We start from the raw sequence: 113527 nt of genomic DNA, 5'->3' as shown, positions 1-113527 counted from the left end.
GCGGGGCACCCGGGCGCCGGTAGCGGGGAGGCGGCTGCTGCCGCTGCTGCCGGCTCTTCTCGCCTGTTTCTTCGTGTTCCTTCTCCTGCGCAGGCCGGCTCTGTCGGCCTGGTCTCGGCCGGTGGGCCGACGGGAGTTGTCCTGAAAGGTGTGTTCCATGGCTGAGCTGTTCTACGACGCGGACGCCGATCTGGCCCTCATCCAGAACCGCAGAGTCGCGGTCATCAGTACGAGGAGGGCCGCGGTGTGCCGTGTCTGGTGGCCGTGGAACAGGATGCCACGGGTGCCGCTCTGGCGCTGGCGCTGTCCTACGCCAAGGGCATCGGCGGCACCCGCGCCGGCGTCATCAAGACGACCTTCACCGAGGAGACCGAGACCGACCTGTTCGGTGAGCAGGTCGTGCTCGCCGGTGGTGTATCCGCCCTGGTGAAGGCCGGTTTCGAGACGCTGACCGAGGCCGGCTACCAGCCGGAGATCGCGTACTTCGAGTGTCTGCACGAGCTGAAGCTGATCGTGGACCTCATGTATGAGGGCGGTCTGGGGAAGATGCGCTGGTCCATCTCGGAGACGGCCGAGTGGGGCGACTACGTCACCGGCCCGCGGATCATCACGGACGCCACCAGGGCGGAGATGAAGAAGGTCCTCGCCGAGATCCAGGACGGCACCTTCGCCCGCGCTTGGATGGCCGAGTACCACGGTGGCCTGAAGAAGTACCACGCGTATCGCGTCCAGGACTCCGAACTACTGCTGGAGAACACCGGCCGGGAGCTGCGCAAGCTGATGAGCTGGGTCGACGAGGAGGCGTAGGCCGTCGGCCGCAGGCGGAGTGCGGCGCACGTTCCCGTCCCCGGCCGCCCGGTGCGGGGTGGCCTCCCCTCCCCCGGGTTTCGGGGCGGTCAGCCCATGTCCTCAAGTCTCCTGCCCTTGGTCTCCTGGACGAACTTGAGGACGAAGGGGATGGAGAGCACCGCAAAGAGCGCGTAGACGATGTACGTGCCCGAGAGATTCCGATCGGACAACGACGGGAAACTCGCGGTGATCGTCCAGTTGGCGATCCACTGCGCGGATGCGGCCACACCGAGGGCGGCGGCGCGGATCCGGTTGGGGAACATCTCGCCGAGCATGACCCAGACGACGACACCCCAGGAAAGGGCGAAGAAGAGGACGAAGGCGTGGGCGGCGATCAGCGCGATCCAGCCCTGTGCGGCCGGGAGTTCACCGGTGGCCGAGCGGGCGGAGAACGCCCATGCCTCCAACGCCAGGGCTGCGGCCATGCCGGCCGAGCCCACCACGGCCAGCGGCCGGCGCCCGATGCGGTCGACGAGGAGCATGGCGATCACCGTGCCGACGATGTTGATGATCGACGTCGTGAACGAGTAGAAGAACGAGTCCGCCGGGTCGACACCGACCGACTGCCACAGCGTCGAGGAGTAGTAGAACGCGACGTTGATGCCGACGAACTGCTGGAAGACCGACAGGCCGATGCCGATCCAGACGATCGGCTTGAAGAAGAAGCCGCCGCCCAGCAGGTCCTCGAAGGTCGGCCTCTCCTCCCCCCGCGCGGCTGTCTCGATCTCGGTGACGCGCGCCTGGAGATCGGTTCCCCTACCCTCGATCTCGCCGAGGACCCGGTGGGCCTCCTCGTGCCGACCGATGGAGATCAGGTAGCGCGGCGACTCCGGTATCGCGAAGGACAGCAGCCCGTACAGGACGGCCGGAACAACCATCACGCCGAGCATGACCTGCCAGGCCTCCAGGCCCATCAGCCGACCGCGCTGGTCACCGCCCGCGGCGTTCAGCAGGCCCCAGTTGACCAGCTGGGAGATGGCGATGCCGACGACGATCGCCGCCTGCTGGAAGGAGCCGAGCCGGCCACGGTAGGCGGGCGGCGAGACTTCCGCGATGTAGGCCGGGCCGATCACGGAGGCCATGCCGATGGCGATCCCGCCGATGACCCGCCACAGTGCCAGGTCCCACAGCGCGAAGGGCAGGGCGGAGCCAACGGCGCTGACGGTGAACAGGACCGCCGCGATCTGCATGCAGCGGATCCGACCGATGCGGTCGGCGATGCGGCCTGCGGTGGCGGCACCAACGGCACAGCCGATCAGGGCGATGGCGATGACCTGAGCCAGTACGGCGGAGCCGACGTCGTAGCGGTGTCGAATGGCTTCGACGGCGCCGTTGATGACGGAACTGTCGTAGCCGAACAGGAAACCGCCCATCGCGGCGGCGGCCGCGATGGAGGCGACGTGGGCGAGGGGAGCGGGATCGGCCGCCCCGGCCGGTGACGGGGGTATCTCGGCGGTGCTGGTCATGCGAACTCCTTGTGGCACGGGCCGTGCGACCGGGCCGGGGCGACCGTCGGCCGTTGGTCAACGGCCGTTGGTCAACGGTCGACGGTCGACGGTCGACGGACATTGGTGGACAGGCGCAGGCGAAGGCAGGTGCACGGGTGCGGGGTATGCCTGGGGTGCAGGCAGGGGTGGTGGGCGGCCTTACCGGCGCCGTGGGCCGTGGTGCGGGCTGCGCTAGGGTCGCTCGTCGTGACGGCCGATGGCGTTCGGCCGGTGTGACACGGTGACGTCGGCCGGTGGGCGCCCGGTGGCCGGCGGCGGGGGCGGGGACGGGTCTTCCAGGAAGTCCGTGGTCGGGGTGAAGAACAGGGCGCCCGTGACTGCGGTGGAGAAGTCCAGAATCCGGTCGTGCGTCGCCGTGTCCGTGCCCAGGAACATGCGTTCCAGCATCGTCTCGGTGACCTCGGGGCTGCGCGCGTAACCGATGAAGTACGTACCGAACTCCTGGGTACCCACCGTCCCGAACGGCATGTTGTCGCGGAGGATCTTCCGCTCGGTGCCGTCCGCGTCCGTCACGGTGGCAAGGGCGGTGTGGGAGTTCGGCGGCTTGACGTCGTCCGCCAGTTCCACGTCGGAGAGTTTCCGCCGGCCGATCACCCGCTCCTGGGCCTCGACCGGCAGGTTCTGCCAGGCGTCGAGGTCGTGGAGGTATTTTTGCACCACCACGTAACTGCCGCCGGCAAAGCCGGGATCCTCCTCCCCCACGAGCACGGCGGCCTGCGCTCGGGCGCCGGTGGGGTTCTCCGTGCCGTCGACGAAGCCGAGCAGGTCGCGTTCGTCGAAGTACTGGAAGCCGTGCACCTCGTCCTGCACCGTGACCGCTCCGCGCAGCCGGCTCGTGATCTCGGTGGCGAGAGCGAAGCACAGGTCCTGTCGTGCGGCACGGATGTGGAACAGCAGGTCGCCCGGGGTGGCGACCGCCCGGTGCCGGGCGCCGCGCAGTTCTTTGAAGGGGTGCAGACGGGCCGGGCGTGCGCCGGCGAACAGGCGGTCCCAGGCGTGCGACCCGATGCCGGTCACGCAACTCAGCAGGCCGTCGGGGTGGGCGCGGAATCCCACGGCCCTCTCCAGTGAGCCGAGATCTCCCAGGAAGTCGCGGACGGTTGGCTCGCCTGCGTCGTCGATGGTGACGACCAGGAAGATCGCCGCGCTGGTCAGTGGAGACAGAATCATCTGCGGCACGGATTGCTCGGCTCCTGCGGGCATGGATCATCGCTTTCTGCTGTGGCGGGGCACGGCGGGCGCGTTCAGCGCCAGTGGTCACTGAGTCGGTCGGCACGGTTCAGTTCGTGCGTCTCCTCACGCGTCGGTGGACGGGGGCGCGGCCGCCTCGATGGCGCGCAGGCCGGGCCCGTCCAGCACTCCGCGTGCGTGCAAGCTGCGTGGTGCGGAGAATGGAGTAATGCGGTACCCGAGCGCTCGATCATGGTTTCCCGGTTCCGCAGCGCCCGGAAGGTTCCGTCACCGTGCACCCGGTCCACGCCGACCGCGGGGAGGCACACGTGGTGTCGCACCCCGGCGGCGATCGCGGAGTTCAGGAGTCTGCCGGTGGAAGCGGGCCACGAGCCGAGGTGATCCGCCTCGGCTCGTGAGGGTCATTGCGGGCGGGGAACGTGGCGGTGACCGGGGACGGTTGATGAAGGAGATCGACCGCCACCGCGCCACCGCGCAGGGCGTCGGTGACCTCCTGCGGTGTCAGCGCGCCGAGGCCTCCGAGCGCCGGGACCGCCACCTCGTGCCCGTGGTCCCGGACCCACAGAGTTGTCTCGACACCCATGAGTGAGCCGTCGTCGAGCACCACGACCTTCATTGCAGCACCCCTCCTCTCGCGGTCGGCCTCGCGGCGTTCACGGGCCGCGCCGGTGCGTGAACGCCGAAGTCGGCTGAGGGGTTTGACCGGGCCGGCGCCCGATGTGTGACACCGCGCTCGCGGCTCAGGGCCGCCGAAGCGCGGGAGTGCTGACACCGGTGGGGTGCTGTGCGGTCGCAAGGCCGATGATGTCCTGGCATGTGGACACCTTGTTCCGGGCCACCTACAGGCCGGGAGACAGTGTGATACAACATGTCATTCCTGCACCCACCGGCCGCCACGACGGCAGCCTTCCTGATACGCGTCCGGTGTCCGGTTCCTTCTGACGTGATCGGGTGCGGGCGCTCGGGCAGCAGCGCTGCTGGCGGTCGGCGACGGGCCGGGAACGCCAAACGCAACGACAACGGACACAGTGTGTGGAGAAGTGCAAGGTGAGTGAGATGTTGTCAATGGCTCAGCCCGCTCGGATGACTTCGGTGTTCGCCAACTTCCGTCAGTACCTGCTCGGCTGGGAGACCGGAGGTCGGCCGGGACACGGCGTCGACCTGTTCCGCAGCGGCCTTGCCACCCCGCAGTTCAACGGCGTGGTGCGGCTCGCGTCGCCGGCCGCGGCGAAGGCGACGGCGGTGGCGGCGGCCCGCCGGGAACTGACGGGAGTCCCCTGGTGGTGGTGGGTCGGTCCGGACAGCCCGGCGGACACGGCCGGCCTCCTGCGGCGCCACGGCGGCCGGGAGGTCGCGAGCCTTCCGGTGATGATCCGTTCGCTCGCCCGACCGGCCGGGCCGTTGCCGACGCAATCCGGGCTACGGGTGGAAGAAGTCCGGGGCGCAAGACGCCTGGCGGAACTGGTCTCCACATACCGGACGTCGATGGGCATCGGGCCCGCACTGCAGGACGCGATGGCGCGCATCGAGTCACGGCGCGCGGACAACGGGGACATCGTCCGGCTGGCCGCCGTGCGGGAGGACAGGGTCGTCGGGACCACCACGGTGATCGCCGCCCACGGCGTGGCCGGGATCTTCCTCGTCCACGTCGCTCGGGCGCACCGGGGGCAGGGGGTCGGTGCCGCGTTGACGGCCGCCGCGCTCCGGGTGGGGCGGGAGCGCGGCATGGACGTGGCGGCGCTCGTGGCCAGTCCCGCGGGTGAGGCGCTGTACCGGCGGTTCGACTTCACGTCGGTGTGGGGCTATCACCTGTTCGACTTCCCTGCCTGAGGCACACCATCAGCACTCGTCAATGTCATACGAGTTCGAGTCCGCCGTCGACGGCGATCACCTGTCCGGTCGCGTGCCGTCCGGCGGGATCGGCCATCCGCAGCACCCAGTAGGCGACCTCCTCGGCGCCGGCGATGTGGTGGGTGGGGATGCGCTCGCGTTCGTAGGCGTACATGTCGTTGGTGGCCTCGGGCGTGAGACCGGCGTGCAGCAAGACGTCGGTGCGGGTGGGTCCGGGGGCGACGGCGTTGACACGGACCCCTTCCCCCGCCAGTTCCAGCGCCCAGCTGCGCGTCAGCTGTTCGACGGCGGCCTTGGTGGCCGCGTAGTGGGCACCTCCCGGCATGGGCCGGTGCCCGTAGGTGCTGGAGAGGTTGATGATCGTGCCGGAGGACTCACGCAGATGCGGCAGGGCCGCATGCGCGAGCAAGCTGGGTGCGACGACGTTCAGGGCGAACAGGTCGGTGATCGTGCGCTCGTCGGTGTCGGCCAGCGTCATCACCGCTGTGGCGCCTGCGTTGTTGACCAGGTAGTCGAGTCGCCCCCAGCACTGCACAGCCGCCCTGATCACTTCGGCGGGTGCGCCCGCGCCGCAGATGTCGATCGCCAGGACGTCGATGCCGGGGTGCAGCGCCGCGGTCTCCTTCAGCGGTTCTTCGCGCCGCCCCACCCCGAGCACGTGGGCGCCGGCCGCGGCGAAGGCGACGGCGGTGGCCCGGCCGATGCCGGTGCCGGCTCCCGTCACGACGGCCACGTGGCCCGCGAAGGTCTGGTCGGGAGAGTCTGCGGACATCACATGTTCCTTACTGTCTTCACTGGTACACACAGCATGGTGCGTTTTCACACTATCGTCAAACGTTGAACAGTGTGACATGGGTCCGGCCCGGCCGGCGCGTCACGCCGCCTGCTCGACGGGCCGGGAGGCGGGTCCGGACGCCGATGGCAGGCAGCGCACCTGCCCCTGGGTGGTGAGCAGCTCCAGCAGGGCGTCCAGGTTGCCGGTGTGGGCGGCCGTGCGGAACGCGGCGGCAAGACGCCTGTGCGACTCGACTGGGACCGGGTGCTCCTTGCCGGACTCCAGGCGGGCCTGCGCCCGGTGGACCACCACCCGCGCGTTCGGGGCGCTGATGCGCAGCAGCGCTGCCAGCTCCGCGTAGGCGTAGCCGAAGCCCTTGCGCAGGACGTAGGCCGCCAGGCGGTCGGGGGTCAGGCGCGCCATGAGCAGGGCCAGGGCCCCCTCGACCGCCACGCTCTGCTCCACGCTGTGCTCGACGCTCGGCGCGGGGTCCGAGGCGACCCGGTCACCAAGGCTGGCCAGCTGGGGCTCGACCGAGACCTCACGGCTGTGGCGTGCGGAGCGGACCACGTTGATGGCCAGCCGGGTCGTGACGGTCACCAGGAACGCGGCCGGATTGTCGACGGCCACGCGCTCGGTGAGCTGCCAGCGCAGCCACACCTCCTGGACCACGTCCTCGGCCCCCGTGACGTCGCCGAGAATGCGGTAGGCGATGCGGAAAAGCCGTGTCCGCTCGGCCAGGAAGGTGCCGAGGGCGGTGTCCATGTCGTCGTGGCCTGCGGGCCGGGCGGGCGCGGGTTCGGTCGTCGTCTGCGGGCTGGTCGCGGGCATGGGGAACTCCTCGTGGTGGAAGGGGACGCCCGTCCAGGGCGTGTTTCCACCCTCGCCCCGGGACACCACCCCCCGCGCCCCTGCTTCCCCGTGGTGGAGTCCGTGGGACCCCGTGGTGGAGTCCGTGGACCCCCGGGGGTTGGGGGCCCATGGACCCCGGTGGGACTCCCCCGCAGGCCCCGCGACCCACCCATGGCCGAGCCCGTGGGGGCCCGTGCCGGGCGTCAGGCGCTGCGCGCCGTGTCCTGGTCGTGGAGGTTGTCGGCCGGGGCGTCGCCCAGGGCACCGGGCAGCGCGCGGCGTGAGTTGATGCCGAGCTTCATGTACACCTTGCGCAGGTGCCACTCCACGGTGTGCGGGCTGATGAACAGCTCCGCGCCGATCTTCGCGTTCGTCATGCCGTCGGCGGCGAGCGCGGCGACCTGGGACTCCTGCGGCGTCAGGGAGCTGGCCGGACGGTCCTCCCGCACGCTGACGTGCTCACCGGTGGCGAGCAGCTCGCGGCGGGCCCGCTCGGCGAAGGCGTGCGCGCGCATGCCGTCGAACATCTCGTGCGCCGTGCGCAGTTGCTCCCGGGACGAGGAGCGGCGCTGGGCGCGGCGCAACCATTCGCCGTACAGCAGATGGGTGCGCGCCACCTCGACGGCCACACCGCCGCGCCCGAACTCCTCGATCGCGGTCCGGTACAGCCCGTCGGCCTCCTCGCCGTCGGCCAGCAGCGCCCGGCAGCGGGCGGCGGCGCCGTGCGCCCATCCGGACTCGGCGGCCCCGGTGAGCTGGATGAGCCGGCCCAGTGAGGCGCGGGCCTGGTCGAGTTCACCGCACCGCGTGGCGGCCTCGACGTGTTCCACCAGCGACAGGCCGGTGAAGTTGAATCCGTCGTGCTCGATGCCCTCGCGTGCGGCCTCCAGCGCCTCCTCGTAGCGGCCCAGTCCGTTGAAGAGCACCCCCTGGATGTAGCCGGTGGCGCCCAGCAGGGAGACCTCCCCGCTCTGTTCGGCCTGCTGCCGGGCCTCGTCGATGATGCCGGTGGCGACGTCCGCCTCGCCGCGCCATGCGGCCAGGACCAGGGTCGCGTACTTGTGCGGGGCATGGCCCGTGGCGGCGGTGAGCGCGTCGGCCTCGTCGATCATCCGGTCGGCCTCGGGGAAGTCGCCGTAGTGGATGTGCACGCCGCCGGCGTAGATGAGCGCCGGGGGCAGCGCGCCGAGCGCTCCGACGTCGCGGGCCAGCCGCACGGCCCGGCTGGACAGGGCGTCCCAGGCGTGCAGGTCCCAGGCGTAGTGGATGAACGCCTCCAGGGCGACCGGGAGCAGCAGCAGCCAGCGCATGACCGCCTCCCGGGTGTCGAGCTCCTCGTGCACCAGCAGGTCAAGGGCGCCGCGCAGCGCCGGGACCCCGGTGTCGGGGTCGTCCGCGAGCAGTGCGGCGACCCCGTCCAGAAGGCGGTCGGCGGCCTCCGAACCGGAAGGGGGAGCCCCCGAGTCGCGGGCGGCGATCGCCGCCGCGCGGGCACCGGTCGGGCCGTGGACCCGGCCCGCGAAGATGGTCGCGCTGATCGCTTCCACGTACGTCTCGCGCGCCAGCGGCGACGCGGCGGCGGTGAACTGCGCGGCGGCCTCGAGCAGCAGCGGTGCCGCCTCGTCGCTGCGGCTGCGCGCGAACAGGATCCGGGCCCGCAGCCGCGCGAGGCGGGCCCGGTCCAGGGTGCTCAGGGGACACAGTTCGGCCACCGTCGCCAGTTCGGTGGCGCGGTCGGGCGCCGCAGCGGAGAAGTGCGCCTCGGCGGCCGCGAGGGCCCGTCGGCCGCGCGCCCACGCGTCAGGTGTCGCCTCGGCCGCACGCTCCAGCAGCACCGCCTCGGCGGCAATGCCGCCGCGCTGACGCGCGCGGTCGGCGGCCTGTTCGAGCCCGGCGGCGACGTCCTCGTCCGGCCCGTCGGTGGCCTGGGCGGCGTGCCAGGCGCGCCGGTCGGGGTCGAGGACCGGGTCCGTGACGTCGGCCAGCGCCCGGTGCACCGTCCGGCGTTCCTCTGGAGTGGCTCCCTGGTAGACGGCGGAACGGACCAGCGGGTGCCGGAACCTGACGGACTCGCCGAACTCGATCAGTCCGGCCGCCTTGGCGGGTGCCGCGTAGGGCACGATCTCGAGTCGGGCGGCCGCGCGCACCAGCAGGCGCGCGTCGCCGACCGGTTCGGCAGCGGCGATCAGCAGCAGGGTGCGGGTCGCCTCGGGCAGGGAGGCTATGCGGCCCGCGAAGTCGCGTTCGACGCGTCCGGCGACCGGCCCGTAGGCGCCCGGCCGGATGGACGAGTCGAGACCGTAGGCCAGCTCGGCGGCGCTGCGGCCGCGGGAGAACTCCAGTAGCGCCAGCGGGTTTCCGTCCATCTCCGCCACGAACCGGTCCCGGACCCGCTTCTCCAGCCGGCCGCCGACGACGGATTCCAGGAGTCGGCCGGCCGCGGCGGTGTCCAGGCCCTCGATGCGCAGGGTCGGCAGTCCGTTGAGGGCGGCCCCGCCCTCGGGATCCCGTACCGCGAAGGCCATGGCGACAGGCTCGGCAAGCAGGCGGCGCGCGACGAACTCCAGCGTCTGCAGGGACACTTGGTCCAGCCACTGGGCGTCGTCGACCAGGACGAGCACCGGCCGGGTCTCGGAGGCCCGGGTGAGCAGGGTCAGCACGGCCAGGCCGACCAAGAAGCGGTCGGGGGGATCTCCGGCTGCCATGCCGAACGCCACCTGGAGAGCGTCGCGTTGCGGTTCGGGCAGTTCGTCGAGTTCGCCGAGGAAGGGGGTGCACACCTGGTGCAGGCTGGCGTAGGGCAGTTCCATGTCCGCCTCGATGCCGTGCGCCCAGGTCACCTTAACCCGCGACGCCTGCGCGGCCGCGTACTCCAGGAGCACCGACTTGCCCATGCCGGCCTCGCCTCGGACTACCAGGATGCCCGACCCGCCGTCACTCAGTCCGGACAGCAGGTCGTCGAGTGCCGCGCACTCGCGTTGCCGGCCGACCAGGTCGGGAAGCGGACTGGCAATCATGCGACGCAGCTCCTCGGGACATCTAGGGGCAAAACGGGTCCCACATCGTGGTCGGAACAAGTCTTGAAACGATACCTGGAACGGCGTATCCCTCGCGGGCCCGTCGCCTGTGACGGTCTCCACCTCGAAAAGTCCCCGGCGGTTGTCACAAACGAGCCCGCTGTCCGGTCGACCAGTGCCGATGTTTATACCCGTTGCAGGAGGTCCCCCCATGTCGTCGCTCGGACACCAGCTCGCCGCATCCGTTCTCGTGGTGGGGGCCGGTGGGTCAGGCCTCCGCGCGGCCATCGAGGTCGCGGAGGCCGGAGTCTCGGTCATCGCCGTGGCCAAGAGCACGGTCGAGAACGCGCCCGCGGCCCTCGGGCCCGCGGGCCCCATGTGGCCCGCGGCCGGCTCCGGGCCCGACGACGTGTGGCAGCGGCACGCGGCCGAAACGTTGCGCGAGGGGCGTCTTCTGGCCGATCCCCGCACCGCCCGAGCCGTCGCCCGCTATGCGGAGCAGGGCAGCCAGGACATGGGACGCCACGGCCCGCACCCCGAGCGCCGCGGACAGGTCCCCCGCCGGTCCGGCCACGCGCACGACAGCACGACATGCGCCGGCCAGCAGGCCGGGCCGGGGGTGCACCGGGCGCTGACGATCCGCGCGGCCGAGCTCGGCATCCCCGTCGTCACCGGCGTGTACGTCACCCGGCTGCTGGTCGACGACGGAACGGTCTTCGGCGCCTACGGATTCGACCTCGTCGACGGTTCGCGCTACCTGATGCACGCCGACGCCGTGATCCTCGCGACCGGAGGGCACACCCGCATCTGGCGGCGCACGTCGTCGCGCCGCGACGAGAGCGGCGGCGACGCCTTCCGCCTCGCCACCGAGGCCGGCGCCCGGCTGCGCGACCCCGAGCTGGTGCAGTTCCATCCCCTCGGACTGGTCGGACCGGAGCACGCGGCCGGCCTGCTCCTCGACGAGGCGGCCCGCGGTGAGGGCGGCGTACTGCTCAACAACCTCGGCGAACGGTTCATGACGCGCTACGAACCCGAGCACCTGGAGCGCTCCAGTCAGGACCGGGTCGCGGCGGCCGCCTGCACCGAGATCAGGGCGGGGCGTGGCACCCAGTCCGGCGGGGTATGGCTAGATTTGTCCCACCTCCCACGCGAGACCGTTCTGACGCGGCTGCCCCAGGTGCACCAGACCCTGCTGGACGTGCAGACGCTCGACATCACCCGTGACCCGGTCGAGGTCACACCGACGGCCGAGTACTCCCTGGGCGGTGTCCGGGTGCGGCCCGAGGACCACAGCACCGAGGTCACCGGGCTGTACGTGATCGGGGAGGCGGCCGGCGCACCGCACGACGCGAGGCGGCAGCAGGAGAACGCGCTGCTCGAATTCCTCGTCCACGGCCGAATCGCGGGCCGGGCCGCGGCGGAGTACTCGGCCCGGCTCACCGTGCAGCAGCGCTCCCCCTCGGCGGTGCGCGCCGCGGAGACGGACATGACCCGCCTGCTGGCGGCCGACGGTGACCAGAACGTCCGCGCCCTGCTGCGCTCGGTGCGTCATCTGATGACCGAGCACGCGGGCGTCGTACGCGACGAAGCCGGGCTCGCCGCCGGGCTCGACGAACTCGACGGGATCGAGGCCCGCACGGCGCACGCCGGGATCCACATCGACATCGGTGGCCTCCAGGACCTCGCGTACGCCTACGACCTCCGGTCGGCCCTGCTCGCCGCGCGTGCGACGCTGGAGTGCGCGCGGGAACGCCTGGCGGCCCGGAGCGGTCATCACCGGTCCGGCCACTCCGGTGCCGGCCCCGAGCTGACGGTCGCTCTGGTGTGGTCCCCGGCCACCGGGGTGCGGCGCGAGCCCGGGGCAGATGCCGGGTCACCGCGGCAGCCCCGGTGACCCGGGGCCGGCCCGGCCGGCTCAGCTCTTGCCGCGCCGCAGCGTGGCCGGCGTCTCCGGCAGGCGGTGGGAGGCCCGTCCGGCCAGCTCGCCAAGGATGGGCATCGGGGCCGTCCCGTCGGGAGTGAGGCGGTGGCGGACCATGACCGGCGGCCCGGACTCCACCTCACGCACGGTGAGGCCCGCACTCGACAGTTCGGACAGGCGCTGCGGGAGGACCGAGTCGCTGATGCCGTCCACCGCACGCCGCGACTTGGCGTAACCCTGGGGTCCGTGCCGCAGCCTGGCCAGGGTGTCGCCGTTCGGACATCGGCCCAGGAATCTGATAAATGAGTGCGGGTGAAGAAGCGGGCCCGGTGCGTGCGCTCGCAAGGCGCCGGGGCGTCCGCGGATGGGGTCTCCCCTGCTCGAACGAAGCCGAGAGCTCGGGGATGTGCCGGACCCCGCGACACCGCAGGCACGTGTCAGACACCCCCTAGCGACCGTGTACGGCCCCGCCCTGTGACAGGCGGTCCGGCAGCAGGGACAACAGGCGCACCTCGGTGTCGCTCGCGGTTCCCGGGGTGGTGGTGTAGACGACGAGACGTTGGGCCTGGACAGGGTCGACCAGTGTCTGACAGTGCAACTCCAGCATGCCGAGCTGAGGGTGGAGAAAACGCTGGGAAGCGCAGGAAGGCCCGAGGACGGGCCTCTGCTGCCAGATACCGGCGAACTCGGGACTCTCCTCGATGAGCGCGTCCACGAGCTCGGCAACCCGCGAGTCGCGGCCCTCGCGGGTGTACGCGTTATGGAGATCGGCCACCATCAGACGGCTCTGCTCCGCGTGCTCGCTCTCCGGACGGATCAACCGGGAAGCGGGATCGGTGAACCAGCGGTAGTGGGCGCTGCGGGTCTGCCCGGTGTAAACCGTCGCGTCGCCCAGCAGCGCCACGGCCGGACGCGTCTGCCGCAGCGTCCGGCCGAGATGGTCCATCACCAGCGCGGGGGTGTCCTCCAGCCGGTCCAGGATGCGCATCATCCCCGGATCGACGTGGTCCTCCCCGCGCACCCGGCGCGGCACCGCGTGGCCGCCGAGCCGGTAGAGGTGATCCCGCTCCTCGAGGGACAGACCCAGACCACGGGCGAGCGCGGCGAGCATCTGCTCGGAGGGGCGGGGGCCCCTCGGCTGTTCAAGGCGGCCGTAGTAGTCCACCGACATGTCGCACAGTGCCGCGACCTCCTCGCGGCGCAGCCCTGCCGTTCGCCTGCGGCGTCCGCGGGGAAGGCCGACGTCCTCCGGCTGGAGCACCTCGCGCCGGGTCCGGAGAAAAGCCGCCAGAGCTGCTCGGTCCGTCATCGCTGTCCTCTCGTGCTCCCACCCTCCTTCACGGTCAACGATGCGGCCCGAACAGTGCATTCCCGAAACACAGTGTGTCCCACCGTAGCGCACTACCGGGTGATCACCTTGGTCTCCAGGAACTCCTCAAGGCCGGCACGGCCCATCTCACGGCCGTTGCCGGACTGCTTGTACCCGCCGAAGGGGGCCTGGAAGTTGTGCGGGCCGCCGTTGACATCGACCTGGCCGACGCGCAGGCGCCGGGCGATCGCCAGGGCGTGCTCCTGATCGCCCGACACCGCGCCGTTGAGCCCGTAGATGGTGCCGTTGGCCAGCTCGACGGCGTGGTCGTCATCGACGTACGGGATGACGACGAGCACAGGGCCGAAGATCTCCTCCTGGGCGATGACCGACTCGGGGTCGACGTCGGAGAAGATGGTCGGCCGGACGTAGGCACCGGTCTCCAGGCCCTCCGGCCGGCCGGGGCCGCCGACCACGAGCGTGGCGCCGTCGGAGACACCGCGGCGGATATAGCCGTCGACGCGTCGGCGCTGGGTCTCCGAGGCGAGCGGGCCGATGCGCGTGGCCTCGTCGGCCGGGTCGCCGACGGTGTACTCCTCGGCCGCCGCCCGCAGCTTCTCGACCACCGTCTCCTGGAGTGCTTCGGGGACGAGCATGCGCACGTAGGCGCCGCATGCCTGGCCGGCATTGGCCCAGGCGAAGGCCAGACCCCGGGGGACGGCGGCGTCCAGGTCGGCCTCGGGAAGGATGACGTGGGCCGCCTTGCCGCCCAGTTCGAGTGCGACCCGCTTGACGGTGCCGGAAGCGGCGACGGACACGGCCCGGCCGGCCCGGGTGGAGCCGGTGAAGGAGATCATGTCGATTCTCGGGTGCCGTGCGAGTGCCTCGCCGACGACGGATCCGGTGCCCTGCACCACGTTGAACACACCGTCGGGCAAGCCGGCCTCGGTGGCCGCCTCGGCGAACATCCGCGCGCTGAGCGGAGAGAGCTCCGACGGCTTGAGCACGACGGTGTTGCCCGCGAGCATCGCGGGGACGACCTTGGTCACGAGCTGCTGGAGCGGGAAGTTCCATGGAGTGATCGCCCCTACGACGCCGATGGGCTCGCGGACGACGAGCGAGTTCTCCACCTCGGACGTCCACTCGAACCGCTCGGCCGCCGCGACCGCGGCCAGCACCGAGGCGACCGGGAAGCCCACCTGCGCCTGCCGGGAGAAGCTGATCGGCGCGCCCATCTCCAGGGTGATGACGGCTGCCAGCTCCTCACCGTGCTTCTCCAGGCCCTCGGCCAGGCGCCGCATGACGGCGGCCCGGTGCTCCACCGATGTCGCCGCCCACCCGTCGAACGCGGCGAGCGCGGCACTCACCGCCAGATCCAGCTCCGCGTCCGTACTCTCGTGCAGGGTGGCGACGACCGACGCGTCGGCGGGATTCACCACGTCGAGCATCGGCCCGGAGCCGCGGACGGCACGGCCGTCGATCCAGTGGGACGGCGCCGGAAAAGAAACCGTGTGTGTTGTGTTCATGTGCCCAGGAGACCTCGCCCGGCGCACGGCATCCATGCCCTCCCAGGCCCATGATCCACGTCACTGCCCCGGCGCGCGTCCGCCGCGCCCCGGCGACCTGGCGAACGGACTCTCGCCGGGGCGGCCCCCAGCGCTTCTCCTCAGCGGCCCCGGCCACTGGAGCGCTTGTTATGCTCCCCTTCGGGATGGGGGCAGGATGAGCGGCGACGAGGGTTCGAAGCAGTTGCGCGGCCGACGCCGTGAGCGGGAGGCGCTCGACGTCCTGGCCGCCGAGGTGGAAGCCGGACGCAGCGCTGCACTGGTCCTGCGGGGTGACGCCGGAATCGGCAAGTCCGCCCTGCTGCACCACCTGGAGGCCCGCGTCGCACGGCACCGCGTCGCCCGTGGGGCGGGTGTCGAGTCCGAGATGGAGCTGCCGTTCGCGGGACTGCACCAGCTGTGCGCCCCGTTCCTCGACCGCCTCGACCGCCTTCCCGCTCCGCAACGGGACGCCCTTGCCACCGCGTTCGGTCTGAGTGACGGCCCGCCGCCCGACCGGTTCCTCGTCGGCCTCGCCGTCCTCGGGCTGCTGACCGACGTCGCCTCGGAGCAGCCCCTGTTCTGCCTCGTGGACGACACGCAGTGGCTCGACCGGGTCTCCGCGCAGACCCTGGCGCTCGTGGCACGCCGGATGCTCGCCGAATCCATGGCGCTGGTGTTCGCCTCCCGGGAGAAGCGGGGGAACGACGAGCTGGCGGGTCTGCCCGAGCTGCTGGTCGACGGCCTCGACGACACGGACGCCCGAAATCTGCTGAACGCGTCCGCGGTGGGCCCCATGGACGCACCGATCCGCGATCGCATCCTCGCCGAAGCCTGCGGCAACCCGCTGGCCCTGCTGGAACTGCCGCACGACCGGCCCGACATGGGATCGGAGCACGCGCTCCACAGCCCCGGCCTGGGTTCGGTGTCGTGCCGCATCGAGCGCAGCTACGTCGCCCGGGTCCACACCCTTCCCCCCGCGACCCGGCGCCTGCTGCTCGTCGCCGCCGCCGAACCGGTCGGTGACGTCACCCTACTGAGGCGGGCCGCCGGGCAGCTGGACATCAGCCCGAGCGCGATCGACCCGGCGGTGACGGAAGGCCTGCTGGCCGTCGGCGCGCTCGTCCGCTTTCGGCACCCGCTGCTGCGCTCCGCCGTCCTGCGCGCGGCCGACCTCGCCGACCTCCGCGAGACCCACCGGGTGCTGGCGGAGGTGACCGACCCCGACCTCGACCCGGACCGCCGCGCCTGGCACCTGGCACGGGCGACAGTGCGGCCGGACGAGGCGATCGCCGCCGAACTGGAGGCATCGGCCGGAAGGGCGGCGGCGCGCGGCGCCACCCCGGCGGCGGCCGCCTTCCTGGCTCGGGCAGCCGCCCTGACATCCCACCCGCAACGCAAGGCGACCCGTGCCCTTGCCGCGGCCCAGGCTCAACTGCGCACCGGCGCGACCTCCGCGGCCCGCGAGCTCCTGGCGCTGGCCCGCGCCGAGGCCCTCGACGACCTGCAACGGGCCCGCGCGGAGCTGGTCCACGCCCAGATCACCTTCGCCTCGGGACGCCCGGGCGAGGCGATCCCGCTGCTGCTCGCCACTGCGCGCCGCCTGCTTCCGCTCGACACCGACCTGGCCCATGAGACGTTCCTGGACGCCCTGTCGGCCGCGCTGTTCGCCGGACGCCTCGCCACCGGCGCGGACGCACGCGAGGTGGCGGTGGCCGGGCTCGCCTCGCCGGCGCCCGCCGGGGGGCCGACACGGGCCGCCGATGCGCTCCTGGTCGCCCTGGCCACCGGATTCACCGACGCGTACGACGACGCGGTGCCGTCCGCACGCAGGGCACTGGACCTGTTCCGCCGGGAGACCGACCCCGACCAGATCCTGCGCTGGTCGTGGCTGGCCTCGACGCTGGCGGCCGAGGTGTGGGACGACGAGAGCTGGGCAATGCTGGCGGCACGCCACGTACGGACCGCCCGCGCGGTCGGCGCACTGGCGGAACTGCCTCTCGCCCTCAACTCCCGCGTGGTGGTGCACACCTGCGCCGGGGAACTGGACGAGGCGGCCCTGCTCATCGCGGAGATCACCCGTCTCCAGGAGGCGGTCGGCCACGGCTTCACCCCGTTCGGCGCCATGACGCTGGCCGCCTGGCAGGGCCGGGCGGACGAAGCGCTCCCGCTGATCAAGGAGGGCGTGGAGAACGCCGTACGGGGCGGTGAGGGCATCGGCGTGGCCATCGCACGGCGGGCCGAGGCCGTACTCCTCAACGGCCTCGGCCGGTTCGAGGAGGCGTTCGACGCGGCCCGTTCGGCGAGCACCCACCCGCATGACCTGGTCGCGGCCAACGCGGGACTGATCGAGCTGGTGGAGGCCGGCGCGCGCAGCGGCCGCACGGACGCGGCCCGTACCGCTCTGGAACGGCTCGTGCGGACCACCGGGGCCGCCGGTACGGACTGGGCGCTGGGCGTCCAGGCGCGCTCCCGGGCACTGCTCGGCCAGGGCGCCACGGCCGAGGAGGACTACCGCGAGGCGATCGAACGGCTCGGGCGCACCCGCGTCGCGACGGACCTGGCCCGCGCCCACCTGCTGTACGGGGAGTGGCTGCGGCGGGAGGGCCGCCGCAGCGATGCCCGGGAGCAACTGCACTCGGCGCACGCTCTGTTCACGCGGTTCGGCGCGCTGGCCTTCGCCGACCGCGCCATCCGTGAGCTGCGGGCCGCGGGTGAATCGGTGGCCCGGCGCGACGGCGGCGCCACGGCGACTCTCACCGCCCAGGAGGCGCAGATCGCGCGGCTGGCCCGGGACGGCCTGACCAACTCCGAGATCGGTGCCCAGCTGTTCCTGAGCCCGCACACGGTGGAGTGGCATCTGCGGAAGGTGTACGCCAAGCTCGGCATCACCTCCCGGCGTTCCCTGCGCACGGAGCTGTGACAGGCAGCTGTCACAGCTGCGTCGCAGGTTCGGTCTGTAGGGCGGGGCCGCGTTTCGCCACGGCCCCGGATCCCTGCCGAGAGGAATACCCATGATCACGCGCCTCGTCTCCGTCGCCGAGGGCGAGCGGCTCACACGCTCCGTGGCGATCGGCACCCACACGCTGACCGCCGACGAACCCGAGCCCGCCGGCGCCGATGCCGGGCCTACCCCGGGAGAGCTGGTGCTGGCCGCGCTGGGCTCGTGCACCTCCATGGCCGTGCGAGCCCTGGCGGACCGGCACGGCTGGCCACTCGACCGGGTGGACGTGGCTGTCCGGTTCGGCGGTCAGGGGCGCATCGTCAAGAACCTGGGGCTGACCGGCGATCTGGAGCCGGCCCAGCGGGAGCAGTTGCTGGCGGCGGCCGGGCGTTGTCCCGTGCACCGTCTGCTGACGCGCGAGATGGAGATCGTCACCGTGCCCGCGTTGCTGGCGGAGCCCGGGACGGTCTCCCCCGACGGGCCCCTGATGCCCTGAGTGCGGGTCCGCCGGGTCAGGACGCGGTCGCCACGGCGTCCAGCTCCACCGAGGCGATCTCCTTGCGGGAGGAGATCCCCAGCTTCGCGAACACCTTGCGCAGATGCCACTCCACCGTGTGCGGGCTCAGCAGCAGCCGGGCGGCGATCTCAGGATTCGTGAACCCGTCCCGGGCCAGCCGCGCGATCTCGGCCTCCTTCACCGTGAAAGTGACCGACGTCGCAGCGGCCCGTCGGCGCGTCTTCACCCCGGCGGCTTGCAGTTCCCGCCGCGCACGCTCCGCGAACGCTTCGGCGCCCGCTTCGCCGAGCATCTCGTACGCCTCGCCCAGCCGGGCCCGCGCCTGCGCCTCCCGCCCTTCACGGCGCAGCCACTCGCCGTGGCGGAGCCGCGCCCTGGCACTGTCCATGCGGGTCTGGGCCAGGTCCAGTTGTTCGACGGCCTCGTGGTGCAGGGACTCGGCGTCCGCTCCCTGCGCCACGAGGGCGCGGACGGCGGCCGATGTGCCGAGCGCCCAGGGCGTCGCACTGACCCGGGCCATCTCCTCGATCGCGCGCACCGACTCGGCCGCGCGCTCGGGTCGGCCCAGCCCGGCGGCCGCCTCCACGAGTTCGCCCCTGGACTGGAGGGACAGGCCGAGTTCCTGCGGGTTCGCGCAGCCGAGCTCGGCTGCGGCGCATGCCTCCTCGTAACGGCCGAGGCCGTTGTACAGGACCGCCTCGGCCCACTGGGTGGCGGTGACGACCTTGCCCTCGTTCTGTAGCAACCGGTCCTGCGCGACGGCTGCGATCGCCTGCCTGGTGGGGGCTTCCCGGCCCTTGAAGGGCTCCACGACGAGGGCTCCGTAGTGGGCGAAGAAGGTGCTGCCCGTGGCCTCGCCGATCGCGTCGGCCTCCGCCCTGAGGGAGTCGGCGGCCCGTAGATCGCCCGCGAAGACTCGGTTCGACAAGCGCAGCAGGAGGCCGGAGGGCAGCACGGCGAGCGCACCGTTCTCCCGGGCGAACTCGACCAGGCGGGCGGAGAGTTCGGACCAGGCGGCGAAGTCCCACACACTGTGCGCCATGCGGCACACGAGCGGGAGCCAGCCCAGTGCGTCCTGCGGTGTGCCGCGCTGTGTCCGGAAGGCGTGCACGGCGTCGAGGACGAGGGAGGCACCCGTGGAGTACCCCTCGGTGACCATCCGTGAGATGCCGGTCAGCAGGAGGTCCTCGCGTTCGGCGGGGCGGCCGGGGTCCGGCAGGCTCAGCACGGCCTCGGCGACGTCGCGGACCCCGCCCGTGGTGAGCCGGCCCGCGGTGAGCGCCGCGTGGATGGCGTCCCGGTAGGTCTGGCGAACCAGTTCGAGGTCGTACGGTTGCAGTTGCCGGGCAGCTTCGAGCAGCAGGGGAAGTCCGGCACTGGCGCTCTGGGCCGCCGAGGTGATCTGTCCCCGCAGCAGGCCGGCCCGGCCGGCCCCCACGTCGCCGAGCACGTCCGGATCCGCGACGTCGACCAGTTCCCGCGCGGTGTCGTAGGCGCCCGCCTGAAACTTGGCCTGCGCGGCGGCCAGGGTCCTGGCCGCGCGCCGTTCGGGGTCGGGCGTCAGCTCGCCGGCCCGGTGCAGGAAGGCGGCCGCGGCCGCGAGTCCGCCGCGGCGGTGGGCGTGGTCGGCGGACCTTTCGAGTTCGGCGGCCACGGCCTCGTCGGGCTCGGTGGCCGCGCTGGCCAGATGCCACACCCGGCGTTCCGGGTCGAGGCTCACGTCGATCGAGTCGGCCAGCACGCGGTGCACGCGGCGCCGTTCCTCGGCGTCGGCGGCGCGGTGTGCCGCCGAGCGGACCAGGGGGTGGCGGAAGCGGACCCAGGTACGGAGCGTCAGCAGGCCCGATGCCTCGACCTGGGTGACGGCGGTGTCCACCGGGACGTCCAGGCGTTCGGCGGCCCGCCGCAGCAGGGAGACGTCGCCGACCGGTTCGAGGGCGGCGACGAGCAGCAGGCGCTGCGCCCCGGCGGGGAGGGCACGGATACGGCGGAGATAGTCCGCCTCGATCTGGCCGGTCACGGGCCGGGCCGCGGAACCCTCGAAGCCGCCGGCCATCTCCACGGCGGTCAGGCTGCGCGGCAGTTCGAGCAGGGCGAGCGGGTTCCCCCGGGTCTCGGCGACGATCCGGTCCCGTACCTGCGGGTCGAGGGGGCCTGTGATCACCGAGTCGAGAAGGTGGTGCGCGTCCTGTTCCTTCAGCCCGTGCAGTTCGAGGTCGGGCAGGTCCGGGAGGACATAGCGGGGGCCGGACTCGCGGACGGCCAGGACGAGCAGCACCGATTCGGCGAGCAGTCGGCGCACGACGAACTCGAGCGTCTGGGACGACACCTGGTCCAGCCACTGTGCGTCGTCGACCAGGCACAGCAACGGCTGGTCGGTGCCCGCCCCGGCCAGCAGGCCCAAGGTGGCCAGCCCAACCAGGAACCGGTCGGGCGTGGGCCCCGCCTGCATGCCGAACGCCGTGCGCAGGGCGGTGCGCTGCGGCCCGGGGAGCTGATCGAGCTGGGACAGCAGCGGGGCACAGAGCTGGTGCAGTGCGGCGTAGGACAGTTCCATCTCGGACTGCACGCCGGCCGCGCGCACGACGCGGAATCCGTCGGCCCGGTCGATCAGGTGGTGGAGCAGTGCGCTCTTCCCGATCCCGGCCTCGCCGCGGACCAGGATGACACCGCTGCGGCCGCCTCTGGCCCGCGCGAGCAGGTCGTCGAGGATCCGGCACTCGTCCTGTCGGCCGATGAGTCCGGCCCGTGCCCCGCCCCTCACCATGGAAGCCTCCCGCAGCCACGATACCTCCGGTGATCACCGTGTCCGCGGCCGGCGGCAGCGCTGTCCGCGGTCTCCTCACGCGAGCAGGCACACCAGGAGTACCGTGCCGGCGAAGGTCAGCAGGGTCAGGACGGCCACAGCGGTCAGCAGCCGGTGCAGCCTGCGCAGGAAGCGCCGGTGGTGGTCCGAGTCGGCCTCGGCGATGCTGTCGGCGATGTGCTGCGTCACCATCCCCGCGACGTACTTCTGCTCGTCGAGGTACCACTCCTCGATGTCTCTCTTCTGCCGGTGGGTCAGCCCCGCCGACTGCGCGATGAAGGCGGCCACGCGCAGCCGGGCGGCGCTGAGGTGAGCCTCCCGGTACAGGTATGCCTCTATGTCGACCAGGCCGCGGGCGGCCTGCTCCTCCGTGCTCATGAATGTGCTCCAGACGTCGGCGGCCCGGCGTCCGGAGCGGAGCCGGGCCACGAGGACGGCGCGGTGCATCAGACACCGCGCCCCGATACCGGTGCGGCTCAAACGGCGGCCCGCACCGCCTCGTCGATCAGGCGGGCGACGTCACCGGGCCGGGAGACGGCGACCGCGTGGGAGGCGTCGACGGTCACGACTGTGGCCTTCGCGCGCTCGGCCATGAAGATCTGCGCCCGGGCCGGAATGTTGCGGTCCTCGGTCGCGACGAGGACCCAGGACGGGATGTCCCGCCAGGCCGGGGCCGAAGCTCTCTCGGCGAGCGCGGCGTCGGCGACGGGCCGCTGGGTGGCCGCCATGACCGCCGTCGTCTTCTCGGGGACGTCGGCGGCGAACTGCTGGTGGAACGCGCTCCTGTCGATGTAGAGATCCGCCGCCCGGCTGCCGTCGGGGAGGGTGACCGGCACGGGGCGGAGCGTCTCGCCCAGGGTGCTGCCCGGGAACTTCTCGGACAGGGTGACCGCGCTCTCGCCCTCCTCGGGCAGGAACGCCGCGACGAAGACGAGCGCCTTGACGTGGTCGAGCCCGCGTGCGGCATTGCTGATCACGGAGCCGCCGTAGGAGTGCCCGACGAGGACCACGGGGCCCGCTATGGACTCGACGAGTTGTCGGACGTAGTCGCTGTCCTTGCTCAGCCCGCGCAGCGGGTTGCTCGCGGACACCACGGAATGACCGTGGGACTGGAGCTTTTCGACGACGCCGTTCCAGCTGGAGGAATCCGCGAACGCTCCGTGGACGAGGACGACGGTGGGGTTCTGTTCACTCATGGGAGGGGCCTTTCACTGATGTGCGCGGTGCGGGATCAAAGGGTGCCGAGGGCCTTGCGCAGTACGTGGACGGCCTGCTCGATCGCCGCGGTGGAGGCCTGGGTTCCGCGGACCGGGTTCAGCATCATGAAGTCGTGCAGCGTGGCGTTGTAGCGGACGCTCGTGGTGGGCACACCGGCCTGGGTCAGCTTGCGCGCGTAGGCTTCGCCCTCGTCGCGCAGTACGTCGTTCTCGTCGACGACGACGAACGCCGGCGGCAGGCCCCGGAGCTCCTCCAGGGTCGCGCGCAGCGGGGACGCGGTGACCTGGTTCCGCTCGGCGGGGTCGGTGGTGTAGGCGTCCCAGAACCACTCCATGGCCTTGGCGGTCAGGTGCGGCCCGTGGGCGAAGGTGCGGTAGCTCTCGGTGTCCTGGCCCGCGTCGGTGACGGGGTAGTACAGCGACTGGTGCCGGAAGGTCACGTCCCCCCGCTGCTTGGCCAGGTGGGTGAGGGCGGCGCTCATGTTGCCGCCGACGGAGTCCCCGGCGACGACCATGCGGGAGCCGTCCAGCCCTTCGTCACCGCCCTTGGTGGTGATCCAGCGGGCGGTGGCGTAGGCCTGCTCGATGGCGACCGGGTACTTCGCCTCCGGGGAACGGTCGTACTCGACGAAGGCCAGGGCGGCCCGCGCGCCCACGGCGAGTTCGCGCACCAGGCGGTCGTGGGTGCCGGCGTTGCCGAGGATCCAGCCGCCGCCGTGCACGTACAGGATCACGGGCAGGACACCCGTGCTGCCGACCGGCCTGATGATGCGTACCCGCACCTCGCCGACCTCCGCGGGAACGATGATCCACTTCTCGTCCACGTCGGACTTCTCGATCGGCCCTGCCTGGACGTCGTCGAGCAGTTCACGGGCGCCCTCGACACCCCGTTCGTAGAGCAGTGGCGGCTTGGCGGTGGCGTCGGCGAAGTCCTGCGCGGCGGGTTCGAGAACGATGTCATTCATGGCGCGGTCCTTTACGGGCAGTGGGCTCGGGAGGTCTTTCCCTCCTCTGAGACCGGGCCGGGAGCCATTGTGTGACGCGCAGGTCCGACAGTCGCCGAACGTTCCTGTCTAGTCGGCCGACGTCACGCCGGAGTCATCGGGCCTGGGCAGCGGGAAGCCGTCCACGTACAGGTCGACGTGCTCGTTGTAGAACGCGGTCAGCCCCGCGATGCGGTGCACGTGGGTGGTCGGGAAGTCGTAGGTCCAGGCGATGTCCTCGTGGGAGGCGGTGTCGCTGTCGAAGGACCAGTAGCTGCTCGTCGTCCCCTTGTACGGGCAGCGTGTGACGGTGTCCGAGTGACGCAGCCGGGTCCAGTCGATGGTCGCGGGGTCGAGGTAGTAGCGGGTCGGCAGGCCGGTCTCGAAGAGCTTGACGCAGTTGCCGGCCTCCGCGAGCACGACGCCGTCCCGCTCGACCCGGACCCGACTGTTCGAGCGCAGGGCGTCGACCCGGGAGTAGGGGCTGCGGGGGTGCACGAAGACCGGCTCGTCCTCCTCCAGCCAGGAATCCAGCGCCTCCCACTCGAAACGCACGGTGTCACGCAGCGGGCCCGGCGCACCCTCTCCCCAGACCCACGCCGCGCCTTCACGGACCTCCGGACCGACCTGAAGAGTGTGACGGTGGGCCGGTCCGGCGCCGAGTTGCTCCATGTGCCCGTCGCCGCGCAGCACGCCGTCGGCCAAGTCCTCGACAGGAATGCTGAATTGGGGGTAGGCCTGCCATTCCCACACGTAGAGGGCCCTGCGGGTGTCGAAGACGACCCGGCCGGCGATCATTCCCCGGATGCGGCGCGGGACGGGCTCGACGTGCCCGACCGGAACGATGAGGCTCGGGTGGAGAACACTTTCGGTTGCCATGGTGATCACCTTGCAGTCGCTGATGGCGTGTCTCGATGCTAGCGGTCTCACACAGTGTCACACTGACGCCCCGATGCGCCCGCGGCTGCGCTGTCACAGAACCGGCGGGTGCCCGGTCAGGTGGACCGTAACCGTTCAGCACCTGAGGAGATCCCCCCGTGGAAGCTCGCATCAACTACTTCGGCAACGCACTCGCCGGCAAGGTCATGAAGCACCTGAACTCGGCCGGGGCGGCGGTGCACTCGGCCCTGCCGGTCGCCACCCAGGAACTGGTGAAGATCCGCGCCAGCCAGATCAACGGCTGCGGCTTCTGCACCGACATGCACACCAAGGACGCCACCGCCGCCGGCGAGGAGCAGCAGCGACTGAACCTGGTGGCCGTGTGGCGCGAGGCGACGGTCTTCACCGACGCCGAGCGCGCGGCCCTGGAACTGACCGAGCAGGGTACGCGCGTCGCGGACGGCTCGGCCGGAGTCTCGGACGAGGCCTGGGCGAACGCCACGAAGCACTACGACGAGGACCAGCTCGCTGCGCTCATCTCGCTGATCGCAGTCATCAACGCGTACAACCGCATCAACATCATCAACCGGCAGCCGGCCGGCGGCTACAAGCCCGGCATGTTCGGCTGAGCCGACCGCTCCGGCTCGTCCGGACGCGCGGGCCCGTCGCCCTGCCTCCCCGGCCCCCGGCCGGGCGACGGGCCCAGGCCACCCTTCATCCGTTCGCCCCACCGCACCGGACGACGCCAGGACTCGACATGAAGCACTCTCCCGCCGGGGACGACAACGACCCCGTTCCCTTCCTCCGGATCGCCAGTGCCCGCGGCCGGTGGACCCTGCTGGCGACGGTGCTCGGGTCGAGCGTCGTCCTGCTCGGCTCGACCGTCACCAACGTCGCGCTGCCGCGCATCGGCCGGGACTTCGGCGCCGACATCGCCGTGCTCCAGTGGACGGTGAACGCCTACATGCTGACCCTGGCGGGCCTGATCCTGCTGGGGGGATCGCTGGGCGACCGACTCGGGCGACGGCGGGTGTTCGTCGTCGGCGTCGTGTGGTTCGCGGCGGCCTCCCTGCTGTGCGGCCTCGCCCCGGGCCCCGGCACGCTGATCGCCGCCCGGGCCCTGCAGGGCGTCGGCGGCGCCCTGCTCACCCCGGGCTCGCTCGCGATCATCGAGGCGTCCTTCCACCCGGACGACCGGCCGCGCGCGATCGGGTTGTGGTCGGGGTTCGGCGGGATCGCGGCGGCCCTCGGGCCGTTCCTCGGCGGGTGGCTGGTCGACGGCCCCGGCTGGCGGTGGACGTTTCTGCTGAGCATCGTCCCGGCCCTGCTGTGCGTGCCCGTCGCGCTGAGGCATGTCCCGGAATCGGTGGGCAGGCCCCACCGGGCCGCACGGCCGGGACGGCCGGCCTTCGACGTACCCGGCGCCGTCCTGGGCGCCCTGGCGCTCGCCCTGACCACCTACGCGCTCACCGCGGGGCGGGCCAACGGTCCGGTGGCCGTCGTCGCGGCCGTCGGGGGCGTCGTCTGCGGCGCCGCCTTCCTCCACGTGGAGCGGCGCACTCCCGACCCGATGATGCCGCCGGCCCTCTTCTCCTCCCGGTCGTTCACCGCCATCAACCTGATCACCCTGTGCGTCTACGCGGGAACGGGCGGGTTCTTCTTCCTGACCGCGCTGGACCTGCAGATCGTGATCGGGTACTCGGCCCTGGCGGCCGGCGCCGCGATGCTGCCCACGACCTTGCTGATGCTGCTGTTCTCCTCCAGGTCGGGAGTGCTCGCCCAGCGGCTTGGGCCCCGGATCCCACTGGCTGTCGGACCGCTGGTGTGCGGCGCGGGCATGCTGATGATGCTGCGGGTCGGGCCGGACTCGTCCTACGTGATCGACGTACTGCCCGCACTGCTGGTGATGGGCGCGGGCATGGCCGTCCTGGTCGCTCCGCTGACCGTGACCCTGTTGTCCTCGGTGGACGCCGCGAACGCCGGGGTGGCCAGTGGCATCAACAACGCCGCGGCGCGGGCGGCTGGTCTGGTGGCGGTGGCGGCGCTGCCGCTGCTGGTCGGGATGGGACCGGAGGCCTACCGGTCGCCTGCCGCCTTCGACACGTCGTTCCGCAGGGCCATGCCGCTGTGCGCGGGGCTGCTGTTCGCCGGTGCGGTGCTGGCCTTCGCCCTGCTGAGGCGGACCGCCCCGGTCACGCACCGGCCGCACGGGCGGGCACACGGGTGGGCCCACGGCTGGTCCCTGGAACCGCCGCTGGTGTCCCGCTTCTCCCCTCACCGAACCATCGACCGAACGGTCGACTGAAGCGTCGACCGAACCCAGAGAAACGAGAGACGAGGAACCCGCCATGTCGTATCCGTATCCGGAACAGAAGTACTGGGGCGAGGACGGGGAGGTCAGTGCCGTCTTCCGGCCGGCCACCACACCGCCGGACCTCGGGCAGCGCGGTCCTGGCAAGGACGCCACCCACTACCTGGCGACGACCGCCACCACCCGCGGCGAGTTCGGCCTGTACCGCGTGGAGATGCGGCCCCGGGCCGGCGGCCCCAAGACGCACTTCCACAAGCGGATCTCGGAGTCGTTCTACATCCTGGACGGCACCGTCCGCCTCTTCGACGGAGCGCGGTGGGTCGACGCGCGCAAGGGCGACTTCCTGCACGTGCCGCAGGGCGGGCTGCACGCCTTCCGCAACGACTCCGACGCCCCGGCCGACATGCTGCTGCTGTTCACACCGGGTGCTCCGCGTGAGGAGTACTTCGAGCAGGTGTCGAAGCTGGCGCACGCCTCGGAGGAGGAGCGGGCCGCGTTCTTCGACCGGCACGACTCGTACTTCGTGGAGTGACGGCAGATAGGGCAGGGCCCCGTGCCCGTGACACCGGTGGTCGCCGGGGTGTCACGGGCACGGGGCCCTCACCGTGTGTCAGGCGGTCGGCCGCGGTGCGCGCAGGTGGGCGCGCTCCTTCAGTTCCGCCTCGTCGACCAGTTCGAGCATGGGCTTGCCGGGGGCGCACATCATCGTGACGACGAACTCGGTCCGCTCGTCGTCCAGTGCGTTGCCGTCCTGGTAGTGGATGGCGTCGCCGCCGGGCTCCCAGAAGGTGCCGCCGGCCTCGACGACGCGCTCCGGCTCCCCTTCCAGTTCGAAGCGGACGGCGCCCTTGATGACGTACCCGAACGCCGGGCCGGAGTGGCGGTGCGGCGGGGTGCCGGGGTCGCCGGGCTCCCACTGGACGTGGATGGTCATCGCCGAGGCGCCTTCGGGAACGACGACCGGCGAGGCGTCCTGGAGCATCTTCGCCGCCCGGGTCCAGCTGGGGCCGTCCTCGCCGCCCGTGCCGTGCCCGTGGTGGCCGTGGTGGTTGTGCTGTGGGTTCTCCGACACTGGGTCGCACCTTCCGTGGTTGCACCGTGTCCGCGCGGCACATCGTCCGCGCCATCACGTGATCGTCGCGGCCGTGGCGGCCGCTCGGTTCTCCTGACCGGGCGACCCGGGAATCTGTGACACACGACGGTGCGGCCGCGGCCGACTCGGTGTCACAAGAACCGGCTGCGGCCTGTCTAGGTGAGGTGAGCACGGTGGCGGGCGGACGCCCGCGCCGCCGTCGCCTCGGACACCCGGCAGGGCCATCGGCCCCCGACGAAAGAGATCCGGATGAGAGTCGTCGTCATAGGTGCCACCGGTCTGATCGGTTCCCGGACGGTCGCCAGGCTCCGCGACCACGGGGTGGAGGTCGTGCCGGTCTCCCGCGCGGACGCGGTCGACGTGAGCACCGGGCAGGGCCTTGCGCAGGCCGTGCGCGGCGCCGAAGTGGTCGTGGACGTCACCGACGCCCCCTCGCGGGAACAGACGGTCAGCACGAAGTTCTTCACCGCCTCGACGGGCCACCTCCTCAAGGCCGCCGTCGCGGCCGGCGCGGAGCACTACGTGGTGCTGTCCGTGGTGGGCGCCGACCGCGTCAGGTCCGGTTACTTCCGGGCCAAGGCGGCGCAGGAGGACCTCGCGCGGCGCGCCACCGTGCCCTACACCCTGGTGCGCGCCACCCCGTTCCACGAGTCCGTCGAGGCGATCGCGACGGAGGGAGCCCGAGCCGACGGTGTGCACGTGCCACCGCTGCTGGTGCGCCCGGTCGCGACGGACGACGTCGCCGCGGCACTCGCCCATGCCGCGGTGGGACTGCCCCGCTTCGGGGTGCTCGAGGTCGCGGGGCCGGAAGAGCTCCGGCTCGACGAGGCCGCCGCCGAACTCCTGGCCGTCCTGGGCCGTACCGGTCCTGTGGTTCCCGACGTCCGCGCCCCCTTCTTCGGTGCGGTGCTCGGGGAGCGGACCCTGCTGCCCGCCCCCGGCGCCCACCTGGGCCACCGCACCCTCACCGAGTGGCTCAAGAACCGCTGAGTCCTGCGGGCGGCGCCGCACCGCCGCCCGCGCTCCACGCCGTCCGTCGGCCCCCCTGGGCCCGCGACCGGCCCCACTCGCCCCCACGCCGTGACAGGAAGGCTGACATGAACGATCCGTCCCGGCCCACCGAGACGCCCGCGTCCAGTGAGCTCGACCAGCTACCCGACCGCGACCGGGAGGAAACCGCCGAATGGCGGGCCTCGCTCGACGCCGTCGTACGCAACGCCGGGCCGGAACGCGCGGCGTACCTGATGCGGCGCGTGCACGAGTTCGCCGAGGCGTCCGGGACGCCGCTGCCCCCGCTGCTGTCCTCGGACTACATCAACACCGTCCCGGCCGCCGCGCAGCCCGCGTTCGACGGTGACCTGGAGATGGAGTCCAGGATCACCGCGCTCAACCGGTGGAACGCCGCCGCGATGGTCACCCGGGCGTCCCGTCTGGGGCTCGGTGGCCACATCTCCACCTACGCGTCGGCGGCCTGGCTCTACGAGATCGGGTTCAACCACTTCTTCCGGGGCAAGAACGCGGACGGCTCCGGCGATCAGCTCTTCCTCCAGGGGCACGCGTCGCCGGGCATCTACGCACGTGTGTTCCTCGAAGGGCGGCTGAGTGCCACGCAGTTGGACGGCTTCCGGCGGGAGGCGGGCGGGCGCGGCCTGCCGTCCTACCCGCACCCCCGGCGGCTTCCGTGGCTGTGGGAGTTCCCGACGGTCTCCATGGGCCTCGGCCCGCTCAGCGCCGTCTACCAGGCCCGCTTCAACCGCTATCTGCACGCGCGCGGCATCAAGGACACCTCCGCCTCCCGGGTGTGGGCGTTCCTGGGCGACGGAGAGACCGACGAACCGGAGTCGCTGGCTGCGCTGACGCTCGCCTCCCGGGAGGGCCTGGACAACCTCACGTTCGTCGTCAACTGCAATCTCCAGCGCCTCGACGGACCGGTCCGCTCCAACTCGAAGATCGTGCAGGAGCTGGAGGCACGGTTCCGCGGTGCGGGCTGGAACGTGGTCAAGACGTTGTGGGGCGAGGCGTGGGACCCGCTGCTGGCCCGGGACACCACGGGCGACCTGGTACGGCGCCTGGGCCACGTGCCCGACGCCCAGCTGCAGACCCTGGCCGTACGCGATGCCCCGTACATACGCGAGAACTTCTTCACCGGCGATGCCCTGTCCGCCCTGTCCGCGTCCCTGAGCGACGCGCAGGTGGTAGATCTGTTCGAGAACTCCCGCGGCGGACACGAGCCGTTGAAGGTGTACGCCGCCTACCGGGCCGCGGTGGAGCACCGGGGCGCGCCGACCGTGGTCCTGGCCCAGACGGTCAAGGGCCACACGCTGGGTCCGGCGTTCGAGTCGCGCAACGCCAACCACCAGATGAAGAAGCTGACGATGGCCCAGTTCCGTGCGTTGCGCGACGTGCTGGACCTGCCGATCCCCGACAGCGCGCTCGCCGGGGACCAGGTCCCGTTCTGGCACCCCGGGGAGGATGCGCCGGAAGTTCGCTATCTGCGCGAGCGGCGGGCCGGGTTGGGCGGTCCCCTGCCGCTGCGCCGGGTGACGTCCACGCCGCTGCCCGAACCGCCCGCCAAACCCTTCGAGGCCCTGGAGAAGGGGTCCGGGCACCAGGAGATCGCCACCACGATGGCGCTGGTCCGGCTGGTCAAGGACCTGATGCGGGACGAGCGGACGGGGGCACGCTGGGTGCCGATCGTCCCCGACGAGGCCCGCACGTTCGGCATGGAGTCGTTGTTCCCCACGGCCGGTATCTACGCGCCGCAGGGTCAGACCTACGACCCCGTCGACGCGGACCAGCTCCTGCACTACAAGGAGAGCGCCGGCGGGCAGCTCCTCATCGAGGGCATCACCGAGGCCGGCTCGGTGGCCGAGTTCACCGCCGCGGCAACCTCGTACGCCACGCACGGCGAGCCGATGATCCCGTTCTACATCTTCTACGCGATGTTCGGTTTCCAGCGCACCGGCGATCAGTTCTGGGCGCTCGGCGACCAGATGGGCCGGGGCTTCGTGGTCGGTGGCACCGCCGGGCGGACGACCATGACCGGTGAGGGGCTGCAGCACGGGGACGGCCATTCGCATCTGCTGGCCGCGACCAACCCGGCGGCGGTCAGTTACGACCCGGCCTTCGCGTACGAGATCGCGGTGATCGTCCGGGACGGGCTGCGCCGGATGTACGGCGAGCGGCCCGAGAACGTCTTCTACTACCTGACCGTCTACAACGAGCCGAAGCTTCAGCCGGCCATGCCCGCGGTACCGGGTATCGAGGAGGGCATCGTCCGGGGCATCTACCGGTTCCGGCCTGCCGAACCCGGCGCCGCCGGGCCGCGGTTGCAGGTGCTGTCCTCCGGTACGGCAGTCCACTGGGCGCTGCGGGCGCAGGACCTCCTCGCCGCCGACTGGGGTGTGCACGCCGACGTGTGGTCGGTGACGTCCTGGACGGAGCTGCGCCGGGACGCGATGCGCGCCGACGACGCCCGCACGCGCGGCGAGGAACGCACACCGTTCGTCACCGAGGCGCTCGCCGGCGCGCCCGGCCCCGTGCTGGCGGTGAGCGACTGGATGCGGCAGGTGCCGGACCAGATCAGCCAGTGGATCGAGCAGGACTACTACTCCCTGGGCACCGACGGTTTCGGGCTGTCCGACACGCGTGAGGACGTCCGCCGGTACTTCCGGGTGGACGCCGAGTCGATCGTCGTGAGCGCCCTCGACCGGCTGGCCCGGACGGGGCAGATCCTCCCCGCGACCGTCGGACAGGCCCGCGCACGCTACGGCCTCGACCGCTGACACATGCCGGGCGCGACCGGCTCCGTACGACACAGACCATGAACGACAGATCCGGCGGGCCGTCGCGTCGCGCCCGCCGGTCGTAAGGAGTTGAGGACATCATGACGGTTTCCGTCACCCTGCCCGCCCTCGGTGAATCCGTCACCGAAGGCACCGTGACCCGTTGGCTGAAGCAGGCCGGCGAGCGTGTCGAGGCCGACGAACCCCTGCTGGAGGTCTCCACCGACAAGGTCGACACGGAGATCCCGGCCCCGGCCGGCGGTGTCCTGCTGGAGATCGTCGCAGCGGAGGACGAGACCGTCGAGGTCGGCGCCGTGCTCGGCATCATCGGTGCACCGGACGAGGCGCCGGCGACCCCGGCTCCCGCCCCGGTCGCACCGCCCACGCCCCCGGCTGAGCCCGGTGCGCCGGCACCTGCCCCGATCCCGGCCCCGACTCCGCCCTCGGCCTCAGTTCCGACTCCCACTCCAGCACCAGCTCCGGCTCCGGCTCCGGCACCGACTCCGGCGCCCACTCCGGCTCCAGCCGCGGCTGTCTTGGCCATGGCATCAGTTGAAACCGCGCCACCTGCCGTTCCTCAAGCCACCTCCACCCTGCGCGGCCGCACGGTCCCGATATCCCGCATACGCCGCGCCATCGGAAGCAACCTGAAGCAGGCGCTCCAGGAGCAGGCGCAGTTGACCACCACGGTGGAGGCCGACGTCACGCGGCTCATGCGGCTGCGCGGCCGGGCGAAGGACGGGTTCCTCGCCCGCGAGGGGCTCAAGCTGTCGCCGTTGCCGTTCTTCATCAAGGCCGCCGCCCAGGCGTTGCGGGCGCACCCGGTCGTCAACGCCCGGATCGACGACGCCGCGGGGACCATCACCTACTTCGACACGGAGAACATCGGCATCGCGGTCGACACGGAGGACGGCCTGATGACCCCGGTCGTCAAGGCGGCCGGTGACCTGACGGTCGCCGGGCTCGCCCGGTCCGTCCACGACCTGGCCGAGCGGGCCCGCGGCAGACACCTCACCCCCGACGACGTGACGGGAGCGACCTTCACGATCTCCAACACCGGCTCGCGCGGCGCCCTGTTCGACACCGTCATCGTGCCGCCGAGGGAGGCCGCGATCCTGGGTGTGGGAGCCACGGTCCGGCGGCCGGCGGTCGTGCGCGACGGCGACGACGAGGTCATCGGCATCCGGGACCTGGTACACCTGTCGCTGTCGTACGACCACCGGCTGGTGGACGGGGCGGACGCGGCTCGCTACCTGACCTCGGTCAAGGCGATCCTGGAGGCAGCGGCGTTCGAGGACGACCTGTACGCCGACACCGTGGGGTGAGACGAGCCCGAACCACGTCCGGCCCGCGGCGCCTCCTCCGGGAAGGTGCCGCGGGCCGGCCGCGTTTCGGGGTCAGCGCGTCGGCGCGAGGTCGCGGATGCGGGCCCACGCGGTGACGGAATCGCCCTCCCGCGTGCGGTGTACGGGAACGTCCGCGTGGCGCAGGATCGCGTCGATCCGTTCGTCGCCGGACAGGAACAGCCCGTAGAGGGTCTCCCAGCCGCCTCCGAGCGCGTACCCCGCGAGACGCCGCAGCAGACGGGTCCCGAGTCCACGGCCCTGCCAGTCGTCCTCGACCAGCAGAGCGACCTCCACAGCGGAGTGATCCGGCATCAGATGACCCACGCCGATGTGGCGTCCCGTGACGTCCTGCACCGCCAGGTGGACCGAACCGGGGCGGTTGAGCAAGCCGGGCAGGTAGGTGGCGGGGTCGGGCATCGCCCGGTGGTAGCGGCTCCACAGGGTCTGCGGCGAGCAGCGGCGGTGCAGTGCCACGGTGCGGGCGAGGTCGGCGGGGCCTGTCGGTGCGATCCGTGGTTCGCGGCGCATGAGTTCGTCCTTGCACATCCAGGACCGGTGCGGGAGGTGGCCCGCCGGGCCGTCAATCGGTGGCGCGGGTCGCACACACCTGACCGGCCGCACCGGTCGGGTGTGACACACGAGGAGCCGTGCGGACGGCGCGCTGTCGCGCCCGTCCGCACGGCTCGTTCCGAATCGGGTCAGCGCACCGACCGGGCGGCGTCCTCGATGACCTCGGTGACCTTCCCGGGCTTCGAGACGCTCACCGCGTGCGAGGCCCGTACCTTCGAGGTGTGGGCGTGAGCCCGCTCGGCCATGAACTCCTGGGCCGCCGACGGGATGTTGAGGTCCTGCGTGGCGACCAGGACCCAGGAGGGGACGGTCTTCCAGGCCGGTTCAGCCGCGCCCCCGGCCAGGGCCGCGTCGGTGATCGGCCGCTGCGTGACGGTCATCAGGTCCGTCCTGGCGCGGGGCACGTCCGCCGCGAACTGGTGATGGAAAGCTTCGTCCCGGATGTACAGGTCGTTGACCCGGGAGCCGTCGGCGTTCGTGGTCGGCACCGGACGCAGCGCGTCGCCGAGGGTGCTCCCGGGGAACCTGGCCGCCAGGTCGGTCGCGCTCTCGCCCTTGTCCGGGAGGAAGGCCGCGAGGTAGACCAGCGCCTTGATGTTCGCGTTGCCGGTGGCGGCGTTGCTGATCACCGAGCCGCCGTAGGAGTGCCCGGCCAGGACGATGGGGCCGTCGATGCCGGCCAGGACGTCCTTGAGGTAGGCGGAGTCCCCGCTCAGGGAGCGCAGCGGGTTGGCGACGGCGACCACCGGGTACTGGTCGTGCCGCAGTCTGCGGATGACGTCGTTCCAGCTCGTGGTGTCGGCGAACGCGCCGTGGACGAGGACAACGGTGGGCTTGGGCGCCTCGGTGGCGGCGGCCTTGTCGGCGGCGGCCGATCCGTTGGTGGTGACGAGCAGCCCGGCGAAGATGCTCGCGGTGGCGAGGGCTGTGAGAGCGGTACGGGTCCGGCCGGTACGGGTGGTCCGGCCGGTACGGGTGGTCCGGCCGGTACGGGTGGTCCGGCCGGTACGGGTGGTTCGGTTCATGGCGATGTCCTTTCGGACGGGAGCGATGATCGGTGATCGGGATTCGGTGATCGGTGCCCGCGTCTCCCGGACGGGGAGCGGGCGATGGTCCCGTCGGACGGCGTCGGCCGACGGGCCGTCCGACGGGATGCTGGTACGGCCGCTCCGGCTCAGGGCCGGTGCCGGCCGGTGAGTTCCTTGTGCTCGGCCGGCGAGGGCTTGGGGATCTGGGTGCCCGGTCCGTAGAAGGCGCGGCTGAGCGCGACGCGCAGGCGACGGGTGCGGGCGGGCACGGAGCCGGCGGGGTCCGTCCCGGGCGCGGCCTCCAGCGGCCGGTACTGGTGGTGGGCGGTGAGGGTGTGCAGTCGCGCCTGGTCGAGGGGCTCGTGGACCTCGACGTACTCGCCGTGCGGCAATCGCTTGATGACGCCGGTCTCACGCCCGTGCAGCACCTTGTCGCGGTCGCGCCGTTGCAGGGCGAGCGCGAGGCGCTTGGTGAGGACGAACGCCAGCACCGGGGCGACGAACAGGCCGACGCGCACGGTCCAGGTCACGGAGTTGACGGAGACATGCAGCCTGGTGGCGATCACGTCGTTGGCGGCGCCGATGAGTGCCACCGCGTAGACGCTGAGCCAGGCCACCCCCAAGGCGGTCCGCACAGGGCGGTTGCGGGGGCGGTCCAGCAGATGGTGGTCACGGTCGTCGTCGGTGACCCAGGCTTCCAGGAAGGGATAGGCGCCCATCGCCAGGAAGAGCAGCATCCCGGCCAGCAGGGGCAGGAAGTTGTCCAGGGCCAGCGTGTGGCCCCACAGGTCGATCTCCCAGCCGGGCATGACGCGCAGCAGACCGTCCGCGACGCCCATGTACCAGTCCGGCTGGGATCCGGCGGAGACCTGGTCGGGGCGGAAGGGGCCGTAGTTCCACACGGGGTTGATCTGGGCCACACCGGCCATGAAGAAGATCACGCCGGAGACGAAGCAGAAGTAGCCGGCGGACTTGACGGCACGCACCGCGAACGGAAGGCCGACGACGTTCTTCTCGGTGCGGCCCGGCCCGGGGTACTGCGTGTGCCGGTGGCGTACGGCCAGTGCCACGTGGCCGGCCAGGAGGACGATCATCAGCGCGGGGATGACCAGCGTGTGCAGGGTGTTGAAACGGGCGATCAGGTCCTCGCCGGGAAACTCGCCGCCGAAGAGGAAGAACGACAGGTACGTTCCGACGATCGGTATCGACAGCAGTGTGCCGTTGACGACCTGCAGGCCGGTTCCGGACAGCAGGTCGTCGGGCAGGTCGTAGCCGGTCAGGCCCGCGAACATTGCCAGGACCAGCAGCAGGAACCCGAGCACCCAGTTCAGCTCGCGCGGCTTGCGGAACGCGCCGGTGAAGAAGACCCGCATCAGGTGCGCGAACACCGCGGCGACGAAGACCAGCGCCGCCCAGTGGTGCGCCTGGCGGACGAGGAGACCGCCGCGGACGTCGAAGGAGAGGTGCAGGGTCGAGTCGAATGCCTGGGACACCAACTGCCCCCGCAGCGGCGCGTACCGGCCGTCGTAGACCACGAGGTCGGCGGAGGGGTGGAAGTAGAGGCTGAGGTAGACACCTGTGATCAGCAGGACGGCGAGACTGTAGAGCGCGATCTCGCCGAGCAGGAACGACCAGTGGTCCGGGAAGACCAGCCGCCGTGCGGAGCGAAGCGGTGCACCCAGGCCCGTTCTGCTCGCCGCCCACGCGGCGATTCGCTCTCCCCCGCGCCGCTGTTCCGGCTCGGTAGGCCGGCTGTCGTTGCCCATCTCGTCACCATTCGTTTCGCGAAGCCGATTCGTCCCACTCAAGACCGGGACGACGGCAAAGGTGTGACACCGACGTGCAGGCCGATGTCGGCGTGTGACGACGTTCTCCAGCTCCTCACCTGCGGCGAACCGGACCGACTGCCGCCGGATGAGCGCTTCGAGACGAGGCCACGGGGCGGGCGGGAACGCGCCGACGTGCGGGGTGATCAGGACGCCGGGCACGGTCCGGAGCGGGTGCCCCGGCGGGAGCGGCCCCGCAGCCGGGCCGTCCGGGCGAGCGGCCCCGCGATGACGGCGATGTCCTCGGTCGGCGGCAGATCGGCGAGACGGCCGAACTGTGCGGGCAGCCATACCGGGGGGACGGGCGGTCCTGACGACGTCCTGCGCTCTCACGACGGTTTCGGGGCCACCGGTCCGGTCGTGAAAAGGCCCGAACGGAGCCGGATCATTGTCTGCGCACCGCGTGCTTCTGTGACAGCGGCCCGTGGTGCGATCGCTCACCCTCGCTGTCACACACACTGCCCATACGTTGTCATGCCGGGCATGCACACTGTCATCAGCAAACCGTCGGGCATCCGGCGGGAATCCGACTCCTACGCGGTCACCGCGGAGTTCTACGACATCCTCCAGGCCGACGCGGACGAGGCGCGGGTCCGCCGCCTCTACGGCCGCGAGGTCGCGACGGCACGCCGCGGCGTGCTGGACATCGGGGCCGGCACCGGGCGGGTGACCATGCTGGCCCTGACCGATTCCCGGGCCGACGTGCACGCGGTCGAGCCGGCCCGCGCCATGCGCACGTCCCTACTGACCCGGCTCTCCTCCCTTCCCGCCGAGCAGCGGGGCCGGGTCACCGTGCACCCGCATTCCCTGGACGAGGCGGCGCTGCACGCGGTCGCGGACGTGGCTGTCTGCCACAACGTGGTGGGCTGCCTCCCGCCCTCCGCACGCGAGAGGTTGTGGCCCGCGATCGGCGCGGCCCTCACCCCTGGCGGTTCGCTGTTCGTGCAGTTGCCGCCGGCCCGGCCCCCCGTCCGCGCCCTCGTGCGCCTGCTGACGGACCAGCGCGTCGGCGCACACACCTACGGTGGGCGCCTGACGATGTCGGCCGCCGGCTACCGTATCCTCGCCCGCGCCGACTACTGGGTCAGAGGCGGTGAGGACGTGCTGCGGGAACACACCGAGACGTTCTGGATGTGGCCCGCGACCCGATCCCGGCTCATCGGCGAACTGGCACCGCACGGATTCGCCCCGTTGCCCGGGTACGAGGAATCGGAACTGCTGGCCGTCACCCTTCGGCACCGTCCATGAGCCGTCGGGCGCTGTGTGTCCCGCCCACGCCCGCCTGTCACAACTGGCCGTTCCACCTGGTCTGTTCAACGACCGCATCACTCCGTCTGGGACTGGAATCAACATGTCGCATGTGAACACGTTCGTGATCGTCGGGGGCGGCCTGGCCGCCGGCAAGGCCGCGGAGGAACTGCGCGCGCACGGTCACGACGGACCCCTCGTCGTCATCGGCGACGAACAGGAACGGCCCTACATCCGGCCGCCGCTGTCCAAGGGCTATCTGCTGGGCAAGGAGGACCGCGAGTCGGTCCACGTGCACCCCGAGGACTGGTACCGGACGAACGAGGTCGACCTGCTGCTGGGCCGGACCGTGACGTCCGTCGACCGGACGGGCGGCACAGTGCGCCTCGACGACGGCAGCCGTGTCCCCTACGACCGGCTGCTCCTGGCGACCGGCTCCACACCCCGACACCTGTCCGTCCCCGGCGCGGACCTGGACAACGTGCAGTACCTGCGGCGCCTGGGCGACAGCGACCGGCTCAGGGCCGCCTTCACCGAGGGCGCGCGGATCGTGGTGGTCGGCGGCGGCTGGATCGGCCTGGAGACAGCGGCGGCCGCCCGGACGGCCGGGGCACACGTGACCGTGCTCGAACACGGCGAACTGCCGCTGCTGAAGGTCCTGGGGCACGAGGCCGCCGAGGTCTTCGCCGGCCTGCACCGGGACCATGGTGTCGACCTGCGTGCCCGCGCCGGGATCGAGCGCATCACCGGAACGGGCGGACGCGTGAACGGCGTTGTGCTCGCCGACGGCACCCGGCTGCCCGCGGACGCCGTGGTGGTCGGAGTGGGCATCACACCCAACGTCCGGCTGGCCGAGGAGGCGGGGCTGGACGTACGCAACGGCATCGTGACGGACGCGCACCTGCGGACCTCCGCCGAGGACATCTGGGCCGCCGGCGACGTCGCCAACGCCTACCACCCGCGGCTCGGCCGCCATGTGCGCGTGGAGCACTGGGCCAACGCGCTGCACCAGCCGCGCACGGCCGCGCTGAGCATGCTGGGCGAGAAGGCCGTGTACGACCGGCTGCCGTACTTCTACACCGATCAGTACGACCTCGGTATGGAGTACACCGGCTATGTGGAGCCGGGCGGCTACGACCGGGTCGTCTTCCGCGGAGCGCGGGACGAGCGACGCTTCGTCGCCTTCTGGATGTCCGGCAAGCGGGTCCTGGCCGGCATGAGCGTCAACGTGTGGGACGTCATCGACACGGTCCGGTCCCTCGTCGAGTCCGGCACGGAGAACGACGACGACGTGCTCGCCGACCCCGAGGTCCCCCTGGAGAGCCTCCTTCCGTGAGGCACCGCCGGACACGACCCTCGCGCACCCTCCTTTGACAATCCGCCGAGAGAGGACCAGTCATGGCCCCCGAACCTCTTGCCGTCCTGGACGCCGGACCGTTCGACGACGTCGACCCGGACGCGTACGTACGAGCCGCCATGCGCTGGCACTTCGACCCCGCGACCGGTTCGCGCTTCTGGCTGGACCGGGCCGACCGCCTCGCATTCGACCCCCGGCACGACGTCAAGGGCGTCGCCGACCTGTCCCTCTTCCCCGATCTGACCGACGAGCTGCGCGTCGTCCCGGTGGCGGACCTGGTCCCCCACGGCTACGGCAGCGGCGTCCGCCTGGTCAACGTCTTCGACAGCGGCGGGACGACCGGCGCGCCGAAGCGGGTCGTCCAGCTCGACGACTGGGTGGGGCACAGCACGGCGCACATCGACCGGCGGCTGCGCGCCCACGGCCTGCCCATCGGCGCGCAGTGGCTGACCGTGGCGCCGACCGGCCCGCACCTGGTGGGGGACGTCCTGCAACGGGCGGCACGCTCCCTGGGCGGCCCGGCACTGAGCGTCGACATGGACCCGCGGTGGGTGAAGAAGCTCATCGCCGCGGGTCGTGGGGACGAGGTCGAGTCCTACACCGACCACCTCGTCGACCAATGCCGGAGGATCTTGTCGACGCAGACCGTCGGCGTACTCGCCGCCACCACCCCCCTGTTGGAGCGCTTCGCCCGGGAGGACGACCTGCTGGAGCGCATCAACGGCTCGGTCCGGGCCATCGTCTGGGGCGGGACGCACATGGACCCCGACACCCGCCACCTGCTGGCCACGGACGTCTTCCCCGACACCGCCCTCCTCGGCATGTACGGCAACACCATGATGCTCACCGCGCTCCTGGAACGCGTCGGGCTCCGCCCCGACGAGCCCTGCGTGTTCGACCCGGTGTCGCCGTACGTGTTCCTGTCGGTCGTGAAGCCGGGCACCCGGGAACCGGTCGGGTTCGGCGAACGCGGGCAGGTGATCGTCAGTCACGTCAGCAAGTCCATGCTCATCCCGAACAACGCGGAACGCGACACGGCCGTCCGCGTGCGGCCGGCCGAGGGTCAGGCGGGGGACGCCGTGGCCGATGTCGCGCCGGTCTCCGTGGTCGAGGGCGACCGGGTGATCGAGGGCGTGTACTGATGCCGACTCCCCCACATGCGCGGCCGGTTCAGCTGGACGCGCTCGGCCCCCGCGGTCCCTACCGGACGCGGATGCCGAGCGCGGTGCACGACGTGACCGGCGCCGAGGTGGCGCGGCTGAGCCTGGTGCCGCCGGTGTACGTGACCCGGGCGCTGTCCGCGCTGCGCGGGGCCGAGCCCGTACCGCGTGCCCGTGTCGACACGGTCCTGGAGGCGGCCGCCGAGGAGTTCGCCTCCGGCACCGTCGGCGGCCTGGACGTACCCGCCTACGAGGACCTCGTCAGCCGCACCTCCGGGACTCCCCTCCCGGTGGTGCGCGCCGCGACCGCGGGCACGGCCCGCTTCGTCGCCCTGGCGCGTTCGTCCGCGGAGCAGGGCAGGCCGCGCGGGACGTTCACGGGCCTTGCGCACATGGACGCGGGGCACGCCGTATGGGCACGGCGCGGTGACGTGTTCGCCGTCAACGCCTCCGGCAACCACCCCGGCGTCCACCGACTGTGGCTGGAAGCCCTGGCTCTCGGCTACCGCGTGGCCGTACGCCCGTCGCGACGCGAGCCGTTCACCCCGCACAGGCTGGTCGCAGCGCTGCATCGGGCGGGTGTCCGGCAGGACCAACTGGTGCTGCTGCCCACGGACCACCGGGCAGCCGACACGCTGATCCGCGGCGCCGACCGCACGGTGGTGTACGGCGGCGACGACGTGGTCGCCCGGTACGCGGGCGATCCCCGTGTGCTGCCCCAGGGGCCGGGCCGGAGCAAGATCCTCGTCACCGCGGACACCGACTGGCGCGCGCATATCGACACGATCGTCGCGTCGGTCGCCGACGAGGGTGGCACCGCGTGCGTCAACGCCACCGCCGTGCTCGTCGAGGACGATCCGGCACCGCTCGCCGAGGCCCTCGCGGCCCGCCTGTCCACTCTGCCCGGCCTGCCTCCCCAGGACGAGCGCGCGGTGCTGCCGGTGTGCGGCCTGAAGCGGGCCCGGGCCTTCGACTCCTATCTGAGGTTCGTCGCGGCCGGAACCCGGCCCTGGCTCGGTGGCGACGGCATCGTGGAGGATCTGGGTGATGGAAGTGCCGTGCTGCGCCCGGCAGTCCATCAGGCCGAGAGCGCCGGCGCCGAGCAGCTGCGGACCGAACTGCCCTTCCCCTGTGTGTGGGTGGCGCCCTGGAACCGGGCGGACGGCACCGCTCCGCTGCGGGACACCCTCGTGCTCACGGCCCTCACCCGCGACCGGGAGCTGCTCGACAGGCTGCTGGCGGAACCCACCGTCGCCAATGTGCACGTCGGCGACCACCCGACCCACTGGATGGCTCCCGGCATACCCCACGACAGCTATCTGTCGGACTTCCTGATGCGCGGCAAGGCGGTTGTCGGCACACTGTGACGGGCGTTCGCGGTCAGGCACTCAGTGGGGCATGAGCAGCATCAGCGCGGTCCCCAACGCCATGGCCCCGTGGCGCGTCCGGGCATAAGGATCCGCCTCCGCGGTGCGGTGCGCGTGCTCGGTGACGGACCTGAACGAGGGCATGGGACGGGTCAACGACCAGAGCGCGCACCCCAGGAGATACGCCGTCAGCACGGCGGTGACCACAGGATCCCGGTCGTGGGACGGGCGCAGCATCCAGGCCATCGCAGCCATGCCCACCGCCGACGGCAGACGTGCGCCGATCGCCGCGACGGCGTGCGCCGCCCGACGGTCGAAGCCGGTCATGAGGAACCACAGGGCGGCGGCCGTGAACAGGAGCGCTCCCGTCCGGCCGGACAGCCGGTGGCCGGGGCTCCAGGGCATCACCGTCATGGCCGCGGCCATGACGCCGTGCAGGAAGTGGTCCACCCGGGCGCGGCTTCCGATGCCCCGGGCCCGCAGGCCCTGCCACAGCTCGTGCGCCGCGACAAGGGCGAAGAGCACCGTGAGCAGGCCGTGCTCGACGTCGACGGGTGTGCGCATGGACGGCATCTCCCCCACTGCGTGTACCTTCCTGATCTCTTGCCCTACGCAGTCATGACCGCGTACGCGATCGATCCGTGACACGGTGTGCTGCCGGAAACACATCGAGCGCCCGCATGTGGCCGACCACGGACTGTCACACAGTGGCCGCTTGTAACATGGTGCGCACAAGGCCAGAAGGGACCCCTCATGCACGCCGGCAGCCGCCCCGACCCACTTGACGGCGCGACGAAGGAATTCCTCGCGGCACGCCCTCAGCTCTTCGGCATCGCCTACCGGGTTCTGGGCAGCGCGGTGGAGGCCGAGGACGTCGTGCAGGACACCTGGGTGCGGTGGCAGAACACGGACCGTACGAAGGTGAAGGAACCGGCCGCCTTCCTGACCACGGTCGTCACACGGCTGGCGATCAACCTGGCGCAGTCCGCGCGCGTGCGCCGGGAGTCCTACGTCGGGCCGTGGCTTCCCGATCCCGTCGACACGACGGAGGACCCGCAGCTCGGCGCGGAGCGTGCCGAAGCCCTGGAGCTGGCGGTGCTGCTGCTTCTGGAGAAGCTGAATCCCGTGGAACGCACCGCCTACGTGCTGAGGGAGGCGTTCGACTACCCCTACGGCCGGATCGCCGAGATCCTGGAAACAACCGAGGCCAACGCACGTCAACTGGTGAGCAGGGGACGCAAGCACCTGGCCGCCGAGCGCACGGCGCGCGTCACGCGCGTCGCCCACCGGCGTCTGCTCAAGGTGTTCCTCTCCGCGGCCCGGACGGGCGACCTCTCGGTCCTGGAGGACATCCTGACCGCTGACGTCGTCAGCTATTCGGACGGCGGCGGGACCCGCGGTGCTTCCAGGATCCCGGTGCGCGGACGGACTCACGTGTCGCGCTACCTCGTGGCCTTCGCCCCGCGTTTCTGGGCGGGGACGGAGATCCGGTGGGTCGAGGCGAACGGTCTGCCGGCCGTGCTGATCTCCTCCGGGGGGAAACCGGTCGGCCTGCTGTCGCTCGACGTCTCGGAGGCGGGCATCGACCGGGTCATGTGGATGCTGAACCCGGCCAAACTGGCGTCCTACCTGGCCTCTTTGCGGGACTGAGCCGCCGACGGCGGCCCCTCGCCCCGCGCCCCGGTGCCAACCGGCGTCACAGGAATACCCGTTCGCCGGTCATGCAGCACGGAAACCTCACCACGACGACTGGGAGTCCTGCCATGACCGATCCGATCCGGCTGCCCGACCTGTCCACCGAGAAGGACTTCACCGGGGACAAGTTCGCTCCCCTCTACACGACGACGGTGACCGTCGACGGCGGTGCCGCCGCGCACGGACGGGCGTCCGGCCGTGCGCGTTCCTCCGACGGCGCCCTGGACCTGGAGCTACGGATGCCCGCCGAACTGGGCGGCACCGGGGAGGGGACCAACCCCGAGCAGCTGTTCGCGGCCGGATTCGCGGCCTGTTTCCACGGCGCGCTGAGCCTTCTCGCGCGGCAGGAGTCGCTCGACCCCACGGCCGTCACCGTCCTGGCGACCGTCGCGTTCGTCCGTGACCCCGGGGACGGCGGCTATCTGCTCCACGTCGACCTGGTGGTGCGGTGGCCCGGCGTCCCGCGTACGACGGCCACGAGCCTGATGGAGCGGGCCGACGCGCTGTGCCCGTACGCGCGCATGGCCTGGCGGGGCACCCCGATCACCCTCACGCTCGCGCCCTGACCCGTCAGAGCGGGAACCACGGATCCGCGTCGGCGGCTTCCTCCTTGCGGACGGCGAACCTGGAGATGTCCTTCTTGCGCATGTGCTGCGGCGGCAAGGCCTCGACCACCGGATGGTCACGCCGTCGCGGCCGGCCTTCGTCGAAGAACTCCTCGTTGACAGCCCGGTAGTGCGCCCAGTGCCGCGGCAGCTCGTCCTCCGGGAAGATCGCCTCCACCGGGCACACGGGCTCGCAGGCGTGACAGTCGACGCATTCGCCGGGGTCGATATACAGGGTGCGTTCACCCTCGTAGATGCAGTCCACCGGGCATTCGACCAGGCACGCCCGGTCCTTGATGTCGACACAGGGCTGCGCGATGACGTACGTCATCCCCTTGCTCCTCTCCGGGCTTCGAGCTCACCCATGTGACCGAGGACACCGCAAGGGTGTGACACCTGAACGCGCGTGGTGTTCACCGTCACCGCACCGGTCCCCGTGTCACAAACCGCCGACCGGGCCTGTCACTTTTCCGTGACCCACCCAGAGCGACGGGAGTGATCGTGGCCCTTACCGAACAACGTCTTGCCACCTCGGTGCTGGTGATCGGCACCGGCGGATCCGGCCTGCGAGCGTCGATCGAGCTGGCCGAGGCCGGTGTCGACGTACTCGCAGTCGGCAAACGCCCCAAGGAGGACACCCACACCTCGCTGGCCGCCGGTGGCATCAATGCGGCCCTGGCCACGATGGACCCCGAGGACAGCTGGCAGCAGCACGCCGCCGACACACTCAAGGAGAGCTATCTGCTCGGTGACCCCCGTACGGCCGAGATCGTCGCCCAGGGCGCCGCCCTGGGCATCGACGACCTGGAGCGGTACGGGATGGCCTTCGCGCGTGAGGAGGACGGCCGCATCTCCCAGCGCTTCTTCGGCGCCCACACGTTCCGGCGCACCGCCTTCGCCGGCGACTACACGGGCCTGGAGATCCAGCGCGCACTGATCCGGCGGGCGGGCCAGCTGAACATCCCGATGCTCGACACCGTCTACATCACCCGCCTGCTGGTCCACGACGGCGCGGTTTTCGGCGCCTACGGCTTCGACCTGAACAACGGCACCCGCTACCTCATCCACGCGGACGCCGTCGTCCTCGCGGCCGGCGGCCACACCCGCATCTGGCGCCGTACGTCCTCACGACGCGACGAGAACACCGGCGACTCCTTCCGCCTCGCGGTCGAGGCCGGGGCCCGGCTTCGCGACCCCGAACTGGTGCAGTTCCACCCTTCCGGCATCATCGAGCCGGAGAACGCCGCCGGCACGCTGGTCAGCGAAGCGGCCCGCGGCGAGGGCGGCGTCCTGCGCAACGCCCTCGGCGAGCGGTACATGAGCCGCTACGACCCCGAGCGTATGGAGCTGTCCACGCGCGACCGCGTGGCGCTCGCCTCGTACACCGAGATCAAGGAGGGGCGCGGCACGCCCAACGGCGGCGTCTGGCTCGACGTCTCGCACCTGCCCCGCCAGACGATCATGGCGCGGCTCCCCCGGGTCTACCAGACCCTCCTGGAACTGCAGATGCTCGACATCACACGGGAGCCCATCGAGGTCGCGCCCACGGCCCACTACTCGATGGGCGGTGTCTGGGTCCGCCCCGAGGACCACAGCACCGACGTCCGCGGCCTGTACGCGATCGGCGAGGCGTCCAGCGGACTGCACGGCGCCAACCGCCTGGGCGGCAACAGCCTCATCGAGCTCCTGGTCTACGGCCGGATCACCGGCCGGGCGGCCGCCGCCTACTCGGACGCGCTCACCGCGCAGCCCCGCAGCGCCGCCGCCGCGGCCGAGGCCCGCGCCGAGGTCGACGAGCTCCTCGCCGCCGACGGGCCCGAGAACGTCCGCGCCCTGCAGCGTGCCATCCGCAACACCATGACCGAGCACGCGGGCGTCGTCCGCGACGACCAGGGCCTGCGCGCCGGTCTGGCGGAGCTGGACCTCATCGAGAAGCGCATGGAGAACGTCGGGGTCCACCCGGACATCGCCGGTTTCCAGGACCTTGCCCACGCCTTCGACCTGAAGTCCGCCGCCCTGGCCGCACGGGCCACGCTCGAAGCCGCGCTGGAGCGCCGGGAGACGCGCGGCTGCCACAACCGCAGCGACTTCCCCGAGATGGATCCGGCCTTCCGCGTCAACCTCGTCTGGTCCCCGAAGACCGGCGTCACCCACGAGAGCATTCCCGCCATTCCGGAGGGGATCGCCGTGCTCATGGCGGAGGTCTCCAGCGAAGGAAAGCTCGTCGAGTAGCCGGAGACCGGGCCGAACACCTCCGCACGGTGTCACACATACCAGGTGAACCCGGTCTTTCCTTGCAAACCGATAGTTCTGCCCTCGCGGCACCCACGCACCACCGAAAGGATTCCCCCATGAAGATCGTCGTCATCGGCGGTACCGGCCTGATCGGCTCGAAGCTGGTCGCCAAGCTCAAGGAGCACGGACACGAGGCCGTGCCGGCCGCCCCCAACACCGGTGTCAACACGCTCACCGGTGAGGGCCTCGCCGAGGTCCTGACGGGCGCCTCGGTCGTGGTCGACGTCTCCAACTCGCCGTCCTTCGCGGACGACGCGGTGATGGAGTTCTTCCGCACCTCGACCACCAACCTCCTCAAGGCGGAGGCGGACGCCGGTGTCACCCACCATGTGGCCCTGTCCGTCGTCGGTACGGAGCGGCTCCAGGAGAGCGGCTACTTCCGCGCCAAGCAGGCGCAGGAGGAGCTGATCAAGGACTCGGGCATCCCGTACTCCATCGTGCACGCCACGCAGTTCTTCGAGTTCATGAAGGGCATCGCCGAGTCCGCGACCGACGGTGACACCGTGCGCCTGGCTCCGGTCAAGATCCGTCCCGTCGTCTCCGACGACGTGGCCGCGACCGTGGGCCGCACCGCGGTCGGCACGCCCGTCAACCGCGTGGTGGAGGTCGCGGGGCCCGACGTGTTCCAGCTGGACGAGCTGATCCGCAAGGGCCTGGCCGCCAAGAACGACCCGCGCACGGTCGTGTCCGACGTGCACGCACCGTACTTCGGCGCCGAGTTGCAGGAGGACACCCTGCTGCCCGGTCCGGACGCGCACATCGCGCAGACCCGCTTCGCCGACTGGCTGGCGCAGCAGCAGGGCTGAGCCGTTGCCGGGCAGCAGGCGCCGGTGCGTGCCTGCTGCCCACCGCACGCATTTCAGGGTGGTCCCGATACCGGGGCCACCCTGAACTCGTCCGGCCGCCTTCACGCGGCCTCTTGTGCCGCCGGCTCCCGCATCGCCCGTATCCGCAGCGCGCGGCGTTCTCCTTCCGTCGTACCACCCCAGATCCCCTCGACCGGGCCCAGGTCGACGGCCCACGACAGGCACTTCTCCGCCACCGGGCACCGGCGGCAGACGGCCTTGGCCTCGTCGATCTGAAGGGCCGTCCGACCGCTCCTGATATTGCCGACCGGGAAGAAGAGATCAGGGTCTTCTCGTAGGCACAGGCTCACTTCACGCCAATCCATGGAACACCTCCTGCTCGGGAACGAACACTGTTTAGGACCGACGGATCAACACATGTGTGACATCGGAGTCCAGCCGGTGGCCGGTCGGGAATTTGGGGCACAAAGTGCGTCGCGCGCCTGTAACGAAGTGCCGGTGTGTCTGGTCTGTTGGAGCGGAGGTTTCCCGCGCCTCCCGACGAGAACCGGCAACTGAAACGGAGACCGAGCACATGGACTCAGAGGCGATCACGGTGGAAGGCGACCTGCATGAGGCCGTGTCCGTCTTCGTGAAGCTCCGACCGCGGCTCTTCGGTATCGCCTATCGCGTGCTGGGCAGCGCGGTGGAGGCCGAGGACGTCGTCCAGGAGGTGTGGCTGCGGTGGCAGCACACCGACAGGACCGTCGTGGTCAGCCCCGTGGCCTTCCTGTCGAGCGCCACGACCCGACTGGCCATCAACGTGGCCCAGTCGGCCCGGGTCCGCCGGGAGACCTACATCGGCCCGTGGCTGCCCGAACCCATCGACACCAGCGACGACCCGCAGGCCGGCGCCGAACGCGCGGAGGCACTGGAACTCGCCCTGCTCCTGGTGCTTGAGAAGCTCCCGCCGACCGAACGCGCCGCCTACGTCCTACGGGAGGCGTTCGACTACTCCTACCCGGAGATCGCGCACATCCTGGGGCTCAGCCCCGTCAACGTGCGCAAGATCGTGAGCCGGGCCCGCAAGCACCTCACCGAGGAGCAGCGGGGCAGCGTCGAGACAGCCGAGCACCGCAGGCTGCTCGACGCGTTCGTCACCGCGGCCCGGCACGGGGACGTCGCCTCGCTGGAAGCCCTGCTCACCCCCGACGCCGTCAGCCTGTCGGACGGGAACGGCATGCGCGGGGCGGCCCGCGTTCCTGTGCGCGGCCGGGCCCGTGTGGCGAACCTGTCGACCGCTTATCCACGGTTCTGGCCGACGGTCGAGGTGCAGCGGGTCGATGCCAACGGCCGCGCCGGAATCCTTCTGTACCGCGACGGCCGGGCCTCGACCTTCATGACCGTCGCGGCCACGCACCGGGGCATCCATCAGGTGATGTGGGTCTTCAATCCGAGTAAGATCGCCCCTCTCCTCCGCTCCCGTGCGCAGACGCGCGAGGCGGCCCTCGTCACGGCCTGACGATGCATCACCTGTGATGCGGGGCTGCGCTGTTCCAGGTCCGCAGTTTGTCGGGGTTGAGGACGGCCCAGATCCGGTGCACACGGGAGTCGATCAGGTCGAGGGTGACCGCCGCGACGACCCGCTCGTGTCGACGGACGACCAGCCCGGTGCGTCCGTTGACCGGCCAGGTGTCCACGGTGAGGCGCCGCCGGTCCGAGAGCAGAGTGAGCAGGTTCCGCGCGACGTGCTCGCCGCCGGCGACGGGCGTGGTCAGTGCGCGTATCTTGCCCCCGCCGTCGAAACACGCGATGACGTCGTCGGTCAGCACTGCTCGCAGGCCCTCGTGGTCCCCGTCGGCGCAGGCCTGGCGCACGGCGCGCGCGACCTCGTCCTGCCGGTGCGCCGGCGACGGCGGCCGGCCGTTCCGGGCGAGCAGACCGGCGCGGGCGGCGACCACCGGGTCCACGGGGCCGGCCGGGCCCGTGCGCTCCTGAACCGGTCGCGCCGCACCGGTCGCTGCCGCGCGCGCCGGCGCTCCGAGGATGCCGTCGAGCACGAACGCGGCTCTCTGTGCGGGGGACAGTGCGCCCACCGCCCGCAGCAGCGCCTCACCGGCCTCGCGCTCGGGACCGTCGTCGCAGGGCTCTCGGCGGAGCGCACGAGCCCGTGCGTCCACCCGCGCGTCACCGCCCGGACCGGGCGGGGACAGCCGCGCCAGCGCGAGGCCGCCCACGACGTGGGTCAGCCAGATCCGCGGCGTGCCGATACCCGCTCGCTGACCGTCGGAGAGTGCGTACCACTCCCGATACGTCTCGTCGGTGACCCGCTCGGCCGCGACCGTGCCGCCCAGCATCCACCGCGCGACCTCCACCAGGTGCCGCCGCTCGTCGAGCAGTTCCGTCAGCGGCAGAGTGTCACCGTTGTGCTCCATACCGACTCCCCCTTCCGCACGGAACGGTACCCGCCTGACCCCGCTCACCCACCAGTGATCCCGCGGCACGCGGAAGTGGGAGGGATGTTGACGTCTCCGCAACGAATCCCACCGTGGTGCGGGCGTACGCCCTTCTGTCCCACTTAGTGGCAATACAGTGTTTCGTGTGAGCGGGCTGCCCCAGGGTGTCCCACGGTCCGCCCCTCACTCTCACGTTCCGAAGGGACACATCATGCGCGATGCGGCACGTACAGCTATCGTCGGAGCCTCCCTCGCAGGGCTCTCGCTCGTTCCGTGAACTGCGCAGGCCGCCCCTGGCGGCCCCGGCGTCAGCGGCAGAGTCCTTGCCCAGCGGACCGTCGGTGACACGGACTACATCGTCCGCGAGATCACCATTCCGCCCGGCCAGGCGACCGGGTGGCACTACCACAACGTGGTCCTGGAGGTGCTCTACGTCCTGCCGCACGGCGCCCCCTTCTCCGAGGACGCCCCGTCCCCCGGCTGCGAACTGCCATGACGCACCGGCTGTCACAGCTCCCGTCGCTGCCCGGTCAATGCGGTACCGACGGCTCGCGGCGGACCGTGCCCCGGGCCCCGCGGCGACGAAGGAGGAGCATGGCAGGGACAGACCTCAGCCGAGTCCGGGCGACTGCTGGTCCCCCGCAGCCCGTCCACCGCAGTTCCGGCGCGGGCCGGGGAGGGACGCGAGGATGACGCGAAACGCTGACCGCCCGACCGATCCCGCCGCCGTCACCGTCTCACTGGCCGCGGAGGCCGCCGTCCTCGAGGGGCGGCTCGGGGTGCTCCGGGAGGCGATCGACGAGGTGGACGCCCGGATCTCCGCTGTCTCCGAGCGGATCCGACGGCTGCCGGGCTCCGTGGCCGCAGGCGGCGAGGGCGAGACGGCGGCGGACGAAGGGAGCGGCACGGGGCTCCCCCCGTCATCGACGGGCCGTCCCTGACGGCCCGTACGCGGGTCGGTCCGGCCGCACGGGCCGACACCTCGTCCCCCTGACAACGGTGTGTTCCGCGTGGGTCCACCCACTCTGTCCTCGGCAGGGTGGGGCCGCTGCATATGATGTTCGGCACCATCCCCCGGTGCCGTGCCGGGTGGCGGACCCGGCCATCGAGCGGTCCCGCCAGGACACAGGGTTGAGGACGAGAGGAATCCATGGGCTCCGTGACCCAGACGGCTCGCAACATCGAGACCACCGCCGAGAGCCTCCAGGAGGACCTGGCCCGGCTGCAGATCCAGAAGCAGGCACTGGAGAGGGAACTGGCCGCGGTCACCGCCCACCTCGGTTCGGTGCAGCGGGCGCTCGACGCCCTTCAGGCCCTGATGCCCGGCTCCGTCCCGGCCCCCGCCCCGCCCGCCCCCGTGGACGTCACGGCTCCGCCGAAGCCGAAGAGCGCGCGCGCCGCGGCATCCGGCGGCAAGGCCGACCGACGCCCGGCCGCCAAGACCGTCCCGAGCGATGACGGCGCCGACAGCGAGAAGACGTACGGCAAGCTGACGGAGCAGATCCTGGCGTACTTCGCGAAGGCGCCGGACGCCGAGGTCCGCGCCCGCGACGTCGCGTCCGCGCTGGGACGCGACGTCGACAGCGGCAGCATCAACGCCGTCCGGAGCACCCTCGACCGACTGGTCGGCGCCTCGCGCATCCAGAGAGCCGGTCGCGGGCTCTACCGCGCCGTCAAGCCCTGACCCGGTCCTCGGGCTCCGCAGGCGATTCACTCCGGCGTGGTTCGCCGTGGGAGACGAAGGCATCTCTCGGGTGCTGCACCGAGACCAGCGAGACGATGTCGCGGCCGTGGAGAAGAGCCGTGGCCCACACGGCGAACACACGCGTTTTACGTTCCCAGCTCGGTATGGCCAGGACGTGGTACCCACGGTGCATCAGCCAGGCCGGGAATCCCTTGATGACCAGGCCCCGGTACTGGAAGATGCCGTGGCCGAGGCCGAGGGTGGCCACGACACCCAGACTGCGGTGCGCATAGTCCTTCGCAGGACGGCCGCGCAGGGACGCCAGGATGTTCTTCGCCAGCCGCTTGCCCTGCCGGACGGCGTGCTGGGCGTTCGGAACGGTACGGGCTCCCGCCCGGCCGGCCGCGAGATCGGGGACCGACGCGTCGTCACCCGCCGCCCAGACGTCGGGCACCACCTCGGTGTCCGTGGTGACCCGCAGATCCGCCCGTACGGTCAGCAGGCCGCGCTCGTCGACGGGCAGATCGGTGTGGTTGTGCACGATGGGGTTGGCGGCGTTGCCTGCCGTCCACACCAGCAGGCCCGAGTCGTACTCGGTGCCGTCCGACAGCCGTACCCGTCCGTCCTCGGCGGAGACGAGCTGGGTGTTCAGGTGCACCCGGGCCCCCCGCTTCTCCAGTGAACGCACCACCCAGGCGCCCGGACCGTCGGTGACCTCAGGCAGGATGCGGTCCCGTGCCTCGACCAGGTGGAAGGACGGCTCGTCCGCTTCGATCTCCGGGTACTGCTCAAGCAGCGCCGTCGCCAGTGCCAGCAGTTCACCGAACCCCTCCACTCCGGAGAATCCGCCACCGACGACGGTGACCGTGAGCAGCTTGCTGCGTTCGGGCCCGCGCGGCAGTCCGGCCGCGCGGTCGAACGAGGTGAGCAGGTGGTCGCGGATCGCCACCGCCTCCTCGACGTGCTTCAGACCGTACGCCTGGTCGCTCAGCCCCGGGATCGGGAAGGTCCGGGTGACCGCCCCCGCCGTCACCACCAGCACGTCGTAGTGCAGGTCGAAGGACGGCCCGGACTCCGGGCGGACCGTGACCGTGCGCGCGCCGTGGCTGATCTCCGTCACCGAGCCCGCGACCAGCCGCGTGCGGTGCAGGTGGCGCCGGAGCGAGACCGCCGCGTGCCGGGCCTCGACCGAACCGGCCACGACCTCGGGCAGGAACGGCTGGTACGTCATGTACGGACGGGGATCGACGACGGTGACGCGCGCCTCACCCCTCCGCAGCTTCTTCTCCAGGCCCCACGCGGTGTAGAAGCCCGCGTAACCGCCACCCACGATCAAGATCTCACGCACGGTGTCCTCTATTCCTCTCGGTCTTCACCCTCTAGACCGGTCGCCGGCACTCGCCGTGACACCGTGGCCCTACCTCGACCGGGGTATCAACGCGCCCCTTGCGGCCGCCTCATCACCCTCATGTCCCCTTCGTAGACCAGGGACGTGCGGTGCCCGTACTGGATGGTGTACATCCTCTTGCCGCCGAAGACGACCTTGGCGGCCGCCGGGAAGTAGTCGGTGGTCAGCCGCGGCGTGGCCGCCGTGACGTAGGCCTGGCCCGCCGGCACGGTGTACATGTTCAGCGGCGCCTGGGTCGACGGCGACAGTCCCGCCGGGATCTCGGCGGGGTCCGGGTAGCTGGTGCCGTAGACCTTCACCGCTTCGGCGCCCACGGGGGCGACGACGGTCGCGTCGGGCGCCACCACGGTGTTCCGGCCGTGCGGGTTGTGGAACCAGACCTTGCTGCCGCTGAACCAGATGGCGGTCCAGTCACCCTTCTTGTCCGCGACGACGAACTGCTGCCCGGCCTGGGCGGTGCTGCCCCAGTCGTTGATCCGGGTGGTCCCGGATCCGTCCGGGTGCAGGGCCTGATCGCCGAAGAGCGGTGCGGACGCGCGGGGTTCGGTACGCAGCCGCACGAAGTCCGTCGCCCGCCGCACGTCGGCGCACTCGGGCGTGGCACCGCTCGGGTCGTCGTCGGGGCAGATGCGCACGGTGTTCTGATTGCGGGCGAATCCGGGTGCGATGGTCACGGCGGTCCCGATGGCACCGACGCCGTGCCTGCCGTGGACGGGCGCCCCGAGCAGGTCCATGAAGTGCTCCCAGTCCCAGAACGGTCCCGGGTCCCAGTGCACCCCCGAGGCGAGCGCGGAGTTGGGGCCCACGACGTTGTCGTGCCCGATGACGTGCTGACGGTCGAGAGGCACGTCGAAGCGTTCGGCCAGGTACTTCACCAACTCGGCCGAGGCCTGGTACTGGGTCTCGGTGTACCAGGTGGCGCCCTGGGCGGCGAAGCCCTCGTGCTCGATGCCGACCGAGTGCATATTGGTGACGTAGTTGCCCGCGTGGTAGGCGAGGTTCTGTGTGGGGACCATCTGCGTGACCGCCCCGTCCGAGGAACGGATCACATAGTGTGCGGAGGCCGTGCCCGCGAGTTGGGCGTTGGCGACGGCGGACGCGTAGGAGCCCTCCGTGTCATGGAGGACGATCTGGTCGATGTCGATGCCGTTGGCGGGCCGGTCGGCAACCTGTCCGTTGGACGGATGGGCCGCAACGAACGTGCAGGCCAGAGTCGATGGGCACTCGGTCGCCGCGGCCGGCGCGGCCGGCAGCCCGAGCTCGCCGCTCCGCGCGGGCTCGGGGGCGACCACGGGGTCGGCGGTGAGCCGGACACGCTGCCCGTCGGCCGTCTTGCGGGCGGCGCCTTTCTTCATCGTGGCGAAGACGCGGTCGGCGTAGGCGGCGGCGCCCTGCCGGTCGCGTGCCTGGCCGTAGCGGGCGACGGCCCCGTACCAGTCGTCCGGGTCGCCGGACAACCTGCCGTGGAGCTGCTTCTCGTAGGAGGCGAGCAGCGCCGCACCGCCGCGGATGTTCGCCGCCGCGTCCTGGCGCAGGGCGCGGGCCGACAGGCCGGTCAGCTCGGCGGCGGCACGCAGGGTGTGCAGTGCGTCGTCGTCCGCGAGCTTCCTCACGTCCTTGCGGCCGGCGGCCCCCGCGGCGCCGCCTGCCATCATGGACGCTGTGACGTCCGTCAGGTGCATGGGGCCGTAGCCGCCGGCGGTGCTGTGTTGGCCCGGGTGCGTCTCCCAGGCCGACTGTTCGTAGGCCACGGCCAGCAGCACGTTCCGCGGGACGCGGTAGTCCTCGGCCGCCCGCGTGAACTCCTGTTGCAGCGTGGCGTTGCGCGCCGGAGCGTCCTGCGTCGCGCGGGCCACCGCGGGGAGGGCGATGGCGCCCGCCACCACCACGGCCGCTGCGCCGAGTGCGACCGGCCGCCGCCGCAGTGCGGGCCGGCGGTGGGAAGGCCGGGCGGGTGAAGTCTCTGTCATCTCACATCTCACTGTTGAATGGGCCGAACGATGTCTTCGTCATGAGGCGCGGCAACGATCCGCGGGACGTTCCTGCCGGCGAGCGGGCAGGGATACGCCTATGCGGGGCCTGCGCCACAGGAGTTGTGGCCTGCGGAGCCTGGGGTCTTCCCTCGCTCTGTTCGACGTTGAGCGCATCAGGCGGGCCAGGGCAGCACAGTGGCATGGGAACGGCGTACGGGCGACGGGCGCGGGGTGGGAACCGCGCCCGTCACAGCGGTCGTCAGTCCCTCGCGTGCGCGCTCCAGTGGCCTTCCAGAATCTCGGCGACCTCGGCCGGCCGCTGGAGCGGCGGCCAGTGGTTGCAGTCCATTTCGACCACGGCGGAGGCGTGCAGGGAGGCACCGAGCCTGCGCCCGAACTCGATCTGGCACGCGGGGTCGAGCGCTCCCCAGAACACCAGACAAGGTGCCGACACGGCCGCGAGTCCCGGTTCCCACTCCGCTCCCATGGTGACGGCGGAGCGATAAAGCTTGAGGATGGAGTCCTTCATCGGCTCGTCCACGCGGCTCACCATGTCGTCCGCCAGGCGGAGAGGTACGTCGAAGCCGACCGCCAGGTCCGTGGCGAACGGCTCCGCACGGAGGTCGCGCATGAACCGGTCGCCCTCCACCTGGTCCTGCCAGGTTTTGGCCAACGGGTGCCAGACATAACCGGAGTTGACCGGCCCGTTGCCGCCGGCCCAGGTACGCACCAGATCGGGGCGCAGGTAGGCGACGCGCAGGGTGAGAATGCAGCCCCAGTCGTGACCGACCAGGTCCACCGGCTCACCGACCCTCTCCAGGCGTCGGATCAGCCAGTCGACGTACTCCTCCTTCGAGGAGCCGAACCCGTTGGGACGCGGGGCACCGAAACCGGGCAGGTCCCAGGCCTCCACATCGGTGCGGGTCAGATGCCGGCGCACGCCGTCCCACACGTGGTGGGTGTCGGGCACGCCGTGGATCAGGATGGCAGGCATGAGTGATTCTTTCGTCAGGAGACGACTGCGCCTCAGGGCGGGAGACAATCACATCTTGTCACACCGTGTGTTTCTGGTGCGGCCCTCCGGCTACCCGCGGGACCGCCCGGCCTCGCCGACGTGCACAGCCGCCCCTCCCCGTGCTCGCCGGCCCGTGTCACATGATCCCCGCTCGCCCGGTCTGCTGTGCGATGACCGTCCCGCCGCCGCGGTGGCGGGGTGCAGGAGGAGAGGACCCCCATGGGTGACATTGGTGAGACGGCGCCGATCGCCGTGCTGCTCGACGAACGACGGCATCTGCTCGACGTCGCCTCCTGGATGCTGGGCGTCGGCCCCGAGGCCGAGGAGGCCGTAGCCCATGCCTACCGGCGGTGGTATGCCCTGAGCGACGCCCAGCGCGCGAGGATCGCCGAGCCGCGCAGCTGGCTGGCGAGAACCACGGGCACCATCTGTCTGGCCCGACTGCCCCTGCACAAGGGCACGTCCGCGGTCTCCGGTGAGGCCGCCACCGGGCCCGGCCGGGCGCTGGCCGAAGAGGTCTCGGACATCCTGCGCGAGGCGCTGAACACCCTGCCCCCGGCCGAACGGGCCGCGTTCCTTCTCGACGCCGTCCCCGTCGCGCCGCCCCAGCCGGTCACGGAGACCGCAGAGCCGTTGTCCGGTCCCTGGAACGAACCGACCGGCCGTGCCCGCCTCGGTCCGGGCGAGCCCCGGGCCCGTGCCACCACGCCTCACCAGCACGACCGGGTCGTCCAATCCGTCCGCGGGGCGTGTACCGCACTGGATGCGGCGTTCCTGAAGTCCCTGCTGGCACCGGACGCCAGCGCGTATTTCGACGGCGGCGGCAAGGTCCGCACCCTGCCCCGCCCGGTGCACGGCCGACGGGCGGTGGGCCACGCACTACTGACCCTGCTCGCCCCGCGGCCCCACACGATCCTTGCGCTGCGTCCTGCCAACGGCCGCACCGCCCTCGTCGTGGGCCACCACGACCGGGTCGCCGCGGTCATCAGCTTCGCTGTCACCCGTGATCTGGTCACCCACGTGTGGGCAGTCCTCAACCCGGACAAGCTACGCGCCTGGAACCGTGACCCCACCGACGCCGTCGAACGCGGCGTACAGGACAGTGAGCGGTCGACCCTCCGATAGCGCACGCACCGTTGCGGATTCCCATGACAGTGGCAACAATCGGTGGACAAGTCCTGTGCACACGTCCTTCACCATCCGCACTGCATCGTCATCCCGCGCACGCCGGAGTTCCGAACGCATCATTGCGGCGCATCGCAGGCCGACGGGGCGCGGCACGTGAGTCGGGGGCGAGAGGGAGAAATGGTTTCGGCATCGCGTACAGCACGTACGGCACACACCATCGAGAGCACCGCTGAGAGCCTCCAAGGAGAACGGGACCGCCTGGAGTTGCAGAAACGGTCACTGGAGCGGGAACTCGCCGCCGTCGCCGATCATCTCGACACCGTCCGGCGGGCCGTGCACGCCCTGGAAAGTGTGATGACGGACCAGGCGGACGCACCGCCCGCAGCGCAGCCCACCGTCGCACCCCGGCCCTCACCCACGGCATCCACGCGGCCGCCCACGCGCGAGAAGAACCCCCACAAGACGGCGGGGAAGGCAACGGGCAAAAAGCCGAAAAGCCTGGTGTCCGAGGCAGACGCCCCTTCGCGTGCAACCCATGGCGCGGACCGCACCTACGGCAGGCTGACCGAGCAGATCCTCGCCTACCTCGCACAGGCAGGTGACACCGATGTCCGCGCCCGCGACGTGGCGGCAGCGCTGGGCCGCGCCACCGACAGCGGGAGCATCAACGCGATCCGCAGCACGCTCGACCGGCTCGTCGGCGCGTCCCGCATCCAGCGCACGGGCCGAGGCCTCTACCGCTCCCGGCCGTCCTAGGGGGTGTCTGCCGTGGCCCAGCCGCAAAAGGGCCCGGGCCCCGGACACCGGTTCGCGGGGGATCGAGAAGGCGTCCGGGGCCACGGCCATCCGCCACATGCTGCGCAGCGGATGCGGCAATGTCCCGGCGCCCTCGTGCGGGGTCTCTCGGCGCTGGAAACACTGCATTCACCCTACCGCACCGTGCCACACCAAATGGCATTTTCGGAGAGCCCGGAAGTGACACTGTCCATAACAGTGTCATCAATGGCGCCATTTTCCTTGAAGTACCGCCTTCGCGCACGGATCATCGGACAGCGTGAACCACTCGTACCCGTCATCACCGCTGTCCCCCGGCACCCATGTCCTCACCGTCCCGCACGGTCTTGCCCGCGTCGAGCAGCGCTACCACGTCGCCGGTTCGGGTCCCGTGTGCGTCGCCCACTCCGGCGGACCGGGAATAGGTTGGGACTACCTGAGGATGCCCGAGCTCGAAGAGCACCTGACCATGGTCTACATCGAGCCGGTCGGCACAGGGAACTCCGGGCGCCTGCCCGACGCCCGCGACTACACCGTGCCCACGTACGCACAGTTCCTGCACCAGGTCGTCGACCATCTTGCACAGCCACGGATCCATCTACTGGGGCACTCCCACGGCGGTTTCGTCGCCCAGCGCTACGCGCTCGAGCACCCGGACCGCCTGACCTGCCTCGTTCTGTACGACACCTCTCCCGTGGCAGACGAAACGTTCTGGTCGGCGGCGGTCGCCGCCATGGATCTGTTCGTGGAACGCAACGTCGGCGCCCACCCCGAGGTGGCCGGTTACACCGACGCCCTCACCACCCCACTGGGTCTGCTCAACGACGACGGTGCCACAGCCGTCCTGCGGCAGATCATGCCGGCCTATCTCTTCGACTACTGGGGCAGAGAAGGGGAGTTCGGGCCCGCCCGTCGGCTGCTGCGGATGTACGCGGAGCCCAACCGTGTGCAGGGCGCGCCCTTCGACGTCCGTGCGGAACTGTCCCGGATCACCACCGCGACCCTGGCCCTGGCCGGAGGCGACGACTTCATCTGCGGCCCGCGCTGGGCACGCCTCCTGCACCAGGGGTTGCCCGACGCCGAGTCGGCGATCCTGAAGGACACCGGGCACCTCGCCCACCTCGAACGGCCCGCCCTGTTCGCCGCCACCGTGCTGGAGTTCCTGAAGACCCGCGGCGGCCTCTCGTCGTAACCATCGCAGGGTGCCCTGCGGCTGTCACAAGGTGAGTCGCTGTCCGGTCAATCATGCGAGCACGGATGAGACACCGGCGGTGACTCGCACCGGAAAATATGCATCTCACATACCACTTTGGAGTTGGCATGCTGTCCCAGCGATCCACGCAGATCGTGCGTTCCACCCTGCCCGCTGTGGGGGCGTCCCTCGGCACCATCACTGATCTCTTCTACCGCCACATGTTCGAGGAACGGCCCGAGCTGTTGCGCGACTTGTTCAACCGGGCCAACCAGGCGAACGGCGCCCAGCGTGAGGCCCTCGCCGGCGCCGTCGCCGCCTTCGCGACCGCGCTCGTGGACCACCCGGACGAGCGCCCGGACGCCGTCCTGGGCCGCATCGCGAACAAGCACGCCTCGCTCGGCATCACCTCCGACCAGTACACGCTGGTCGCCCGCCATCTCCTGGGAGCCGTTGCCGAGGTCCTCGGTGACGCCGTGACCCCTGAGGTAGCGGCAGCCTGGGACGAGGTCTACTGGCTCATGGCCAACGCCCTCATCGCCATGGAGGCCCGCCTGTACGCGCAAGCGCAGGTCAAAGACGGTGCCGTCTGGCAGACCATGGAGATCAGCGACCGCCACGAGGAGACCCCCGACGCCGTCTCTCTCGCCCTTCAACGCGCCGACGGGGCGCCGACCGGCCCCTTCGTCCCAGGCCAGTACGTGAGCGTGCGGGTCGAACTGCCCGACGGGGCACACCAGATACGGCAGTACAGCCTCTCCTCGGCCCCCGGCCTCAAGACATGGCGCATCACCGTCAAACGGGAGCACTCCCCCGACGGTCGAGTTCCCGAGGGCGAGGTCTCCTCCTGGCTGCACGCCCACGCCCGCCCCGGCGACACTCTCCAGGTCTCCCTCCCCTTCGGCGACCTCCTGCTCGACCAGGGTGACGGCCCGTTGCTCCTCGTCTCGGCGGGCATCGGCATCACCCCCATGCTGGCCATGCTGGAACACCTGGCCACGGTCTCACCCGACCGGCCCGTCACCGTCGTCCACGCGGACCGCTCCCCCGTCGACCACGCCCACCGGCTCGAACTCGTCGAACTGACCGAGCGGCTCCCGCACACCTCACTGCACGTGTGGTACGAAGACATCGACCACCCGGACGCCGTCGCCGCCCACATCAACGAGGGCCTGGCCGACATCGCCCGCCTCTCCCCCACGCCCGACACCACGGCATTCCTGTGCGGCCCCCTGGCCTTCATGAAGGCCGTCCGCACCGACCTGCTCGACCACGGCCTGAGCCCCCGGTCCATCCACTACGAGGTGTTCGGCCCCGACCTGTGGCTCAGCAAGCCGTGATTCCCGACCTGCCGCCGAGCCCGGACCCCGCACAGGCGCTGCGCGCCGACGCCGAGCGCAACCGGGAGCGCATTCTGGCAGCGGCCCGCCGACTCTTCTCCCGCAAGGGTCTCGGTGTCTCGATGACCGCGATCGCACGCGAGGCCGACGTCGGCAACGCCACCCTGTTCCGTCGCTTCGCCGCCAAGGATCTTCTCATCGAAGCCGTGTTCAAGGACCGCGTCGACCTCTACAACAACCTTGTGACCACCTGCTCGAAAGACCCGGACCCATGGCAGGGCTTCACCGACTACGTCCAGTGCGTCTGCACCTTGCAGGCCTCGGATCCGGCCTTCCTCGAGGTCCTGCCCCTCACATTCCCCGACGGCATCGTGGAGACCCGACGCGCCGAAGCGGATCGCCTCGTACTCGACCTCATCTCTCGAGCCAAGGAGATCGGTCATCTGCGCCAGGACTTCAGCGAGCGCGACCTCACCCTCCTGCTGATGGCCAACTCCGGTGTCCTGCGCGCGGCCGGTCCGACCTCCAACGCCTCACGCCGCTTCACCGCGCAGATGCTGCGCGCCTACGCCACCACGGGCGCGCCGGCCGTCGCCCTGCCCCAGGTGCCACCGCGCGCGGAGCTCTACCACGCCATGATCCGCCTCCTGCGGGCACACTCCACCTGACCCCCTGACCACGCCCTGGCCCCGGACTTCCGTTCGGGGCCAGAGCGTGTGCCCGCCACTCATCCACCAGTGCGGCACCCGCTGGCTCAACAAGTCCGACATGGAACCGCTGCGGGACCGCGACGCGGCCGATACTTGGCTCACTCCCGCCCCAGGCCGACGGCGACTTGGACCGGGGTGGCGCAGTCGACTCCACGACCGTGCGCGTGCGTGCACCAGAACGGCGCCGGAGCCGACTCCAGGCAGCGCTCGTAGAGCTCGTCGTAGGTCGAGCCCGCTTGGTCGTCGTCGAGTGGACGGTCTCCGTCCCACACCACGAGGTCGTCCGAGGGCCGACGGGCACGGTCGGCCCGCCGCCACCAGGGACCCCGGACTCGTCGTCGATCATCACACCACCCCGCAAGGCATCGGCCGAGAGCCAGTCACTCGACATGCAGGCTCCACCACCCTCGCTGGAAACGAGGCCGTTCGACTGCCCGTACCGCCGTACGGAGCCGAAGGCCATGAGCACCTGCGCCGCCACGACCTCCGGCACACCGGACCGACCTGGTTCGCCGACGCCGGAGTCCACGTACACGTCCTGCGCGGAATCGCCGGCCACTGGTCACTGACCACCACCCAGCGCCACCCGCACCCAGACGTTCACAAGATCACCGCGGCCGGGGCGGCGCTCTCCGCCCACTTCAACGTGCTGCGCGCACCGCGCTCGATGCCGAGCCCCATCTCCATGACCCGCTGACCTGGTCAAGGAGGCCGGGCCCCAACTGGTCCCCAAAAATGATCAAGGGCGGGTTTCGAATTGCTCCGAAACCCGCCCTGATCTGCGACTGTCTCCAGTCGGGACGACAGGATTTGAACCTGCGACCCCTTGACCCCCAGTCAAGTGCGCTACCAAGCTGCGCCACGTCCCGATGCCCGCCTGACCTGGGGTTTCCCCCTGGCTGAACGCGCATGAGAACAATACCGCACTCGGGCGGGTGGTCACGAACACCTTTACCGCTTGACCTCAACCATGCTTGATGTTCAACGCTCGTTCCATGACGAACACCACCGCCGCACCGAGGCGCGACTACCGCGACATGAACCGCCTGATGAGCCTGATGACCGGGGACGAGAAGCACGGCCCCGCGGCGACGTCCACCCTGGACGCCCTCTGGGTGCTGTACGACCGGGTGCTGCGGGTGACACCCGGGACCGTCGACGCACCCGGCCGCGACCGGTTCCTGCTGTCCAAGGGGCACGGGCCGATGGCGTACTACGCGGTCCTGGCGGCGCACGGGTTCTTCGAGGAGGAGTTGCTGCCGGGGTTCGGGGCGTACGACTCGCCGCTCGGGCACCATCCGGACCGGACACTCGTGCCGGGGGCCGAGATCGGGAGCGGGTCGTTGGGGCACGGGCTGCCGCTGGCTGTGGGGAGCGTGCTCGGGCTGCGGGCACAGGGGCTCACCGATCCGCGGGTGTGGGTGCTCATCGGGGACGCCGAGCTGGACGAGGGCAGCAATCACGAGGCTCTCGCCTATGCCGGCCCGGCCGGGCTGGAGCAGCTGCACGCCGTGGTGATCGACAACGCCTCGGCCTCGTACGCCCGGCCCGGCGGGATCGCGGCCCGGTTCGCGGCGGCGGGCTGGTCGGTCGACACCGTCGACGGGCGGGACCACGAGGCGCTGTACACGGCCTTCACCGCGCCGCACCCCGGACGGCCGCGGGCCGTGGTCGCGCGCGTCGACCCGAAGGAATGACCGGGGCGACCGGCTCGAAGGACCGCTGCGTACCGCCGCGGGGAACGAGGAGAACATGAGAGGGACACTTCAGATGGACACGATGCGTGACCGCTTCATCGCCACCACGTCACAGCTGCTGGACGAGGACCCGCGCCTCGCGCTGGTCCTGGCCGAGATCAGCCGGGCCGGCTTCGACCGGGCCGAGCGGGCCCATCCGGACCGGGTCGTCAATGTGGGGATCAGGGAGCAGCTGCTGGTCGGAGCGGGCGCCGGGATGGCGCTCACCGGGCTGCGGCCGATCGTGCACACCTTCGCCAGCTTTCTGGTGGAGCGGCCGTTCGAGCAGGTCAAGCTGGACTTCGGGCACCAGGGAGTGGGCGGGGTACTGGTGAGCGCGGGAGCCTCGTACGACTGGCCGGCCGGCGGGTTCACCCATATGTCGCCGGGCGATGTCGCACTCCTGGACACCCTGGACGGCTGGACGGTTCAGGTGCCGGGTCACCCGGACGAGGCCGAGGCGCTGCTGCGGGAGGCCGCGGCCGGGGACGGCCGGGTGTACGTGCGTCTGTCGGCGCAGTCCAACGAGCGGGCACGGCCGGTCGGCGCGGGGACCGGGTTCGCCGCGGTGCGGGAAGGGGCCGGCGGGGTGGTGATCGCGGTGGGGCCGATACTCGACAACGTGCTCGCCGCGACCGACGGGCTCGATGTGACGGTGCTGTACGCGACGACGGTGCGCCCGTTCGACGGGGCCGGGCTGCGGCGGGCGGTCGTCGGTCAGGGGGTTGCCGACGTGGTGATCGTCGAGCCGTATCTGGCGGGCACCTCCACGGCGGCCGCCAATGACGCGCTCGCCGAGCTGCCGCACCGCGTGCTGGGCCTCGGGGTGGGGCGGGCCGAGCTGCGCAAGTACGGGGAGATGGACGAGCACCTCGCCGCGCACGGCCTGGACGCCCGGGGACTGCGGAAGCGGATCGGCGCCTTCCTCCACCGCTGACCGGGCGGGGGATTCCGGGCCGGGTCTCCCCTCTCCCGGCCCGCACCGGCAACACCGTGCGGCCATCACGTGCCGTCCCGGCCCATTGACCCCATCCGGAGCCCGCCCTAATCTGAACGATGCACTCCAGAAAGCGCTTTCTAAATCCCGCAGTCGGCATCTACCGCACAGGGAGCGCCCATGAGTCATCGTCCGTCGTACAGCCGCCCGTTACGGAGTCACCGGATTCCGTCGCCGCTCGTCGCCGTCACCGCTCTCCTGGCGTTGGTCGTCGGCCTCCTGGTGGCCACGCCGCCACGTGCCCACGCGGCGCCCTTCCGGGTCCTGGTCTACTCCGAGGTCACCAACTTCAGGCACGACTCGATTCCGGCCGGAATCGACGCGATCAAGAAGCTCGGCGAGGAAAACGGTTTCGAGGTCGAGGCGACCGACGACTCAGCCGTCTTCAATGACGCCGATCTCGCCCGCTTCCGGGCGGTGGTCTTCAACAACACCAACTCCACTCCGGAGAGCGGTGACTTGCTGAACCCCGCCGAGCGTGCGGCCCTGCAGAAGTACATCCGGGCGGGAGGCGGCTGGGTCGGTCTGCACGCCGCGTCCGCCAGCGAGCGCGACTGGGACTGGTACGAGGGACTCGTCGGTGCCATTTTCGACCAGCACCCGGCCGTGCAGACCGGCCGGGTCAAGGTCCTCGACCGCGTGCACCCCTCCACCAAGGGCCTTCCGGACCTCTGGGAGCGTACGGAGGAGTGGTACAACTGGCGCACCAACCCGACCTCCAAGGTCCACACCCTCGCACAGATCAAGGTCCGCGACGGCATCACGGGGCTCGACGAGGGGGTGGACCATCCCTGGTCCTGGTGCCAGAACTACGACGGCGGCCGCTCCTGGTTCACCGCGGGCGGGCACGCTTCCTCGGCGTTCCAGGAGGAAGGCTTCGTCCAGCATCTGCTGGGCGGGATCGAGTGGGCCGCGGGCGCGAAGCAGGGTGACTGCACGGCGACACGGACCGGTTCCTTCCAACGGACCGCGCTGGCCACCAGCGATCTCGCCGATCCGTTCGAGCTGGCCGTCGCCCCCGACCGGCGGGTGTTCTTCGCCCAGCGCACCGGAAAGCTGAAGGTCGTCGACCAGACGACGATGAAGGTGTCGACCGCGCTGGACTTCGCGTACACACCGGAGATGACCAGCCAGTCCGACGGGCTGCTCGGCCTCGCCCTCGACCCGCACTTCGCGGACAACAACTGGCTCTATCTCCTGCACTCCGACAAGACCGAGAAACAGCTCGATCTGTCCCGGTTCACCGTCAGCGGGAATGCGGTCGATCCCGCATCGGAGAAGCGGCTGCTGACCATTCCGACCTGGCGGGGCGAGGGGCGGGCCAATTCCCACATGGCCGGTTCGCTCGCCTTCGACAAGGCCGGCAACCTGTACGCGGCGACCGGTGACAACACCGATCCGTTCGCCTCGGACGGCTTCAACCCGATCGACGAGAGCCCCGGCCGCCGCGCCTGGGACGCCCAGGGCACGGCGGGCAACACCAACGATCTGCGCGGCAAGATCCTGCGCATCACACCGGAGGACGACGGCACGTACTCCGTTCCCGAGGGGAATCTCTTCGCGCCGGGGACGGCGAGGACCCGCCCGGAGATCTACGCGATGGGGATGCGCAATCCCTTCCGGATCACCACCGACCCGTTGAGCGGCGCGCTGCTGGTCGCCGACTACGGTCCGGACGCCAAGGCGGCCGTCGCCGACCGCGGGCCCGAGGGCACGGTCGAGTACACCCGCATCACAGGGGCGGGGAACTTCGGCTGGCCCTACTGCATCGGCGACAACACTCCATTCAACGACTACGACTTCGCCACGAAGAAGTCCGGCCCGAAGTTCGACTGCGCGGCACTCGTCAATGACTCGCCCAACAACACCGGGCTGCGGGAACTGCCGCCCGCCCGGCCCGCCACCGTCTGGTACGCGTACTCGGCCTCCGACGAGTTCCCGGAACTCGGCACCGGGGGCGGTGGCCCGATGAGCGGCCCCGTGTACGACTACGACCCGGACAACACCTACCGGACCAAGTTCCCGGAGTACTTCGAAGGGAAGTGGATCACCTACGAGCTGACCCGTCGCTGGTTCAAGACCTTCTCCTTCCAGCAGAAGGACCAGTCGTTCCAGGATCCGCGGTTCGCCCCGGTCAAGGCCGGTGAACTCCAGTCCGTCAACGGCATCTTCGAGGACATGGAGTGGAACCAGCCCTTCGACGCGGAATTCGGTCCCGACGGGGCGCTGTACGTCATCGACTTCGGGCTCGGCAGCGGTACGGGGCGCGGCGGCAGCAACGAGGGCGCGGGCATCTACCGGATCGACTACGTCGGTGACGGGCGACTGCCCGACGCGAAGGTCACCGCGAGCCGGGACAACGGACCCGCACCCCTGAGCGTCGGCTTCTCCAGCGCCGGATCCGGGCTGCCCGAGGGCCAACAGGTCACATATGCCTGGGACTTCGACGGGAACGGCACCACCGACTCGACGGAGGCGAACCCCTCGTACACCTATCGCACGAAGGGGCTGTTCACCGCGCGGCTCACGGTCACCGGGCCCGGTGGGCTGACCGCACAGGCCGTGCAGGACATCACCGTCGGCAACACCCGTCCGGAGGTGACCATCAAACAGCCGCCGAACGGCGGGATGTTCAGCTTCGGCGACACCATCCCCTTCACCGTCAAGGTCAAGGACAAGGAGGACGGCAGCGGCACGCCGATCGACTGCTCGCGGGTGGTGGTGCAGTCGCAGCTCGGACACGACACCCATCTGCATCCGCTCGACAACTACACCGGCTGCGCCGGAGAGATCGTCACGGACGCCGGGGACAGCCACGGGCCCGGACAGAACCTCTACTACGGGATCTCAGCCCAGTACGAGGACAAGGGTGCCCCGGGCGCGCCCGCACTCACCGGTTCCGCCTCGCTCACCCTGCGCACCGCATTCCGCGAGGCGGAGCACTTCACGGCGACCGGCGGTGCGCACGGTGGTGCGGTGACCGCGAGCAGGGCCGATGCCTCCGGCGGGAAGCGGCTGACCGAGATCGAGGACGGGGACTGGATCGCCTTCGACCCGGTGAACCTGAAACACATCGAATCGGTGACCGTCGGTGCGGCCTCCGGCGGAATCGGCGGCAGTGTGGAATTCCGGGCCGGATCACCCACGGGCCCGCTGCTCGGCAAGGTGTCCGTCCCGAACACCGGCGACTGGGGCAGGCTCGTCTCACCGACGACGGAACTGACGGATCCCGGCGGCACCGTGAAGCTGTACGCGGTCTTCAGCAACCCGGAGTGGAGCAGCGAGAAGGCCGACCTGTTCGCCGTCGACTGGCTGCACTTCAACGGCCGTGGCGTCGAGAAGCGCCCGGGTACGAAAGTGGTGGTGTCCGCGAGCGGGACGGCCGGCCCCGCGCCGCTCTCCACGACGCTGAGCGGTGCCGTCGAGCCGGTCGCCGGGCGCACGATCGTCTCGTACCACTGGGACTTCGGCGACGGTGACAAGGCCGACGGCGCGACGGCCACGCACAGCTACGGCCGCAAGGGCGCGTACACCGCGCATCTGACGGTCACCGACGACAAGGGCGACACGACCACCGGTTGCGTACGCATCGATGTGAGTTGAGAGGGGAGACCCCGCATGGACCGCACGCGACGCACCTTCCTGGGGACGGCGTTGGGCACCGCCGCAGCCGCAGGGCTCGGCACCGTCCCGGCCTCGGCCGCCGGGTCCCGCCGACGGCGCATCCCGCCGTCCGGGATCGGCATGCATCTCTACACCATGCGCACACCGCTGGCCACGGACTTCAGGGGCACCCTGGAGCGGCTGGCCGGAATCGGATACGCCACGGTCGGGGTGAGCGGCCGGCACGGGCACAGCGCGGCCGGCATCCGGCGGATGCTCGACGGAACCGGGCTGCGGGCCGTCCTCGAACACGTCGGCTACGACATCGTGACGGGGGCCGGTCTTCCACAGGCGCTGGAGGACATCCACACCCTGGGCGGCAGGTGGATCGTCGTCCCCAGCCTGCCGGGCGCGCTGCACAGTCCGGCCGGATACCGGGAAGTGGCAAGGCAGTTCAACAGGGCGGGGCTGGCCGCCCGCGAGTCCGGGCTGAAGCTGCTCTATCACAATCACGGCACGGACCATCAGGTGGTCGACGGCGTCGCTCTGTACGACATCCTGCTCGCCGAGACCGATCCGGAGCTGGTGGGGTTCGAGCTGGATCTGTACTGGGCGGCGAACGGCGGCGCCTCGGCGCCGGGTGAGCTCTTCGTGCGGCATCCGGGGCGCTTCCCGGCGCTGCATGTGAAGGACATGGCGCCGAACGGGGACTTCGCGGATGTCGGTTCGGGAGTGCTGGACTTCCCGGCGATGTTCGACACGGCCCGGCGGGGCGGGGTGAAGCAGTGGCTGGTGGAGCACGACGCGCCGGCCGATCCGTTCGCCTCCGCGCTCGCGAGCTACACGTATCTGTCCCGGCTGCGGTACTGAACGGGACGGCGCGTGGAGCCGCCCCGGTCCGCGCACGGCGCGGGCCGGGGCGTCGCGCACCGCGTCAGTCGTGCGCGGAGGCCGCCCCCAGCAGTTCGCGGATGCGGGCGGCCGCGTCCCGGAACTCCGGGCGGCCCAGTGTCTCGCCGTACTCCCGCTCCGGGGCGAGACCCACCTCTATGACCTCGGAGACCGTCCCGGGACGGGGGCTCATCACCACCACCCGGTCGGCCAGGTACACGGCCTCGGAGATGGAGTGCGTGACCAGCAGGACGGTGGTGCGGGTCTCCCGCCAGATGCGGTTCAGCTCCGTGTTCATCTGCTCGCGGGTGAGCGCGTCGAGAGCGCCGAACGGCTCGTCCATCAGGAGCACCGGCGGTTCGTGCAGCAGTGCCCGGCACAACGCCACCCGCTGCTGCATGCCTCCGGACAGTTCGTGCGGATACGCGTCCTCGAACCCGCCCAGGCCCGTCATCCGGATCAGCTCGTCCGCCCGGCCGTGCGCCTGCGCCGGGGGCATCTTCCGGATCTCGGCCTGGAGCAGGATGTTGCGGCGCGCCGAGCGCCACTCCAGGAGGGCGGCGCGCTGGAACACGTAACCGATGTCGTGCCGCACCCCGGCCACCCGCTCGCCGCCCAGCCGTACCTCGCCCGAGGACGGTTCCAGAAGTCCGGCGACCAGTTTGAGCAGGGTCGACTTGCCGCATCCGGACGGTCCGACGATGGCCACGAACTCGCCGGGCGCGACATCGAGCGACACTCCGCGCAGGGCGGTGACGTCGCGTTTCCTGCTGCGGAACCGGACCGCCACATCGGTCAGGGCGACCGCTGCCGAGGAGACCGGGGCGGGCGTCCCGGCCGGTTTCGTGTGCTGCTCGGGCATGGTCATCCCTTCAGTGCCGTGTTCTCGTCCCAGTACTCCCCGACGGCCTTCGGACTGCTCACCATGCCCGCCTCGGCGAAGACGTCGATGGTCTGCTGCCAATCCGCCGCGTTGTTCACCCCGGGTGCCTTCCCCTCGGTCGACGGGGTGTGAAGCAGCGTGAGCGTGGTCCTGAACTGTTCGGACAGGACCGTCTTCGGCGGCAGTTGCTCCGAGGCACCGTCCATCGCCTCGACCGCGGGGCCGGGAGCCTTCTCGGCCGCCGCCCAGGACTCGCTGACCGCCTTCACCATGCGCCCGGCGAGTTCGGACCTCGACGAGAGGATCTTCTGTCCGGCGAGCAGCCCGTTGGAGTAGAAGTTCAGCCCGTTCTCGGAGAACCGCAGATACGCGACCTGCTTCTTGGCCTTGTCCTGCATGGTGGGGCCCTGGTCGCTGGCGTAGCCGAGCAGTCCGTCGGTCCTGCCGGAGATGACCGCGGCGATCTTGCCCGCCGGGTCGGTGTTCTGCACCTCGACGTCGGACCCGTCGAGGCCGTTCTTCTTCAGGAAGATCGGAAAGGTCTTGGAGAGCGCGTCGCCCGCGGTCCCGGCGATGGTCTTCCCCTTGAGGTCGGCCGGGGAACCGATCCCCTCGGCGTCGAAGGACTGCACCGATGCCGGGGTGGTCTGGAGGAAGACCCCGAGGCTCTTCACCCGGACGCCCTGGTCGACGCCGGCGAGCAGCGCGGGGGTGTCGGCCCAGCCGAAGTCGGTCTGGCCCGCGGCGGTGGCCTGCACCGTCTTCTGTGATCCCTGGCCCGCCTGGATGTTCAGGTCGATACCGTGCTTCTCGAAGATCTTCTGCTGCTTGCCGTAGTAGAACGGCGCGTGTTCACCGTACGGGTACCAGTTGAGGGTCAGTGTGACCCTGTCCAGCTTCTTGCCCGATTCGCTGGTGGTGGTCGAGGCGTCGTTGCCACCGCAGGCCGTGGCCACCAGAAGGAGGGGGACGACACCGATCAGGAGTCTGCGCGCATGCATGGGCTGGCCCTTCTCGCGACGAATTCGGAACGGCGGGGTCAGTACGTGGTGACGGCGGAGGTGTCCCGGCGGCTGGCGTGCCACGGGAGCAGCAGCATTTCGGCGGCCTCCACGGCGACGAAGAGGACGACCCCGATGAGAGACATCACGAGCAGTCCGGCGAAGAGCATCGGGGTGTCGAGGTTGCCGTTGGCCTGGAGGATCACGTAGCCCAGGCCCTCGTTGGCGCCGACGAACTCACCGACGACCGCGCCCGTGACCGCCAGGGTGACCGCGACCTTGAGGCCGGAGAACAGGTGCGGGAGCGAGGCCGGGAAGCGGATCTTCAGGAAGGTCTGCCAGGGCCTGGCGCCCATCGTCGCCGAGAGCTGGAGCATCTCCGGGTCGACCGCCTTGAGTCCGGTCACCATGGAGATCACCACGGGGAAGAAGGCGATGAGCACGGCGATGAGGATCTTCGGCCCGATCCCGAAGCCGAGCCAGACGACGAACAGCGGGGCGATCGCGATCTTCGGCACGACCTGCGCGAAGAGCAGAATGGGGTAGAGGGTGCGTTCGACGGTCGAGGAGTACACCATGACCACCGCGGCCAGGACGCCGAAGGCCACGGCGATCAGGAAGCCGAGGAGTGTCTCGTAGGTGGTCACCCAGGTGTGCTGCCAGAGGTAGTCGGCCTTGCCGGTGAGGACGTCCAGGGTCGCGCCGGGGGACGGTACGAGATAGGGCTTCACCAGCTCCGCCGCGGAGATCACCCACCACACCGCGGAGCAGGCGAGCAGCAGGGCGACGGGGCGCCAGCTCCGCTCGGCCGCCCGGGCTATCCGCTCCCCCGTCGACGGCCCGGCCCGCCGGACAACTCCCGCCGCTTCTGGGGGACTTTTGGTCAACGCGCTCTGGCTCACTGTGAACTCCCTGCGCTTCGGGGGCAGTTGTGGAGAGCTGTGCGATCCTGCGGTGACGAGAAGGCGCTTTCAGAAAGCGCTTTCTGATAGGGTTTTCGCCACGCTAGTGACTGCCTGCACGCACGGTCAATAGGTCGTCGGCAAGTTTCGGCGGCCGCCCATCACCGCGCCCTTGGGGGTCGAGTTGAGTGAATTCGGAGCATCGCACCGCCCCGGGCCGCGCGGCGGCCGTCCCTCGCCCGCGCCCGTGACGCTCGACGCCGTGGCCCGGGAGGCGGGCGTCTCCCCCGCCACCGCCTCGCGTGCGCTCAACGGCACGGCACGGGTGCGCGAGGATCTGCGCGAGCGGGTACGGGCGGCGGCCGGACGGCTCGGCTACATCCCCAACGCCCATGCCCAGGCACTCGCCAGTGCAACCAACAACCGGACGGTGGGCGTGATCTGTCATGACGTCAGCGATCCGTACTTCGCCGCCGTGTCGAGCGGTGTGATGCGGGCGGCGGCCGAGCAGGACCTGCTGGTGATGCTAGCGTCCACCTTCCGGGAGCCGGCCCGGGAGATCGCCTATGTGTCGATGCTGCGGGCGCAGCGCGCACGCGCGATCCTGCTCATCGGCTCCGGCATCCAGGACCGCGCGTGGGAGCGTGCGCTGGACGCCGAGCTGGAGCCGTACGTCCGGGTCGGCGGGCGGGTGGCCGTGGTCAGCCGGCACCGCAGTCTGCGGGTGGACACCGTGCAGCCCGAGAACCGGGCGGGGGCGGCCGCGCTGGCCCGGACGCTGGCGGGACTCGGGCACCGGTCGTTCGCCGTGCTCACCGGACCGCCCGCACTGACCACTGTCTCCGACCGGCTCGCAGGATTCCGGGAGGGGCTCGCGGAGGCGGGCATCGGCCTGGGCCGGGTCGTGGAGGGCGCGTTCACCCGCGACGGCGGGTATACGGCGGCGCGTCGGCTGCTGGCCTGCGACGGGGCGCGGCCGAGCTGTGTCTTCGCGGTCACCGATGTGATGGCGGTGGGTGCGCTCGCAGCGCTGCGGGAGGCGGGGCTGCGGGTGCCGGAGGATGTCTCGCTGGCCGGGTTCGACGACATTCCGCTGGTGCGGGAGCTGTCACCGCCGCTGACCACGGTGGCGCTGCCGCTGACCGCGATGGGCGAGGACGTGATCGCGCTGGCGTTGCGGGAGCGGACGGCGGGGCGGCGGGCCCGGGTGGTGCGGGTCGCGGGCGAGGTGGTGGTGCGGGCGAGCACGGCGACGCCGCCGGTCGGGTGACCGGCGGCGTCCTTGGGAGCTGCCCGTGGATCGGAGGGCGTACGGGCCCTACGGGTGGACGAGCACCTGGGACAGTGCCACGCGTCCGGTGCCGGATGTCACGATCTTCACGGTGCGGGTGCGGCTGTCCAGGTCCAGGACCGTCGGGCGCAGAGCCTTCCCGCTGACGTGGACCGTTGCGTCGTCCGTGACCACGTCGAAGTCGGCGGTCGTGGCGGAGGAGTTGTTCCAGATCTCGATCTGACGGATGTGCTGTCGGCTGCCCAGGTCGACCTGCCACCAGGCGCCCGCCTCGGACAGCGTGCGGGTGTCGGTGTTGGTGTCGCCGTCCAGGGCGAGCACCGCGCCCGCCGCCCCCTCGGTGGTGGACTGGGTGGCCGTGCCGGCACGGGCCAGGTCGGTGCGCAGCTGCTCGACCGGACCGCCGTGGGCGCCCGCCCGGCGGGCGACGGAGAGGGCCTCGGCGGGCAGCCGGTCCAGGCCGGTGAGATTGTCCGTCATGACCGATCCGTTGCCGCCGAGGGCGGGCGCGGCGGTGTCGGTCCAGTTGCCGCGGGCGGTGTTCTGGATGCCGTAGTCGGCCCAGTTCGAAACCCACTTGTAGCCGATGCGGGTGATGACGTTCTTCTCGACGAGGATGTGCGAGGACTGTTCGTCGAGGTAGATGCCGTTGCCGTCGCGCTCGGTGTTCCCGAAGGCGGAGCGGTTGATGTAGTTGCCGGAGACGACCGTGCCGGGCTGTGCGCCCTGGGTGTAGATCGCCCCGCCGTCGTGCTGTGCCTGCGCGACCTCCATGACGTCGGTGATCCGGTTGTCCGTCACCTTGTTGTCACGCAGGACGGACTTCTGGGACTCGGGCTGGTTCCAGCCCCAGCCGACCGAGATCCCGGAGTACGGGAGGTGATCCAGGCTGTTGTGGTCGACGGTCAGCCCTGCCTCGTACCCGGCCCAGATGCCTACCGAGTCGGTGTACTCGACTCCGGAGCGGGTGATGGTGTTGTACGCGACGGTGTTCCGCTCCCCCGCGAGCGCCGCCGACGGCATCGGCTCGGTGTCGCCCACGTAGACGGCGCCGGAGGACAGGTCGGTGAAGGAGGAGCGGATCACCGAGCTGTCCTTGGTGCCCGCTTCGAGGATCGCGCCGGCGCCGCCGAGCCGACTGAACCGCGCGTTCTCGATGCTGACGCGCTGTCCGCCGCGGACGCTCACCGCGGCGGCCGGCTTGGTGTAGAAGCGGCCTGCGTGGTCGACGGGGCCGGTGGCTCCGGTCAGGGTGAGACCGGCCTGCATGCCCGCGTAGCCCTCGTCGGTGCCGGGCTGGCGATAGGCCGCGTACGCGAAGCCGATCCCGCTGACGGTGACGTCATGGGCGCCGTCGACGACGAGCAGCTGTTCGGTGTGCGGGGTGACGGCCCGCGCCCGGCGCATGTTCTCGCCCTTGCGCGGCAGGTAGGTGACGGTACGGGCCTTCGAGTTCCAGACGAACTCCCCCGGCCGGTCGTGCAGTTCGGGGGCGTTCTCGAAGTAGGCGACGCCGCTGTAGCGGGTGGAGTCGACCGTGGTGGAGTCCCAGGCGGGGCCGGTGCGGTCGGTGCCGCTCGACGAGTTGGTCCAGCAGGGCTGGGCGAAGGTCATGACATCGCCGTTCACGCCCGTGATCCGGCAGTGGTAGTTGCGCCAGCGGACCCGGACGACGGCTTCGGCGTCGGTGGGGCGCTGCCAGTCGGCGATGCCCGTGGCGACCGCGCCGGTCATGCCGGTCTTCGTGGCGTCACAGGTGGCGGCGGCGCAGGCGTCACCACGGGCGCGGGTGGCGCGCCGGCCGTCGACGAAGAGCTGGCGCGGGGTGACGCCGGCCGGGACCCCGGCGGTCCAGGTGCCGTCGGTGTTCGGCCGCCAGCCGGTGATGTCCTGTCCGCCGGAGAGGACGGGGCGGGCGCCGGGGGCCGCGCTCCAGGTGACGGTGTGGCCGTCCTTCCCGGAGTCGGCGGCGCCGAGCGTCAGGGGCCGGTCGAGCTCGTACGTGCCGTTCTTCAGGAGTACGCGGACGTCGTGGCCGGTCTCGGTGCGGGCCCGGTCACGGGCGCCCTCGGGGGTGCAGGGACGGGCGACCGTACAGGAGGTGCCGTGTCCGTCCGGGGCCGCGTACAGGGTGCGGGCACCGGGTGCGGCCTGGGCGGTGGGGGCGACGAGCAGTGCGGCCAGGAAGGCGGCGGAGGCGGCAGCGGCGGTTCCTCGTACGGCGTTCAGGGAGCGGCGGTTCACGCGGAGGCCTTCCAGTCGGGGTGGCCGGGCATGGGCGGGTTCACGGCTCCGAAGAGCCAGTCGCGCAGGAACGCGTCGAGGGACTTGTCGCCGGTGACGTCGACGGTGTGCCGGATGAAGGCCTCGCTGGTGTACGTGGAGTCCTTGAAGCGCTTCACCCATTCGCGCATGACGCGGTCGAACTTCCGCTGACCGATCTGCAGACCGAGGGCGTACAGGACGAGGGCGCCGCCGTCGTAGATGTTGGTGCCGCCGAGCGCCTTGGGCAGTCCGGGCGGTCCGTCGGCGGCGCGGACCGCGTCGAGCTTCTCGTACGTCGCCTTCATCTTGTCCTCGAAGACCGACCAGCCGCGCTCCTCGCCGTACAGACCGGCGTAGTACACGGCGGGGCCCTCGTTGAGCCAGGCCTGCTGCCAGTCGTTCGGGGTGACGGAGTCGCCGAACCACTGGTGGACCAGCTCGTGGACCATGGTGGTCTCGTAGCCGGGGTGACCGTCGGCGTTGAGCTTGAACCAGTTGGTGGAGAACAGGGAGAGGGTCTGGTTCTCCAGGGCGTCGGTGTAGCCGTCGTAGATGTGGACGCCGTAGACGGAGAACGGGTAGCGGCCGAACTTCGCCTCCAGCCAGGCGAGATGGTCGGGGGTACGGGCGACGATCGGCCCGTACTTGTCCTCCTGGCCCTGGGGGACGATGTGGCGCAGCGGGAGTCCTCGGTGGCTGGTGCCGTAGAGGTAGGTGCCCTTGACGACGGCGATGCCGATGAGTTCGGTCGCCATGCGCTCGCGCAGGGCGAAGTGCCAGACGGTGGAGCCGTCGGGGCGCGGAGTCCTGTGGAGCAGTTCGCCGTTGGCGGCGGCGACATAGCCCTGCGGGGCGCTGATGTGGAAGGTCCACGTCGCCTTGTCGGACGGGGTGTCGTTGCAGGGCAGGAAGGTGTCGGCGCGCGAGGACTGGGCGGCGGAGGCGAAGCCGCCGTCGGTGCCGAACTTCCATCCGGTCAGGCCGAGTCGGGGCGCCTTGCCGTTGCCCCGGTAGCGCACCTCGGTGCTGAACGCCTGCCCGTTGTGGAGCGGGCGGGCAGGGGTGACGGTGAGTTCCTGGCCGCTCTTGCCGGGTGCGAGCGCCCAGCCGGCGGGGCGGCCGCCGACGGTGACGGAGTCGATGGTGTGGCCGTCGGTGTCGAGGTTGAACGCGGAGAGGTCCTGGGTGGCCTTGGCGTCGATCCGCACCACGGCGGTGAAGTCATAGGTGACCGGGGTGAAGTCGAAGGTGAGGTCGTAGTGGACGACCTGGTAGCCGCCGTTCCCGAGGGTCGGGAAGAGCGGGTCGCCGACGCCGTCCGAGCCGGGCTTCGGGTCGAAGCCGTGCGGCCGTGCGACGGCGGTCGAACCGAGTGCGGGTACGGCGACGGCTGCGGCGACCGCCGCGCCGCCGAGTTTCAGGGCCGAGCGTCGCGTCGTCACTTCTTCCCCTTCTGGAAGGCTTCCTCGAACTCGCCGCGGGCCTGCTCGCCGCCCTTGGCCAGGTAGTCCTTGAGCAGCTGGTCGTAGGCGGACATGGGCTTGCGGCCCGCGATGATGTCCTTCAGCCCGTCGCCCTTCAGTGTGTTGAGGCTGCCGGTGCCCTTGGAGTCCCAGGTGGGCGAGGAGTACTGGAGGGTCGGGTCCGGCACCATCATCGGGATCATCCTGGTGAAGGCGTCGTGGACGTGCCGGACGCCCTGCTCGGAGTCGGCGCTGAAGATGGCGGGAACGGCGGAGGCCATGAACTTCCAGGGCACGGTGACGTCCTGGGTGCCCTGCTTGGTGAGCGCCGGGTTGCCCTTGGCGTCGCGGGTGAAGTCCTTGCCCTCGACGCCGTAGTTGATGAGCGTGTACTCCTGGCTGCCGAACGGGGACGCCGCGAAGTCGGCGAGGGCCAGGATCTCCTTGACGCGGTCCCCGGACGCCTTCTTGATGTGGGTGTTCTGGAGCGAGATGTTGTCCATCCAGGCGACGGCGTCCTTGCCGACCGGCACGAACGGGCGCGGGTCGTACTTCTTGTCGATCGCCTTCATGGAGGCGATGTAGCCGACGCCGGGCGCCAGATAGGTGGGCATGCCGTCGTAGACGTACGCGCCCTTGCCGTTCTTGAACATGTCCGTGTACTGGGCCTTCTGCGCCCCGGACATCTGGAGGGTGCCCGGGTAGTAGCAGCCGGCCTTGTACAGCAGCCGCGCCGTCTCGACCGCCTTGCGGTACTCCGGGGTCTCCAGGTCGAGGGTGAACTTGCCGGTCTTCTCGTCCAGCCGCCAGAAGTTGGGCGCGCCCGCGGACATGGCGAGCATGCCGGTCGCGCCCGCGATGATGGCGTACTGGTCCTTCTTGGGCCGGGTCAGTTCCTTGCAGACCTCGATGAGACGGTCGAGGTCGGTGATCTGGTCGAGGCTGGTGACGCCGACCTCTTCGAACAGGTCGTGGCGGTACACGCCGGCGCCGCCGGTGCCGGTGCGGGCGATCGGGATGCCGTAGAGCTTCCCGCCGAAGATGGCGGACTGCCAGGCGCCCTTCGGGATCGCGGCCAGGTTCGGGTAGTCCTTGACCTTGTCACCGGCGAGGTACGGGGTCAGGTCGGCGCACTTGGCCTGGAGGAAGGCGGCCTTGTTGTCGACACCGCCGCTCTCCGGGTACATGAAGAGGTCGGGCAGGCTGTCGCTGGCGACCATGGTGGAGAACTTGGTGCCGTAGTCGTCGGCGGGGACGGCGGTGATGTCCACCTGGCCGCCGAGGAGCTTCTCGATCTCCTGCCAGGCGGCGTTGCCGCCGCGTGCGGGCGGCGGCGGGGAGAACGTCTCCATCGTCGCGCTGATCGGCTTCGCCCCCTTGAGCGGGGCGCCCTTCGTGGCGCGCAGCGGCTTGGCCGGGTAGCTGAAGTAGCCCTGTGGAACGCCGGCGGCGGTGCCCGCCAGGTCGGGGTTGAGGCCGATGTTGCGGACCGCGGTGCTGGGCAGCAGCGAGGCGCTCTTGGCCTCGGCCTTCGCGGTCGTGCCGCCGTCGCCGCAGGCGGCGAGCAGCGGGGCGGCGGCCAGTCCCAGACCGACGCCCGCACCCATGCGGAACAGCGCTCTGCGGTTGATGGGGGTGGAGCTCGACACCTGAATCTCCTTGAGAGAGGGGAAGGAAGGAGTGGGGGGCGGTGGTTGCGCCGAGAGGCCCGTCGGGTGGCCTCTCAGCCCTTGACGGCGCCGGTGAGCACGCCCTTGGTGAAGTAGCGCTGGAGGAACGGGTAGACACAGAGGATCGGTACGACGGCGATCACCAGGACCGCCATCTGTACGGCCTGCTGCGGGGCGAGCACCTCGCCGGCCGAGGCGGCGTTCAGGCTCTGGCCCTGGAGCACGTAGGTGCGCAGCACCATCGGCAGCGGCCACTTGTCGGAGTCGTTGAGGTACAGGAGCGAGTTGAAGAAGGCGTTCCAGTACGTCACCGCGTAGAAGAGGCTGATCACGGCGAGGACGGCCTTGGACAGGGGCAGGACGATCCGCACCAGGACCCGGAAGTCTCCCGCTCCGTCGACCTTCGCCGCGTCGTACAGCTCTTCGGGCAGGTTCATGAAGAAGGACCGCAGGACGACCAGGTTGAAGGCACTGACCAGGGTGGGCATGACGAGCGCCGCGTAGGTGTCGTACAGGCCCAGGCCCTTGACCAGCAGGAAGTTCGGGATGATGCCCGCGTTGAAGAGCATCGTGAACAGGGCCGTCATCAGGATGAAGCGGGAGCCGGTGACCTCGCGGCGGGAGAGCCCGTACGCCATGCCGACGGTGACGAGGAGGCTGGCGAGGGTGCCGATGACGGTGATGCCGACGGAGACGATCAGCGCGCGGGTGACGACTCCGCCGGTGAAGATGGTGCGGTAGGCGTCCAGGGTGGGGTGGTCCGGCCACAGGACGAGGCCGGAGCTCTTGATGATGTCGGTCTGCGAGGCGAAGCTCGTGCCGATGACGCCGACCAGCGGGTAGGCCACGGCGAGGACGACCACGACGACGGCTATCGCCTTGGCGGTCTGTCCGATGCGGGTCGGCCGTTCCATCCACGGGGGCCGGCCGTCGGACTTCGCGGCGGGTACGGGGCGGGGCGCCGGTGCGGTGGATTCCGTTGTGGCGCGCGTCTTCTCAGCGGTCAGCACCGCGGTACACCCCTTCGTGGCCGAGTCGGTGGGCGAACTTGTTCGCGCCCAGGACGAGTGCGGTGCCGATGACCGCCTTGACGAGTCCGACGGCGGCGGCGACGCCCCAGTCGTTGTCCTTGATGCCGTGGTAGTAGACGTAGGTGTCGAGGACCTCACCGGCGTCCGGGCCGACCGCGTCGCGCTGGAGCAGGATCTGCTCGAAGCCGACGGAGAGGATCTGCCCGAGGTTGAGGATCAGCAGCAGGATGAGTACGGGGGCGATGCCCGGCAGGGTCACGTGCCACAGCCGGCGGCGCGGTCCCGCACCGTCGATGGCGGCGGCCTCGTACTGCTGCTTGTCGATGTTCAGCAGCGCGGCGAGGATGATGATCGTGCCCCAGCCTGCGTCCTTCCAGGCGACCTGGAGGGTCAGCAGCCAGGGGAAGGCGTCGGGGTCGCTCATCATGTCGTAGCGCGGCAGCCCCAGACCGCCGAGGACGTCGGGCAGGAGCCCGGCACCGCCCAGGATCTGCTGGAAGATCGAGACGATGATGACCCAGCCGATGAAGTGCGGCAGATAGACGACGCTCTGTACGAAGCGTCTGATCCGGTCGCTGGCGATGCTGTTGAGCAGCAGGGCCAGGGCGATCGGGATCGGGAAGAAGAACACCAGCTGGACGAGTGCGATCTCCAGGGTGTTGAACGTCGCGGACCAGAAGGCCGGCTCGCTGAACGCCGCGGAGAAGTTGGCGAACCCCACCCAGACGCTGTGCATGTAGCCGAGGTACGGCTGGTAGTCCTGGAACGCCACGACATAGCCGAGCAGCGGTACGTAGTGGAAGACGATGAAGTACAGCAGGCCGGGCAGGGTGAGCAGCAGCATCACCCGGTCCCGCTTGATCCGCTGCCAGAGGCTCAGCCGGCGCTGTGCGACAACGGCCCCGGCGGCTGGCGGGGAGTGTGTTTCAGCCTTCTGCCGCCGCTTTTCCCGCGGCAACGGGGGTGCTGTTTCAGCCATGGTGCGTCCTGTTCGGCTGGGTGGCGCGTGGTGGGCCTTCTGGGGCCGCAAGTTAGTAAGCGGTTAACCCAAGCGTCAAGAGATCCGGGCAAAAGTCGTTGAGCCGCGATGTTCCGGCGACTGAATCCAGTGCATCGAACCCACAAATATGCCCCCTAATTGGACAGTTGTAGCGGGTGAGAGCTTGACGGTCGGCCACCACGCTCCTTAGCGTGCCGGTCATCCCATAGAACGCGATTACTGTCCGGAGGCAGGGTGCGAACCACCGAAGAGGCACCGGCACATTCCGGTAGCGAGGCCGCGACACCGTCCCCGCGACGGCCGCGCACGCTTCTGGTCATGAGCCCCGGACTGCTGGACGACGTCTTTCCGCCACCGGTACGGGTCCGCCTGGAAGAGACCGCCGAGCTCCTCGACCCGTCCGTGATCAGCGAGTTCGCCTCCCCCGAGGCCGTCGCGGCGCTGAGCGGGGCCGAGGTGCTGCTGACCGGCTGGGGCTGCCCGCCCGTCGACGCCGCGCTGCTGGACCGGGCGCCCGCGCTGCGGGCCGTGATCCATGCGGCCGGCACGGTGAAAACGTTTCTGTCCCCGGTTGCGTTCGATCGCGGGATCGTCGTCTCGTCGGCCGCCGCCGCCAACGCCGTACCGGTCGCCGAGTTCACCCTGGCGGCGATCATCATGGGTGCCAAGCGGGTGTTCCCGCTGTCCGGGCTCTTCCGCACCCGGCGCACCCACCGCACCGGCGCCGACCTCGACCGGCAGCACTGGCTCGGCACGCACGGGCTGACCATCGGGGTGGTGGGGGCCTCCCGCATCGGGCGCCGGGTCATCGAACTCCTCCGGATCCTCGACGCGGAGGTACTGCTCTACGACCCCTACGTCAGCGCGGCCGAGGCACAGCTGCTCGGCGTCACCCCGACCGACCTCGACACCCTGGTCGCGACCAGCGACGTGGTGACCGTCCACGCCCCCGACACCCCGGAGACCCGCGGGATCATCGACGCCCGCCGGATCGGCCTGATGCGACCGGGCACCCTGCTCGTCAACACCGCGCGCGGCGGCCTGGTGGACACCGAGGCGCTGACCGGGCACCTGGTCAGCGGGCGGCTGGACGCGGTCCTCGATGTGACGTCGCCCGAGCCGCTGCCCCACGGCCACCCCCTGTGGGACCTGCCGAACGTCTTCCTCACCCCGCACATGGCGGGCGCCCAGGGCAACGAGGTCGGGCGGCTCGGGGCGCTCGCGGTGGACGAGCTGGCGCGGTACGCGCGGGGCACCCCGTTCGACCACCCGGTGCACCGGGCCGATCTGGGGAGGATCGCGTGAGCCCCTCCCCGGCACAGCCTCTAGGCTCGGCGTCACACAACAGCCACCAGGGGGTGAGCCGGATGCGCCGGCAGAGCACAGCCGGGGACGGACAACGGCGGGCGACGGTCACCGACGTCGCGCGGCGCGCAGGTGTGTCGACGGCCACGGTCTCCCGCGTCCTGAACCGCAACTACCCGGTCGCCGAGGCGACCCGGGAGCGGGTCGAGTCCGCGATGCGCGAGCTGGGCTATGTCGTCAACGCCCACGCCCGCGCGCTGGCCGGCGTCTCCAACCGCACCGTCGGGATCATCGTCAACGAGGTCATCGACCCGTTCTACGCGTACATCGCGCGCGGTGTGGAACGGGAGGCGGCACTGGGCGGACGGCTCTGCCTGGTCTGCTGCACCCAGGGCGACCCGCAGCGGGAGCTGGCCTTCATCGACCTGATGCACGAGCGCCGAGCGGACGCGGTGGTCGTGGTCGGCGGCTCCATCGCGGACCGTGGCTACACCACCGAACTGGCCCGCAGGGCGCGCGAGCTGGACGCGGGCGGATCGAAGCTGGTGTTGTGCGGCAGGCCGCCGCTGGGCGAGCAGGCCCCGACCGTCGCGGTCGAGTACGACAACGAGGGCGGCGCCTTCGCCATCACCGACCATCTGCTGATGCAGGGGCATGAGCGGATCCTCCACCTCGCCGGCCCGCCCAAGCTCTCCACCACCCGGGACCGGCTGGCCGGGTACCGGCGGGCGCTGCAGCTGCGCGGGATCGACCCGGACCCCGACCTGGTGCGGCCGGGCGCGTTCAGCCGCAACTTCGGCTATCGGAAGATGGCCGAAGTGCTGCGGGACGGACCGGACTTCACCGCCGTATTCGCGGCCAACGACATGGTGGCGGCGGGCGCGGCCCAGGCGCTGGAGGAGGCCGGGATCCGAGTGCCGCAGGACGTGTCCCTGGTGGGGTACGACGACATTCCCGTGGCCCAGGAGCTGAGGCCGCGGCTGACCACCGTCCACATTCCGCTGGAGGAGATGGGACGCCAGGCCGTGCGGCTCGCGGTGAACAGCGGGGACGAGGACGACTGGCGCGAGCCGACCACGGGTGCGCTGCGACTCGGCACCCACATCGTGGTACGCGATTCCGTTGCGCCGAGGTCCGGCCACTCCATTCGTAAGTGACCGGTTACTTCCCGCCTGTCCGCAGTTGGTCATAGTAAATCGCAGTAACTTCTTGCCCCCTCTTGCCTCCGAATAGCAACCGCTTACATGCTGGCGCCGAGCAGCACCGTTCCGCACGCCTCCGCCCTCACTCATTTCCGCAGGGAGTTCCGCATGCGCATGCCCATAGACCCCGCCGGCTCCTCCACCGCCCCTTCCGTCGCCTCCTCGCCCGTCGGCCGGCGTTCCGTTCTCGCCGCGGCCGCCGGTGCCGGAGCGGCCGTCGCGCTCGGCGCCACCGCCGGAACGGCCCGGGCCGCCGCTTCCGCCACCGGCCCGGAGCTCCGCGCCGGCCGCCCGGTCAAGCTGACCCTCACCGCCCGGCCCGCCGCCGAGGCCGAGCGGCTGCGGCTCGGACAGGCCCTGCGCGGTTCGGAGTTCCAGCCCACCGGTCTGCACGTCCCGGCCGGCACCCCGCTCTCCCTCACCGTCCAGCCGTACGACGGTCTGCTGCCCACGCTGTGGATCGGCGCCTGGGACTACTACGGCGAGATCACCGAGCCGCGCAGCTATCCGCTGACCGCGGGTGCGAACACCGTCACGGACCCGCACGGCGGCCCGGTCTACCTCACGCTGACGGGACGCGGAGAGCGGGCGGGTGTGCTGGTCCGCTCCGGCGCCGTGCCCATGCCGGTCTTCACCCTGGGCCGCACCTCGGAGGCCGACTACCAGCGGCAGCTGGACACGCTCACCACATCGCCGTACGTCGAACTGCACGCACCGCACACGATCATGACCCTCACTCGCGAGGGTGCGCTGCTCCACCGCGACGAGGACCATGCCGCACTGCTCGGGCTGGTCGAGACGATCATCGACTCCCATGCCCGGATCAGCGGTCTGGACGGTTCGAAGCCGGTACACCGGCGCAAGGCCGGGCCGTACCACTTCACCGAGGTCAGCAAGGTGCCCAGCGGTGTCGGCGCCTACGCCACCCACGGCTACAACGGCTTTCCCCGCGCCTACCTGGACCGGGCCACCACCGTGGAAGGACTGCGGACGCGGGGCTGGGGGCTCTACCACGAACTCGGCCATCTCCACCAGCAGATGGCGTACAAGCCCGGCGGCCTGACCGAGGTCACGGTCAACATCTACTCGCTGGCGGCACAGCGCACCCTGGAGCAGCCGTCCAACCTGCTCACCGTCGACCCGAAGACGGGGCTCACCTACTTCCAGTCGGCACGGCTGAAGTTCGGCACGGCCGGGCTGACCTACGAGAAGTCCTTCGGCGCGTACGAGAAGCTGGTCCCGCTGCGCCAGCTGGAGCTGGCGTTCGGCGACGACTTCTGGCCCCGGATGCACAAGCTGGTCCGTGAGGAGAACCCGCAGTCCGACTACACCGAGAACGACAAGCGCTACCGGGCCCTCGCCACCTATTCCAGCCGGGTCGCGGGCTACGACCTCACGGACTTCTTCGTGAACACCTGGGCGTTCCCGATCGACGCCACGGGCAGGGCCGAGCTGGCCTCGCTGAATCTGCCGAAGCCGCCCGTCGACCCGGCCGAGCTGGCCGACTGACCGCGACGACGAGGGAGTTGACCGTGAACCTCAGCAGACGAACGCTCCTCGCGGCGAGCAGCGCCACCGCCGTCACGGCCGCGCTCATGACCTCGGCCGGCGCGGCGCACGCCTCGCCCGTCGCACACACCTCCGCCCAGGCCGGAGCCGACTTCGAAACCCTGCTCCAGCGCGCCGAATCCCTGCTCACCGGTGGCGGATTCGACCCGGCCGACACCGACTTCACCGCCGCGGTGGCGGCCCTGGACACCACGGCCGCCCAGCTGTGGAGCACCCTCGACCGCGACACCGGCCGCACCGCCCTGTGGCCGGACCTCGCGCCGCTCACCGACCCGGGCAACTTCGGCCAGAGCTACACCCGGCTGCGGACCCTCGCGACCGCCTGGGCCACGTCGGGCACCTCCCTCGCCGGATCGACGCAGGTGGCGGACGCGCTGGTCGCTGCGCTGCGCTTCACCCACGACACCGCGTACAACCCAACCAAACGCGAGACCGGCAACTGGTGGTTCTGGGAGATCGGCGCCCCGCGTGCGCTGATGGACTGCTCCGTCGTCCTGCGCGACCGGCTCCCCGCAGCCGATCTGACGGACTATCTGACGGTCGTCGACCGGTTCTGCCCGGACGCGGACCGTCGCACCAACTCCCCCACGCTCTCCGAGACCGGGGCGAACCGCACCGACAAGGCCGTCATCGTGGCGCTGCGCGGACTGCTGGGACGGGATGCGGCCAAGCTCGTCTCGGCCCGTGACGCACTGTCCGACGTACGCGACTCGGGACGCAACAGCCTCTTCCGGTACACGAGTTCGGGCGACGGCTTCTACGAGGACGGCTCGTTCGTCCAGCACGACGTGGTGGCCTACACCGGGTCGTACGGCATTGTGCTGCTGAACGGCACGGCGTATCTGCTGGCCCTGCTGGCGGGCTCGGAGTGGGCGGTGGCCGACCCGAAGGTGTCGGTGATGTACGACGCCGTCGAGCGGACCTTCGCCCCGGTGGTCTTCGACGGGCTGATGATGGACTCGGTGCGCGGCCGGGCCATCTCCCGGGAACGAGCCGGTGACCACCGCGACGGTGCGACGGCCCTCGCGGCGATCCTGCTGCTGGCCTCCGGTGCCCCGGCCGAGTACGCGCAGCGGTGGCGGACCCTGGTCAAGGGCTGGCTGACCCGCAACCGCACCACCCCCTTCGAGGCCCTCGCCACACTGCCCCAACTCGCCCTGGCCAAAGCCGTACTGAACGACCACCGTGTTCCGGCCGGACCGCGCAGCACGGGCAGCCATGTCTTCGCCGACATGGACCGCGTCGTGCACCGCCGCCCCGGCTGGGCCTGCGCGCTGTCCCTGTCGTCGAAGCGGATCTCGGCGTACGAGGCGGGCAACGGCGAGAATCTGCACGGCTGGTACACCGGCGACGGCATGACGTATCTGTACGACGGCGACGACCTGGGACAGTTCAACGACGGCTTCTGGCCCACCGTCGATCCGTACCGGCTCCCCGGCACCACGGTCGACACCCGGCGGCGGACCGATCTCGGCACCGGCGCCGGTACGTCCACCTACCGCCCCGCCAACGCCGTCGCCGGCGGTGCGGTGCTGGACGGCCGGTACGGGGCCGCCGCGATGGACGTGACCGGCGCCCAGGGCACCACTCTGCGGACCAAAAAGTCGTGGTTCCTGCTGGACAACGCGGTGATCGCGCTCGGGGCGGGCATCACGGCGAGCGACGGCCTGCCGGTCGAGACGGTCGTCGAGAACCGCAATCTGGGCGCGGACGGACGCCACCGGCTGGTGGTCGACGGAGTCCGCCAACCCACCGAGCAGGGCTGGAGCGGCGAGTTCGGCCAGGCCCGGTGGGCGCATGTCGACCAGGTGGGCGGCTATGTGTTCCCCGGCGGAACCGCGCTGCGTGCCCTGCGTGAGGAGCGCACCGGCACCTGGCGGGCCATCGACACCGGGGCGGACACGGCCGGCAGCACCGACCCGGTCACCCGCCGCTATGTGACGCTCTGGACGGACCACGGCCCCTCCCCCACCGACGCCCACTACGCCTATGTGCTGCTGCCCGGCGCGTCGGCCGCGGCGACGGCCGTCTGGTCGCGGTCCCGGCCGGTCCGGATCGTCGCCAACGACACCACCGCGCAGTCCGTCGAGGCACGCCGGGAAGGGCTGACTGCGGTCAACTTCTGGCGCGCCGGAACGGCGGCCGGGATCACCGCGTCGGGCCCGGCGTCGGTACTCGTCCAGCGCCACGGCGCGCAGGTCCGCGTCGCGGTCGCCGACCCGGGACGGACACTCACCACGCTCTCGGTCGAGCTGCCGTTCCCCGTACGGTCGGTGCGGTCCGCCGACGACTCGGTGAGCCTCGTTCCGGGCCGCAGACCCGTGCTCACCGTCGCCGTCGGCGGCTCGCGCGGCCACACACACCGGGCCGAACTCAACCGGTGACCCATCCCGCACCACCCGAGGAGCACCACCACCATGTCCGTCGCACCGCATCTCCGACTGCCGCCGCCCGACCGGCTCCTGTCGTCCCGAACCGGCTGGACCCGGGCCCACTGGGAGGCGACCGCCGACCGGATGCTGGATGCACTGGTGCCGTACGCGACCCCCGGCTTCGCCCAGTACCGGCTGCCCGGCCGGGGCAGCTGGTCGGGGGTCGTCTCGGACGGGCTCGAAGGGTTCGCCCGGTCGTTCCTGCTCGCCGCCTGCCGGATCGGGGGCGCGGGCGGGGCGGTCGACCCGGCGCTGATCGAGCGGTACGCGGCAGGGCTGGCCGCCGGCACGGACCCCGGCAGCGGGGAGGCCTGGCCAAAGCTGACGGACTGTTCGCAGCAGATGGTGGAGGCGGCCTCGGTCGCGGTGGCGCTGCACGAGACCCGGCCGTGGATCTGGGAGCGCCTGGACGCACGGGTGCAGGAGCGGGTCGTCGACTGGTTCTCCGGGTTCGTCGGCGGACGCACCTGGGACAACAACTGGCGGCTCTTCCAGGTCGTGTCCGAGCAGTTCCTCGCCTCGGTCGGGGCGCCGTACAGCCGCTCGGACATCGAGTCGAACCTGGACAGGATCGAGGACTGGTACGTCGGTGACGGCTGGTACACCGACGGGGACGGCCGGAACTTCGACTACTACATCGGCTGGGCCATGCATCTGTACCCGCTACTGTGGTCGCGGATCGCGGGCTCCGACGACGGGGGCAGGACCGAGGTCTACCGGCAGCGGCTCAGCCGGTTCCTGGAGGACTATCCGCACTTCTTCGGCTCCGACGGCGCGCCGGTCCACCAGGGCCGCTCGCTGACCTACCGGTTCGCCGCCCTGGCTCCGGTGTGGATGGGGGCGCTGGCCGACTGCACCCCGCTGGCACCGGGGCTCACCCGCCGGCTCGCCTCGGGCACGATGCGGCACTTCGCGGAGCGCGGTGTGCCGGACGAACGGGGGCTGCTGACGCTGGGCTGGTACGACACGTTCCTGCCGAGCACCCAGCCGTACTCCGGTCCCGCCTCGCCGTACTGGGCGAGCAAGGGCTTCCTCGGGCTGCTGCTGCCGGCCGACCACGCCGTGTGGACGGAGCGCGAACTGCCGCTGCCCATCGAGGAGTCCGACCAGTACACGGCACTGCCCGCCACGGGCTGGCTGCTGCACGGCACCCGTGACGACGGCATCGTCCGGCTGGTCAATCACGGCAGCGACCACAATCCGCCGTACGAGGAGTCGGGCGACCCGTCCGAGGGCACCGACGATCCGCATTACGCCAGGTTCGCCTACTCGACGGCGACGGCGCCCGAGGCCGCCCCGCACGCCGTGGCACGGTCCATCGACGGTCATCTGGCACTGGTGGCGCCCGACGGCACCCCGTCGCTGCGCCGCCGGATCCATCCGCTGCGCTGCGAGGACCGCGTCGCGGCCTCCTGGTACGCGGCCCGGCTGCCCGGTGACGACCGTCCGTACCGGATCGAGACGACGAGTGTGCTGCACGGCCCGTGGGAGATCCGGGTGCACCGGGTCGAGGCGCCGGAAGGCGTGGTGGTGCGGGAGGGCGGTCACGCGGTCTCCCATGCGCAGAGCCCGTTCGCCCTGTCGGGACCCGACTGGGCACTCGCGCGCACGGCCGACGGTCTGAGCAGTGCCCTGATCGCGCTGCACGGCTGGGACGGCGGTACGGAAGGGGCGGCTGTGGCACGTGATGTCCAGTCCAACGCGTACGGACCGCATTCGGCGATTCCGTATCTCCGCAGCCGACCGCACCCGGGCGGGCGGAGCGTCCATGTCTCGCTGCTCGCCCTCTCCCGGGACACCCTGCATCCGGAGGCGTTGCGCGACGCGGTGCGGGTGCGGGCAGGTGCGGACTCGGTGGTGCTGACCTTCCTGGACGGAACGACGGTCGAGGTCTGAGCGCCGCCGGAGTCAGATTCCGAGGCTGTTCCCCTCCCGTTGGTCGATGTGCCCGACGAGCTCCAGGGCCAGCGACTTGATGGTGTCGAGCCCCGCCCTGCCCCATGGGCGGGGCACGGTGTCGACCGCGCAGACCGCGCCCAGGGCGACGCCCGTGCGGTCGATGAGGGGTGCGCCGAGGTAGGAGCGGATGCCTATTTCGTCGACCACCGGATTGCCCGCGAACCTCGGGTAGTCGCAGACGTCCTCCAGCACGAGCGCCTTGCGCCGGACGACGACATGCGGGCAGTAACCGCGGTCGAGCGCGACGTACCGGCCGCTGCGGCTGCTGCCCGCGGCGGCGGCGCCCAGGTCGGAGCCCTTGTGCGTGCCGGCCGGGGTGTGCAGCCCGGCGAAGAACTGCCGGTTGCCGTCGATGAAGTTGACCATCGAGAAAGGCACTTCGGTCACCTCGGCCACCCGGTCGGCGAAGGCGTCGAAGTTGTCGAACGACGCGTCGGCTCGTTCCCCGAGCCCGAGCGTCCTCAGCCGCCGGGTACGGACGGCGACGTCGTGGTCGACGGGCGTGAGCAGCAGGCGACCGGTGGCGTTCCGGTTCACGGGCGGGCTCCGAAGCCGGTCAGCGGGGCCGGCGCCGAGGTGGCGTTGATCAGGTGCTGGACCAGCGTGACCAGCGCCCCCGTGCCCGAGCTGGCGATCCGGGCGTCGCAGAGCACCACCGGCACGTCCGGCCCCAGGTCGAGTGCGGCCCTGATCTCCTCCGGCCCGTAGCGGTAGGCGCCGTCGAACTCGTTCACCGCGATGATGAATCCGATGCCGCGCCGCTCGAAGAAGTCGACGGCGGCGAAGCACTCGGCGAGCCGACGGGTGTCCGCGATCACGACCGCTCCGAGCGCTCCCTGGGAGAGTTCGTCCCACATGAACCAGAAGCGTTCCTGGCCCGGGGTTCCGAACAGGTAGAGAACATGCTGCTCGTCGAGGGTGATGCGGCCGAAGTCCATCGCCACGGTGGTCGCGGTCTTGGACTCGATGCCCTCCAGACTGTCGGTCGCGGCACTGACCTGGGTCAGCAGCTCTTCCGTGCTCAGCGGTGCGATTTCGCTGACCGCGCCGACGAATGTCGTCTTGCCGACACCGAAGCCGCCTGCCACCAGCACCTTGAGCGCGACGGGAAAGCCCTCGCTTCCGGCGGGGCCTGCGGCTCGGGGGACGTCCGGGGTGCCGCCGGGCTCGCCGTGAGGTGGTGCGAGTTCGAAGTCCTGCCGGGATGCGTGGCCCGACCCGGATTCGAAGCCCTGCCCGGTTCCGTAACTCTGCCCGGTTCCGTAGCCCGGAACATCGCCGTAGCCCTGCGCGTCGCCATAGCCGTATCCCGGACTTTCCCCGTAGTCGTAGTTCTGCGCGGCTCCGTAGTCCTGCGCGTCTCCGTAGCCCTGCGCGTCCCCGTAGTGGCCGTGACCTCCGTGGCTTCCGATCCCTTCGGAGCTTGCGTTGTTCTCGTACGCGGCAGAGCTGCCGAAGCCGTCAGAGCTGTCGTCGTAAGCCATCGAGCACTGCCTCCAGCAGAGATCGGTCGGTGGGCATGTCATGGAAGGCGGGCGGGTGCGCGGTCACTGCCCCGCAGTCGACCAGGTCGGAGACGAGCACCTTGGTGACGACCGCGGGCAACCGCAGATGGGCGGCGATCTCTGCCACCGAGGTGGGGCCGCCGCACAGTCCCAGTGCGACGGAGTGCTCGGGGCCGAGGTGTATCTGAGGTTCGGTCCCTGTGGCCATGACCAGGGAGAGCAGGTCGAGCACGGTCGTCGGACGGGTGCGGCCGTTGCTCACGGTGTACGGGCGGATGAGCCGGCCGGCCGCGTCGTCGAGCAACGGCCCGTCCTGTGGGACCGACACCCTCACAGCCCCGTGGCGCCGGGTGTCCCGGCAGCTTGTCTCACCGGCGTCATCAGATAGGGCCGCACGCTCTTGACCAGCATGGTCATCTCGTAGCCGAGCACCGCCGCGTCCGCCTCGCGTCCGGCGAGGACGGCGAGGCAGGTACCGGACCCGGCGGTGGAGACGAACAGCAGGGTCGAATCGAGCTCGACCACCACCTGCCGTACCTCGCCGCTGTCGCCGAAGCGCGCGCCCGCGCTGCGGCCGAGCGAGTACAGGCCGGCGGCCAGCGCCGCCATGTGGTCGGCGCTGTCGGCGTCCATGCCATGAAGGGATTTCACCAGCCCGTCGGCGGAGAGGAGAACCGCGCTGCGGGTGTACGGGACCCGCTGGACCAGTCCGCTCAGCAGCCAGTCGAGGTCCGAGACCTGACCGGACGGCATTTCGGTCGCCATGGTGCATCTACTCCTTGGGGGTGTTCGTTTCGAGGTGGCCGTCGGCCGCGTCCGGGGCCGGGGCCGAGGGGTACGGAGCGGCGGTCGCGGTGAGCCCGCGCACCGGCAGCGGTTCGAGCGGGGTCCGGGACTGCCAGGACTGCGGCTCTGCCGCCGTCTCCAGGCCCGTGTCCGGCTCCGGGGCGGGGTCGCCCTCGGATTCGCTGCGGGCCTCGGCGAGTTCGATGCCTCGTCGGAAGGCCGCTACGAGTCCCGGGTCGTGCAGGGCCTGTTCGTCCTCGGTGCGCGGGGCCGGCGCCTCCCTGAGCTGCGGCACCAGGTGCTCCTGGTTGGCGCGCCGGGGCAGCTGGGGCCTGCCCATGGTGCCGCGTACCACTCCGGGCTCGGAGTGGAGTGCGTCGGGGACGTCGTCCGTGGGCCGGGTTCCGGGGCGCGCCTCGGCCGGGGTATGGCGGTCGGGGCGCTCGGCGCGCAGCGGGAGCGGTGGTGCCTCGCCCTGGCCCTGTGCCTGCTGGGGCGGTTGGTGCAGGCGCAGCGGCTGGCTGGGCACGTAGGGCTGACGTCCGGTGCCCGGCTGCGGGCCCGGGGCGGTGCCCGGGCCGGGGCTCAGGCTCGGATGCGGTCTGTGGTGGCCGCTCGTTTCGTCCTCGGCCGGTGGACGGTGCACGGGGCCCGGGGCAGGGACCGGGGCCGCGCCCTGCGCGGCCGGGGTGTCCCCGTCCACGCCGAGCAGGGACTGCGGGAGGACGAGTACGGCCTGCGTGCCTCCGTAGATGTTGCTCTGCAGCCGGACCGCGATGCCGTGCCGGCGGGCCAGTGACGCGACGACGAACAGTCCGATCCGGCCGTCCTGGAGCAGGTGGGCCACGTTGACCTGGTCGGGGTCGGCGAGCAGGGCGTTCATTCGCTTCTGCTCGTTGCCCGGCATGCCCAGCCCCCGGTCCTCCACTTCGAGGGCCAGTCCGGCGGTGACCTGCTGGGCGCGCAGCAGCACTTGGGTGTGCGGTGCGGAGAACACGGTCGCGTTCTCCACCAGTTCGGCCAGGAGGTGGATCACGTCCGCCACGGCGTGGCCGCGCAGCGTGCCGTCGATCGGCGGGACGAGTTTGACCCGGGGGTACTGCTCGACCTCGGCGATCGCCGACCGCAGGACCTCGGTCATGGTGACCGGGTTGCTCCACTGCCGCCGGGACACGGCGCCACCGAGGACGGCGAGGTTCTCGGCGTGCCTGCGGATGCGGGTGGCGAGATGGTCGACGTGGAAGAGGCCCTTGAGCAGATCGGGGTCCTCGACCTCGTGCTCCAGCTCGTCGAGGAGCTGGATCTCACGGTGCACCAGGGACTGGAGGCGGCGGGCGAGATTGACGAAGACCTCGACCTTCTGGTCCTCGCCCGAGCGGTCCGGGATCCGGGACGCCTGGACGACCGCGGCCACGGCGGCTTCCTGCTGGCGGCCGAGTTCCTGGGCGAGCAGCTCGAAGGCGTCACTTCCCGGGGCGGCGGGCTCGGTGGGCCTGCGCGCGGTCACCGGCTCACCGTTGCGGAGCTGTTCCACCACCCGCTGCAGTTCTGCCTGGCCCTGGGCGCTGGCGCGGCGGAGCGCCAGGCAGCGACCGAAGACGGTGGTGGCGACGCGGTTGGCGGCGAGACAGGCGGCCAGCACGGCGGCGAGCGCCAGCGCACCGGCCGTACCCAGCGCGATCCAGAGTTCGGTGGAGGGCCGGGCTCCGGTGGAGCGGGCGGTGAAGATGACCGCTGCGGCTCCGCTCAGTACCGCTACGAGGGTCGGCAGCACGGCGGTGCGCAGGATCTGGGGGCGTATACGCGCCTCGGGGGACGACTGGGCGGCGCGCGGCCTGCCCGTGGCCGAGTGGGAACGGGCACCCGGTCGGCCGTGCCGTCCGCCTTCTCGGCGTTCCGGTCGCGCTTCGGGCGCGCGAAGTTGAGACATCAGTGTCCTCGGTACGTGGGGCACCTGGAATCGGCGTTCCTGCGGCGGCACCTACGGTGGTCGGTCAGGCTCGGTTCTCCGGTCGGGCAGGCTCGACCGTCATGAGCCCACCGTTGATCACCGGCCACACACGGTAGTCGTCAATCGCGCGGGTTCGTCGGGCAGTTGTCGAACTTGCCCGCCATCCGTCCCGCTCTGGTATGAGCTTTCGCACGATCGACCGATTACTCCGCATGGAGACCTGGTCGGCGGGCACCCGAACGGCCTACGGATACGAACCCCTGGACACAGGAGAACGGCTCGGCCCGTCCGGTAGCGCCGGACGGGCCGAGCCGTCTGATGTCCCCCGCGTGATCCGTACGCAGCTACGCGCTCGGCGCCACCTCGGCATGGTCGGCCTCCGCGCCTTCGGACGCCCGGCCCTTGTCTCCCGGCAGATCGGCCGACAGGTCCGTGATCCGGGCCGCGCCCGCGGGCCGGCGCTCCAGCGGCTGCGGAGCCACCTCGCGCCACCAGGGCTCGGAAGGAACGGTCCGCGCCGTGGGTTCGAAGGGCTCACCGGGCCGCGGCAGTGCGACCCGGGCGCCCGCGTCCTGTGCCGCGGCGAGGGTGCCCTCGCCCGGCTCGGCCCACGGATGCGGGGCGAGGTTGAAGGTGGCCCAGTGGATCGGCAGCATCGCCCCGAGCGGCTTGCCGCCCTGAAGATCGAGATGGGCCCGCATTCCCTCGGCCGGAGTCATATGAATATCGGGCCAGTACTCGGAGTACGCACCGATCTGGATCATCGTCGCGTCGAACGGGCCGTGCTCGGCGCCGATGTCCTTGAAGCCGGGGAAGTAGCCGGTGTCGCCGCTGTGGTAGATGCGGTGCTCGGGACCGGCGACGGCCCAGGACGCCCAGAGCGTGTGCTGCTGGTTGCGCAGACCGCGGCCGCAGAAATGGCGCGCAGGGGTGGCGGTCAGGCCGAGCCCGGCGATCTTCGTGGTCTCGTTCCAGTCCAGTTCGCGCATCCGGTCTGCGGACACGCCCCACCGCTCCAGGTGGGCGCCGACTCCGAGCGGGACGGCGAACACCGTGTCCGTGCCGGCGAGGGCCCGGATCGTCGGAAGGTCGAGGTGGTCGTAGTGGTCGTGCGAGATCACCACCGCGTCGACCGGCCCGAGCGCGGCGAGCGGCAGCGGGACGGGGTGCAGGCGCCTGGGACCGGCGAAGGCGAAGGGGGAGCAGCGCTCGCCCCAGACCGGGTCGAAGAGCACCCGTCGGCCGTCGATCTCGGCGAGCACACTGGAATGGCCCATCCAGGTGAGCCGCAGCCCGGTGGCGGGCGTCTCGGCGAGATCGGCGTAGGTGGTGGCGTGGACGGGCACGGTGCCGACCGGTGCCCGGCGCGCCCGCTCCTCCTTGCGGAAGTAGACCTTGGCGAACTCCAGGGTGGATCCGGACGGCCTGGTCCGCGCCCCCACCGGGTTCTGGAAGACTCCGTCGGCGAAGTTGGGCGAGCGGCGGATGCGCTCCATGCGGGCACCGTCCGGGTCCGCGCCGAATGCGGCGGGGCGCAGCGAACGCATCCGGGTGCGGAGCGGAGGCAAGGGGTCAGCGCCGGTCACAACATCTCCTGGGGGAGTCGGTTCGTCTCATTATGGGCGGGGGGTACGACGGCGCGAGGGCGGAGGGCCCGCGGGGCCGGCGGCCGGAACGGACCGCGTCAGCCGCGCGGCTGCCCGTACACATGGTCGATGTGGAGCCGCAGCACGATGCGCCGGTCCCGGACCATCGCGGCGCGGTAGTCGTCCCAGTCGGGGTGCTCGCCCTGGACGTCGCGGTAGAGGGCGATGAGCTCCTCCACCGTCGCGTCGTGCGGATCGGCGGCGACCGGGGACAGCTCGGCGGTGGCGTCCACGACCGTCCACGCCCAGCGGTCCGCGCTGGTGACGTGGTAGCTCGCCCGGGGGTCACGGCGGAGGTTCTTCGTCTTCGCCCGGTCATCCGTGATCGAGACGCGGACGATGCGCTCCTGGGGGTAGTAGAAGTGGTTGACATTGGACAGCTGGGGCCTGCCGTCCCGCCTGAGTGTCACGAGCACTCCGCCGTTCTCCTCGGCGAGCAGCCCGAGCAGCGCTTCCTGCCGTGCGTCGAATCCAGTCATGCCGGATCCAACGAACGTGCCCGCCGCAGGATTCCGCATTCCGCCGGATCGCGATGTCACATCCGGGGCCCCCTCGTCCGTCACACCGGTGCAAGCGGCCCCACGGCACCGCCCTGGGGCACCGGAGCCGTACCGAAGGAGACCGGCCATGACCGCCCGAATCCCGCTCGACCCGCCCCGTTCCCTCCTCTTCCGTGCCGTGTCGTGGTACTCGAACCGTACGTACGGCAAGGTCATCGATCCGCTGCGGGCTTCCGCCCACCACACCGGGGTGCTGTGGGCCGGGGCCCGGCTCGAGCTGTCGGTGGGCCGCTGGAAGAAGCTGGACGCGCAGCTCAAGGCGCTGGCCGTGATGGCGTCGGCGGCTACCATCGGCTGCAGCTGGTGCATGGACTTCGGCTACTGGGAGAGCCACCGCCACGGCATGGACCCGCGCAAGCTGCGCGACGTGCCGGTGTGGCGGGAGAGCGAGGTGTACACCCCGCTGGAGCGCGACGTCATGGAGTACGCGGAGGCGATGAGCCTCACCCCGCCGGAAGTCGGGGACGAGCTGGCCGAGCGGCTGCGGACCGCGCTCGGTGAGGCGGCGTTCGTCGAGCTCACGACGATGGTCGCGGTGGAGAACATGCGCTCCCGGATGAACTCCGCTCTCGGCCTGACCAGCCAGGGCTTCAAGGACCGGTGCGAGGTGGAACGTCCCACGAACCACTGACCCGGCGGACCGGCCGGTTCCTCCGCCTCGGTTCCCCGGCCCGTGCGGCGGGTAGCTGCCATGGCAGCTACCCGCCGGCCCGCACCCGGCTCCCGCTCGCGATGTTCCGGACGCTCTCACCTCACCACCCCCTGAGAACCGACGAGTTCAGGAGGTGGGAGTGAGACGGACCCGGATGGATGCCGGTCCGGGCGGCTCGTCATGCCGCCGGCCGGTGGAAGGTCACCGTGCCGGCGCTCGGGACCGCCAAGGTCGATCCGAGGTCCACCGTCACGGGCGCTTCAGGTGCTTCAGGCGCTTCGCTGACGGAGACACCGGTCGACGCCTGCGACTCCGGCCGCGCCGGCATCTGGTGCCGACGGCGCGGACCGGCGCCGGAGGCGCCGTCCGAAGGAGGGGGCGGGGACCGTGGACGGCTCCGCCCCCGGTCTTCCCGTGCGTGGCATATTCGCTAGGGTGACGCCGTGGCAAGAGTGCGTCTGAGCGTGGCGGAGCGTCGTGAGGAACTGCTGCGCGCTGCCGTCGAACAGATCGAGGTACGGGGCGTCGCGGCGGTACGGATCGCCGATGTGGCCGCCGTGCTCGGAGTGAGCAACGCGCTCGTGCTCTACCACTTCTCGACCAAGGAGAAGCTGGTCGCGGCAGCGTTCGCGCATGCCGCCGAGGCCGATCTCGCCCAGCTGCGCAAGGTGCTCGGCCGCCGCACCAGCGCGGTACGGCGGCTGCGCGCCGCCGTCCGCTGGTACGCCCCGACGGGACAGGCCAAGGGCTGGCGGCTGTGGATCGAGGCCTGGGCCGCCTCGCTGCGCGATCCGGCGCTGCGCAATGTGGCCGGCGATCTCGACCAGCAGTGGAAGGCGGAACTGGCCGAGGTCATCGAAGAGGGTGCCGCCGCCGGTGAGTTCCACTGCGACGACCCGATGTCCGCGGCCTGGCGGCTGACCGCCCTGCTGGACGGCCTGGCCGTGCAGACGACGTCGTACGCGGGTCCGCTCTCCCGGGCCACGATGCTGGCCTGGACCGACGAGGCACTCGCCCGCGAACTGGGCATCGACCGCGAGGCGCTGACGGCCTGACCCCGCCCCGACGGCGGTCCGGGCGATGGTCCGGCCGCGCGGTGCGGGCGGCGGGTGGCGCTCAGGTCTGGCGCACCGGAGCGTATGCGTCGCCCTGGAGTCCGAAGGTCCACGCCACACCGTCCTTCGCGGACCTGGTGCCCGGAGGCACCCGCAGCCAGTAGACGCGGTGCGTGCCGTCCGGCTCCGGGGTGGAGTTGACCACCTCGACCATGACCACGTCCTCGTCGCCGTCCATCGCGATGCGCCACAGGACACCCGTCTCGTCACGGTGGACCGGCTCGGCGCCGGATTCGGTGAGGTAGCGGTCGTATCCGTAGAACTCCAGCATCACGCGGCGCAGTTCCGCGTTCTCCTCCTCGCGTATCCGCTTCGGGGTGAGGGAGTTCAGCTCGTCCAGGAACTCGGCGGGCACGGGCATGCCGCGCCAGGCGTGCAGGGCGAAACCGTCGCGGTAGGCGAGCGCCGGGCCGTCCCCGCGGTCGAGCCGGCCCGCCTCGTCCCGGTACAACGCCTCCGGGCGCTCGCTGATCACCACGACGCGCTCGTAGGGCCACCACCAGCCCGCGTGTCTGGCCACCTCGGCCAGACCGTCGAGCCGGTCGCCCCGGCCGTCGAAAGCGGCGAGCCAGGCAGCGTCGTGCTGGCCCAGGACCGCGTCGAGCAGCACCAGCCGGACGTCGGACTCGTCCTCGGGGCGCCCGGCGAGGTCCGCGACGACGCCGGCCCTGATCCGGTCGGCCAGTGCCGCGGTGGTCTCCCAGAGCTGTGCGCCCGTGGCGGACCAGAGCGCGGACCAGCCCGCCGGGCCCAGTTCGTCGTACATCCGGCGACGCTCCTGCGCCCAGGGCCGGGTGCGCACCTCGTCGCGCACCGAGCGTCCGGCGTCGACGAGCTTCTCGACGGCCTCCACGGCGGCCCTGGGCGAGTCGACCCAGACGATCCGCTCCGGCTCGGCCAGTCCTGCGCTGCGGTAGGCGAGCCGCAGCCCGTCCTCGGCCGCGGACCGGTCCGCCGCGCCGGTCGCCGCTGCCACTGTCCGCCATGAGTCCACGTACTGCATCGGTCTTCCCCGTCCCCTGTGTTCTGCGATCTGGTTCTGTGCTCTGTCTTGTTCGTGGCGCGCCGTGCGCCGTGCGCCTCGGTGATCCGGTGCGCCGCGGGACCTCCGGGTCCCCTTCCCCGGCCGCCGTCAGTCCGCGACGATGCGGACCGCGCCCGGTGTGTACTCCCGCTGGCGCACCACGCGGTACCAGCCCTTGGACAGCGGTATCGCCGCGTGCTCCTCGTGCACCACCCGGCCGCCCTCGGGGAGGTGGAGCAGCATCGGCCCGAACACCCCCGCCTCGCGCATCAGCCGGCCCGGCCCCTGGACCGCGTGGGCATGGCCGGTGACCTCGCCCAGCGCGAGGACCATGCGGCCCCTGCCGTCCCTCGGCTCACCCGGCGCGTCCACGAGGTGCGCGGGCACCGCCGACTCGTCCAACGACACGATCAGTACATCGCCCTGCCGGTACACAGACGTCTCCCCTCGATGGCCGCACCCGCTGTGCCGGCCACGGAGAAAACGCTACGGGGCGGGTCTGACAATCGACCGCCGGCCGGCCGGACCTGCGCCCCGTCGCGGCGGTCCCGGTCACCCCGTTGTCAGTGCGGCTTGATAAACCTTGTGGGCATCAGCCGTTTCCCCAGTACCAGGAGCTCACGGTCATGTCCGGTGTGGACCATCTGCACGAGTTGCTCGGCCTTCCCACTGTCGACTTCCAGCACGCGGCGGGTGAGGTGCCCGTGCAGGCCGTCGACGCCGCAGCGTGGCGCATCTCGGTCGATCCGTACGACGACGAATCCGAGATGACCTGGGAGGATGCCTTCCAGGCGTTCCTGAAGGCGGTCGACCCGGCCGGGGTGCGGGCCCTGATCGTCGGTCAGTGGGGCGAGTCGTACGAGGAGGACTCGTCCTACCCGATCGATCTGATCATCGCCGCCGCCGACCGGCTGACCTCGCTGGAGGCCGTCTTCGTCGGCGACATGATCTCGGAGGAGAACGAGATCTCCTGGATCGAGCAGACGGATGTCACCACACTGCTGAAGGCGTTCCCCGGTCTGCTCGAACTGGGCGTGCGCGGCGGCACCGGCCTGGTCTTCTCCCCCACGAAGCACGAGCGGCTGCGTTCGCTGACCATCGAGACCGGCGGTCTGCCGGTCGTGGTGATCCGGGGCCTTCTGGACAGCGAGCTGCCCGCGCTGGAGCGGCTCGACCTCTGGCTCGGCGTCTCCGCGTACGGGGGCGACGCCGATGTGGCGGACCTGGCCCCGCTGCTCTCGGGCACCCGCTTCCCCCGGCTCACCCATCTCGGTCTGCGCAACAGCGAGTTGCAGAACGAGATCGCGACGGCGGTCGCGAGCGCCCCGGTCGTCGCGCAGCTGCGTGTCCTCGACCTGTCGAACGGCACCATGGGCGATGAGGGCGCGGCGGCGCTGCTGGACGGCCAGCCGCTGACCCATCTCGAAAAGCTCGATCTGCACCACCACTTCATGACCGAGCCGATGGAGCGCCGGATCAAGGAGACGCTGAAGCCCCACGGCGTGCGGGTCGACGTGTCGGAGCGCGAGAAGCCCTGGGGCGACCGCGGCGTCGAAGGCCGCTACACCTCGGCCTCGGAGTGACCCGCCATGACTGACATCGAGCATCCCGAGTCGTTCCACGGCCTGCCCGTCCACACCCTGTCCGGTCCGGGCCGGGCCTCCGGCACACCGCTGCCGGAGGCAGGTTCGGTGGCGTGGCGGCTGGAGAGTGCCTGGCAGGGCGATCTGACGTTCGGCCCGCTGTGGCAGCACTTCGTCGACACGGTCGACACGACGCGGGTGCGGGCCCTGCTGATCGGCCCCTGGTGGCAGGAGGAGTACGAGTCCTTCGCCCCGGTCGTCGATCTGCTGGTCGCTCACGCGGACCGTTTCCCGGCCCTGCGGGCGCTCTTCCTCGCCGACGTCGTGAGCGAGGAGTGCGAGGTGTCGTGGCTGGAGATGTGCGATGTGACGCCGGTGGTCGAGGCGTTCGGGCAGCTGGAGGAACTGACGGTCCGTGGCTGCGGCGAGCCGGGCTCCGAAGGGTCCTCGCTGGGTCTGCGGCCGGTGCGGCACACCTCGCTCAAGTCGCTGCGGTTCGAGTCCGGCGGGCTCCCGTCCGCGCTCGTGCGGGCGGTCGGCGCCTCCGAGCTGCCCGCGCTGGAGCGCCTCGACCTCTGGCTCGGCGTCACCGAGTACGGCGGTGACGCCGGGATCGAGGACCTCGCTCCGCTCCTGTCCGGTGCGACGTTCCCCGCTCTGCGCCACCTGGGGCTGCGGAACAGCGAGATCCAGGACGAGATCGCCGCCGCCGTGGCCTCCGCCCCGGTCGTCGCCCAGTTGGAGACGCTTTCCCTCTCGATGGGGACCCTGGGTGACGAAGGGGCCGAAGCGCTGCTCTCGGGCCAGCCGCTCACCCACCTGACCTCGCTGGACCTGCACCACCACTACATGAGCGACCCGTTGGTGGACCGCATGAGGGACCTCCTCGGTCCGGGCCGGGTGAACACCGAGATCGACGAGGTCGAGTACTGGGACCCGGAAGAGGACGTCGACCGCTATGTCGCCGTCGGCGAGTAGTACGCCCGGCCCGGCGCCGCGCTTCGCCGTCGTGGGAGTGCCCGGCAACCGCCGGGTCACACTCTTCCAGGACGCCGTGCGCGCGGCCGGGCTGCCGGCGGCGCGTGTCGTGTCCTGGCTCGACGTCCTGCGCGGCGAAGCCGGATTCCTGCCCGGCGAGACCGTCCGGATGGACTCCCCGGGTGAGGACGCCGAGGTGGAGCGGCTGCTCCGCGCGGTCGGGGATCCGACCCGGGTCGAGGGGACCGCCCTCTGGTACGTCCGTTTCACCTCGGCCGTACGGGAGGTGGCGCGCGCGGCGGCCGCCGCCGGTGCCGTGCTGCTCGACGATCCCGGCGATGTGGCGGTGCTGTTCGACAAGCGGCTCTGCCATGCCGTGCTGGACGGCGCCGGGGTGCCGGTCCCGGCCTCGCCGACCTCGGGGGCCGCGGCGCCCGTGGTGCGGGACTGGGCGGACGTACGGGAACGGATGGCGGACCGCGGCCTGCCCAGGGTCTTCGTGAAGCTCGCGCACGGCTCGTCCGCCTCGGGGGTCCTGGCCGTGGAGACGGCCGGGCCCGGCCGGGTCCGGGCCACCACGTCGGTGGAGCGTGACACGTCGGGCCGGCTCTTCAACTCCCTGCGGGTGCGGCGCGTCACGACGGAGCGGGAGATCGCGGCGCTCGTCGACGCGCTCGCACCGGACGGCCTGCACATCGAACGCTGGCTGCCCAAGGCCACCCGGCGGGGCCGGGCGACGGATCTGCGGGTCGTGGTGGTGGCGGGCCGGGCCACCCACGCCGTGGTGCGCACCAGCCGCTCCCCCATGACCAACCTCCACCTCGGCGGCGAGCGCGGGGATCTCGGCGAGGTCCGTGACGCCGTCGAGGCGGCGGGCGGCAGCTGGGGCGAGGCCCTGGCCGTGTGTGAACGGGCCGCGGCGTGCTTCCCGGACACCTTGTGCGTGGGCGTCGATCTGCTGCCCGCGACCGGCTGGCGGCGCTTCGCCGTCGGCGAGGTCAACGCCTTCGGGGATCTCCTGCCGCGGCTGACCGGGCTTCCGGGCAGCGGCGCCGAGGACCTGGACACCTACGCGGCGCAGGTCGCCGCCGTAATGAACACAGCAAGGAACCACCGTGCAACCGCCACTGCCTGACGCCCGGCGCGCCCCCGTGGACGCCCAGAACCCGGACATGAGCGAAATCGTGGGCAGCCACGATCTGCTGCTCGTCACCCTCGACACGCTGCGCCACGACGTGGCCCAGGAGCTCGCCGCCGCGGGCCGCATCCCTCATCTGGCACGCCATCTGCCGGACGGCGTCTGGGAGAAGCGGCATGCGCCGGGAAGCTTCACCTACGCCTCCCACCAGGCGATCTTCGCGGGATTCCTGCCGACGCCGGCGGGCCGGGGGCCGCATCCGCGGCTGTTCGCCGCGCGTTTCGCGGGCAGCGAGTCCACCGCCTCGGGCACCTTCGTCTTCGACACGCCGGATCTGCTCTCCGGCCTCGCCGGCATGGGCTACCGCACGGTGTGCATCGGCGGTGTCGGCTTCTTCAACAAGCAGGCGCCGCTCGGTTCCGTGCTGCCCGGTATGTTCCAGGAGAGCCACTGGGAACCGGAGTTCGGCGTGGCGTCGCCCACCTCCTTCGAGGCGCAGGTGGCCCGTGCGGAGGAGGTCGTCGCCGAACTCCCCCAGGAGCAGAGGCTGTTCCTCTTCGTCAATGTGTCCGCACTGCACCAGCCCAACTGGTTCCACCGGCCGGGCGCCACCCGCGAGGCGGGCGACTCCCGCGACACGCACGCCGCGGCCCTGGAGTACGTGGACGCCCATATCGGCAGGCTCTTCGCCGCCGCGAGCAGCCGCCGTCGCTGTTTCGCCATCGTCTGCTCGGACCACGGCACGGCGTACGGGGACGACGGCTACACCGGTCACCGGCTGGGTCACGAGTCCGTGTGGACCGTTCCGTACGCGCACTTCTTCCTGGAACCGGGGGATATCGCACCATGAGCACCACCGCCGTGCCGGCCACCCGGCCGTACCGGAGCTATGTCTACGCCTACCCGCACAAGACCGCCTACCGGCCGCTCGCCGACCGGCCGGCGCTGCGCGAGCTGTGGGCGGCCGAGCGCAAGGACGCGCTCTCGCTCTATCTGCACATACCGTTCTGCGAGGTCCGGTGCGGCTTCTGCAATCTCTTCACCCGGATCGGCGCCCCGGACGAGCTGACGACCCGGTATCTCGACGCGCTGGACCGGCAGGCCATCGCGGTCCGGGAGGCGCTGGGCGACGAGGAGCCGGTGCGTTTCGCCGCGGCCGCGTTCGGCGGGGGTACGCCCACGTTCCTGACCGCGGCGGAGCTGGAGCGGCTCTGCGACATCGCGGAGAAGCGGATGGGCGCCGATCTGCGGTCCGTCCCGCTGTCGGTCGAGACGTCGCCGTCGACCGCGACGGCCGACCGGCTGGCCGTCCTCGCCGACCGCGGGACGACCAGGATCAGCATCGGCGTGCAGAGCTTCGTGGAGGCCGAGGCGCGGGCCGCCGTGCGCCCTCAGCGGCGGGCCGATGTGGAGGCGGCCCTGGACCGGATACGTGACGCCCGCATCCCGGTCCTGAACATCGACCTGATCTACGGCATCGACGGGCAGACCGAGGACAGCTGGCGCGCCTCGCTGGACGCGGCGCTCGGCTGGCGGCCGGAGGAGCTGTACCTCTACCCGCTGTACGTGCGCCCGCTGACCGGACTGGGACGGCTCGGTGCCGACAGCGAGGCCGCGGCGGACGCGGCCTGGGACGAGCAGCGGCTGCGGTTGTACCGCGCGGGCCGGGACCATCTCCTGGCCCATGGCTACGAGCAGGTTTCGATGCGGATGTTCCGCCGCGCCGACGCCCCGCGGACTGACGGACCCGACGACTACGCGTGCCAGACCGACGGCATGATCGGCCTCGGGTGCGGTGCCCGCTCGTACACCACGAAGCTGCACTACTCCTTCGACTACGCGGTGGAGATGCGGGAGGTCCGGGCGATCATCGACGGTTACGCGGCCACCGAGGACTTCTCCCGCGCGGAGGTCGGGCGGTACGTCGACGGTGACGAGGCGCGCCGGCGCCACCTCCTGCAGTCGGTCCTCCAGGCGGAGGGGCTGTGCCTGGCCGACTACCGGGAGCGGTTCGGCACCTCGCCGGCCGACGACTTCCCCCTCGATCTGGCCCGGTTCGAGGCGCGCGGCTGGCTGGATGCGTCCGCCGGGGCGTCCGGACTGCTGCGGCTCTCCCCCGAGGGTCTGGCCCACTCCGACGCGCTGGGCCCGGAACTGTTCTCCCCCGGCGTACGGGCCGCGATGGCCGCGTACGAGTTGAAGTGAGCGCGCCCATGGACCTGACGATCCTCTACCGCGGCCCGCTCGCCTCGTGCGACTACGACTGTCCGTACTGCCCGTTCGCCAAGCGGCGCGACAGCCCGGAGCAGCTGCGGGCCGACCGTGCCGCGCTGGAGCGGTTCACGGCATGGGCCGCGGCGCAGACCGGTGACCGGATCTCGGTGCTTTTCACGCCGTGGGGCGAGGGGCTGGTCCGCTCCTGGTACCGCCGTGCGCTGGTCGAGCTGGCGCAGCTGCCGCACATCCGGCGGCTCGCGATCCAGACCAACATCAGCAGCCGTACGGGGTGGCTGGCCGAGGCCGGTGAGGCGGGTCGCGAGAAGATCGCGCTGTGGTGCACGTACCACCCGGGGCAGACGCCGTACGAGCGGTTCCTCGGCAAGTGCCGGGAGCTGACCGCGCTCGGCATCCGGCACAGTGTCGGCGTGGTCGGGCTCGACGACCATCTCGACGAGGCGCGGCGGCTGCGAGCCGCGCTGCCGGAGGACGTCTATCTCTGGGTGAACGCGGCGGAGGGCCACACCTACACGGACGAGGAGGCGGACCGCTGGACGGCCATCGACCCGCTCTTCCCGTACAGCCGGCATCCGCACCGGTCGGCCGGGCTGCCCTGCAGGACCGGTGAGTCGGTCGTCTCGGTGGACGGTGACGGCACCGTGCGGCGCTGCCATTTCGTCCCGGCCGAGCTGGGCAATCTCTATGACGGGAGCTACCGCCGGGCCCTCGGTCCGCGTGCCTGTCCGCTGGCGGTCTGCGACTGCCACATCGGCTATGTGCATCTGGAGACGCTGCCGCTGTACGACGTCTTCGCGGGCGGTGTGCTGGAGCGGATACCGGCATCGCTGCCGCCGCAGCCCGCCGGACGTGTCCGGGCTCCGGACACGTCAGGCGGGACCGCTTGAGACGGTCTAGAGCGGCAGGAGGTCCGGCCGCTTCGCCTCGACGTGGTCGCCGGAGGATTCGCCGCGCAGCCGCCGGCCGATCCACGGCACCAGGTACTCGCGTGCCCAGTGGATGTCGTCGCGCCGTACTTCGAGGGTGCCGCGCTGCGCCTGCGGGGGCCATTCCTGGTCGGGGTCGGCCGGCACGTCGATGCCGAGGACCTGGGCGGCGCGCAGCGCGACCCTGGTGTGTCCCTCGGCCGAGAGGTGGAGTCGGTCGTCGTCCCAGGCACGCCGGTCCTGGACGGAACGCAGCGACCACAGGTCGAGGACCGGGCAGTCGTAGCGGTCGGCGATGGCCCGGACATGGGCGGTGTACGTGGCGATCTTGCCGCGCAGATGGCGCAGCACGGGAACGCCACGGGTGTCGAAGCCGGTGGTGACCATGACCGTGCCGACCGCCCCGGTCAGCTCGGCGACGGCGCGCTCGAAGCGCTCGGCCACGTCGTCGGGGTCGGTGCCCGGCCGGATGATGTCGTTGCCGCCCGCACAGAAGCTCACCAGGTCGGGTGCGAGCTCCTTGGCGCGCGGCACCTGCTCCTCGACGATCTGGTCGAGGAGGCGTCCTCGTACGGCGAGATTGGCGTACCTGAAATTGCCGTGCGCGGAGCCTTCGCTGCCCGCCGCCGCATCGGAATCCGGGAGCTGGTCCGCGAGAAGTACCGCGAAACGGTCCGCCCAGCCGACGAAGGTCCCGTCCGGGCCGGGGTCGCCGACTCCCTCGGTGAAGCTGTCGCCAATCGCCGCGTACGACCCGATGACGCCCTGTCCGTTGTTGACGCCACGTTGGTTTTTTCTCGAATCGTCTGCCACAAACGCTTATCCTGCACCGCCGAATGTGACCTACGCGACCGTAATAAGGGGTTGACGGGTGGTGAGATAGACCACCCGGTCAGGTTTTGGTAAAGGGGGAATAAGCAGAAGGGGCGGTGCGCCGCCGCGCACCGCCCCTTCTGTGTCGCTCAGGTCATGCTGTGTCGCTCAGCTGCCCGGCCGTTCGGCTCAGACGTAGATGCCGTGCGAGGCCAGGAAGGCGATCGGGTCGATGTCCGAGCCGTACGCCGGGCCGGTGCGGACCTCGAAGTGCAGGTGCGGGCCGGTGGCGTTGCCGGTGGCGCCGGAGAGGCCGACCTGCTGGCCGGCGCTCACGCCCTGGCCCACCGAGACGGAGACGGAGGACAGGTGGCCGTACTGCGAGTAGTGGCCGTCGGCGTGCTTGATGACGACCTGGTTGCCGTACGCGCCGCCCCAGCCCGCGGCGACGACGGTGCCGGAGGTGATGGACTTCACACTGGTGCCGGTGGCGACGGGGAAGTCGATACCGGTGTGGCTGCCGCTGGACCAGTTGGAGCCGGAGGCCCGGTAGTTGGTGGTGTGGTTGCCGGGGACCGGGTGGACGTAGCCGGAGCTGCTGCTCTTGGCGGCCGGGGCGGAGGCCGCCTTGGTCTCCGGAGCGGCGGTCACGGACTTGGCCGGGGCGGACTTCTCAGCGGCCGCGGCGGCGGAGGGCGCCTTCGACGGGAGGGCGGAGCCGGTGCCGGCGCCGGTGGGCGCGGCGTTGCCGGCCGCCTTGGCACCGAGGGTCAGCTTCATGCCCGGGAAGATCAGGCTGGGGTCCTCGCCGACGACCTTGCGGTTGTCCTGGTACAGCTGCTGCCAGCCGCCCTTGATCTTGTGCTCGGCGGCGATCTTCGACAGGTAGTCGCCGGAGACGACGGAGTACGTCGTGGTGGCGGCCTGCTTCTGCGTGACCGGCTGGGCCTGCGTGGCGGCGGTGGCCGACTGCGGGGCGGCGGCCGGGGCGGCCTGCTCCGCGGCGTGGGCACCGGTGGCGCCGAGCAGCGGGAGTGCGATGACGGCGCCACCGGCGCCGACCGCGGCGACTCCACGGGCGACGGGACCGATCTTCGTACGGCGGTGCTTACCCGATATGGGCATGACGTATTTCCTCTCCGGCGCCTGCGAGGTGAGCTGTCGGGTTCGGGCTGGAGATGCCCGGCCGCACCGAGTGCGACTTCACCCCGAGCCGGCCGGATTTCTCCGGTCGGCGACTTACCTGGTTCCCCCGCTCCTGCCACGCGATGAGTGGGTACGAATTCCGGGCGGCGGCAGGATTAGGCGGTCCGTCCGGATTGACGGTGACCGTAAGCGAGTCGGGACGACGAGAACAAGCGGCGGGTTCCATCACGGATTCCGCGCCGGGGAAATCGGCGCGGAATTCCGGTCACCCTCCGTGGATTACGGATCTTGGCTTTCCGCACGGCGCACGGAATGCCCGACTTCCCTGTCGCCACACACCGTCACGGATATGATCCCGCTCACGAGGCGGCGATCATCTCCCGTACAAACGGGCGATGTTCAGGCAAAAGCTCGCATTACGGACATGCCCCTTCTGTCACACCCTCCGCAGGCGCAGCACCCGTGCGTCGAGATCCCCCCGGAGTCCGCTGTGCAGCCCCTGGTGCAGCAGCGCCGAACCGTGGTGCACGGCCCCCGTGTCCAGGCAGGTGTACGTCGCCGCGGGGTCGAGCCCGCGCAGTCGCAGAGCCGGGGGCCGTTCCCCGTACCGCTGCGCCTCCAGCCACATCAGGACCACGGCCTCCTCACCGTGGACGTACTGGACCGCACCGAGTCCGCCGCGCGGCTCGCGCAGCCGGTACAGCGCGCCGTGCTGCACGACCGGCCGGATCTTCTTGTAGAGCTCCACCCAGGTCCGCGCCTCGGCCAGCCCCTCCTCGCTCCATTCGGTGAGGTCCCCGCCGACCCCGAGCACACCGGCCATGGCGCTCACGAAACGGAAGCGCAGCGAGCTGACCCTGCCGTTGAGCTGGTGGTTCGGGCTGTCGGTGACCCAGGCGGCCATCACCCGGGCCGGATGGATGTGCCCGAAACCCTCCTGGATGGCGAGACGGTCGAGCGGATCGGTGTTGTCGGAGGTCCACACCTGGTCCGTACGGGACAGGATCCCCAGGTCGATCCGGCCACCGCCGCCCGAACAGGACTCGAACGCGACCGAGGGATGCGCGGCCCTGAGCCGGTCGATCAGCGCGTACAGAGCGTTCACATGTTCGATCCAGAGCTTCTGCGGGTACTCCTCGCCCGGCCAGCCCGCATCGGTGAAGCAACGGTTGAAATCCCACTTCACATAGTCGACGGGCGTCTCGGAGAGCAGCGTGTCCAGCTGCTCCCAGAGGTATTCCTGCACATCGGGGCGGGCCAGATTGAGCACCAGCTGGTTGCGGTACTCCGTCCGCGCCCGCCCGGGGAAGTGCTGCACCCAGTCGGGGTGCGTGCGGTAGAGATCACTGTCGGCATTGACCATTTCCGGTTCGACCCAGATTCCGAACTGCATGCCGAGCCCGTGCACTTCGTCGGCGAGCGGCTTCAGCCCGTCGGGGAAGCGGTCCGGATTCGGCGTCCAGTCGCCGAGCCCGGCCCGGTCGCTGGTCCGCCGCCCGAACCACGCGTCGTCCACCACGAACAGCTCGACGCCCATCGCGGCGGCGCGCACGGCGAGGGCACGCTGCTGGTCCAGCGAGATGTCGAAGCCCGTCGCCTCCCAGGAGTTGTAGAGCACCGGCCGCGACCGCTCCGCGTCGGGGATCACATGGGCCAGCTGCCAGGCGTGCCAGGCGCGGCTCGCACCGCCGAACCCCTGGCCGCTCCACAGCCCGGCGAACACGGGTGTGGTGTACGACTCCCCCGGTGCGAGCCGCAGCAGTCCGGAGTCGTCGTAGCCGGCGCCGCCGGTGATCTGCACGAGCCCGTCCGGCAGCCGCTGCACGGAGATCCGCCACGAGCCGGACCAGCCGAGCGCACACCCGTACACCTCACCGCTCTCCTCCGTCGCCGCGCCGTCGGCGTCCAGGGCCACCCAGGGCAGGTACTGGTGCCCGGTGTGGCCGCGCCGGCTGGAGACGACGCTCTCGCCGTGGAGCAGCTCCGCCCGCTCCAGCCGCGACTCCGCCGCCCAGCGTCCATGCAGCCGGCTCAGCCGCCAGCCGTCACGGGCCGGCAGCGACCAGGCGGCCGCGTCGGCGCGCAGCAGCTCCAGCGGCGGGCCGTCCGGTCCCGCATGGGCGACGGTGGCCCAGCGCTCCACGACGTCGGAGTCGTCCCGCATCCGGTAGTGCAGGGTGAGGGCGAGCCGGTGCACGGAGTCGGTGAAGCCGAGCCGCAGCTCGTCCCCGTCCACCGAGGCGTTGGTGAAGGCCCACTCGGTGCCCCGGACCTCGGGGGTACGCACCGAGAGCGCCGGGCGCACGAACCGGGGTCCGCCCTCCACCGGATACTCCTCCCGGCCGTCGAGATGGGACTCGAAGGCCCTGAAGGGGAGCTCCGGCGCGGCGGCCAGCGCCTCGGCCGCCGCGAGGGAGATCCTCGGCCCCCAGTGCAGATGGACCAGCTCGTCCTGTCCGGTCAGCCGCAGTGCATAGCTGCTGCTCGCCCCGGTGAGCAGCCAGGTCCGGCCGGTGTTGCCCGTCTCGATCATCGCATCCCCACATTCCAACAGTTCCGCACATCATCGACCATCGTTGGGACGTGGGCAACGGACTTGCCAGGAATTCACCGGGCGGATTCACCGCCCGGGCAACGGAGTTCGCCCGGGTATCGACAGGGAAAGGCCGAGATGATTGCCTGAGGAACCAATGTCGTATCGTCGCGGAAGTCGCCTCGCCGACGACCCGCGTCGGCACCGGACACCCCAGGAGTCGCTGTGACGCAGCAGTTGCCGCAGGTACCGTCGACGGAACCCGAGCTGGCGGGTGTCCGCAACTTCCGCGATGTGGGCGGGCTGCCCACCGCGGACGGCCGGCGGGTGCGGCACGGGCGGCTCTTCCGCAGTGGTCACCTGGCACACGCCACCGCCGAGGACGCCTCCTTCCTCGGCGGCCTCGGTCTGCACACGATCTTCGACTTCCGCAACGCCGCCGACCGTCGGCTCGACGGTCTGGACGTGGAGCTGCCCGGCGTACGGAATGTGAGCATCCCGCTCTCCGACCCGGCGGACGGTGCGGAGTTCTGGCACATGGTCCGCGACGGCGACACCGAGCAGCTGCGCTCGATCCTCGGCGACGGCAAGGGAACGAACCGGATGATCGCCTCGTACCGCTCGATCATCCAGGACCGCACCGCCGAGCACAGCCGGGTACTGCACGCCCTGGCCGAGGACAGTGTGCCCGCCCTGATGCACTGTGCGGCGGGCAAGGACCGGGCCGGCCTGTCGATCGCGGTGTCCCTGCTCGCGGTCGGCGTCGAGCGCGACGCCATCGAGGCCGACTACCTCAAGTCCAACGACACCCACCGGCGCTACAAGGTGCGCCGCAGCGACACCTCGGCGGACGGCATGTCGGCCGAGGTGATGGAACTGCTGAATCCGCTCTTCGGCGCCCATGCCGAATACCTCGCCGCGGCGTTCGCCACCATCGACGAGACCTGGGGCAGCACGGAGCGTTACTTCTCCGAGGGCCTGGGGCTCACCCCCGGGACCCGTGAGCGGCTGCGCGGCCGGCTCCTCGACGAGGCGTAGCCGCGAGCCCCGGTCGCGGTGGTCAGCCCTTGCCGGCCACCGCGAAGAGCAGGTAGAGGAAGGCCGCGAAGATGTGTCCGGCGATGAGGTAGGCGAACAGCCGGATCACCACGCCGCGCGGGAACTTGCGCTCCTGGGCCTCGTACTTCTTGGTCGACCCGAGCGGGTCGAAGTTCTCCGAATCGGACATGACGGTCCTCTCTGGCGACCGGAGACCGGTCTCAGCGGCGGTGGATGCCGCTGCCGAGGCACAGCTCGGCAGCGGGGCTCTGCAGCAGGGTGTGGACGAAGAGCAGCTCGGCGCCGTCGCGGTCGACGGCGGTGATCCGGTGCGGAGTGAGCGAGTCGAAGTGCGCGCTGTCCCCGGGGGCGAGATCGTGCACGGTGTCCCCGAGCCAGACCCTCAGGTGCCCGGCGAGCACGTACAGCCATTCCTCGCCGGGATGGACCCGCACCAGATCGCTCTGCGCGGCCTGCGGAACCCGGACGCGGAGCGCCTGCATCGCCCTGCCGGAACCGCCTGCCTGCCGGTACATCCAGCCGTCCGCCTCGGCTCCCTCGAACTTCCCGCCGCGGATGATCGCGTCACGTTCCGGGGGTGTCTCGCCGAGCAGCTCGGAGACCGTCGTACCGTAGATCCTGGCAAGACCGAGGAGCATCGGCAGCGAAGGCTGGCGGCGACCCGTTTCGAGCCGGGAGAGATGGGCGGGCGAGAGCCCGGCCCGCTGAGCGGCGGTCTCCAGGGTGAGACCACGGCTCCGGCGCAGGTCGCGCAGGCGAGGCGCGACTCCGGGCAGCTCGTCGGCCACCCCTCCGTCTGGAGGATTCATGTACCCATTGGGCCAGGATCCTGCCTGAGAGGCAAATATCTTGCCTCTCAGGCAAAAGCGGTCAGCGGTTGGCGACCGCCTGCTTCACCAGTGTCCTGCCGAAGTCCCACATCAGCCCACCGCCGCTGTGTGCGTCGTCCATCACAGCGGTGAACGCCGTGACGAACCGGTCGACGTCCGACTCGTCGATCACCAGGGGCGGAATCAGCTTGATCACTTCCAGGTGGTCGCCCGAGACCTGGGTGAGGATGCGGTGCTTCTGGAGCAGCGGCACCACCACCATCTGCGCGAAGAGCCCCTTGCGGGCCGCCTGGAGCATGGTCCAGCGGCTGCGCAGCTTGAGCGAGGACGGCCGGCCGAACTCGATGCCGATCATCAGTCCGCGCCCGCGCACCTCGTGCAGCAGCTCGTAGCGGCCGACCAGTGCGGTCAGCCGGTCGCGCAGCAGCTCACCGGTGCGGCGCGCACGGTCGACGGTCTCCTCGTCCTCCATCACCGTGAGGACCGCGAGCCCGGCCGCCATCGCCTGGGCATTGGAGCCGAAGCTCGCGGAGTGGACCAGGACCCGGTCCATGGACGAGTAGACGCGCCGGAAGATCCAGTCCTTGCCCAGGGTCGCCCCGACCGGCACATAGCCGCCGGAGAGGGCCTTGGCCACACAGACCAGATCGGGCTCGACACCCGCCTCGTGCTGGTACGCGTAGAAGTCGCCGGTCCTGCCGAGTCCGGTCTGCACCTCGTCGGCGATGAGCAGGGCCTTGTGCTTGTGCAGCAGTTCCTGCGCCTCGCGCAGGAAGCCGGGGGGCGCGGCGTGGACGCCCTTGCCCTGGATCGGCTCGACGACCAGTGCCGCCACGTCACCGCGCTTCAGCTCACGCCGCAGCGCGTCGAGGTCACCGAGTGCGATCGCGGTGTCCGGCAGCAGGGGGGCGAAGCCGTCCCGGAATCCGTCCTCCCCGTTGACCGAGAGGGAGCCGGTCGTCAGGCCGTGGAAGGCGTGGGCGCAGTAGAGGATCCTGGGCCTGCCGGTGGCGTAGCGGGCGAACTTCAGGGCCGTCTCGACCGCTTCCGTGCCGCTGTTGCCGAAGAAGACCCGGTCCAGGTGCGGGCTGTGCGCGAGCAGCTTCTCGGCCAGCAGTCCGGGCAGCGGCTGGCAGTCGAAGCGGGTGAGGTCGGCGAGCGAGGCGTCGAGGACGTCGTGCAGGGCCTTGCGTACGACGGGGTGGTGCCGGCCGAGGCCCATCACGCCGAATCCGGCGAGCATGTCCAGGTAGTCGTTGCCGTCCGCGTCCCAGAAGTGTGCGCCCTCGGCCCGTTCGTAGACCTTGTCGAAGCCGATGGTGCGGAGCATCCGGGGCAGCTGGTGGTTGAGGTGTTTCGTGTGCAGCTCGTAGCGCTCGGCGCCGCGCTCCGCGAGGAGCCGCGCCAGGTCGAAGCCCTTGGGCCCGTCGTCCTTCATTCCCCGCTCTCCTCGGTCCTCGTCGCCGCCTCCTTGGCGGCCAGTGCTGCGCTGATCCGTCCGGCGATCTCGACCGGGGTGAGCCCTATGTCGGCCAGTACCTCGGCGCGCTTGCCGTGCGCGAGGAACTGCTCGGGGATGCCGAACGTCCGCAGCGGTACGTCCACCCCGGCGTCCCGCAGCGCCTGCCCGACCGCCGAACCGACGCCCCCCGCCCGGCTGTTGTCCTCGACGACGGCGACCAGCCGGTGCCGGGCGGCGAGCGGGGGCAGTTCCTCGTCGACCGGTTTCACCCAGCGGGGGTCGACGACGGTGCAGCGCAGGCCGGCCCCGGCCAGCAGATCGGCGGCCTTCAGGCAGACCGGGGCGAGCACGCCGACGGCGACGAGCAGTACGTCGGGGTCGTCCGCCCGGTGCAGCACGTCCATACCGCCGATCCGGCCGACCGCCGGGACCGGCTCCCCCACCGACTCCTTGGGGAACCGGATCACGGTGGGCGCGTCGTCGACGTCGACGGCCTCGCGGAGCTGGGCGCGGAGTTCCCCGGCGTCGCGCGGGGCGGCGATCCGGAGGCCGGGGACGACCTGGAGCACGGACATGTCCCACATGCCGTTGTGCGAGGCCCCGTCGGGACCGGTGACGCCGGCCCGGTCGAGGACGAAGGTCACCCCGCACCGGTGCAGCGCGACGTCCATCAGCAGCTGGTCGAAGGCCCGGTTGAGGAAAGTGGCGTAGACGGCGACGACCGGGTGCAGCCCGCCGGTGGCCAGTCCGGCCGCGGACACGGCGGCATGCTGCTCGGCGATACCGACGTCCCAGACCCGGTCGGGAAACGCCTCGGCGAACTTCGTCAGTCCGACGGGGTGCAGCATCGCCGCCGTGATGGCCACCACGTCCGGCCGCTCCGCACCGATCGCGGCGATCTCGTCGCCGAACACCGAGGTCCAGGAGGGCCCACCGGCCGGGACGAGCGGGGCGCAGGTCAGCGGGTCCATCGCGCCGACGGTGTGGAAGCGGTCGGCCTCGTCCAGGAGCGCGGCCGGGTAGCCGCGGCCCTTCTCGGTGAGGCAGTGCACCAGCACCGGGCCGTGGAAGCGTTTCGCCCGGTGCAGGGCCGATTCGACGGCCGCGATGTCATGGCCGTCGATCGGCCCGACGTACTTGAGCCCGAGGTCCTCGAACATGCCCTGCGGTGCGAAGGCGTCCTTGAACCCCTTCTTCGCGCCGTGCAGCGACTCGTACAGCGGCTGTCCGATGACGGGGGTCTGCTGGAGCATCTCCTTTCCCCAGGAGAGGAAGCGCTCGTATCCGTCGGTGGTACGGAGGGTGGCGAGGTGGTTGGCCAGGCCGCCGATCGTGGGGGCGTAGGAGCGCTCGTTGTCGTTCACCACGATGATCAGCGGCCGGTCGCGCGCGGCGGCGATGTTGTTGAGCGCCTCCCAGGCCATCCCGCCGGTGAGGGCCCCGTCGCCGATGACGGCCACGACGTGGTCGCTCCGTCCCAGCACCTGATGGGCCTTGGCGATGCCGTCGGCCCAGCCGAGGACCGTCGAGGCGTGCGAGTTCTCAATGACGTCGTGCGCGGACTCCTCCCGGGACGGGTATCCGGACAGGCCCCCTTTGCCGCGCAGCTTGGAGAAGTCCTGCCGCCCGGTGAGCAGTTTGTGCACATAGCTCTGGTGGCCGGTGTCCCAGAGAATGCGGTCGGCGGGCGAGTCGAAGGCACGGTGCAGGGCGATGGAGAGCTCCACCACCCCGAGGTTGGGCCCCAGATGACCGCCGGTCCTGGCCACCGCCCGGATAAGGAACTGCCTGATGTCCTCGGCGAGTTCGCCGAGTTGTGCTCCGTTCAGCGCCTTGAGATCGTGCGGCCCCCGGATGCTCTCCAGAATCGTCACGCTCGGGCCCCCTCTCTGGTTCCGTCTCAGCTCACGGTGACGGCGGGAGCCCCCGACGGCGTCCCCGCCTCTGCCATGTCCTCGGCGATCCTCATGGCTTCCTCGATCAGCGTCTCGACGATCTTCGACTCCGGCACGGTCTTGATGACCTCGCCCTTCACGAAGATCTGCCCCTTGCCATTGCCCGACGCCACACC

At 71.0% G+C, this 113527-nt stretch carries 95 protein-coding genes, 1 tRNA gene, 4 pseudogenes and 1 riboswitch; of the genes and pseudogenes, 48 read left to right on the top strand and 52 right to left on the bottom strand.

Going from position 1 to position 113527, the window contains the following annotated elements; genetic code table 11:
• Window positions 1–225: 225 nt before the first annotated feature.
• A pseudogene (ilvC, locus tag AB0D53_RS15905) lies at window positions 226–807 on the top strand (ketol-acid reductoisomerase); the annotation flags it as partial.
• Window positions 808–896: 89 nt separating this feature from the next.
• Here the strand turns inward: ilvC and AB0D53_RS15900 are convergent.
• The 3 genes from AB0D53_RS15900 to AB0D53_RS15890 all read right to left on the bottom strand — a co-directional run bounded on the left by AB0D53_RS15900 (window position 897) and on the right by AB0D53_RS15890 (window position 4164).
• A complete protein-coding gene (locus AB0D53_RS15900; RefSeq protein WP_362445940.1) occupies window positions 897–2315 on the bottom strand; it encodes a sugar porter family MFS transporter in 1419 nt (472 codons plus the stop codon).
• Between the two features lie 213 nt (window positions 2316–2528).
• Entirely contained in the window at window positions 2529–3560 is a 1032-nt protein-coding gene (locus AB0D53_RS15895; RefSeq protein ID WP_362445937.1) for a Dyp-type peroxidase, read from the bottom strand.
• A gap of 328 nt (window positions 3561–3888) precedes the next feature.
• Window positions 3889–4164 carry a hypothetical protein gene (locus AB0D53_RS15890; RefSeq protein WP_362445934.1) on the bottom strand — a complete coding sequence of 92 codons (276 nt, stop codon included), beginning with the start codon at window positions 4162–4164 and terminating at the stop codon, window positions 3889–3891.
• A gap of 449 nt (window positions 4165–4613) precedes the next feature.
• Between AB0D53_RS15890 and AB0D53_RS15885 the strand changes: the two genes are divergently transcribed.
• Window positions 4614–5378, top strand: coding sequence for a GNAT family N-acetyltransferase (locus AB0D53_RS15885; RefSeq protein ID WP_362445931.1), 765 nt, complete (start codon window positions 4614–4616; stop codon window positions 5376–5378).
• A 25-nt stretch (window positions 5379–5403) separates the two neighbouring features.
• Here AB0D53_RS15885 and AB0D53_RS15880 read toward each other — a convergent pair whose 3' ends face one another.
• The 3 genes from AB0D53_RS15880 to AB0D53_RS15870 form a co-directional block, all read right to left on the bottom strand.
• Window positions 5404–6171 (bottom strand): SDR family oxidoreductase, encoded by a 768-nt coding sequence (locus tag AB0D53_RS15880; protein ID WP_362445928.1) that lies wholly within the window; start codon window positions 6169–6171, stop codon window positions 5404–5406.
• A gap of 102 nt (window positions 6172–6273) precedes the next feature.
• A complete protein-coding gene (locus AB0D53_RS15875; RefSeq protein WP_362445925.1) occupies window positions 6274–7005 on the bottom strand; it encodes a sigma factor in 732 nt (243 codons plus the stop codon).
• 224 nt (window positions 7006–7229) lie between these two features.
• A complete protein-coding gene (locus AB0D53_RS15870; RefSeq protein ID WP_362445922.1) occupies window positions 7230–10043 on the bottom strand; it encodes an AAA family ATPase in 2814 nt (937 codons plus the stop codon).
• 211 nt (window positions 10044–10254) lie between these two features.
• Between AB0D53_RS15870 and AB0D53_RS15865 the strand changes: the two genes are divergently transcribed.
• Window positions 10255–11937, top strand: coding sequence for an FAD-binding protein (locus tag AB0D53_RS15865; protein WP_362445919.1), 1683 nt, complete (start codon window positions 10255–10257; stop codon window positions 11935–11937).
• A 21-nt stretch (window positions 11938–11958) separates the two neighbouring features.
• Here AB0D53_RS15865 and AB0D53_RS15860 read toward each other — a convergent pair whose 3' ends face one another.
• The 3 genes from AB0D53_RS15860 to AB0D53_RS15850 form a co-directional block, all read right to left on the bottom strand.
• On the bottom strand, window positions 11959–12309 hold the full coding sequence (locus tag AB0D53_RS15860; RefSeq protein WP_362445916.1) for a winged helix-turn-helix transcriptional regulator: 351 nt from the start codon (window positions 12307–12309) through the stop codon (window positions 11959–11961).
• Between the two features lie 103 nt (window positions 12310–12412).
• Window positions 12413–13273 carry a helix-turn-helix transcriptional regulator gene (locus AB0D53_RS15855; RefSeq protein WP_362445913.1) on the bottom strand — a complete coding sequence of 287 codons (861 nt, stop codon included), beginning with the start codon at window positions 13271–13273 and terminating at the stop codon, window positions 12413–12415.
• A gap of 92 nt (window positions 13274–13365) precedes the next feature.
• Window positions 13366–14799 carry an aldehyde dehydrogenase family protein gene (locus AB0D53_RS15850; protein ID WP_362445909.1) on the bottom strand — a complete coding sequence of 478 codons (1434 nt, stop codon included), beginning with the start codon at window positions 14797–14799 and terminating at the stop codon, window positions 13366–13368.
• Between the two features lie 196 nt (window positions 14800–14995).
• Between AB0D53_RS15850 and AB0D53_RS15845 the strand changes: the two genes are divergently transcribed.
• Window positions 14996–17740 (top strand): AAA family ATPase, encoded by a 2745-nt coding sequence (locus AB0D53_RS15845; RefSeq protein ID WP_362445906.1) that lies wholly within the window; start codon window positions 14996–14998, stop codon window positions 17738–17740.
• A 91-nt stretch (window positions 17741–17831) separates the two neighbouring features.
• The gene (locus tag AB0D53_RS15840; RefSeq protein ID WP_362445903.1) at window positions 17832–18257 is read left to right on the top strand and encodes an OsmC family protein; all 426 of its coding nucleotides are present in this window, start codon (window positions 17832–17834) and stop codon (window positions 18255–18257) included.
• Window positions 18258–18273: 16 nt separating this feature from the next.
• Here AB0D53_RS15840 and AB0D53_RS15835 read toward each other — a convergent pair whose 3' ends face one another.
• From AB0D53_RS15835 to AB0D53_RS15815, 5 genes are all read right to left on the bottom strand, one after another.
• Window positions 18274–21045 carry an AAA family ATPase gene (locus tag AB0D53_RS15835; protein ID WP_362445899.1) on the bottom strand — a complete coding sequence of 924 codons (2772 nt, stop codon included), beginning with the start codon at window positions 21043–21045 and terminating at the stop codon, window positions 18274–18276.
• A gap of 75 nt (window positions 21046–21120) precedes the next feature.
• Window positions 21121–21462, bottom strand: a complete 342-nt coding sequence (locus AB0D53_RS15830) for a hypothetical protein (RefSeq protein WP_362445896.1) — start codon at window positions 21460–21462, stop codon at window positions 21121–21123.
• A 98-nt stretch (window positions 21463–21560) separates the two neighbouring features.
• Window positions 21561–22280: an alpha/beta hydrolase gene (locus tag AB0D53_RS15825; protein ID WP_362445893.1), complete on the bottom strand. Its 720-nt coding sequence runs from the start codon at window positions 22278–22280 to the stop codon at window positions 21561–21563.
• Between the two features lie 35 nt (window positions 22281–22315).
• Window positions 22316–23266 carry an alpha/beta hydrolase gene (locus tag AB0D53_RS15820; protein WP_362445890.1) on the bottom strand — a complete coding sequence of 317 codons (951 nt, stop codon included), beginning with the start codon at window positions 23264–23266 and terminating at the stop codon, window positions 22316–22318.
• A 108-nt stretch (window positions 23267–23374) separates the two neighbouring features.
• Window positions 23375–24163: a DUF427 domain-containing protein gene (locus AB0D53_RS15815; protein ID WP_362445887.1), complete on the bottom strand. Its 789-nt coding sequence runs from the start codon at window positions 24161–24163 to the stop codon at window positions 23375–23377.
• A gap of 158 nt (window positions 24164–24321) precedes the next feature.
• Between AB0D53_RS15815 and AB0D53_RS15810 the strand changes: the two genes are divergently transcribed.
• The 3 genes from AB0D53_RS15810 to AB0D53_RS15800 all read left to right on the top strand — a co-directional run bounded on the left by AB0D53_RS15810 (window position 24322) and on the right by AB0D53_RS15800 (window position 27006).
• Window positions 24322–24792 (top strand): carboxymuconolactone decarboxylase family protein, encoded by a 471-nt coding sequence (locus AB0D53_RS15810; protein ID WP_207820704.1) that lies wholly within the window; start codon window positions 24322–24324, stop codon window positions 24790–24792.
• A 128-nt stretch (window positions 24793–24920) separates the two neighbouring features.
• A complete protein-coding gene (locus AB0D53_RS15805) occupies window positions 24921–26468 on the top strand; it encodes an MFS transporter (RefSeq protein ID WP_362445884.1) in 1548 nt (515 codons plus the stop codon).
• Between the two features lie 43 nt (window positions 26469–26511).
• A complete protein-coding gene (locus tag AB0D53_RS15800) occupies window positions 26512–27006 on the top strand; it encodes a cupin domain-containing protein (protein WP_362445881.1) in 495 nt (164 codons plus the stop codon).
• 78 nt (window positions 27007–27084) lie between these two features.
• On the opposite strand, the gene AB0D53_RS15795 is transcribed toward AB0D53_RS15800, so the two are convergent.
• A complete protein-coding gene (locus tag AB0D53_RS15795; RefSeq protein WP_362445878.1) occupies window positions 27085–27546 on the bottom strand; it encodes a cupin domain-containing protein in 462 nt (153 codons plus the stop codon).
• Window positions 27547–27816: 270 nt separating this feature from the next.
• Here AB0D53_RS15795 and AB0D53_RS15790 point away from each other — a divergent pair, with 270 nt between their 5' ends.
• The 3 genes from AB0D53_RS15790 (at window position 27817) to AB0D53_RS15780 (ending at window position 32677) form a co-directional block, all read left to right on the top strand.
• The gene (locus AB0D53_RS15790; protein WP_362445875.1) at window positions 27817–28557 is read left to right on the top strand and encodes an SDR family oxidoreductase; all 741 of its coding nucleotides are present in this window, start codon (window positions 27817–27819) and stop codon (window positions 28555–28557) included.
• 107 nt (window positions 28558–28664) lie between these two features.
• Entirely contained in the window at window positions 28665–31352 is a 2688-nt protein-coding gene (gene aceE, locus AB0D53_RS15785) for a pyruvate dehydrogenase (acetyl-transferring), homodimeric type (RefSeq protein WP_362445872.1), read from the top strand.
• A gap of 101 nt (window positions 31353–31453) precedes the next feature.
• Window positions 31454–32677, top strand: coding sequence for a 2-oxo acid dehydrogenase subunit E2 (locus AB0D53_RS15780; RefSeq protein WP_362445869.1), 1224 nt, complete (start codon window positions 31454–31456; stop codon window positions 32675–32677).
• A gap of 72 nt (window positions 32678–32749) precedes the next feature.
• On the opposite strand, the gene AB0D53_RS15775 is transcribed toward AB0D53_RS15780, so the two are convergent.
• The 3 genes from AB0D53_RS15775 to AB0D53_RS15765 all read right to left on the bottom strand — a co-directional run bounded on the left by AB0D53_RS15775 (window position 32750) and on the right by AB0D53_RS15765 (window position 36062).
• Window positions 32750–33226: a GNAT family N-acetyltransferase gene (locus AB0D53_RS15775; RefSeq protein WP_362445866.1), complete on the bottom strand. Its 477-nt coding sequence runs from the start codon at window positions 33224–33226 to the stop codon at window positions 32750–32752.
• Window positions 33227–33396: 170 nt separating this feature from the next.
• Entirely contained in the window at window positions 33397–34293 is an 897-nt protein-coding gene (locus AB0D53_RS15770; protein ID WP_362445863.1) for an alpha/beta hydrolase, read from the bottom strand.
• A 149-nt stretch (window positions 34294–34442) separates the two neighbouring features.
• Window positions 34443–36062 carry a ubiquinol-cytochrome c reductase cytochrome b subunit gene (locus tag AB0D53_RS15765; protein WP_362445860.1) on the bottom strand — a complete coding sequence of 540 codons (1620 nt, stop codon included), beginning with the start codon at window positions 36060–36062 and terminating at the stop codon, window positions 34443–34445.
• A gap of 543 nt (window positions 36063–36605) precedes the next feature.
• Between AB0D53_RS15765 and AB0D53_RS15760 the strand changes: the two genes are divergently transcribed.
• The 4 genes from AB0D53_RS15760 (at window position 36606) to AB0D53_RS15745 (ending at window position 41254) form a co-directional block, all read left to right on the top strand.
• Window positions 36606–37370: a class I SAM-dependent methyltransferase gene (locus AB0D53_RS15760; RefSeq protein ID WP_362445857.1), complete on the top strand. Its 765-nt coding sequence runs from the start codon at window positions 36606–36608 to the stop codon at window positions 37368–37370.
• A 103-nt stretch (window positions 37371–37473) separates the two neighbouring features.
• Window positions 37474–38706 (top strand): FAD-dependent oxidoreductase, encoded by a 1233-nt coding sequence (locus tag AB0D53_RS15755; protein ID WP_362445853.1) that lies wholly within the window; start codon window positions 37474–37476, stop codon window positions 38704–38706.
• A gap of 62 nt (window positions 38707–38768) precedes the next feature.
• Window positions 38769–39869, top strand: coding sequence for a phenazine antibiotic biosynthesis protein (locus AB0D53_RS15750; RefSeq protein WP_362445850.1), 1101 nt, complete (start codon window positions 38769–38771; stop codon window positions 39867–39869).
• The gene (locus AB0D53_RS15745; protein ID WP_362445847.1) at window positions 39869–41254 is read left to right on the top strand and encodes an aldehyde dehydrogenase family protein; all 1386 of its coding nucleotides are present in this window, start codon (window positions 39869–39871) and stop codon (window positions 41252–41254) included. The genes AB0D53_RS15750 and AB0D53_RS15745 overlap by 1 nt, the downstream gene beginning before the upstream one ends.
• A 21-nt stretch (window positions 41255–41275) precedes the next feature.
• Here the strand turns inward: AB0D53_RS15745 and AB0D53_RS15740 are convergent, their stop codons facing one another.
• Window positions 41276–41818: a DUF5134 domain-containing protein gene (locus tag AB0D53_RS15740; protein ID WP_362445844.1), complete on the bottom strand. Its 543-nt coding sequence runs from the start codon at window positions 41816–41818 to the stop codon at window positions 41276–41278.
• 189 nt (window positions 41819–42007) lie between these two features.
• Between AB0D53_RS15740 and AB0D53_RS15735 the strand changes: the two genes are divergently transcribed.
• On the top strand, window positions 42008–42904 hold the full coding sequence (locus tag AB0D53_RS15735) for an RNA polymerase sigma-70 factor (protein ID WP_362445840.1): 897 nt from the start codon (window positions 42008–42010) through the stop codon (window positions 42902–42904).
• Between the two features lie 113 nt (window positions 42905–43017).
• Window positions 43018–43515 (top strand): Ohr family peroxiredoxin, encoded by a 498-nt coding sequence (locus tag AB0D53_RS15730; RefSeq protein ID WP_362445837.1) that lies wholly within the window; start codon window positions 43018–43020, stop codon window positions 43513–43515.
• A gap of 4 nt (window positions 43516–43519) precedes the next feature.
• Here the strand turns inward: AB0D53_RS15730 and fdxA are convergent, their stop codons facing one another.
• A complete protein-coding gene (gene fdxA, locus AB0D53_RS15725) occupies window positions 43520–43885 on the bottom strand; it encodes a ferredoxin (RefSeq protein WP_362445834.1) in 366 nt (121 codons plus the stop codon).
• A gap of 170 nt (window positions 43886–44055) precedes the next feature.
• Between fdxA and AB0D53_RS15720 the strand changes: the two genes are divergently transcribed.
• Together AB0D53_RS15720 and AB0D53_RS15715 are read left to right on the top strand one after the other, a co-directional pair.
• The gene (locus AB0D53_RS15720) at window positions 44056–45786 is read left to right on the top strand and encodes an FAD-binding protein (protein WP_362445831.1); all 1731 of its coding nucleotides are present in this window, start codon (window positions 44056–44058) and stop codon (window positions 45784–45786) included.
• A gap of 119 nt (window positions 45787–45905) precedes the next feature.
• Entirely contained in the window at window positions 45906–46655 is a 750-nt protein-coding gene (locus AB0D53_RS15715) for an SDR family oxidoreductase (RefSeq protein ID WP_362445828.1), read from the top strand.
• Between the two features lie 101 nt (window positions 46656–46756).
• On the opposite strand, the gene AB0D53_RS15710 is transcribed toward AB0D53_RS15715, so the two are convergent.
• A complete protein-coding gene (locus AB0D53_RS15710) occupies window positions 46757–47020 on the bottom strand; it encodes a WhiB family transcriptional regulator (protein ID WP_362445825.1) in 264 nt (87 codons plus the stop codon).
• Window positions 47021–47229: 209 nt separating this feature from the next.
• On the opposite strand from AB0D53_RS15710, the gene AB0D53_RS15705 reads away from it, so the two are divergent.
• Complete coding sequence (locus tag AB0D53_RS15705; protein ID WP_362445822.1) at window positions 47230–48156, top strand: RNA polymerase sigma-70 factor; 927 nt, start codon at window positions 47230–47232, stop codon at window positions 48154–48156.
• A 7-nt stretch (window positions 48157–48163) separates the two neighbouring features.
• Here the strand turns inward: AB0D53_RS15705 and AB0D53_RS15700 are convergent, their stop codons facing one another.
• Window positions 48164–49069 carry an RNA polymerase subunit sigma gene (locus AB0D53_RS15700; RefSeq protein WP_362445819.1) on the bottom strand — a complete coding sequence of 302 codons (906 nt, stop codon included), beginning with the start codon at window positions 49067–49069 and terminating at the stop codon, window positions 48164–48166.
• A gap of 232 nt (window positions 49070–49301) precedes the next feature.
• Between AB0D53_RS15700 and AB0D53_RS15695 the strand changes: the two are divergent.
• The 3 genes and pseudogenes from AB0D53_RS15695 to AB0D53_RS15685 all read left to right on the top strand — a co-directional run bounded on the left by AB0D53_RS15695 (window position 49302) and on the right by AB0D53_RS15685 (window position 50774).
• A pseudogene (locus tag AB0D53_RS15695) lies at window positions 49302–49586 on the top strand (hypothetical protein).
• Between the two features lie 193 nt (window positions 49587–49779).
• Complete coding sequence (locus tag AB0D53_RS15690; RefSeq protein WP_362445816.1) at window positions 49780–50031, top strand: hypothetical protein; 252 nt, start codon at window positions 49780–49782, stop codon at window positions 50029–50031.
• Window positions 50032–50240: 209 nt separating this feature from the next.
• Window positions 50241–50774, top strand: coding sequence for a hypothetical protein (locus AB0D53_RS15685; protein WP_362445813.1), 534 nt, complete (start codon window positions 50241–50243; stop codon window positions 50772–50774).
• On the opposite strand, the gene AB0D53_RS15680 is transcribed toward AB0D53_RS15685, so the two are convergent.
• The 3 genes from AB0D53_RS15680 to AB0D53_RS15670 form a co-directional block, all read right to left on the bottom strand.
• Window positions 50764–52122, bottom strand: coding sequence for an NAD(P)/FAD-dependent oxidoreductase (locus AB0D53_RS15680; RefSeq protein ID WP_362445810.1), 1359 nt, complete (start codon window positions 52120–52122; stop codon window positions 50764–50766). The two genes, AB0D53_RS15685 and AB0D53_RS15680, sit on opposite strands and share 11 nt — an antisense overlap.
• 86 nt (window positions 52123–52208) lie before the next feature.
• A complete protein-coding gene (locus AB0D53_RS15675; RefSeq protein WP_362445807.1) occupies window positions 52209–54152 on the bottom strand; it encodes an N-acetylmuramoyl-L-alanine amidase in 1944 nt (647 codons plus the stop codon).
• A 262-nt stretch (window positions 54153–54414) separates the two neighbouring features.
• Window positions 54415–55149: an alpha/beta hydrolase gene (locus AB0D53_RS15670; RefSeq protein ID WP_362445804.1), complete on the bottom strand. Its 735-nt coding sequence runs from the start codon at window positions 55147–55149 to the stop codon at window positions 54415–54417.
• A gap of 240 nt (window positions 55150–55389) precedes the next feature.
• Here AB0D53_RS15670 and AB0D53_RS15665 point away from each other — a divergent pair, with 240 nt between their 5' ends.
• The 5 genes from AB0D53_RS15665 (at window position 55390) to AB0D53_RS15645 (ending at window position 60272) form a co-directional block, all read left to right on the top strand.
• Window positions 55390–56295, top strand: coding sequence for an RNA polymerase subunit sigma (locus AB0D53_RS15665; protein ID WP_362445801.1), 906 nt, complete (start codon window positions 55390–55392; stop codon window positions 56293–56295).
• A 180-nt stretch (window positions 56296–56475) separates the two neighbouring features.
• Entirely contained in the window at window positions 56476–57054 is a 579-nt protein-coding gene (locus AB0D53_RS15660; RefSeq protein WP_362445798.1) for a hypothetical protein, read from the top strand.
• Window positions 57055–57352: 298 nt separating this feature from the next.
• Window positions 57353–58264 (top strand): alpha/beta hydrolase, encoded by a 912-nt coding sequence (locus AB0D53_RS15655; RefSeq protein WP_362445795.1) that lies wholly within the window; start codon window positions 57353–57355, stop codon window positions 58262–58264.
• A 128-nt stretch (window positions 58265–58392) separates the two neighbouring features.
• Window positions 58393–59604, top strand: coding sequence for a globin domain-containing protein (locus AB0D53_RS15650; RefSeq protein ID WP_362445792.1), 1212 nt, complete (start codon window positions 58393–58395; stop codon window positions 59602–59604).
• On the top strand, window positions 59586–60272 hold the full coding sequence (locus AB0D53_RS15645) for a helix-turn-helix domain-containing protein (protein WP_362445789.1): 687 nt from the start codon (window positions 59586–59588) through the stop codon (window positions 60270–60272). The genes AB0D53_RS15650 and AB0D53_RS15645 overlap by 19 nt, the downstream gene beginning before the upstream one ends.
• Window positions 60273–60412: 140 nt before the next feature.
• On the opposite strand, the gene AB0D53_RS15640 is transcribed toward AB0D53_RS15645, so the two are convergent.
• Window positions 60413–60589 carry a hypothetical protein gene (locus tag AB0D53_RS15640; RefSeq protein ID WP_362446449.1) on the bottom strand — a complete coding sequence of 59 codons (177 nt, stop codon included), beginning with the start codon at window positions 60587–60589 and terminating at the stop codon, window positions 60413–60415.
• A 182-nt stretch (window positions 60590–60771) separates the two neighbouring features.
• Here AB0D53_RS15640 and AB0D53_RS15635 point away from each other — a divergent pair.
• A pseudogene (locus AB0D53_RS15635) lies at window positions 60772–61011 on the top strand (site-specific integrase); the annotation flags it as partial.
• A gap of 98 nt (window positions 61012–61109) precedes the next feature.
• On the opposite strand, the gene AB0D53_RS15630 reads toward AB0D53_RS15635, so the two are convergent.
• Window positions 61110–61183: transfer RNA gene (locus AB0D53_RS15630), tRNA-Pro, on the bottom strand.
• Window positions 61184–61309: 126 nt separating this feature from the next.
• Here AB0D53_RS15630 and AB0D53_RS15625 point away from each other — a divergent pair.
• The 4 genes from AB0D53_RS15625 to AB0D53_RS15610 all read left to right on the top strand — a co-directional run bounded on the left by AB0D53_RS15625 (window position 61310) and on the right by AB0D53_RS15610 (window position 67520).
• Window positions 61310–62011: a transketolase gene (locus AB0D53_RS15625; RefSeq protein ID WP_362445786.1), complete on the top strand. Its 702-nt coding sequence runs from the start codon at window positions 61310–61312 to the stop codon at window positions 62009–62011.
• Between the two features lie 73 nt (window positions 62012–62084).
• Window positions 62085–62987 carry a transketolase gene (locus AB0D53_RS15620; RefSeq protein ID WP_362446422.1) on the top strand — a complete coding sequence of 301 codons (903 nt, stop codon included), beginning with the start codon at window positions 62085–62087 and terminating at the stop codon, window positions 62985–62987.
• A 180-nt stretch (window positions 62988–63167) separates the two neighbouring features.
• The gene (locus AB0D53_RS15615; protein WP_362445783.1) at window positions 63168–66650 is read left to right on the top strand and encodes a ThuA domain-containing protein; all 3483 of its coding nucleotides are present in this window, start codon (window positions 63168–63170) and stop codon (window positions 66648–66650) included.
• 15 nt (window positions 66651–66665) lie between these two features.
• Entirely contained in the window at window positions 66666–67520 is an 855-nt protein-coding gene (locus AB0D53_RS15610; RefSeq protein WP_362445780.1) for a sugar phosphate isomerase/epimerase, read from the top strand.
• A 64-nt stretch (window positions 67521–67584) separates the two neighbouring features.
• On the opposite strand, the gene AB0D53_RS15605 is transcribed toward AB0D53_RS15610, so the two are convergent.
• Genes AB0D53_RS15605 through AB0D53_RS15595 form a run of 3 tightly spaced genes read right to left on the bottom strand, consistent with a single transcriptional unit; the run spans window position 67585 to window position 70327 of the window.
• Window positions 67585–68409 (bottom strand): ABC transporter ATP-binding protein, encoded by an 825-nt coding sequence (locus AB0D53_RS15605; protein WP_362445777.1) that lies wholly within the window; start codon window positions 68407–68409, stop codon window positions 67585–67587.
• Window positions 68406–69425 carry an ABC transporter substrate-binding protein gene (locus AB0D53_RS15600; RefSeq protein ID WP_362445774.1) on the bottom strand — a complete coding sequence of 340 codons (1020 nt, stop codon included), beginning with the start codon at window positions 69423–69425 and terminating at the stop codon, window positions 68406–68408. Before AB0D53_RS15600 ends, AB0D53_RS15605 begins: the two co-directional genes overlap by 4 nt.
• 38 nt (window positions 69426–69463) lie before the next feature.
• Window positions 69464–70327 (bottom strand): ABC transporter permease, encoded by an 864-nt coding sequence (locus AB0D53_RS15595; RefSeq protein WP_362445771.1) that lies wholly within the window; start codon window positions 70325–70327, stop codon window positions 69464–69466.
• Window positions 70328–70574: 247 nt separating this feature from the next.
• Between AB0D53_RS15595 and AB0D53_RS15590 the strand changes: the two genes are divergently transcribed.
• Window positions 70575–71597: a LacI family DNA-binding transcriptional regulator gene (locus AB0D53_RS15590; protein ID WP_362445767.1), complete on the top strand. Its 1023-nt coding sequence runs from the start codon at window positions 70575–70577 to the stop codon at window positions 71595–71597.
• A 48-nt stretch (window positions 71598–71645) separates the two neighbouring features.
• Here AB0D53_RS15590 and AB0D53_RS15585 read toward each other — a convergent pair whose 3' ends face one another.
• The 5 genes from AB0D53_RS15585 to AB0D53_RS15565 form a co-directional block, all read right to left on the bottom strand.
• Window positions 71646–73862 (bottom strand): right-handed parallel beta-helix repeat-containing protein, encoded by a 2217-nt coding sequence (locus AB0D53_RS15585; RefSeq protein ID WP_362445764.1) that lies wholly within the window; start codon window positions 73860–73862, stop codon window positions 71646–71648.
• Window positions 73859–75325, bottom strand: a complete 1467-nt coding sequence (locus AB0D53_RS15580; protein WP_362445761.1) for a M1 family metallopeptidase — start codon at window positions 75323–75325, stop codon at window positions 73859–73861. The genes AB0D53_RS15585 and AB0D53_RS15580 overlap by 4 nt, the downstream gene beginning before the upstream one ends.
• Window positions 75322–76995, bottom strand: a complete 1674-nt coding sequence (locus tag AB0D53_RS15575; protein WP_362445758.1) for an extracellular solute-binding protein — start codon at window positions 76993–76995, stop codon at window positions 75322–75324. Before AB0D53_RS15575 ends, AB0D53_RS15580 begins: the two co-directional genes overlap by 4 nt.
• Window positions 76996–77069: 74 nt before the next feature.
• A complete protein-coding gene (locus tag AB0D53_RS15570; protein WP_362446419.1) occupies window positions 77070–77930 on the bottom strand; it encodes a carbohydrate ABC transporter permease in 861 nt (286 codons plus the stop codon).
• An 82-nt stretch (window positions 77931–78012) separates the two neighbouring features.
• Window positions 78013–79026, bottom strand: a complete 1014-nt coding sequence (locus tag AB0D53_RS15565) for an ABC transporter permease subunit (RefSeq protein ID WP_329819084.1) — start codon at window positions 79024–79026, stop codon at window positions 78013–78015.
• Between the two features lie 339 nt (window positions 79027–79365).
• Here AB0D53_RS15565 and AB0D53_RS15560 point away from each other — a divergent pair, with 339 nt between their 5' ends.
• The 5 genes from AB0D53_RS15560 to AB0D53_RS15540 all read left to right on the top strand — a co-directional run bounded on the left by AB0D53_RS15560 (window position 79366) and on the right by AB0D53_RS15540 (window position 87451).
• Entirely contained in the window at window positions 79366–80352 is a 987-nt protein-coding gene (locus AB0D53_RS15560) for a hydroxyacid dehydrogenase (protein ID WP_362445754.1), read from the top strand.
• 62 nt (window positions 80353–80414) lie between these two features.
• The gene (locus AB0D53_RS15555; RefSeq protein WP_362445751.1) at window positions 80415–81509 is read left to right on the top strand and encodes a LacI family DNA-binding transcriptional regulator; all 1095 of its coding nucleotides are present in this window, start codon (window positions 80415–80417) and stop codon (window positions 81507–81509) included.
• 153 nt (window positions 81510–81662) lie between these two features.
• Window positions 81663–83063 (top strand): M60 family metallopeptidase, encoded by a 1401-nt coding sequence (locus AB0D53_RS15550; protein WP_362445748.1) that lies wholly within the window; start codon window positions 81663–81665, stop codon window positions 83061–83063.
• Window positions 83064–83086: 23 nt separating this feature from the next.
• Window positions 83087–85507, top strand: a complete 2421-nt coding sequence (locus AB0D53_RS15545; protein WP_362445745.1) for a polysaccharide lyase 8 family protein — start codon at window positions 83087–83089, stop codon at window positions 85505–85507.
• A gap of 33 nt (window positions 85508–85540) precedes the next feature.
• Window positions 85541–87451 carry a DUF2264 domain-containing protein gene (locus AB0D53_RS15540; RefSeq protein WP_362445742.1) on the top strand — a complete coding sequence of 637 codons (1911 nt, stop codon included), beginning with the start codon at window positions 85541–85543 and terminating at the stop codon, window positions 87449–87451.
• Between the two features lie 12 nt (window positions 87452–87463).
• Here the strand turns inward: AB0D53_RS15540 and AB0D53_RS15535 are convergent, their stop codons facing one another.
• The 7 genes from AB0D53_RS15535 to AB0D53_RS15505 form a co-directional block, all read right to left on the bottom strand.
• Window positions 87464–88051 (bottom strand): GAF domain-containing protein, encoded by a 588-nt coding sequence (locus AB0D53_RS15535; protein WP_362445738.1) that lies wholly within the window; start codon window positions 88049–88051, stop codon window positions 87464–87466.
• Window positions 88048–88608: an ATP/GTP-binding protein gene (locus AB0D53_RS15530; RefSeq protein WP_362446416.1), complete on the bottom strand. Its 561-nt coding sequence runs from the start codon at window positions 88606–88608 to the stop codon at window positions 88048–88050. The genes AB0D53_RS15535 and AB0D53_RS15530 overlap by 4 nt, the downstream gene beginning before the upstream one ends.
• Before the next feature lie 367 nt (window positions 88609–88975).
• Window positions 88976–89347 carry a DUF742 domain-containing protein gene (locus AB0D53_RS15525; protein WP_327271533.1) on the bottom strand — a complete coding sequence of 124 codons (372 nt, stop codon included), beginning with the start codon at window positions 89345–89347 and terminating at the stop codon, window positions 88976–88978.
• 2 nt (window positions 89348–89349) lie between these two features.
• Window positions 89350–89784, bottom strand: a complete 435-nt coding sequence (locus tag AB0D53_RS15520) for a roadblock/LC7 domain-containing protein (RefSeq protein WP_362445734.1) — start codon at window positions 89782–89784, stop codon at window positions 89350–89352.
• A gap of 7 nt (window positions 89785–89791) precedes the next feature.
• Window positions 89792–91735, bottom strand: coding sequence for an ATP-binding protein (locus AB0D53_RS15515; protein WP_362445731.1), 1944 nt, complete (start codon window positions 91733–91735; stop codon window positions 89792–89794).
• Window positions 91736–92100: 365 nt separating this feature from the next.
• The gene (locus AB0D53_RS15510) at window positions 92101–93342 is read right to left on the bottom strand and encodes an MBL fold metallo-hydrolase (RefSeq protein ID WP_362445728.1); all 1242 of its coding nucleotides are present in this window, start codon (window positions 93340–93342) and stop codon (window positions 92101–92103) included.
• 98 nt (window positions 93343–93440) lie between these two features.
• On the bottom strand, window positions 93441–93881 hold the full coding sequence (locus AB0D53_RS15505) for a PPOX class F420-dependent oxidoreductase (protein WP_362445725.1): 441 nt from the start codon (window positions 93879–93881) through the stop codon (window positions 93441–93443).
• Window positions 93882–94029: 148 nt separating this feature from the next.
• Here AB0D53_RS15505 and AB0D53_RS15500 point away from each other — a divergent pair, with 148 nt between their 5' ends.
• Entirely contained in the window at window positions 94030–94593 is a 564-nt protein-coding gene (locus AB0D53_RS15500) for a carboxymuconolactone decarboxylase family protein (RefSeq protein ID WP_362445722.1), read from the top strand.
• A 485-nt stretch (window positions 94594–95078) separates the two neighbouring features.
• Window positions 95079–95669, top strand: a complete 591-nt coding sequence (locus AB0D53_RS15495) for a TetR/AcrR family transcriptional regulator (protein ID WP_362446413.1) — start codon at window positions 95079–95081, stop codon at window positions 95667–95669.
• Between the two features lie 61 nt (window positions 95670–95730).
• On the opposite strand, the gene AB0D53_RS15490 is transcribed toward AB0D53_RS15495, so the two are convergent.
• A complete protein-coding gene (locus AB0D53_RS15490; protein ID WP_362445719.1) occupies window positions 95731–96732 on the bottom strand; it encodes a DUF6745 domain-containing protein in 1002 nt (333 codons plus the stop codon).
• A gap of 129 nt (window positions 96733–96861) precedes the next feature.
• Window positions 96862–97188 (bottom strand): hypothetical protein, encoded by a 327-nt coding sequence (locus AB0D53_RS15485; protein WP_329819096.1) that lies wholly within the window; start codon window positions 97186–97188, stop codon window positions 96862–96864.
• A gap of 191 nt (window positions 97189–97379) precedes the next feature.
• Here AB0D53_RS15485 and AB0D53_RS15480 point away from each other — a divergent pair, with 191 nt between their 5' ends.
• Genes AB0D53_RS15480 through AB0D53_RS15455 form a run of 6 tightly spaced genes read left to right on the top strand, consistent with a single transcriptional unit; the run spans window position 97380 to window position 103574 of the window.
• Entirely contained in the window at window positions 97380–98336 is a 957-nt protein-coding gene (locus AB0D53_RS15480; protein WP_362445716.1) for an STM4015 family protein, read from the top strand.
• Window positions 98337–98342: 6 nt separating this feature from the next.
• On the top strand, window positions 98343–99314 hold the full coding sequence (locus AB0D53_RS15475) for an STM4015 family protein (RefSeq protein WP_362445713.1): 972 nt from the start codon (window positions 98343–98345) through the stop codon (window positions 99312–99314).
• Complete coding sequence (locus AB0D53_RS15470; protein ID WP_362445710.1) at window positions 99295–100449, top strand: STM4014 family protein; 1155 nt, start codon at window positions 99295–99297, stop codon at window positions 100447–100449. Before AB0D53_RS15475 ends, AB0D53_RS15470 begins: the two co-directional genes overlap by 20 nt.
• A 37-nt stretch (window positions 100450–100486) precedes the next feature.
• Window positions 100487–101302, top strand: a complete 816-nt coding sequence (locus AB0D53_RS15465; RefSeq protein WP_362446410.1) for an STM4013/SEN3800 family hydrolase — start codon at window positions 100487–100489, stop codon at window positions 101300–101302.
• Window positions 101299–102657 carry an STM4012 family radical SAM protein gene (locus tag AB0D53_RS15460; protein WP_362445707.1) on the top strand — a complete coding sequence of 453 codons (1359 nt, stop codon included), beginning with the start codon at window positions 101299–101301 and terminating at the stop codon, window positions 102655–102657. The genes AB0D53_RS15465 and AB0D53_RS15460 overlap by 4 nt, the downstream gene beginning before the upstream one ends.
• A gap of 8 nt (window positions 102658–102665) precedes the next feature.
• The gene (locus AB0D53_RS15455) at window positions 102666–103574 is read left to right on the top strand and encodes an STM4011 family radical SAM protein (protein ID WP_362445704.1); all 909 of its coding nucleotides are present in this window, start codon (window positions 102666–102668) and stop codon (window positions 103572–103574) included.
• A gap of 6 nt (window positions 103575–103580) precedes the next feature.
• On the opposite strand, the gene AB0D53_RS15450 is transcribed toward AB0D53_RS15455, so the two are convergent.
• The 3 genes from AB0D53_RS15450 to AB0D53_RS15440 form a co-directional block, all read right to left on the bottom strand.
• Complete coding sequence (locus tag AB0D53_RS15450; protein ID WP_362445701.1) at window positions 103581–104426, bottom strand: SGNH/GDSL hydrolase family protein; 846 nt, start codon at window positions 104424–104426, stop codon at window positions 103581–103583.
• A gap of 189 nt (window positions 104427–104615) precedes the next feature.
• Window positions 104616–105551, bottom strand: a complete 936-nt coding sequence (locus AB0D53_RS15445) for a LysM peptidoglycan-binding domain-containing M23 family metallopeptidase (RefSeq protein ID WP_362445698.1) — start codon at window positions 105549–105551, stop codon at window positions 104616–104618.
• A gap of 3 nt (window positions 105552–105554) precedes the next feature.
• A riboswitch (cyclic di-AMP (ydaO/yuaA leader) is annotated at window positions 105555–105711 on the bottom strand.
• A 297-nt stretch (window positions 105712–106008) separates the two neighbouring features.
• A complete protein-coding gene (locus AB0D53_RS15440; RefSeq protein WP_362445695.1) occupies window positions 106009–108105 on the bottom strand; it encodes an alpha-galactosidase in 2097 nt (698 codons plus the stop codon).
• Between the two features lie 225 nt (window positions 108106–108330).
• Between AB0D53_RS15440 and AB0D53_RS15435 the strand changes: the two genes are divergently transcribed.
• Window positions 108331–109143, top strand: a complete 813-nt coding sequence (locus tag AB0D53_RS15435) for a tyrosine-protein phosphatase (protein WP_362445692.1) — start codon at window positions 108331–108333, stop codon at window positions 109141–109143.
• 22 nt (window positions 109144–109165) lie between these two features.
• Here AB0D53_RS15435 and AB0D53_RS15430 read toward each other — a convergent pair whose 3' ends face one another.
• The 5 genes and pseudogenes from AB0D53_RS15430 to AB0D53_RS15410 form a co-directional block, all read right to left on the bottom strand.
• Window positions 109166–109333 carry a DUF6126 family protein gene (locus tag AB0D53_RS15430; RefSeq protein WP_177328335.1) on the bottom strand — a complete coding sequence of 56 codons (168 nt, stop codon included), beginning with the start codon at window positions 109331–109333 and terminating at the stop codon, window positions 109166–109168.
• A 31-nt stretch (window positions 109334–109364) separates the two neighbouring features.
• Entirely contained in the window at window positions 109365–109973 is a 609-nt protein-coding gene (locus AB0D53_RS15425; protein WP_329819106.1) for an XRE family transcriptional regulator, read from the bottom strand.
• Between the two features lie 61 nt (window positions 109974–110034).
• Window positions 110035–111432, bottom strand: a complete 1398-nt coding sequence (locus tag AB0D53_RS15420) for an aspartate aminotransferase family protein (RefSeq protein ID WP_362445687.1) — start codon at window positions 111430–111432, stop codon at window positions 110035–110037.
• Window positions 111429–113330 carry a 1-deoxy-D-xylulose-5-phosphate synthase gene (gene dxs, locus AB0D53_RS15415; protein ID WP_362445684.1) on the bottom strand — a complete coding sequence of 634 codons (1902 nt, stop codon included), beginning with the start codon at window positions 113328–113330 and terminating at the stop codon, window positions 111429–111431. Before dxs ends, AB0D53_RS15420 begins: the two co-directional genes overlap by 4 nt.
• A 26-nt stretch (window positions 113331–113356) precedes the next feature.
• Window positions 113357–113527: pseudogene (locus AB0D53_RS15410) on the bottom strand (4-hydroxy-3-methylbut-2-en-1-yl diphosphate synthase); the annotation flags it as partial.

This window comes from Streptomyces sp. NPDC048295 (assembly GCF_040652135.1).
GTDB lineage: Bacteria > Actinomycetota > Actinomycetes > Streptomycetales > Streptomycetaceae > Streptomyces.
The sequence above is the reverse complement of the archived record's forward strand: the minus strand, read 5'-3'. Positions and strand labels throughout refer to the sequence as shown.

Bases quoted from the DNA above. Each gene is read 5' to 3' on its own strand.
- AB0D53_RS15555 (WP_362445751.1), top strand. From the start codon at position 80,415: ATGCGCCGGCAGAGCACAGCCGGGGACGGACAACGGCGGGCGACGGTC.
- AB0D53_RS15625 (WP_362445786.1), top strand. From the start codon at position 61,310: ATGACGAACACCACCGCCGCACCGAGGCGCGACTACCGCGACATGAAC.
- AB0D53_RS15850 (WP_362445909.1), bottom strand. From the start codon at position 14,799: ATGAACACAACACACACGGTTTCTTTTCCGGCGCCGTCCCACTGGATC.
- AB0D53_RS15780 (WP_362445869.1), top strand. From the start codon at position 31,454: ATGACGGTTTCCGTCACCCTGCCCGCCCTCGGTGAATCCGTCACCGAA.
- AB0D53_RS15735 (WP_362445840.1), top strand. From the start codon at position 42,008: ATGCACGCCGGCAGCCGCCCCGACCCACTTGACGGCGCGACGAAGGAA.
- AB0D53_RS15650 (WP_362445792.1), top strand. From the start codon at position 58,393: ATGCTGTCCCAGCGATCCACGCAGATCGTGCGTTCCACCCTGCCCGCT.
- AB0D53_RS15690 (WP_362445816.1), top strand. From the start codon at position 49,780: ATGACGCGAAACGCTGACCGCCCGACCGATCCCGCCGCCGTCACCGTC.
- AB0D53_RS15660 (WP_362445798.1), top strand. From the start codon at position 56,476: ATGGTTTCGGCATCGCGTACAGCACGTACGGCACACACCATCGAGAGC.
- AB0D53_RS15805 (WP_362445884.1), top strand. From the start codon at position 24,921: ATGAAGCACTCTCCCGCCGGGGACGACAACGACCCCGTTCCCTTCCTC.
- AB0D53_RS15875 (WP_362445925.1), bottom strand. From the start codon at position 7,005: ATGCCCGCGACCAGCCCGCAGACGACGACCGAACCCGCGCCCGCCCGG.
- AB0D53_RS15465 (WP_362446410.1), top strand. From the start codon at position 100,487: ATGAGCGAAATCGTGGGCAGCCACGATCTGCTGCTCGTCACCCTCGAC.
- AB0D53_RS15455 (WP_362445704.1), top strand. From the start codon at position 102,666: ATGGACCTGACGATCCTCTACCGCGGCCCGCTCGCCTCGTGCGACTAC.
- AB0D53_RS15730 (WP_362445837.1), top strand. From the start codon at position 43,018: ATGACCGATCCGATCCGGCTGCCCGACCTGTCCACCGAGAAGGACTTC.
- AB0D53_RS15705 (WP_362445822.1), top strand. From the start codon at position 47,230: ATGGACTCAGAGGCGATCACGGTGGAAGGCGACCTGCATGAGGCCGTG.
- AB0D53_RS15825 (WP_362445893.1), bottom strand. From the start codon at position 22,280: ATGAGTGAACAGAACCCCACCGTCGTCCTCGTCCACGGAGCGTTCGCG.
- AB0D53_RS15710 (WP_362445825.1), bottom strand. From the start codon at position 47,020: ATGGATTGGCGTGAAGTGAGCCTGTGCCTACGAGAAGACCCTGATCTC.
- AB0D53_RS15895 (WP_362445937.1), bottom strand. From the start codon at position 3,560: ATGCCCGCAGGAGCCGAGCAATCCGTGCCGCAGATGATTCTGTCTCCA.
- AB0D53_RS15500 (WP_362445722.1), top strand. From the start codon at position 94,030: ATGACCGCCCGAATCCCGCTCGACCCGCCCCGTTCCCTCCTCTTCCGT.
- AB0D53_RS15890 (WP_362445934.1), bottom strand. From the start codon at position 4,164: ATGAAGGTCGTGGTGCTCGACGACGGCTCACTCATGGGTGTCGAGACA.
- AB0D53_RS15425 (WP_329819106.1), bottom strand. From the start codon at position 109,973: ATGAATCCTCCAGACGGAGGGGTGGCCGACGAGCTGCCCGGAGTCGCG.
- AB0D53_RS15475 (WP_362445713.1), top strand. From the start codon at position 98,343: ATGACTGACATCGAGCATCCCGAGTCGTTCCACGGCCTGCCCGTCCAC.
- AB0D53_RS15670 (WP_362445804.1), bottom strand. From the start codon at position 55,149: ATGCCTGCCATCCTGATCCACGGCGTGCCCGACACCCACCACGTGTGG.
- AB0D53_RS15870 (WP_362445922.1), bottom strand. From the start codon at position 10,043: ATGATTGCCAGTCCGCTTCCCGACCTGGTCGGCCGGCAACGCGAGTGC.
- AB0D53_RS15445 (WP_362445698.1), bottom strand. From the start codon at position 105,551: ATGCCCATATCGGGTAAGCACCGCCGTACGAAGATCGGTCCCGTCGCC.
- AB0D53_RS15505 (WP_362445725.1), bottom strand. From the start codon at position 93,881: ATGACTGGATTCGACGCACGGCAGGAAGCGCTGCTCGGGCTGCTCGCC.
- AB0D53_RS15430 (WP_177328335.1), bottom strand. From the start codon at position 109,333: ATGTCCGATTCGGAGAACTTCGACCCGCTCGGGTCGACCAAGAAGTAC.
- AB0D53_RS15440 (WP_362445695.1), bottom strand. From the start codon at position 108,105: ATGATCGAGACGGGCAACACCGGCCGGACCTGGCTGCTCACCGGGGCG.
- AB0D53_RS15615 (WP_362445783.1), top strand. From the start codon at position 63,168: ATGAGTCATCGTCCGTCGTACAGCCGCCCGTTACGGAGTCACCGGATT.
- AB0D53_RS15570 (WP_362446419.1), bottom strand. From the start codon at position 77,930: ATGGAACGGCCGACCCGCATCGGACAGACCGCCAAGGCGATAGCCGTC.
- AB0D53_RS15420 (WP_362445687.1), bottom strand. From the start codon at position 111,432: ATGAAGGACGACGGGCCCAAGGGCTTCGACCTGGCGCGGCTCCTCGCG.
- AB0D53_RS15835 (WP_362445899.1), bottom strand. From the start codon at position 21,045: ATGGTGAGGGGCGGGGCACGGGCCGGACTCATCGGCCGACAGGACGAG.
- AB0D53_RS15840 (WP_362445903.1), top strand. From the start codon at position 17,832: ATGATCACGCGCCTCGTCTCCGTCGCCGAGGGCGAGCGGCTCACACGC.
- AB0D53_RS15520 (WP_362445734.1), bottom strand. From the start codon at position 89,784: ATGGCGACCGAAATGCCGTCCGGTCAGGTCTCGGACCTCGACTGGCTG.
- AB0D53_RS15600 (WP_362445774.1), bottom strand. From the start codon at position 69,425: ATGCATGCGCGCAGACTCCTGATCGGTGTCGTCCCCCTCCTTCTGGTG.
- AB0D53_RS15685 (WP_362445813.1), top strand. From the start codon at position 50,241: ATGGGCTCCGTGACCCAGACGGCTCGCAACATCGAGACCACCGCCGAG.
- AB0D53_RS15815 (WP_362445887.1), bottom strand. From the start codon at position 24,163: ATGGCAACCGAAAGTGTTCTCCACCCGAGCCTCATCGTTCCGGTCGGG.
- AB0D53_RS15605 (WP_362445777.1), bottom strand. From the start codon at position 68,409: ATGACCATGCCCGAGCAGCACACGAAACCGGCCGGGACGCCCGCCCCG.
- AB0D53_RS15830 (WP_362445896.1), bottom strand. From the start codon at position 21,462: ATGAGCACGGAGGAGCAGGCCGCCCGCGGCCTGGTCGACATAGAGGCA.
- AB0D53_RS15820 (WP_362445890.1), bottom strand. From the start codon at position 23,266: ATGAATGACATCGTTCTCGAACCCGCCGCGCAGGACTTCGCCGACGCC.
- AB0D53_RS15845 (WP_362445906.1), top strand. From the start codon at position 14,996: ATGAGCGGCGACGAGGGTTCGAAGCAGTTGCGCGGCCGACGCCGTGAG.
- AB0D53_RS15740 (WP_362445844.1), bottom strand. From the start codon at position 41,818: ATGCGCACACCCGTCGACGTCGAGCACGGCCTGCTCACGGTGCTCTTC.
- AB0D53_RS15775 (WP_362445866.1), bottom strand. From the start codon at position 33,226: ATGCGCCGCGAACCACGGATCGCACCGACAGGCCCCGCCGACCTCGCC.
- AB0D53_RS15770 (WP_362445863.1), bottom strand. From the start codon at position 34,293: ATGAACCGAACCACCCGTACCGGCCGGACCACCCGTACCGGCCGGACC.
- fdxA (WP_362445834.1), bottom strand. From the start codon at position 43,885: ATGACGTACGTCATCGCGCAGCCCTGTGTCGACATCAAGGACCGGGCG.
- AB0D53_RS15665 (WP_362445801.1), top strand. From the start codon at position 55,390: ATGGGTGACATTGGTGAGACGGCGCCGATCGCCGTGCTGCTCGACGAA.
- AB0D53_RS15460 (WP_362445707.1), top strand. From the start codon at position 101,299: ATGAGCACCACCGCCGTGCCGGCCACCCGGCCGTACCGGAGCTATGTC.
- AB0D53_RS15790 (WP_362445875.1), top strand. From the start codon at position 27,817: ATGAGAGTCGTCGTCATAGGTGCCACCGGTCTGATCGGTTCCCGGACG.
- AB0D53_RS15610 (WP_362445780.1), top strand. From the start codon at position 66,666: ATGGACCGCACGCGACGCACCTTCCTGGGGACGGCGTTGGGCACCGCC.
- aceE (WP_362445872.1), top strand. From the start codon at position 28,665: ATGAACGATCCGTCCCGGCCCACCGAGACGCCCGCGTCCAGTGAGCTC.
- AB0D53_RS15880 (WP_362445928.1), bottom strand. From the start codon at position 6,171: ATGTCCGCAGACTCTCCCGACCAGACCTTCGCGGGCCACGTGGCCGTC.
- AB0D53_RS15565 (WP_329819084.1), bottom strand. From the start codon at position 79,026: ATGGCTGAAACAGCACCCCCGTTGCCGCGGGAAAAGCGGCGGCAGAAG.
- AB0D53_RS15480 (WP_362445716.1), top strand. From the start codon at position 97,380: ATGTCCGGTGTGGACCATCTGCACGAGTTGCTCGGCCTTCCCACTGTC.
- AB0D53_RS15885 (WP_362445931.1), top strand. From the start codon at position 4,614: ATGGCTCAGCCCGCTCGGATGACTTCGGTGTTCGCCAACTTCCGTCAG.
- AB0D53_RS15800 (WP_362445881.1), top strand. From the start codon at position 26,512: ATGTCGTATCCGTATCCGGAACAGAAGTACTGGGGCGAGGACGGGGAG.
- AB0D53_RS15765 (WP_362445860.1), bottom strand. From the start codon at position 36,062: ATGGGCAACGACAGCCGGCCTACCGAGCCGGAACAGCGGCGCGGGGGA.
- AB0D53_RS15470 (WP_362445710.1), top strand. From the start codon at position 99,295: ATGTCGCCGTCGGCGAGTAGTACGCCCGGCCCGGCGCCGCGCTTCGCC.
- AB0D53_RS15540 (WP_362445742.1), top strand. From the start codon at position 85,541: ATGTCCGTCGCACCGCATCTCCGACTGCCGCCGCCCGACCGGCTCCTG.
- AB0D53_RS15490 (WP_362445719.1), bottom strand. From the start codon at position 96,732: ATGCAGTACGTGGACTCATGGCGGACAGTGGCAGCGGCGACCGGCGCG.
- AB0D53_RS15750 (WP_362445850.1), top strand. From the start codon at position 38,769: ATGGCCCCCGAACCTCTTGCCGTCCTGGACGCCGGACCGTTCGACGAC.
- AB0D53_RS15745 (WP_362445847.1), top strand. From the start codon at position 39,869: ATGCCGACTCCCCCACATGCGCGGCCGGTTCAGCTGGACGCGCTCGGC.
- AB0D53_RS15620 (WP_362446422.1), top strand. From the start codon at position 62,085: ATGGACACGATGCGTGACCGCTTCATCGCCACCACGTCACAGCTGCTG.
- AB0D53_RS15715 (WP_362445828.1), top strand. From the start codon at position 45,906: ATGAAGATCGTCGTCATCGGCGGTACCGGCCTGATCGGCTCGAAGCTG.
- AB0D53_RS15855 (WP_362445913.1), bottom strand. From the start codon at position 13,273: ATGACGGACCGAGCAGCTCTGGCGGCTTTTCTCCGGACCCGGCGCGAG.
- AB0D53_RS15865 (WP_362445919.1), top strand. From the start codon at position 10,255: ATGTCGTCGCTCGGACACCAGCTCGCCGCATCCGTTCTCGTGGTGGGG.
- AB0D53_RS15900 (WP_362445940.1), bottom strand. From the start codon at position 2,315: ATGACCAGCACCGCCGAGATACCCCCGTCACCGGCCGGGGCGGCCGAT.
- AB0D53_RS15515 (WP_362445731.1), bottom strand. From the start codon at position 91,735: ATGTCTCAACTTCGCGCGCCCGAAGCGCGACCGGAACGCCGAGAAGGC.
- AB0D53_RS15560 (WP_362445754.1), top strand. From the start codon at position 79,366: ATGAGCCCCGGACTGCTGGACGACGTCTTTCCGCCACCGGTACGGGTC.
- AB0D53_RS15550 (WP_362445748.1), top strand. From the start codon at position 81,663: ATGCGCATGCCCATAGACCCCGCCGGCTCCTCCACCGCCCCTTCCGTC.
- AB0D53_RS15760 (WP_362445857.1), top strand. From the start codon at position 36,606: ATGCACACTGTCATCAGCAAACCGTCGGGCATCCGGCGGGAATCCGAC.
- AB0D53_RS15675 (WP_362445807.1), bottom strand. From the start codon at position 54,152: ATGACAGAGACTTCACCCGCCCGGCCTTCCCACCGCCGGCCCGCACTG.
- AB0D53_RS15700 (WP_362445819.1), bottom strand. From the start codon at position 49,069: ATGGAGCACAACGGTGACACTCTGCCGCTGACGGAACTGCTCGACGAG.
- AB0D53_RS15755 (WP_362445853.1), top strand. From the start codon at position 37,474: ATGTCGCATGTGAACACGTTCGTGATCGTCGGGGGCGGCCTGGCCGCC.